The sequence below is a fragment of the Polaribacter sp. 20A6 genome (assembly GCF_011378915.1).
Taxonomy (GTDB): Bacteria; Bacteroidota; Bacteroidia; order Flavobacteriales; family Flavobacteriaceae; genus Polaribacter; species Polaribacter sejongensis.
The window spans coordinates 1-87,387 of sequence record NZ_WTPZ01000012.1 but is presented as its reverse complement, the minus strand read 5'-3'; the positions used below and the strand labels follow the sequence as shown (position 1 = coordinate 87,387).

Sequence of the window (87,387 nt, the reverse complement as noted above, 5' to 3'; positions counted from 1 at the left end):
ATTGAAAGAATGGTAGTTGCCAAACCAGTTTATCAAAATCAAATAAAACAGAAGCTAAACGTATAACTCAAATATATTATTTAAAAGCATCAATTAATTTTGATGCTTTTTTTGTGCTTTAAACACACAAATTCAGAATTATTAGAACGTAATACATAGCAAAGGTGAAACTAAAAAAACACATTTTGCTCTCACCAGCGAAGTTAGCTACTACAAGCTTGTTACCAATCACTTAGCTTTTATTTCATCAGAAAACAAAAAAACTATTTTATAAAAATTAAACATTATTAAAATAAATCTAAAGTGCTATTTGTCAATCAAATAAAATACAGTACATTTGCACTCCTTTTTTAAGGAAAATTCAATCATTAATAAACAAAAACTAATAGTGTAATTATGAACACATTAAGTTACAAAACAGTATCAGCAAACAAAGCTACCGTAAACAAGGAGTGGGTTTTAGTTGATGCAGACGGGCAAACGTTGGGTCGTCTAGCTTCTAAAGTAGCAAAGCTAATTAGAGGTAAAAACAAACCTAATTTTACTCCTCACGTAGATTGTGGAGATAACGTGGTTATCATCAACGCAGAAAAAATTGTTTTAACTGGTAACAAATGGAAAGAGAAATCTTACATCCGTCACACAGGTTATCCAGGAGGACAAAGATCGTTAACTGCAACAGAAATGTTTGAGAAAAATCCTACAAGATTAATCGAAAAAGCAGTAAAAGGAATGTTACCTAAAAATATTTTAGGAGCGGCACTTTACAGAAACTTGTATGTATATGCAGGTACAGAGCACAAACATGCAGGTCAAGAACCTAAAGCTATTAACCTTAACGATCTTAAATAATGGATATAGTACATAAAATCGGTAGAAGAAAAACAGCTGTAGCTCGTATTTATCTTTCTGAAGGAACAGGAAACATTACAGTAAACAAAAAAGATTACAAAAACTACTTTACTACTGGAACTTTACAGTATAAAGTACAACAACCTTTAATGTTAACAGAGAACTTAGAGTCTTACGACATCAAAGTTAATGTTTACGGTGGTGGTGTAACAGGACAAGCAGAAGCTATCCGTTTAGCTATTACAAGAGCTTTAGTTTCTATTAACGAAGAGCACAGATTGGTATTAAAACCAGAAGGTTTATTAACTCGTGACCCAAGAATGGTTGAACGTAAGAAATTCGGTCAGAAGAAAGCACGTAAAAAATTCCAATTCTCGAAACGTTAATATTATTCAGAATTTATTCTGGACTATATTATATCGAGAACTGTTATTATATTTTAATATTAAACAGTTTAGCATCTAAATAGTTAGGACTCGAAAGACTACCTAACTATTGATTTCAAAACAGAAAGTAAACACATTTAAGAAAATGGCAAACGTAAACATTCAAGAGTTATTAGATAGTGGTGTACACTTTGGACACTTAACTAGAAAATGGAACCCAAACATGGCTCCATACATTTATACAGAACGTAATGGTGTACACATCATCGATTTGTATAAAACAGCAGCAAAAATAGAAGAAACTTCAGAAGCTTTAAAAAAGATCGCTAACTCTGGACGTAAGATTTTATTTGTAGCTACTAAAAAACAAGCAAAAGATATCGTTGCTGAAAAAGCAAAAGCAGTAAACATGCCTTTCATTACAGAAAGATGGCCAGGTGGTATGTTAACTAACTTTATTACTATTAGAAAAGCTGTTAAGAAAATGGCTCATATTGATAGAATGAAGCAAGATGGTTCTTTTGATGCATTATCTAAAAGAGAAAAATTACAAATCAATCGTCAGAGAGAAAAATTAGAAAAGAATTTAGGTTCTATTTCTGATATGACTCGTTTACCTGGTGCATTATTTGTAGTAGATATTAAAAAAGAGCACATTGCAGTAGCAGAAGCTCAAAAATTAAGCATTCCTATTTTTGCAATGGTTGATACGAACTCTGATCCTAGATTAGTAGATTTTATCATTCCAGCAAATGATGATGCTTCTAAGTCTATAGACAAAGTATTATCTTATGTTACTGATGCAATTGCAGAAGGTTTATCAGATAGAAAAGCAGACAAAGAAAAAGTAAAAGAAACTAAAGAAGTTGCAGCTCCAAAAGCTGAAGCAGCAGCTCCTAAGGCAGAAGTTACTGAAGCACCTGCTGAAGAAAAAAAATAATTCTAACTAAAAAACATACATAACATGGAAACAGTAAAGATTAGTGCTGCTGATGTTAAAAAATTAAGAGAAGCAACTGGAGCTGGAATGATGGACTGTAAAAAGGCATTAGTTGAGGCAGTTGGTGATTTTGATAAAGCAATTGACATTTTACGTAAAAAAGGTCAGAAAATTGCTGCAAAAAGAGCTGATAGAGAATCTACAGAAGGAGTTGCAGTAACAAAAATAAATGCTGATAACACTGCTGGTGTTGCTATCGTTTTAGCTTGTGAGACTGATTTTGTTGGTAAAAACGATGCTTTCGTTGAATTAGGAAGTCAATTTGCAGAGATTGCTTTAAATCATGCTGATAAGGAATCTTTCTTAGCGGCTGATTTTGGAGGTATGACTGTTGCTGATAAATTAATTGAGCAAACTGGTGTTATTGGAGAAAAGTTAGAGATAACTGCTTTTGAGAAAATCGAAGCTGCTTATGTTGGTGCTTATACTCACATTGGTAAAATTGCTGCTTTAGTAGGTTTAACTGCTGCTGTAGACAATGCAGACGTTTTGTCTAAAGACGTAGCTATGCAAGTAGCATCTATGGGTGCATCTTCTTTATCTTACAAAGATTTTGATCCTGCATTTGTTGCTGCTGAAACTGAAGCAAGAATTGCTGTAATTGAAAAAGATAATATTGAATTAGGAAGATTAGGGAAAACGTTGAAAAACGTACCTCAATATATTTCTATGTCTCAATTATCTGAAGAAGTTTTAGCAAAAGCTGAAGAAGCTGCAAAAGCTGAATTAGCTGCAGAAGGAAAACCAGAAAAAATCTGGGATAGAATCTTACCAGGAAAAATGGAAAGATTTATTGCAGACAACACAACTTTAGATTTAGAGCAATGTCTTTTAGACCAAGCTTTTATTAAAGATGAAAAGAAAAATGTTGCACAATATGTAAGTACATATGGTGATGTTTCTGTAAGTGGTTTCAAAAGAGTTACTTTAGGGTAAACATTTATCTTCTATTCTTGTAAATACAAGAATTTAAATATTTAAAACCTCGCATTCTATAATTTTAGAATTGCGAGGTTTTTTTGTATCCCAAAAAAAGGAAACTCAAAAAAAAAGCTTAATTTTGCACAACTTTCAAAATAAACTATGCAATACAAGAGAATTCTTTTAAAATTAAGTGGAGAAGCTTTAATGGGCGAAAGACAATACGGAATTGATCCTAAACGTTTAGCTGAATACGCAAAAGAAATTAAAGAAGTAGTACAAAAAGGAATAGAAGTTGCCATTGTTATTGGTGGTGGAAATATCTTTAGAGGTGTTGCTGGTGCTGCAAATGGTATGGATCGTGTACAAGGAGACCATATGGGAATGTTAGCAACCTGTATTAACGGCCTTGCATTGCAAAGTGCACTAGAAGATGAAGATGTGCATACGCGTTTGCAAACAGCTTTAGAAATTAAAGAAGTTGCAGAACCATATATTAAAAGAAAAGCAATCCGTCATTTAGAAAAAGGAAGAGTTGTTATATTTGGTGCAGGTACGGGAAATCCGTATTTCACAACAGATACAGCTGCAGTTCTTAGAGCAATAGAAATAGATGCAGATGCCATACTAAAAGGAACAAGAGTTGATGGAATTTATGATGTAGATCCAGAAAAAAATAAAGATGCTGTAAAATTTGAAAACATCACTTTTAAAGACGTAATTAAAAAAGGTCTTAAAGTAATGGATATGACTGCATTTACATTAAGTGAAGAAAACAAATTGCCAATTATTGTTTTTGACATGAATACAAATGGAAACTTAATGAAATTAGTTTCTGGTGAAAAAATTGGTACTATTGTTAATACTTAATAATTAGGTTTTATAAAAATATTTACTGACCATGAACGAAGAAATTGAATTTATTCTTGATTCCGCTAAAGAAGCGATGAATAATGCTATTGAGCATTTAATTAAAGAACTAAGAACTATTAGAGCTGGTAAAGCAACACCTGCAATGTTAGCAAATGTAATGGTAGATTATTATGGATCTCTAACTCCGTTAGGCCAAATTGCAAATGTTACAACTCCAGATCCAAGAACAATAGCTGTACAACCTTGGGAGAAAAACATGTTACAACCTATAGAAAAAGCTATAATGGTTGCCAACTTAGGTTTTAACCCAATGAATAATGGTGATATTATAATGATTAACGTTCCGCCATTAACAGAAGAAAGAAGAATCGGTTTAGCAAAACAAGCCAAAGCAGAAGCAGAACACGCAAAAGTAGGTATTAGAAATGCTCGTAAAGATGCAAATAATGATATCAAAAAAACGGATGTGTCAGATGACCTTAAGAAAGTATCTGAAGCAGATGTGCAAAAATTGACAGATACTTTTATAAAACAGATAGAAGAAAAACTAGCTGTTAAAGAAGTTGAAATCATGAAGGTTTAAAAAAAAACTACACAATAAAAAAAGAGGGTGTTTCTTAACACTCTCTTTTTATTTACAACAATATACAATTAATTAAAATTTCTAAAATTTAACTTAATGAATTTCTGGACAAAAGTTGCTGGTCTTATCTTAAGAAACCGTTATTTGGTTTTATTAGTTATTGCCATCATTACAGGTTTATTAGCTTCACAAATGAAGTATATGAAATTCTCATATACAGAAGCAAATTTATTACCTGAAGATCACATAGCAAATCTAGAATACAACCAATTTTTAGAAATTTTTGGAGAAGAGGGTAATCTGGTTATTTTAGGAATTAAAGATTCTACCGTATTTACACCAAAAAAGTTTAATGCTTGGAATAATTTAGTTCGAAAATTTGATAGTTTAGAAGAAATAGATTTTACAATTTCTATAGCAGATGTTCAAAAATTAAAGGCAGACAGAAAACAAAGAAAATTTGTATTAGAACCTTTGTATGAGAAGGAACCAACAACAACACAAGAGGTTTTAGACATCAAAAAACAGTTATTTGAGAAACTACCTTTCTACGATAATTTACTCTTTAATAAAGAAACAGGTACGTTACAAACGGCCATTTATATTAAAAAAGAAATCATAAATACACCACAACGTAGAGATTTCATTTTTAACACTTTAATTCCGACCATAAAGAAATTTGAAAAAGATAATAATGTAGACATTCGAGTATCTGGAATGCCTTACATTAGAACACTAAATGCACAAAACATACAAGATGAAATATTACTTTTTGTAGCAGGTGCATTAGGAATTACCGCAGTTATTTTCTTCTTTTTCTTCAGATCTTTTAGAGCAACCTTTATTACACTATTGGTAGTAATGACCGGTGTTATTTGGGCTTTTGGTTTTATAGGATGGTTCGGTTATGAGATAACAGTTTTATCGGCATTAATACCTCCTTTAATTATTGTTATTGGTGTACCTAATGCTGTTTTTCTGATTAATAAATATCAGCAAGAAATAAAGAAACATGGTCAGCAAGCAAAAGCCTTACAACGTGTAATTTCTAAGGTAGGTAATGCTACATTAATGACGAACATTACAACTGCATCTGGTTTCGCAACATTTGTTTTTGTAAAAAGTAGTTTGCTTAGAGAATTTGGTATTCTAGCTTCCGTAAACATCATTAGTATTTTTATACTAGCATTATTAATTATACCTATTTTATATAGTTTTATGCCACTTCCAAAAAAGAAGCATTTAAACCACTTAGAAACAAAGTGGATTGAAAATGTTGTGAATTGGATGGAAAAAATGGTACGAAACAGGAGAATAACAATCTATTTTACCACAGTTATTGTTATTGTTGCAGCAATTATAGGGGTTTACAAAATAAAAGTTTCGGGTAGTTTAATAGAAGACATGCCTAAAAGTTTAGAATTTTATCAAGATATAAAATTCTTTGAAAGTGAGTTTGGCGGTATTATGCCCTTAGAGATTTTAGTAGATACTAAAAAAGAAAAAGGAGTTATGAGTTTATCGACTTTAAAAAAGATGGAAAAAATAAATGAAGCCATAGAAGCTTTTCCGGAACTATCTAAACCCATCTCTATCACCAATGTAGTAAAATACTCTAAACAGGCTTATTATAAAGGGAATCCTAAATATTATCAATTACCAACAAGTCAGGAACAAAGTTACATTTTTGCATATACCAAAAACTCAAATAGTGATGCAAGTATGCTTAAAAACTTTGTAGATTCTACAGGACGTTATGCAAGGATAACTACTTTTATGAAAGACATTGGTACTGAAAAGATGAATGTAATTCAAGAACGTTTAAGACAGGTAATTGCTAAAGAATTTCCGTCAGATAAATATACCGTTTCAGTTACAGGAAAAGCATTAGTTTTTATAAAAGGAACCAATTATTTAATAAAGAATTTAGTTATTTCTTTATCATTGGCTATTTTCTTAATCGCCATTTTTATGGCTTGGATGTTTAGATCGCCACCAATGATTTTTATTTCATTACTGCCTAACATATTGCCATTACTAATTACAGCTGGTTTAATGGGCTACTTTGGTATTCCTATAAAACCATCAACAATACTTGTATTTAGTATTGCATTCGGTATTTCTGTAGATGATACGATTCACTTTTTAGCAAAATACAGACAAGAATTAATGGCTAATAATTGGCGTGTAAAACCATCGGTTTATGGAGCACTTAGAGAAACAGGAGTAAGTATGTTCTATACTTCTATTGTACTCTTTTTTGGCTTTTTAACCTTTACACTTTCTAGTTTTGGAGGTACAATTGCATTAGGAGGCTTAGTCTCTGTAACCTTATTATTGGCAATGGTTTCTAACTTACTATTATTACCTTCATTATTATTAACTTTTGAAAAGAAAATAGCAAACAAAAAAGTATTTAAGGAACCTTCTATAAGAATTATTCCTCCAGAGGAAGAAGACAAATTAGAAGAATAAAAATTTAGTTGATATATAAATATTTACTAAAAAATCGGATGTTATTATTTAACATCCGATTTTTTAATAGAAGAATGAACAATGTTTTAACGATAGAAATTAACAGTATTTTAAGCAAACACCACCTAAAACTACTGTAAATATCATTGCTCATCTTCTCACAAAAAAGTATCTTTACTCCTTAATAAAAAACATTTTTTGTATATTATACTTAACTTTTTTTGATAAAAATATCTCTTTTTCTTAAAGATGTATGACAATCAAAAAATTAGGTTTCTATATAATTCTTCCTAAAAAAAGAGTTTTCTAGAAAAAAACATCAGAATAATACAACCTATTAATAACATATATTTATATCAATATTATAAGAATATGATAAACAGCAACGTAGCCGAACTTTTAAAATCGGAAGGATTATTACTACAAGAAGTAACCCTAAAAGGATGGGTTAGAACATTTAGAAGCAATCGCTTTATTGCTTTAAATGATGGTACTACTATTAACAACATACAATGTGTTATCGATTTTGAAAACACAGATGAAACTACATTAAAAAGAATTACAACTGGTGCCGCTCTTTGTATAAAAGGGACTTTGGCTGCAAGCCAAGGAAAAGGACAATCTGTAGAAATTCAAGTTTCAGAAATTGAAATTTTAGGAGATTCAAATCCAGATGAGTATCCTATTCAACCTAAAAAACACAGTTTCGAGTTTTTAAGAGAAAATGCACATTTACGTGTAAGAACAAATACTTTTAGCGCTGTAATGCGTGTACGTTCTAAATTATCTTTTGCGGTACATCAGTATTTTCAAGAAAGAGATTTTAATTATGTGAACACACCAATAGTTACCAGTTCTGATGCAGAGGGTGCTGGAGAAATATTTAAAGTTACTACCTTTAAAGACAACGAAGCTCCTGTAAACGAAGATGGTAAAATTGACCATTCTAAAGATTTCTTTGGTAAGGAAACCAATTTAACTGTTTCTGGCCAATTAGAAGCTGAAACTTTTGCTATGGCATTAGGAAAAGCGTATACTTTTGGACCAACATTTAGAGCAGAAAATTCTAATACTACCCGTCATTTAGCAGAGTTTTGGATGATAGAACCAGAGGTTGCCTTTATGGATTTAGATGGTAATATGGATTTAGCAGAAGACTTTATTAAGTATGTGATAAACTATGTTTTAGATAAATGTGCAGATGATTTAGCTTTTCTAGATCAACGTTTAACACAAGAAGAAAAAAGCAAACCACAGGCACAAAGAAGTGAAATGAGTTTGTTAGACAAACTAAAGTTTGTTGTAGATAACAACTTTAAGAGAGTTTCTTATACAGAAGCAATTGATATTTTACGTAACTCTAAACCAAATAAAAAGAAAAAATTTCAATTCCCTATTAATGAATGGGGAGCAGATTTACAATCTGAACACGAACGTTTTTTAGTTGAAAAACACTTTAAATGTCCGGTTATTTTATTTGATTATCCAGCAGACATCAAAGCATTTTACATGCGTTTAAATGATGATGGAAAGACAGTTAGAGCTATGGATGTTCTATTCCCTGGTATTGGAGAAATAGTTGGAGGATCACAAAGAGAAGAACGTTATGATGTTTTAGCTGATAAAATGAAGACACTGGGTATTGAAGAAGAACTTTGGTGGTATTTAGATTTAAGAAAATTTGGTACAGCAGTTCATTCTGGTTTTGGATTAGGTTTTGAAAGACTCGTACAATTTACCACAGGAATGAGTAATATTAGAGACGTAATTCCGTTCCCAAGAACGCCACAAAATGCAGATTTTTAAAAGTAAATAAAAAATTAAAGCACTAAAAACGTCATTCCTATCAGAATGACGTTTTTTATTTTAACCTATTTCATATATTTGTCTATATGCTAAAACAAAGTTTACAATACAAGCTATTACAGAAATTATCTCCTCAACAGATACAGTTGATGAAGTTAATTCAATTGCCTACGCAAGCTTTTGAGGAACGTCTAAAACAAGAAATTGAGGAAAACCCTGCATTAGATACTGGTAAGGATGAGTCGGATTCTATAGATGATGATTTATCGAATGAATATGATGATGCTGGAACCGAGAAAATAGAAGCAGAAGACATCAATATAGATGATTATCTAAGTGATGACGAAATACCAAATTACAAAACACAGGCTAACAACTACTCTGCAGATGATGAAGAGAAGAACGTACCTTATGCTAGTGGTACTAGTTTTCATCAATCTTTAAAAAATCAATTAAGTACGTATACCTTTACTGATGAAGAACTTTCTATTGCTGAGTTTTTAGTGGGTAGTATAGATGATAGTGGTTATATCAGAAGAGAAATTATAGATATAGTAGACGATTTAGCTTTTACAGAAAATGTTTTTACCACAGAAGAAAAAGTTATCTCTATTCTAAAAAAAGTGGTGCATACTTTAGATCCTATTGGTGTTGGAGCCAGAGATTTAAAAGAGTGTTTAATTATTCAACTAAAAAGAAAAGAAAGCAACAAAATTAGAAGTTTAGCAATTGATATTCTAGAAACTGCTTTTGATCATTTTGTAAAAAAACACTATAAGAAATTACAAGAAAAGTTTACTATTTCTGAAGAGGAATTAAAAGAAGTAAATAAAGAAATTTCTAAACTAAACCCTAAACCAGGAAGTTCTTATGCTGGTAATAATAAAATAGCAGAACAGATTGTTCCTGACTTCTCTATTAAGTTAGTAGATGGAGAATTAGATTTGGTTTTAAATTCTAGAAATGCTCCTGAATTACATATTTCTAGAGAGTATAACAATATGCTTAAAGGGTATCAAGAAGCTACCGTAAAAAGTAAATCTCAAAAAGATGCTGTATTTTTTATCAAACAAAAATTAGATTCAGCAAAATGGTTTATAGATGCAATTAAACAGCGTCAGCAAACACTTTTAGTGACTATGAATACAATTATGCACTATCAGTATGATTATTTCCTAACAGGTGATGAGCGCAAGCTAAAACCTATGATTTTGAAAGATATTGCGGATAAAATTAATATGGATGTTTCTACAGTTTCAAGAGTTGCAAATAGCAAGTATGTATCTACTCCTTACGGTACAAAATTGATTAAAGAATTCTTTTCTGAATCTATGAAAAACGACCAAGGAGAAGATGTATCTACAAAAGAAATAAAGAAAATATTAGAGACCGTAATTTTAGAAGAGGATAAAAAGAAACCTCTAACCGACGAAAAACTGGCAGCAATCTTAAAGGAAAAAGGGTATCCTATTGCTAGAAGAACAGTGGCAAAATATAGAGAACAATTAGACTTACCTGTAGCTCGTTTACGTAAAGAAATTTAATGAAATTTTATAAATTTATATCTGTAATGCTGCATCCGATTGTAATACCTACAATTGGAATCACCTTATATTTTATATTAATTCAAAATAGTTTTAGCAAGAATCAAAAGTTTGCTGTACTAGGTCTAATTTTTGTAACAACTTACTTAGTACCTTTACTCATACTCATTCTTTTTAGGAGGTTTAAGCTTATAGAATCATTTAAAGCAGAAAGTATAAAGGAAAGAAAAGTTCCTGTTGCTATGATGATAGTATTGTTTTATTTACTAGGTAATACTCTATATGGAATAGCTAACTTAAGAGATTTAGGAATGCTTTTTTACGCCACCTCATTAGGATTGGTATTTATATACATATTGTTTGCTTTTAAAATAAAAACAAGCATCCATTTAATATCAATAGGGATTACAATTGGCTTCTTTTACGTATTGAGTTTTATGTATCAGCAAAACCTAACAGCAGTACTTATCTGTGGTTTGCTTCTCTCCGGTATTTTAGCAAGCGCAAGACTACATTTAAAAGCACACACACATAAAGAAGTGTATTTAGGCTTTATACTAGGGTTTCTATCTCCGAGTATTGTTTTCTACTTTTTATAAAAGATAGAAAATAAGTCCAAATTTTAAGATTTTAGTATTTATAACTTCTCCGTTTATAGTACTATTTTCAAAAACAGGTGTTAAACCGTAATAAAGGTTGATATTAAACTCATCGTAACCCGCAGATAAGGTTAAGCCATACTGCAATTTATTGTAATTAGAAACATCCTGATACTTAAAGGTATTCCCATTTTCATCATCAAACTGAAATTTATTAGAGAAGTTGTACGAGAACTTAATACCACCATATATCCTCCAAAAACTATATTTATTCGCTGTAGAAGTTCTCCATCTAAGTTCTAATGGAAATTCTAAGTTATGAGATTTGAATAGATTAGCGCTAATAGTTTCATCACTACTAAAATCTGTTGTATTGTTTATTTCTTCTACTTTAAGCTCGTGATTAAAAAAATCAAAACCATATCCTACACCAGCTGCTATTGAGACATTACCTTGTTTGTTTAAAATCACATCTTTCAAAAAGCCAACCGAAAGTCCATATGAAAAATTACTTTTAAATATTTCTTGGGGTTGATCTATAAACTGAGCATAAGAAACTGCTACATAAATTTGATCTTCTGCATACCTATCTCCTAGATTTAAGGAATCTTTCTGAGCATAAGACCCCAATGCAGTAATCAATAATAAAAAGAGTGTAAGAGCTGATTTCATATACTAATATAACGAACGATAAAGATACAATATTTGATTATTAGATTTGATTTCTAAAAAAAAACATAAAAAAAAGGATAATTCAATGAATTATCCTTTTTTTAAAAATTATATTATTTAGATTACTCAGTCTTTTTTGAAGCAGAATAACTAATTTTAAGAGCATTTACATCTCTTAATTTTAATCTAATATCAGTAATTGTACCAACACTAGATTCAGTATCTGCCTTAATAGAAGTTGTCATAAATGGAACTTCTGCTTCAGAAACTTTAGATCTTGCATTTATTATAAATGCAGGAACTTCATCCGCAGTAGCAATTTTATCATTCAATTGAATTCTATTATAACTTGTACCATACTTAGCATCCTTAGCTTTACCTACATAAATAGTAGTTACCAAACTTTTATGTTCTAATTTCTTTACTTCTGTTGCCGAAGGTAACCTTGGAGCATCAATTTGTAAAGAAGTTTCTCTCATGGTAGTAGTAACCATAAAAAAGAATAACAACATAAATACAATATCTGGTAAAGCTGCAGTATTTACTGCTGGCATTCCTTTCTTCTTTTTTCTAAATTTAGACATACTGTTAAATTTTAAAAATTAATTTGTAGGTTCTTGATCTGAAATAATTTGAGGATAAGCTGTTTTGATAAACTCAACTTTACTTTTCAAATTCTCATTAGCTCTATCGTCTTTATAACTTTCTTCAAGTTCTTCAAATGGAATCTTGTATTTTTCAACACTTAGTCTATTTCTTAAAAAACTATAAGCTTTTAACAATTCATCTTGAACAGTTAAATAAGTTCCATACTCTGTTAACCTATCACTTTGTACCGATATAATAGCTTTATTAGGGTGATCTGAAGAATCATCACTTCTATCACCTTTACAATAACTACATGGTCCGGTAGCAACGCCATTTTCAACTTTACCTTCTCCTCCACCGTTATCTACAAATGAGATAGCGGCTTCTTTTAGGTCTTTAATATCCATTCTTTCGCCTTCAACTAAAAGCTCATTATTTCTATTAATACTTACCTCAAAAATGTTTTTTTCCTTAATAACAGGTGGCACATAATCTGCTGGTGGTTTTTCAGATAGTTTTTTAGAAACTCCTGAATCCACATTCATTGTTGTTGTTACTAAGAAAAAGATTAACAGCAAGAAGGCAATATCTGCCATAGAACCTGCATTAATTTCTGGATTCTCTCTTCTTGCCATATTATTATGATTTTATTAATCCTTTTACTAAATCGTATACAAAGAACAAACTAGCTACTAGGCCTAGACAAACGCTATACCATATACCCGTTCCTACCCATTGGTTACTAGAAGCTCCTGCTTCACCACCTACAAGTACTTTTCCTTGTGTATCAAGTACAGCATTACTATCTGCTAAAAAGTAAGCAAAAACTAATACTACACCTAAAGCAGCAACTCCCATTAAAGTCTTTTTCAAATTTTCTGGATTTGTAAAAAGGCTAAATAAAGAAAGCAACACTGTTGCACCTACTGCAAAATAAAGTAATATAGTAGAAAATGTAACTATACTACCAACAGAACCACTTAAGGCTGCTGTATCTCCCTCATCTGTCATAAAGATATTGATAAAGAGAAAGGCTCCAATTACAGCTATTACAGCTATAAATATGTTTAAAATTTTTGATAAATTATTTTTCATAATATATCTTATTTTTTATATTTCACTAATAAATCTATTAATTGAATAGATGCATCTTCCATGTTATTTACAATACTATCGATTTTAGATACGATGTAATTATAAAAAATCTGTAAAATAATTGCTACTATTAAACCAAATACAGTTGTTAATAATGCTACTTTAATACCAACAGCTACAACTCCAGGAGAAATATCATTTGCTACTGCAATCATATCAAAAGCCTGAATCATACCAATTACCGTACCCATAAACCCAAGCATCGGTGCTAAAGCAATAAATAAAGATAACCAAGAAATATTTTTCTCTAAAAGTCCCATTTGAACTCCTCCATAAGAAACTACAGCTTTTTCTGCAGCATCTACACCTTCATCTACTCTATCTAAACCTTGGTAAAAGATAGATGCAACTGGTCCTTTAGAGTTTCTACAAACTTCTTTAGCAGCTTCTATACCACCAGAACTTAAAGCATCATCTACACTTGCTACTAATTTCTTAGTATTCGTTGTTGCCATGTTTAAATAAATAATTCTTTCAATTGCAATTGCTAAACCTAAAATTAAGGCTACTAATACAATTCCCATAAATTCTGGGCCACCCTCAATAAAACGTTGTTTTAATTCTTGGTGGAAAGTTTTTGACTCTTCAGCTGCTTCTTGTGCGAAAGTTGATTGAATAGCTCCAAAAAACATAAATCCTGTTACGGATAGGACATTTACTACTTTTTTCATCTTTGTTATAATTAATTTTTAATAGTTAACGGGTTAAAGATATTAATTTTCATCCCAAAAAAATAATATGAAAGACAATTTAACTAAAATAATTAAAAAATCATCCCTCTATTACTTTTGAGAGTGCCAAGTAACAAAAAAATATTGAGCATTTAAAAAAAAAATCAATGTATTTGATGTTAAAAACTTCAATTAACTCAATAATATGTTTAAAAATGATAATTATCAGTTAATTCGCCTCTTAAAGATTTCTCAAAGAAATGTTTAAACTCATCATCTGATAGGTTTTTATCTAATAAGTACATTAACTTAGCTATCGCAGACTCCGTAGTAATATCTCTACCATTAATCACTCCTATTTCTAAAAGCAGTAAACTTGTATCATAATGCCCCATCATTACCCTACCACTTTTGCATTGGGTTACGTTTATAATTTTAATTCCTTTGTCAATTGCCGTTTTTAACAAACAAATAAAGCTTTCGGAATTGGGTGCATTACCAGATCCATACGTTTCTAGTACAACTCCTTTTAAATTTGGAATATTTAAAATACTTTCTACTACCAGATTTGATATCCCTGGAAACAACTTTAAAATAACCACTTCATCAACCAAATGCTTTCTTACAATTAATGCTTCCTCTTGTTCTTCTTGATGAATTAAATGCTCATTAAATTTAAGGTGCACACCACTTTCTGCTAATGGCGGAAAATTCATAGATGTAAATGCCTCAAATAACTCTGAACTTATTTTAGTGGTTCTATTTGCTCTATATAACTTGTATTCAAAATACAAACAAACTTCAGATACAATTGGCTTTCCATTCTTATATGCACACGCTACCTCTATAGAAGTGATTAAATTTTCTTTAGCATCTGTTCTTAAATCTCCAATTGGCAGTTGAGATCCTGTAAAAATGATTGGTTTTTGTAAATTCTCTAACATAAAACTAATCGCAGAAGAAGTGTACGCCATGGTATCGGAACCTGTTAACACAACAAAACCATCAAATTTTTTATAATTTTCTTCAATAATTTCAACAATACTTATATAGTATTTGGTATTCATGTTTGATGAATCTATTGCATCTTCAAAAGAAATACTTTCTATATTACAATTTAACTGTTGCAATTCTGGAATTTTTTCTACAATCTGACTAAAATCAAATGCTTTTAAGGCATTTGTCTTATAGTCTTTCATCATACCAATCGTTCCGCCAGTATATACAAGTAATATGTTAGGTTTTCTTGTCATTTTGTCATTTTTATCTTCCAAACAATAAATTGGAATACTTTATGTTGTAAATTTATCAAACAAAAATGAAATACAATTTTTAAACAATATAAATTATGATAGGATTCTATATTTTAATTGGAGTAATTGCTTTGGCTAGTTGGTTAGTGAGTAATACGCTGAAGAATAAATTTAAAAAATACTCTAAAATTCAACTTAGAAACGGGATGAGTGGTGCAGAAATTGCAGAAAAAATGTTAGCTGATAACGGTATTTTTGATGTAAAAGTAATTTCTACTCCTGGTAGATTAACAGACCATTACAACCCTGCAGATAAAACAGTAAATTTAAGTGAGTCTGTTTACAACCAAAGAAATGCTGCTGCGGCTGCGGTTGCTGCGCATGAATGCGGACACGCAGTGCAACACGCGCAAGCATATAGTTATTTAACAATGCGATCTAAATTAGTACCCGTTGTTAGCGTAACTTCTAAATTTTCTCAATGGTTGGTAATTGGTGGGTTAATTATGGGAGCAGCTTCAGGAGCTACTGGGATTGGTTTTTACATTGCCGTTGCAGGTTTAGTTTTTATGGGTTTTGCAACAGTTTTTAGTTTTGTTACTTTACCTGTAGAATATGATGCTAGTAATAGAGCATTAGCTTGGTTAAAAAACAAAAACATGGTTTCTCAAGAAGAATTAGCGGGAGCAACGGATGCTTTAACATGGGCTGCAAGAACGTATTTAGTTGCTGCCTTGGGTTCATTAGCAACCTTATTATATTGGGGAATGCAAATTTTAGGAGGAAGAGATTAGCATCGCAGATGCTATTTGTATTTACTTTTTAATAGATAAACTATATTTAAACACTTTTGATTCATTTCGAAAGTGTTTTTTTTGATTTATATTGATTAGAAACTTGATGTAAAAGTAGTTTTATGAATACTGCTTTCGCAGGATAAAAGTTAAGCTAGCAAACAAGTCTAGCCCAGATTGAACCTTTCGACAAGCTCAAGACAGGCTTTTTATTTGAGCTCTTTTTTACTGTCAGTTCGAGTGAATTTGTGAAGAATGAACAAATTTGTATCGAGAACAGAAGTAAAAAAAGCGAGTAGTGAAAGCAGGAAATAGCTTCAAAAAAATTAACAGATTGACAGTTTACAAAAAAGTAAACTTCGCAATGACGTGCATAAAAAAAACCTTCTTGATTTCTCAAAAAGGTTTCTACATTATTTATTTAGTCTTAATTCTAAAAATCTTGATTCTTTTTATCTAATCATTCAACTTCAATACCGCCATAAATGCTTCTTGCGGAATTTCTACATTACCAACCTGACGCATTCTTTTCTTCCCTTTTTTCTGCTTTTCTAATAACTTACGTTTTCTAGAAATATCTCCACCATAACATTTTGCGGTAACATCTTTACGCAATGCTTTGGTAGTTTCACGGGCTATAATTTTTGCACCAATTGCAGCCTGAATAGGAATATCGAACTGTTGTCTTGGAATTAATTCCTTTAACTTTTCTACAATTTTCTTACCAATTGTATACGCATTGTCTGCATGTAAAAGTGCAGAAAGCGCATCTACAGGTTGTGCGTTTAAAAGAATATCTACTCTTACTAGTTTCGATTCTCTCATACCAATTGGCGAATAATCGAAAGAAGCATATCCTTTAGAAACCGTTTTTAAACGATCATAAAAATCGAAAACAATTTCTGCCAAAGGCATATCGAACGTTAACTCTACTCTTTCTGTAGTTAAGTAAGTTTGATTCGTAATTTCTCCACGTTTTTCGATACACAAACTCATTACTTGTCCAACAAAATCTGACTTGGTAATAATACTTGCTTTAATAAAAGGCTCCTCTACCCTATCTAATCTCGATGGATCTGGTAAATCTGTAGGGTTGTTTAAAAGTAATATTTCGTTGGGATTTTTCTTAGTATAAGCATGGTAAGAAACGTTGGGAACCGTTGTAATAACAGTCATATTAAACTCACGCTCTAAACGTTCTTGAATAATTTCCATGTGTAACATTCCTAAAAACCCACAACGGAAACCAAAACCTAAAGCGGCAGAACTTTCTGGTTGAAACACCAAAGAAGCATCATTTAATTGCAGCTTTTCCATAGAATAACGCAACTCTTCGTAGTCTTCTGTATCCACTGGGTAAATCCCTGCAAAAACCATTGGTTTTACATCTTCGAAACCATCAATTATTTCTGTAGTTGGGTTAAGAGCATCTGTAATAGTATCTCCAACTTTTACTTCTTTTGCCGTTTTAATTCCTGTAATTAAATACCCAACATCTCCTGTTTTTACAGATTTTTTTACAACTTGAGTCAGTTTTAAAGTACCTACTTCATCGGCAAAATAATTTTTACCAGTTGCCATAAACTTAATCTCTTGTCCTTTTTTTATTTCTCCGTTTAAAACACGGAAATAAGTTTCAATTCCACGATAAGAATTGTAAACAGAATCGAAGATTAAGGCTTGTAATGGAGCATCTGGATCACCTTTTGGAGCAGGAACTCTATCTATAATAGCAGCTAAAATATTATCGACTCCAAAACCTGTTTTTCCACTTGCGTGAATTACATCTTCTGGGTCACAACCTAATAAATCTACAATATCGTCTGTTACTTCTTCTGGATTTGCAGAAGGTAAATCTACTTTATTTAAAATAGGAATAATCTCTAAATCGTTCTCTAAAGCAAGATATAGATTAGAAATTGTTTGTGCTTGTATGCTTTGTGCAGCATCTACAATTAGCAATGCGCCTTCACAAGCAGCAATTGAACGAGAAACTTCGTATGAGAAATCTACGTGACCAGGAGTGTCAATTAAATTAAGGATATAGTGTTCTCCTTTGTGCTCAAAATCCATTTGGATAGCATGCGATTTTATGGTGATACCACGTTCTCGCTCTAAATCCATATTATCTAATAATTGATCCTTCTTTTCACGATCTGTTACAGCACCTGTGTACTCTAATAACCTATCTGCTAACGTACTTTTACCATGATCTATATGTGCGATAATGCAAAAGTTTCTAATGTTTTTCATACTTCGTTTTCTAACTGCGTTCAACTGACAAAGATAGGTAAATAAGTTTGTGAATTAAATAACTAAAAGTATCTTAATTTTTGCAGTTGACAGCTATTTTTTGCAGTCTACAAGAAAAGCATTTTTAAAACCTCATTAAGTATATTCTTTTGTGGTATAAATTTTAAATTAGAAAGAGATTTACAAATCTCTTTCTAATTCTGCTATGGCAATCTTAAATTCTTCTAAGTTGATACACTCATCTCCAGATTTATCGTAGCCTTTTATCAATTCACCAGCTACAATTCCTCTAAAAAAACCGCTGATATCAGCATCTTTTAATAGATCTTTTACTTCACCTTTATTTAATTTTCCGTCTTTATCTTTATCAAAAAAAAGAAAAGCTTCTGCTGGACTTTGAAATTTGCTAGTGATTAAAAAACTGATTTTTTTTAAAATATCTTCTTTTGCTCCCATAATATAATTTGATTCTTTTATACTGTAAGATATAATTTTATTTTAAAAAAACAATGCTTTTCATATTTCTAAAGGGCGAATTTAAAAGCTATCAGTGCTTCAAAAACCGAAGAAAATAATTTTCAGCTAAAAAAGGCTAAAAATCACTAAATTTGCAAAAAATTAAATCATTTTGATTAAAATCGGCAACATAGAATTACCAGACTTTCCTCTTTTATTAGCACCAATGGAAGATGTTTCTGACCCTCCTTTTAGAGCCTTGTGCAAAGAACAAGGCGCAGACGTGGTATATACAGAGTTTATTTCTTCTGAAGGCTTGATTCGTGATGCAGCAAAAAGCATTATGAAGCTAGACATCTATGAAAAAGAGCGTCCGGTAGGAATTCAGATTTTTGGTGCCAACTTAGAATCGATGTTAAAAACGGTGGAGATTGTAGAAAAATCGAATCCAGATATTATTGATATCAACTTTGGTTGCCCTGTTAAGAAAGTCGTTTCTAAAGGCGCAGGAGCAGGGATTTTAAAAGACATAGATTTAATGGTTTCATTAACTGAAGCGATGGTAAAACACACTAATTTGCCTATTACAGTTAAAACTCGTTTAGGTTGGGATCATGATTCTATTAGAATTGTAGAAGTTGCAGAACGTTTGCAAGATGTAGGTTGTAAAGCTATTTCTATTCATGGTAGAACGCGTGCACAAATGTATAAAGGTGAAGCAGATTGGAAACCAATTGCCGATGTAAAAAACAATCAAAGAATGCATATTCCTGTTTTTGGAAATGGTGATGTAACTTCACCAGAAAAAGCAATGGAAATGCGTGATTCTTACGGTTTAGATGGCTGTATGATTGGTAGAGCTGCAATTGGATATCCTTGGTTTTTTAATGAAGTAAAACACTTCTTTAAAACTGGTGAACATTTAGCAAAACCAACAATTGCACAACGTGTAGAAATGGCAAGAAGGCATTTACAAATGGCCATTGATTGGAAAGGACCTGTATTAGGTGTTTTTGAAACGAGAAGACATTATACCAATTATTTTAAAGGGATTCCGCATTTTAAAGAATACAGAATGAAAATGGTAACTTCTGATGATGCAAAGGATGTTTTTGCTACGTTTGATGAGGTGGAAGCTAAATTTGGGAATACGATTATTCCCCAGTTTTAAATTGATTTAGCTACAAAAAACTACCCCTATCTTTCTATAAACTCTTTAGAAATTCTACTACTAGCAATTTTAGAGGCAATAAAACCTAAAATTGTAATGGTAGCTATTACAATAAGCAGGTTCGAAAATCTAAATTCAACCGGATAAGCAAAGTTTTGGGTAATCATAAATATGCCAAATTCCTTCTGAATAAAAACGATTAGAATTCCTAGCGACAAACCGATAATCATTCCTAAAAAAGTTAACAAAAAACCTTGTAAAATAAAAACTTTTTTAATTTCCTTAATAGATGCACCTAAGCTAAAAAGAGTTTTTAAGTTCGATTTTTTATCGATAATCATCATTATTATCGCACCAATAACATTAAATAATGCAATAATTACTATCAATGTAAAAATAAGGTACGACACAAAATTCTCGGTATTAATTACCTTATAGAAAACCTCATTTAACTGTTGTTTAGTCTGTACTTTAAATTGATCTCCTAATTGCTGTTGTAGTTGCTCAGAAAACAAATCGGCATCTAAATTGTCTTTTAATTTAATTTCTACACCTGTTATTTGGTTCTCATCAAAATTCAATAAGTTTTTTGCTTCATTTATAGAAACAAAAACAAATTTACTTTCAAACTCTTCCGTACCAGAATACAAACCAACAATTTGCACATCTTTTTTATAAAAAGCATTATTTGGGTTGATAAAACCTACTCCAGGTTTAGGAACCATAATTGTCAAAGGAGCTCCATAATTTAAAACTCCTAATGATAATTTTCTTGAAATTCCATTACCAACAACCGCTGTATTTGGCTGATCTAAATCTAACCAATTCCCTAAACTGATTACAGAATCTATGTCTGTAATAGAAGTATAACTCTCTTCAACGCCTTTTATATAAGCTATTTCATTCTTATCATTGTATTCTAAAAAAACGCGTTCTTCTATAATTTTAGAAGTTGCTTTTATTGAAGTATTATTTATTAAGGCTTGATGAACTTCATCCGTATAGAGAAAAGTTTTCCCTTTATTAGAAGTAATTTTAATATCAGGATCAGATACATCTAACAAACTGTAACTAAATGTACGCAAACCAGAAAAACCAGAAAGAATAATAAACAAGGCTAAAGAGCCTATAATTACCCCAAAAGAAGCAATAATTGTAATAATATTGATGGCATTATTACCTGTTTTTGTAAATAAATATCTTTTGGCTATGTATAAGGGAAAGTTCAAATGCGAGAATAAATTTAACTTCTTTTACGTCTTGGTAAAACGCTAGGATCTTTAATAGGATTGTCATCTTCACCTTTTAAAGATTTATCAATTTCCTCAATATAATCTAACGTATCATCTCCAAAAAATAATAATTCTGGCATTCTACGTAATTGATGTTTTGTTCTTTTTGCCATTTCATGGCGAATTAAAACCGTATTAGATTGTACACCTTTAATAATTTCTTCTCTATTGCTAGAAGGAAATACACTTAAATAAACTTTAGCGACTCCTAAATCTGATGTTACATGAACCTTAGAAACAGAAATAATTATTCCTTTCATTCCATCTTGCGCTGCTTTCTGTAAAACATCTACCAAATCCTTTTGCAATACTCCTGCAATTTTACGTTGTCTGTTCGTTTCTTCCATGCTGCAAATTTACACTTTTTTTATGGAGTGTAAATTTTATTTTTGATTGCATACATAACCAAACCAACTCTATTCTTTACATGTAATTTAGTAAACAGAACATCTCTATATCCATCAATCGTTTTTGGACTTAAACACATAATTTCTGCAATTTCCTTATAGGTTAATTCAGAACAAGCGTGTTTCATAAAAGTAATTTCTCTTTCTTTAAATTTTATTTCTGTCTCTCCATTTCCAGAAAGAGATTTCATTAATAAATTGGTTACATTTTTGGTATGATAAAATCCGTTTTCGGCTATTTCCACCAAAGCTTTTTCTAAAACTACTTTTTCGGTATCTTTTAATAAGTAACCAATAGCACCAACTTTTAACATTTTTAAAATAGTAGCGTCTTCATCTTCTACAGAAAGTGCCATTACATGTACTTCATTATGGTTTTTAGAAATCCATTCAGTTGTTTCAATTCCATTCATTATAGGCATATTAATATCCATTAAAACCACATCTGGAATAAATTCCGGTGAAGAAGAAAATTTATCAACTAATTCTTGTCCATTTTTACATGTATATAAAACTTTAAATTTATTAAAAGTATTTACCATAGCAGCAATTGCTTGAGAAAGCAGTGTGTGGTCATCTACAATAACAACGGAATATTTCATCATAATTTATATACTATATTTAGGGAGGTACCTTTATTTACTTCGGAAGTAAAAACTGCAGTTGCACCGATTAATTTTGCTCTATTTTTAATATTCTCTAAGCCTATTCCATTAGACTTACCTTCTAAAGAGGAAAAACCAACTCCATCATCTTTCGCTGTAATTTCTAAATAATGTTCACTAAAATTTAACTCTACAGTTAGATTAGATGCTTTGGAGTGTTTAATGGTATTGGAAAAAAATTCTTGTAAAATTCTAAAAATAATAATACAAGATTTTTCATTATTTAATTCTCCATCTCCTTTAATAATTAAGGCAGAATTGATAAAATTTAATCTATTAAATCTATCTATCTCTAGCTGTATCGCTTCTCTTAATTTGATGTTTTTTATAGCTTCTGGGTTAATTAATTTAGACAAAGCCCTAACTTCTGTTAGACCTTTGGTAATTGTTTCTGAAACTTCGTGAATGTTATCTTGAGAAGCATTTTGTAGTTGAATTTTAGCTAAAGTTAATAACTGCCCAATATTATCGTGTAACTCCCAACTAATATTTCTTAAGGTCTCTTCCCTAATTTCTATTTGTGTTTCTGCAATTTCTCTTTCAAATCTTTTTTTACTCTCTTTTTGCTGTTCTAATAATGAGTTCTTTCTTTTCTGAAAAACAGTAAACAATAATATTATAAAAACAACAAACGTAGCTATTATGATAGTGGTTACAATTAATATTATTTGACTCGCTTCTGACTCCATAGTGCCCCCAATATAAAACAACTATACATAAATATCAATAAAACAAACTGAATATTGTATAAATATTCTATCACCTCAATTGGTGTTCCTTTCATGTTATTTATAATAGAAGTTATTGGTATAGTGCCTAAATAATAGAATAACAAACCAAAAGCAATCCAAAAAGTAAGAGATTTCTTATAATTAAGAATTTCATTAGAAGATAAAAAATCCCTATAAAATAAGAATAAAACAATAGCTATTAATAAGCTTCCAGAAATAGAAGCAATGCTATTGTAGGTTTCAAAATAAATTCCTTGATACAAATAATAAAACGTAGTTAGCAAATAAATTACATTAAAAAGCATACTAACTCTTAAAACTGTTTTTTGTGTTTTTCCTGAAATTAATATTTGTTTTGTAAATAAAAATAATAAATTGAATTCAACAAAAGTAAGGGTATTATATACCCATAAATTATATAGCGCTAAATTATATTTCACATAGCTAGCAATCATTTCAAAAGTAAACATAGCTATTAAGTACCCCAAAAAGTATTTTAAATCAACATCAAAAGATTTTTTAAAATAGAAAATAGCATAGACTACTATGGCTATAAAATATAATATGTAAATTATTTTATCCAAAAGATTACATTGGTGGTGTTGGTTTCAATTTATTTGCTCCAGAACTTTTAAGATCTTCTTGAGCTCCAATAAAAGGTAAAAAAGAAGCTCTAACAACTCGCTTTGTTTCTTTACTACTAAATTGATCTAAGAATTTTGTAAAAGGGATTGCCTCTCCTTTATTAGAATACAAAGGCTCATAAGCAACATTTTTCTTTTCTTTTGTATCTGCTGTAGGCATAAAAATTAAAGTTTGTCGACCTCTTAAAAGCTCTTCTGGATAATCTTTAGGGTATGCTGCTGAAAAAATTCTAATACCTGTAAGCTTAATATCTTTTTCCTTTGATAACCTTTCTACATACGCAATATATTGCTTTAATTCATTAATATCGTAAAAATGAGAAATACTCTCAATTTCATTAGCATCACCTGTAAATTCTTTCCTAAATTCATCTAAAACAGGTTTCTGTCCTACATCATATTGATGAAACATATTAGCCATTTCTTTATAAGTGATCGTATTAGAAGGCCTAGAACTATCAACTTCAGCAACCTGAGATATTGCTTCAGACCTACAACTAATGATAAATAATGCTAAAAAAAATATTTGATAAAATTTAAAAACTGTTTTCATAACATAGTAGTTGGATTAATACGCATGAAAATACAAATTAAATTATAATATAAAAAAGATAAAAACTAAAAACAACATTACTCACTATATATCAAATACTTAATTGAAATATTATTTATATCAACCTTGTCTAAAAAGGTGTTTTTCCTGTATAAATTCAATGATTTACACTAACCGTTTATTCTTAATTATTTACCAATTTTGAAGTATGAAATAAAAAGAAAAGTAAAGGGGGAAATTGCAAAAAATACACTTACTATTTTATAGAAAGTGTTTAAATTAAAAAAGTCTCAAAACTGATGTTTTGAGACTTTTAATTTTATAATTATTTTAGAAACTTAATCTGCTAAAATAATTGCTTTATTATCTTTTAATTCTAAAGTTCCAGATTTAATAGCAATTGTTAGAATATTATCATCATCTATATGAATTTCATAATGCCCTTTAAATTGATCAAATTCTAAATGTTCTTTACTATGAACATGAATTTTTACTATTCCTTCCTTTAAGTTAGCAACAATTGGTGCGTGATTATTTAACATTTGAAACTCACCATTTTCTCCAGGAACTGACAATGAGTCAATCCTTGCTGAGAATAATATAGCTTCTGGTGTTACAATTTCTAAAAACATATCTCTTATAGTTTACAGTCTTCAATTTGCAGTTTACATTCTTTTTTAAGATTAAAAACTGCAGATCGCTGACTAATTTTATGCTTCTGCTAACATTTTCTCTCCAGCATCAATTGCATCTTGAATTGATCCTCTTAAGTTAAATGCTGCTTCAGGGTATTTATCTAACTCACCATCCATAATCATATTAAAACCTTTAATAGTGTCTTTAATATCAACTAAAACTCCTGGTATACCAGTAAATTGTTCAGCTACATGGAAAGGTTGAGATAAGAAACGTTGTACACGTCTAGCTCTATGAACTACTAATTTATCTTCTTCAGATAATTCTTCCATACCTAAAATTGCAATAATATCTTGTAATTCTTTATAACGTTGTAAAATTTCTTTTACAGCTGTTGCAGTATTATAGTGTTCATCACCTAAAATTTCTGCAGATAAAATTCTTGAAGTAGAATCTAAAGGATCTACCGCTGGGTAAATACCTAATTCTGCAATCTTACGAGACAATACTGTTGTTGCATCTAAATGCGCAAACGTTGTTGCTGGTGCTGGATCTGTTAAATCATCTGCAGGTACATAAACTGCCTGTACAGATGTAATAGAACCTTTTTTAGTTGATGTAATACGTTCTTGCATAGCACCCATTTCTGTTGCTAATGTTGGTTGGTAACCTACCGCCGATGGCATACGTCCTAAAAGTGCTGACACTTCAGAACCTGCTTGTGTAAAACGGAAAATATTATCAACAAAGAAAAGTACATCTTTACCTTCTGCTTCTCCTGCTCCATCTCTAAAGTATTCTGCAATTGTTAAACCAGACAATGCAACACGTGCACGTGCTCCAGGTGGTTCGTTCATTTGACCGAATACGAAAGTAGCTTTAGAACCTTTCATTCCTGGTTTATCTACTTTAGATAAATCCCATCCTCCTGCTTCCATAGAATGCATAAAATCGTCTCCGTATTTTATAATTCCAGACTCTAACATTTCACGAAGTAAATCGTTTCCTTCACGAGTTCTTTCTCCAACACCTGCAAAAACTGATAAACCACCATGTCCTTTTGCAATATTGTTAATTAACTCCTGAATTAATACTGTCTTACCTACTCCTGCTCCACCAAATAATCCAATCTTACCTCCTTTTGCATAAGGCTCAATTAAATCGATTACTTTTATACCTGTAAATAAAACTTCTGTAGATACTGATAAATCTTCAAATTTAGGTGCAGATCTGTGAATTGGTAAACCATCTTTACCTTCTTTTTTCAAATTCCCTAAACCATCAATAGCATCTCCAGTTACATTAAACAAACGGCCATAAATATCGTTTCCGATAGGCATTTGAATAGGATTACCTGTAGCCACAACCTCAGTTCCTCTACTTAATCCATCAGTAGCATCCATTGAGATAGTTCTAACTGTATCTTCTCCAATATGCTGTTGTACCTCTAATACTAAAATAGAGCCGTCAGCTTTTTTGATTTCTAACGAATCGTAAATTTTAGGAAGTTCATTTTCAGTATTGAATTCAACATCAATTACTGGCCCAATAATTTGTGAAACTTTACCTGTTATTGTAGACATTATGTATCTAATTAAAGTTATTATTTTATTTCAGAGATTTCAGCCTCTTTTTTCAGATTGCAAAGGTAATTTTTTTGTCCTTAATTAAAAAAGATTTTCCTCTTTTTTAATTGAAAAAGAAACAAATAACAGAAACAAAAAAAACTCTGCTCAAAATGAGCAGAGTTTTATATTAAAATGTAGTTGAAAATTATTTATCAGATAACTTAATAACTACTCTTCTGTTTTTACTTCTTCCTAAACTAGTATTGTTAGATGCAATAGGATTTTTCTCTCCTTGACCAACAGTTTCTAATCTATTAGCGTCAAAACCTTTTTCAACTAAATAAGCTTTAGCAGATTCTGCTCTTCTTTCAGTTAAGTATACGTTGTAAGCACTAGCTCCTCTACTATCTGCATAACCTTCTATTACATAGATTACATTATCTACAGAACTAATTAAATCATAAACTTTATCTAATTTCCCTGCAGAAGCTCTATTAATTTTAGCGCTATCTGTACTAAATAAGATTTCTTTTGAATATCCTGCTAAAGCTGCAATTTGTTCTGCTGTCATAGCGTCTTCTGGACAACCATTATTAGAAGCTACACCTGCAAACTCAGGACATTTATCATCTTTATCTAATACTCCGTCTCCGTCAGTATCTGGCCAAGGACATCCTGCATTATCAGATGGTCCTGCAACAGAAGGACATTTATCATCTTTATCAGCTACACCGTCTCCGTCAGCATCAGGACAACCTTTGTTAGCTTTAGTTCCTTTGGCATTAGGACACATATCATCTTTATCAGCTACACCGTCTCCGTCAGAATCAGGACAACCATTCATAGCTGCTAAACCTGCAACATTAGGACAAGCATCATCAGAATCTTTTACTCCATCGCCATCAGCATCAGGACAACCGTTAAATTCTTTTAAACCTGCTTCTTCTGGACAAGCATCATCTTTATCATATACTCCGTCTCCGTCTGTATCTGTTCCTCCAAATTTAATTACTAAACCTAAAGAAGTTTGGTAGTGTGCTCTTACGTTATCAGAAAAACCTTTTTTAGTTCCTGTTTGAAAGTTTAATCCTAAGTTGTCATTAAACCAAGTATTAAAACCAACACCACCATTTAACATTGCTTCACCACTAGAATCTACAGAAGTATAACCTCCACCTAAATATACATAAGGATCAAACCAACCTGTTTGTCCAACTAAGTTATTTAAGTCATACTTTACAACTGCATCTACAGCCCAGTAAAGAAAATCTGAATCATCTTTAATTGTAACTGTTTCAATTTTATTTAAAGACCCCGCTAATTGTAAAGAGAATCCTTTGTCTAAATACTTTTCTCCAGATATTCTAGAAATAGAAGGTAAAATATTCCAATCTCCGTTACCTAATAAATCTTTTATTTGGTCACTAAAGTCATCACCATTGTAAAAGTCTACTACGTTTACACCAAAACCTACAGCCCAAGGGTTGTTTTCATCTTGTGCGTTTACGTTACCAACTGTTACCAACGTAAACAAAGCTATCACAGCTATTCTTAATCGTTTCATTATCAAATTTTTAAATTAAAAGTTCGTTATTATTATACGCAAAAGTAAATCCTTAAATCGTATATACAAAGACAAATCTACAAAATATTATTAAAACAATACGTTTTATTAATTCTAATTCCCCTTGAATCCACTACCTAATTTTTACAAAGACCTCAATAAAGCTCTTTAAACCACTCATTAACATGAATTAAAGGATAATCAATTCTTTTTTCTGACTTTTTCTTTCAGCTCTAAAGAGAAAAGAATTAAGCAGTTAAATTACTGTTTTATTTATAAATTTATCTTAATTTTAAAGTTGATGCTTTTCTACAAATCACACCGCAACAACATCTATTTGATCATTAATATAAATCAGTAATTTTTCCTCTACTGTAAAATTCATTGATTTTAAAGTTCTTTCATATCTTAATAACTGCTGATGATGCTCTGAAGAAGGGTTTCCTGTCTTATAATCAATGATAACTACTTTTTTATCCGCTATAAAAATCAACCTATCTAAAATAATAATCTGATTATCTACATCAACAATTTCTCTTTCATTAAAAACTTTAACTTTATCTGAAAAATAAAACTCTAATTCAGGGTGATTTACAATACTAAGAATACTTTTTGTTATAAAAATTTGCTGTTCTTTATTTATAACTCCTTGTTGATAATAAATGGAAATAACTTTCTCAACATCTTTTGAAGTAATAATTTTAGATAAAATTTCGTGAAATAAATTTCCAAAATCAATTGCCTTTCCCTGTTCTGTATTCCATAATTTAGAAGAATTTGCTAACAAAACAATATTATGTTCTTGCCAAGGAGTTGAAATAAATTTCTCATGGATTTCTGCAACAGAACTTTCTTCTTTCTTTTCACTAACCCTTTGCAGATCTCCAAATATATATTCAGAAAGATCATCACTCCAAAGATTTTGTTGTTTTAAGTAATTAATAAAAACACCTGAATAAAAATTAGTATTCTCCTCTCCTTTAGCTGATATTTTTTTATCCGTAATAACATGTAATTGCTCTACAGCTCTTGTTAAAGTAACATATAATAGATTAAAATTATCTAATTCTAATTCTTCGCGTTGCTTGTTATAAATATCTAAACCTCTATCACTAACAATACTTAAACTTTTACTATAATCGACTAATAATTCATCGAAACCTTCATAGGATTCCGGTAATTTATTTAACCACGATTTTGGTTTTATCTGTCTATAAATATCTACATCACAAGGAAAAATAACCACCGGAAACTCTAATCCCTTCGATTTATGAATGGTCATAATCTGAACAGCTCCAGCACTTTCTGGAGCAACAATACTTAGTCGTTCTTTTTTAAGTTCCCAAAACTCTAAAAACTCACCAACATCGGTTCCGTTTCTTTGCTGTTCTAAAACAACATCTAAGAAAAACTGAATATACGCATCAGAAGAATTTATCAAATTAAAACCTCTAATAATTTCTTCTATTTTCTCGTAAAATGGTAATTGATGAAATGATGAAATATTAAACGTTACACCAAGGGTTTTTATAGACTCTAAAATAGTTTCATTATCAGCCTTTGCAAATTCATTAAAAAAGACATGTTTTGGCTTTTCTATTTGTAAATGTTGATGTAAAAAATACAGCATTTCAAAACGTGTTTCCTCATCACTCGGATTTTGTAAAACCTTTAAAACATCAACAATAAAAGTAACTTTTGCACTATTTTTAAGCAATAAGGTTTCCGATGAAACAATATCAATTCCTTTTTCTGATAAATAATTCGCCACTGCAACCCCATCTTTTCTAGTACGAGTCAACACGCAAATTTCACTTAAAGAAAAACTCTCCTTTAATTGAAGAATTTTCTCTAAAACCTTCTGCGGATATTTTACCTTTTCAAGCTCTTTATCTTCATTTTTTTCAAGGAAAGTTAACGAAACTAAACCGCCTTTTTTAGCATTTTCTATTTGCTTGTTACCCTCTATAAAGATTTTTTTATACGATTCATTCTGAATAAAATTCGCCGTATGCTGAAAAAACGAATTATTAAAATTAATAACCTCTGAATAACTTCTAAAATTGGTTTCTAAATTTTTAATCTCTTTAGAAACATGAAAAGGATTCACTCTGTCTGAACCTAACTCTATAAATTGTTCTGCTTTTCCTCCACGCCATCTATAAATAGCTTGTTTTCCATCGCCAACTAACAGTAAGTTACTATTTTCTTGCGCCAACGTATTGTCTATTAATGGCACTAAATTTTGCCACTGCAACACAGAAGTGTCTTGCATCTCATCAATAAAATAATGCTGAAAACGTTGCCCAATTCTTTCATAAATAAAAGGAGCTGGTTGGTCTTTTATATTATCAGAAATCAATTGATTAAATTCTGCATTTAATCGAATATTATTGTCTTCTTTTATATTTTCTAATTCTGAATTGATATTATTTAAAACAGCTAAAGGAATAATGCTTTTCAAAGCCAATTTATTCATAGAGAATTGCTGATAAATAACCTCAGCTTCCTTAAATAACCGAACAATATCTGGCACAATTTGATCTATAGAACTTGCAACAAATTCAGCGGTAGTCTTTGAATAATATTGATTATTCTCGATTGCTTTATTTATCGTTTCACTTCGTTTGATAAAATCTATATCTACAGACTTAATACTTAAATCGGCAAAGAATTTAGGAATAGTACCTCGCATAAAACTCTTATGCTCTAAACCGTTATTTTCTATCAACTGAAGGCATTCTTCTCCAACTTTTTTAATGGAATCTTTTAATTCTTTTTGTTGATTATACAACTTCGACTTTAAGTTTGTAAAATCTTCTAATGTTTTATCAGCAAGACTTCTAAAATGCTGTACATCATCTTCATTTAATAAAATTCTTGCAAACTCACTTAAGTCTCTAGAAATATCCCAAGATTTATCATCATCTGTTTTATCTAGAGAATAATCAATTAAAAGGTTGGTTAGTTTTTTATCTGTTCCAATTTTAGAAATTAAAACATCTACAGCTTCATTTAATAAAGAAACTGCATCCATTTCTACTTCAAAATTAAGCGACAGACCTAAATCGAAAGCGAAATTTTTAATGATTTTATGTGTAAAACTATCAATGGTAGTAATTGAAAAAGCAGAATAGTTTTTTAAAATTGCATCTAAAATCTTCTTACTTCTTTCTTGAATTATTGCTTTATCAATCGTTATTTCATCAACAATAATATTAAGCAAATCATTCTCCTTACCATCTGCAAAATCTTCTAAACTAGACAATACACGCTCTTTCATTTCACCAGCAGCTTTGTTGGTAAACGTAATTGCTAAAATTTTCTGAAACGAAAAAATATCATCAGAAGTTAATAAAACTTTAATGTATTCTTTTACGAGCGTAAAGGTTTTTCCACTTCCTGCAGAAGCGTTATAAACCTGAAAGGATGATGTATTTTGCACAATTTATTTTACTGCAAAATACAAATTAAGCAATTAATTTCAGGTAAATATCAGAATTTATTTTAGAGTGATTAACTTAAAATTCTCCAAATTTGCGCAACCAAAAACGTAATTATAAAACCTGCTATAACAGGTAAAATTGTTGCTACCACAGTCCATTTTGTACTTTTTGTTTCTTTATAAATAGTGTAAATAGTTGTACTACAAGGATTGTGTAACAAACTAAACAACATTACATTCACTGCTGTTAAAAGCGTCCATCCACCACCTCTTAAAATATCACCTGTTGCTGTAACAGAATCTAACTCAAACATTACACCCGCTCCAGCTCCACCAACAGCTCCCGTTACCATTACCGTTAACATTAATATAGACGGAATTACAATCTCATTCGCAGGAATAGCAACTACATAAGCCAATAGAATAACACCATTTAATCCTAATAAAAATCCAAAACCATCTAAAAAATCGATTAAATGCAACGCAATGCTTTCATCACCAATAAAGATATTAGAAATTAACCATATTACTGCTCCAGCCGGTGCTGCAAATACAATGGCTCTCCATAAGACAATTAATGTTCTATCTATTAAAGAAGTGTAAATGGTTTTCCAAAATAAAGGTGTTCTATAAGGAGGCAACTCTAAATTAAACGTTGAAACCTCTCCTTTTAAAACTGTTTTAGACAATGCCCAAGAAAAGAAAAACATAAAAAAGATTCCTAAAACGGCAATTCCTACAACAGCAACCAAAGAAATTAAACTTGAATATGATGACGGTACAACAGCTCCAATAAAGATGGTTGCTAATAGAATCTGCGTTGGCCAACGACCATTACACAAAGAAAAGTTATTAGTAATAATTGCAATTAATCGTTCTCTCGGACTATCAATAATTCTAGTTGCTACAACTCCGGCTGCATTACAACCAAAACCCATGGTCATAGTTAAAGCTTGCTTACCATGTGCTCCAGATTTTTTAAAAAGCGAATCCATATTAAAAGCAACTCTTGGTAAATACCCAAAATCTTCTAACAAGGTAAATAATGGAAAAAAGATAGCCATTGGGGGCAACATCACAGCAATTACCCATGCAACTGCTAAATACACACCGTCAATTAAAAAACCAGACAACCACCAAGGAAAACTTAAAAATGCAGCTCCTTCCTTTAATAATGGATGAATTGTATCTAACAACAAACTAGCCAGCATAGAAGACGGATAATTTGCTCCAATAATCGTTAACCAAAGTACTAAACCTAATAACAATAGCATGATTGGAAAACCCCAAATTTTACTAGTTACAATTCTATCTATTTTAGCATTTAAATAAAAAGCTCCTTTTTTATTATCCTTTACAACTGTTTTTTCAACAATCTTAGAAGCATCAGCATAAATTGCTTCCGTTAAATTATCGTGAAAATCATCGCCAATTTGCCAACGCAATTCGTTAGATAATTCTATAATTTTATCAATGTTTTTTGTTCCCATTCTCTTCAATTAAATAAAATCACCTGTTTTTAAGGCATCTAAAATATGCGTATCTCCTTCTAAAACTCTAAAAGCTAACCACCTGCTGTTTGAAACTGTTGGATATTCTTCTTTAATGGCTGCACTCAATTTCTGCACAGCATCTTCTACATGTTTTGGAATGCTTTTTATTTTATAAGGTTTACAAACTATTTTTCCGTTTGCCAAATCGCTAATTGCAGCAATTAATTCTGGAATCCCCTCTTTAGATCTTGCACTTGTTGGTACCACAGGAATCCCTAACTCTCTAGATAAACTTCTGTAATCTATGTTTATATTATTTTTTTCCGCCTCATCCATTAAGTTTAGACAAAGAACGGCGTTCGATGAAATTTCTAAAATTTGAAGTACCAAATTTAAATTACGTTCTAACCTACTCGCATCAACAACTATAACTGTTAATGTCGGCTTACCAAAAAGGATAAAATTTCTAGCAACTTCTTCATCTTCCGATCGAGACATTAAAGAATAGGTACCTGGTAAATCTATTAATTTAAACTTTTGTTTCTGATATTCAAAAGCGCCTTCTGCTCTAGTTACCGTTTTTCCTGGCCAATTCCCAGTATGCTGCCTCAACCCTGTTAACGCATTAAAAACAGTACTTTTTCCTGTATTAGGATTTCCTGCTAATGCAATTACAAAGTCGACATTTTCAGTATCTACACCTAATTTTTTAACTCCGTCTAAAGTATGATGCGCACATGTGTCACAAGCTGATTTTGTTGCTGTTTTCATTTTTTTTATGCTTTGGTAATTAAAATTTTAACAGCCTGGTCTTTTCTTAAAGCAATGGCTGTTCCTTTAATTAAAAATGCTTTTGGATCTCCTAACGGATTTAACAAATCGATACTAACCGTTGCTCCTTTTACAAAACCTAAATCTAATAATCTACGTCTATTTTCTCCTCTACATTCTTTAGAGACACCTATAATTGTTGCTTTTTGATTATTTTCTAAATTAGATAAACGCAACGTATCTGTTTCTACAACATCTGCTTTATCTAAAGAAATTACAGTAATATTCTTTGCTACTATAGGTGGCAAAACAAATTGCTCTCCTTCAGATTCAAAAACAATGCGATTTTCACTTATTTCCTTCATATATACCTGAGAATGTAAATGAATATGTTTCGCTAAAATTTGCTTATAAATACTTGTAGGCTCATCTTCTATATGAATAATTTTTCCAAAATTTAGAATCGGTAAATCGGCAAGTAGCATTCCTTTTTTCTCAGGAATTTGACCAGCTTTAGTTGGAATTGGATCTCCATGAGGATCGTATCTCGGATTCCCTAAAAGCGTAGATAAATCTTCTACTTCTTCACCAGATAACTCGTGTTCTTTTTTCTCTGCTCTACTATGCCATTCAGTTTTATGAAAACCCGTTTTTTCTGATAAATATTTTTCCCATAAACGGTGTGCTCTTACAATTCTTAATGCATATTCATCTCCTTCTTCGGTCAATGAAAAAAGCTCATGCTCTTTTTTTACCAATCCAGTTTCTAACATAGTATCAATACTTTCTAGCAACAAACTATGACTAAAATCTAATTCATCAAAAATGGTACTTATAGATGTTTTAGGATCATGATACAATAACTTTAAAACATCTTCAATAGCTGTTTTTTCTGTTTCTTTACGAGCCTTGAGATATTTAAAGAAGAGTCCTTTTTTAGGATTAAATATAAAATACAAGATTAAAATAACGCCAAAAAACACTAAGAGCGCTACTATTGGGTTGTAGGTATTCATATTTTTTTTATATATAAATTGTTAGCTATTTTATTTGAAATTGATAATTTCTTATCATCAACCTTAATAGAAACGGAATCATCAAAGTCTTCTTTTTCTAAAACCGTAATCTGTTGCCCTAAAGTGATTCCTTTTTTGTCTAAGAACTTTAAAAATTCTGAAGAAGAATCATCAACACCAATACAAATTCCACTTTCATTTTTTAATAAAGTTGATAATAAACTTTTATCTATCGTTTTTAAATTCCCTTCTTTATCTGGAATAGGGTCTCCATGAGGATCATGCGATGGAAAACCTAAAAAAGCATCTAATTGCTCTACTAATTTTGAAGACTTAATATGCTCTAATTGCTCTGCAACATCATGTACTTCATCCCAAGAAAAATTTAACTTATCTACCAAAAAAACTTCCCAAAGCCTGTGCTTACGTACAATACTTGCAGCAGTCTTCTTTCCTAAACTAGTTAATTTAACTCCTTTATATTTCTTATACACAACTACTTCCTTTTCAGACAATTTTTTTATCATATCTGTAACAGAAGAAGCTTTTGTTTCTAATTTTTTAGCAATAGCATTTGTACTGATTCCTTTAACAGCATCTAACTCTAAATGATAAATTGCTTTTAAATAATTTTCTTCAGAAAGTGTAAACATCTATAAATTTTATATTACAAAGATATACTTTTTAAATTTAATAAATATATTTTTAGACAAGTCTAAAAAATAAATTACATTTGTCAAAAATATTTATCAAATGAAACTAAAAAGACTTATACTATTTACAGCTCTTATCAGCTTAAACACAATTTTTTCCCAAAATAATTCTGTTTCTGGTAAAATAACGAATAGCTCAAATGCATTAGCTTACGTGAATGTTTATTTAAAAAACTCTAAAATAGGAACAGCTTCTAACGAAAACGGTTATTATAAACTAAAAGATATCCCTAAAGGAAATTACACACTTGTTGCCAGTAGTGTTGGTTATCAATCTAAATTCATAAAAATAACGATTGATGAAAATCAAAAAATTACTCAAAATTTATCACTATCAGAAGATGATTCTTTAGATGAAATAGTTATATCCGGAACCATGAAACCAGTTAAGAAATTAGACAGTCCTGTACCCGTAGAAGTATATTCTCCTACCTTTTTTATGAAAAACCCATCACCTTCTATTTTTGAATCTATGGAGAATATAAATGGTGTTAGACCACAAGTAAACTGTAGCGTTTGTAATACTGGTGATATTCATATAAACGGACTAGAGGGAGCTTACACATTTGTTATGATTGACGGAATGCCAATTGTAAGCGGACTTTCTACGGTTTATGGATTAACAGGAATTCCGCAAGCATTAATAGAACGTGTAGAAATTGTAAAAGGACCAGCTTCAACTCTGTATGGCTCTGAAGCCGTTGGAGGTATCATTAATATTATCACTAAAAAGCCATCTTCTTCACCTTTATTTACAATAGATTCTTACGCAAGCTCTTGGGGAGAAGTAAATACTGATATTGGTTTAAAATATAAGCTAGGAAAAACGAATGCTTTATTAGGGATCAATTATTTTAATTATCAAAACCCAATTGATAACAATAATGATGGTTTTACAGATTTAACCTTACAAAACAGAATTTCTATTTTTAATAAATTTGATTTCGAAAGAAAAAACAATCGTGTTTTTACGGTAGCTGGGCGTTATGTTTACGAGGATAGATGGGGTGGAGAAATGGATTGGACACCTGAATTTAGAGGTGGAACAGATATTTATGGAGAAAGTATTTACACGAGCAGATGGGAAACTTTTGGAACTTACCAATTACCTACAGATGAAAAATTAAATTTTCAATTTAGTGCGAATGGACATGATCAAAATTCTTACTACGGAGATACTTTTTACAAAGCTGATCAATTTATTGCCTTCGGACAATTAACATACGACACTACTTTTGGAAAAAATCATGATGTATTAATGGGAGTTGCTTATCGTTACACAAATTACGACGACAATACCACTGCAACTGGTAGCGAAACAGAAAACGATCCATCAATCACGCATTTACCAGGTGTATTTATTCAAGATGAAATTACATTAGCACCAAAAAGTAAACTGCTGTTAGGTGCAAGATATGATCATAATAATGTACATGGAAGTGTTTTTTCTCCAAGAGTAAATTACAAATGGAATTCTGATAATAACGAAGATGTTTTAAGAGTTAGTATTGGTAATGGTTTTAGAGTTGCTAATGTTTTTACAGAAGACCATGCTGCCCTTACAGGAAACAGAGACGTATTTTTTGAAGATGAATTGCTTCCCGAAACTTCTTGGAATGCTAACATTAACTATGTTAAAAAAATAGTCACAAACAACAATACTATTATTAATTTAGATGGAAGTGTTTTTTACACGCATTTCAACAATAAAATAGTTGCAGATTATGAAACCGATACTTCAAAAATAATCTATGGCAACTTAGATGATGGTTATGCAGTGTCTAAAGGTATATCTTTAAATACAGATATAAATTTTAGAAATGGTCTTTCAATTATAGCAGGTGCAACTTTAATGGATGTATCTACCACAGAAGAAGGAGTTACCGAAAGACAGCTATTAACAGAAAGCTTTAGTGGTACTTGGAGTATTTCTTACAGAATAAAATCTATCGATTTACTACTTGACTACACAGGTAACATTTACGGACCTATGGATCTACCTTTACTAGGAGAAAATGATCCAAGATCTCCAACATCTCCTTGGTATAGTATACAAAACATACAAGCTACTAAAAAAATCAGCAACACTTTTGAGGTTTTTGGTGGGGTAAAAAACTTATTAAACTTCACTCCTGCTGCAAACAGTATCTTAAATAGCGATAATCCTTTTGACGTTGGAGTAGACACAGAAACAAATCCAGAATTGGCTTTCGACCCAGCTTATGTATATGCTGGCAACCAAGGTACACGTATGTTTGTAGGACTTAGATATAAAATACAATAATGAAAAATACGCTTCTTTTCTTTTTTATACTTTCCACATGTTTTTTATACGGGCAGAAAACCAACACTTTAATAAATTATTCTTTTGAAGAAGCTTTTAAGTTACAAGAAAAAGAAAAGAAGCCAATTATAGTCTTTTTTCACACAAACTGGTGTAAGTATTGTTTTGCTATGAAAAATAATACTTTTAGAGATGAAAAAATTATAGATCTATTAAACAAACATTTTTACTTTATTTCTTTTGATGCAGAAAGTAAAGAATCCGTAAATATAAAAGGTAAAATATTTAAAAATAAATCAGGAATTCATCAGATAGTAGAAGTACTCGCTTCTAAAAACAACACCATTAGCTATCCTTCTACTATTATTATAAGTGCAAACAATACGATTGATGAGCAAATAGACTCATTTCTATCAGCAGAAGAAATCAGTAAAATATTAACAAGCTACATAGCGGTCAAATAAAAATGACAAATTGCCATAAAATAAAAGAAGAAATTAATGTTTAGATTCCCAAATACGTTTTCTTCCAGAAGTAGAACGACCATTCCCTCCACTTAGTGAGAAACGATATGTAACACCAACTGCTCCATATGTATGAGAACGCTGACTTTGGAATCTTTCTTCATTATACTTATGCATTATTACACCTTGTAAACCAAAATGATCAGAAATCCAAAGTGTACCACCAATACCAAAATTTAAAGTTGGTAATACATGTTTAGACTTTATAAGACTACCTCCAATTAATATATATGGATTTATTGTATTTTCTGAAGTACCAAAATCATATCTAACCTCACCATCATAAGTGGTATATTTTTGATTATCATTAAAATCACTAGAAATACTACCAGCTAAAGTTATATTCTTAAATACGTAGGCAGCAACAGATAATCTAGGAAATTGAGGTATAAGCCTACCTCCCATATCTGGGCCATTTTCTACAGAATAAAGCACAGAACCAGAGCCAAGTGTTACAGCCCAATTATTAACTTCATTCTGACTGAAACTATTTAGTGTGAATAAAAAAACAAGAATAAGAACTATATGTTTCATTTAAATTTTCTTTTTTAGGGATAAGAAAAGCAATTTGCAATTTCTAATATTTCTTTTGGCAAATATATTGATTTAACAAAGAAAATAAAGTACTGTATATTTTATTTGCGTTAAAGTTTAATTTATTCGAAAATGATAAAAATAACACCTAATAAATTATAAATTGATAATTTACAAACCAATACCTTACATTATAATCTACTGATTTAAGGTACAACAAAGATAATTAAATCCTCATTACAGAATATAAAACGTAAATTTTACTAAACTATTTTAAGAAAAGATTATATCTTATTTAAAATAGTTTTTAAACATTTTATATTTAACAAATTCAAATTAATATCTTTGCTAAAATATTTCGGGTTGAGCAAGCAGAACATTGTAAATCAATATCAAAACTCTGCGAATGTATCGCAGATAATTAACCAACTTCAACAAGACAAAAACCATTTTCAAATATCGAATTTGGTCGGCTCTTCGTTGTCTTTTGTTATTTCAGAAACTTTTAAAAAAGCAGACAAACCTTATCTTTTAATCTTTAATGATAAAGAAGAAGCAGCTTATTACCTTAACGATTTAGAACAATTATTAGGTGAAAAAAATGTACTTTTTTACCCAGGATCTTATAGAAGACCTTATCAAATAGAAGAGACAGATAATGCAAATGTTTTACTACGATCTGAGGTTTTAAACCGAATTAATTCTCGTAAAAAACCCGCAGTAATTGTAACGTATCCAACGGCTTTGTTCGAAAAAGTGGTTACCAAAAAGGAGCTAGAAAAAAACACATTAAAAGTAGCAGTAGGAGAAAATTTATCTTTAGATTTTGTAAATGAAGTTTTATTCGAATACAAATTTAAACGTGTAGATTTTGTTACAGAACCTGGTGATTTCTCGGTTCGTGGAGGAATTATAGATGTGTTTTCTTTTTCTAATGATGAACCTTACAGAGTTGAATTTTTTGGTGATGAAATTGATAGTATTCGTTCTTTTGATGTAGAGACACAATTATCTAATGAGAAACTGAAAAAGGTTTCTATTATGCCAAATGTAGAAAACAAAACATTACAAGAAAACAGAGAAAGCTTTCTTAAATACATTTCGCCTAAAACTGTCATTTTTGCAAAAAACATCGATTTAATTACCGGAAACCTAGATAAATTTTATCAAAAGGCTGAAGAAGCTTTCCAAGATTTATCCAAAGAAATAAAACACGCAAAACCAAGTGAGTTATTTTGTGATGGAAACTTTATCAAAAATCAAATACAAGATTTTTCACTGATAGAAATTTCTACTAAAACACAAACAAAAGGTCTTTCTGAAATTAAATTTAATACCGTTGCACAACCTTCTTTTAATAAGCAATTCGATTTATTAATAGAAAATTTAGAAGAATATCATAAAGCAGAATTTACCAATTACATTTTTTGTGCAAACGATCAACAAGCAAAACGTTTTCATGATATTTTTGATGATGCAGCACAAGAAGTACATTATGAAACGGTAGTTTTTCCATTATATCAAGGTTTTGTAGATGTTGAAAACAGGTTAGTTTGTTACACAGATCATCAGATTTTTGAGCGTTATCATAAATTCCGATTAAAAAACGGGTACGCTAAAAAGCAGGCAATCACTCTTCAGGATTTAAACAAATTAGAAATTGGAGATTATGTAACTCACATGGATCACGGAATTGGTAAATTTGGTGGTTTACAAAAAATTGATGTTCAAGGTAAAAAACAAGAAGCTATTAAGTTAGTTTACGGAGAAAGAGATATTTTATATGTAAGTATTCACTCGCTTCACAAAATTTCTAAGTTCAACGGTAAAGACGGTAAAGCACCTAAAATATATAAATTAGGTTCTGGAGCTTGGAAAAAAATCAAACAGAAAACAAAAGCAAGAGTTAAACATATTGCGTTTAATTTAATACAGTTATACGCAAAGAGAAAACTACAAAAAGGTTTTGCTTTTGGTCCAGATACACATATTCAACATGAGCTAGAAGGTAGCTTTATGTACGAAGATACTCCAGATCAATTTACATCTACGCAAGATGTAAAAAATGACATGGAAAAAGAACAACCCATGGATCGCTTGGTATGTGGAGATGTTGGTTTTGGTAAAACAGAAGTTGCCGTAAGAGCGGCTTTTAAAGCAGTAGATAATGGCAAGCAAGTGGCAATTTTAGTTCCAACTACAATTCTTGCTTTTCAACATTATAAAACATTTACAGAACGTTTAAAAGATTTTCCTGTCCGTATTGATTATTTAAACCGATTTAGAACTGCCAAACAAAAAACAGAAGCCATAAATGGTGTAAATGATGGTTCTATAGATATTATTATCGGAACGCATCAATTGACAAATAAGCGTTTACAATTTAAAGATTTAGGTCTTTTAATTATTGATGAAGAACAAAAATTTGGAGTTTCAGTAAAAGATAAATTAAAAACTTTAAAGGAAAATGTAGACACATTAACCTTAACGGCAACGCCAATTCCTAGAACTCTACAGTTTAGTTTAATGGCAGCAAGAGATTTATCTGTAATAAAAACACCACCACCAAACAGACATCCAATAGACAGTAATGTGATTCGTTTTTCTGAAGAAACCATTCGAGATGCCATTTCTTACGAAGTTTCGCGTGGAGGACAAGTTTTCTTTATTCATAACAGAATAGAAAACATAAAAGAAGTTGCTGGCCTAATACAAAGATTGGTTCCTACCGCAAAAGTAGGTATTGGTCACGGGCAAATGGAAGGAAAAAAACTAGAAGGTTTAATGCTCGGTTTTATGGCAGGAGATTTCGATGTATTGGTTTCTACAACCATCATAGAAAGCGGATTAGACGTACCAAATGCCAATACTATTTTTATTAATAATGCAAACAATTTTGGATTATCAGATTTACACCAAATGCGTGGTAGAGTTGGTCGTTCAAATAAAAAAGCATTCTGTTATTTCATAACTCCGCCGTACCATATGATGACGGATGATGCCAGAAAACGTATTGAGGCTTTGGTTTTATTTTCCGATCTAGGAAGCGGAATTAATATTGCCATGAAAGATTTAGAAATTCGTGGAGCTGGAGATTTATTAGGTGGTGAACAAAGTGGATTTATAAACGATATTGGTTTTGATACCTATCAGAAAATACTACAAGAAGCTATTGAAGAGTTAAAGGAGAATGAGTTTAAGGAACTCTATCCTACAGATAATTCTAAGCCTAAAGAGTTTGTAAAAGAAGTACAAATAGATACCGATTTCGAGATTCTTTTTCCGGATGATTATATCAATTCTATTACAGAAAGATTGGCTTTGTATAACAAATTAGGTGAGCTAAAAACCGAGGATGAATTACAAACTTTTGAAACTGAAATTATTGATAGATTCGGGGAATTCCCTACGCAAGTAGAAGATTTATTAGATTCTGTTCGTATAAAATGGTTGGCAAAAGAGCTTGGTTTAGAAAAGGTTATTCTAAAGCAAAAAAGAATGATGGGGTATTTTGTTGCCAATCAACAAAGTGAATTTTACCACACAGATGCCTTTACGCGGATGTTAAAATATGTGCAGCTAAACCCTAAAAGTTGTGTTATGAAAGAGAAAGAATCTAAAAACGGATTGCGATTATTAATCACTTTTATAAGAATTGATTCCGTAAAAACGGCTTTGAGTATTTTACAAAAAGTGTAGATTTATTATTAGAAGCTGTTTCCCGCTTTCCGCTATATCTTTTTTCTTCTGTTCTCGATACAAATTTGCAAAAAAGCAAATTCACTCGAACTGACAGAAAAAAGGATGCCGTTTCAATCGGGGCTAGACTTGTTTGCTAGCTTTAGTTGATAATGTTTGTCATTTCTACCTTTTGGGGAGAAATCTCATCACGTTACTCAGGTTTGTGTTATAACTGTTATGTGACTTCTCTTTGCATTCGAAGTGACAACTCTACACTTTTTTAAAGCATTCACACTAAACAATTTCCATTTTCTGTAATAAAAAAGAAGCGTTCATATTTTTACAAATTCCGTTTTTTAGAGTGTAATCGAAACTTAGTTCGTTGTTGCTAATTTCTGCATCAAAATAGTAATTTTTAATGTCTGTAAACTCATTTTCTAATTCACACAAACTCACATCGTGGGTTGCAATAATTCCGGTTGACTTAGATTTTGTCAATTTTTCTACAAACTTTTTAGAGCCAATTGCTTTGTCTTTACTATTGGTTCCTTTTAAAATTTCATCTAAAACAATGAAATAATCTGTAGTTTTAATTTCATCAACAATAAACTTTAAACGCTTTAATTCAGAATAAAAATACGATTCATCTTCTGTTAAAGAATCTGTAGTTCTCATGCTTGTAATCAACTTTATGGGTGCATATTTAAAGTTTTCTGCACACACAGGTAAACCACAATTCGCCATAACAATAGACAAAGAAATAGTTCTTAAAAAAGTACTTTTACCCGCCATATTTGCTCCGGTAACAATAAAAAACTCTTCTTTATGAATGGTAAAATTATTATCAATTCTTTTAGTCGCATCTAATAACGGATGTCCTAAATTGGTAGCTTTTACAACTTCTTTGTCTGAAGTTATTTCTGGAAAAACAAACTTTGTGTGGTTAAAATGAAAATTTGCCAATGAATTCTGAGCATCGAAAAAAGCAACTACAGAAAACCATTTATCTACGGTGTGTTTGTATTTAGAAATCCACTTTTCTACATTGGTCGCTGTTCTAATCTCCGTTAAAAAAAGTCCGTTACCAACTACTGAAATCACCACATTATTTCGCTGATCAAAAGCATCTAAAACTCTAGAAAACTCTTTAAAAATGGCAGAGGCTTTTTTAGTTTCAGAATTGATAATTTGTTGTTTTTCTACTAAAACTTTTGATGTAAAATTTTCATTCTCAATTTCATTTAACAATACATGATATTGCTTAAAAGTTTCTCTTACTTTATCTGTATCTGCATATAAATTGCTCGTTTTTTTAACAAAAGCTCCTGTAATAAAAAGACCAATAAAAAACCAAATTACTAAAATTGAGAACGGAACAATACCAAACGACACCAAACCAATTATGGTTAATGAAGCAATAGAGAACACTATCTGAACTATCCCTAAAACTTTTGGCAACACTATTTTGTAATTCTGAATCCAACTAACAATAAAGCCAGAGGTGTCTTTTGTAGTAATTAAACTTGCCAAAGCACCAAAATGTTGTCTCCATTTTACTTTTGTAGCTAATTCTTTTATAGTGTTTTGTTTCTCTACAATTCCGTCTGTTTTGTTTTCTGTAAAAGTATTAGCTAGTAACTTTTTTCCTTCAGCAGTAACGCTTCTATTTAAGTATTGAAAAAAGGAACCAACACCAAACAAATCGATATCATTACTATAATAATGCATCGGATTTACAAATTCCTTACCAGATTCTAATTGATGAAATTTTCTATTTAAAACATCAATTTCTGTTGTATTAATGCTGATTTTAGCCTTAATAATTGCTCTTTTTTTCTGTAAATTGATATGTTTTACCACTAAAAAGGCAAACAATAGAATACCTAAGAAGGCAATGATAAAAACATCAGGATATTTACCAAAAGTTAGATAAATTAGAAAGCCAGTTGCTAAAAAGACGCCAAATCTAAAAATACTAAGGTTTATAGATTTCTTTTTTAATTGTGCTGATTCTTTTTCTAATGCTGACTTTTCTTCACTATAAAAATGGGAGGGAGTATTCATTCTAATATTATTTATTATAATTAGAAATTCCACCAAACAAACTTAAAACCTTAAGTGTTGGGTATTTCTTTTTTAACATTTTGGTTGCTTTGTAACTATTAAAACCTCTTTGACAAACCATTACATAGGTTTTATTAAAATCTACCTGAATAGTATCTACATCAAACTCTTGAATAGGAATTGTTTGCCCCACCTTAAAAGGCAATTTCAAATTGGGTAAAACAGCTATTAACTCTAAACTTCTCGACTGCTCTCCAACCGACAATTGTTCTTTTAACTTTTCTGATGATATTTGCCAATCCTTATTTTGAAGCTCACAAACTGCATCAAAATACGTTTGTACTTCAAATAATTTAGCAATCTTATCTTTTAAAACGGTTGGTTTTAACTTCATTTTCAATTGTGTATTTTGAAGTGAATTGTAAATCAACAATTCGTTTGCTAAGGGTTTTCCTACCCCTGTTATCAACTTTAAAACTTCATTTACTTGTTGCGTTGCGATCATACCAACAATAGAGTTCATTGTGCCTGCCTCTGAACAATTGGGAACATCGGTAGCCATTTCCGGAAAAGCGTCTCTTAAATTAGCAGAATAACTTCCGTTTTCTTGCAAAACATTAAAACTTGCTACATAACCGTCAAACTTATACAAAGAGCCATAAACCAAAGGTTTCTTTTTAAGAACGCAAGCATCGTTTAATAAGTATTTTGTTGGTAAAGAATCTGTACCATCTACAACAATATCAAATTGATTAATCAACTCAAAAACATTCTCTTTTGTAATTGGTTTGTTAGTGAAACCTACTTCTGTAAAAAGAGCTCTCTTTTTTATAAATTCTGATAAAACTGCTGCTTTGGGTTTATCTACATCATCTAAACAATAAAAGACTTGCCTATGTAAATTGGAAATATCTACAGTATCAAAATCTACTAAATGAATTTTACCGATACCACTAGCGGCTAAATACACCGCAATCGGACTTCCTAATCCGCCACAACCAATTACTAAAACACTTGATTTTTGTAATTTTCCTTGTCCGACTTCACCAATTTCAGACAAAGTAATTTGTCTTTTAAAAAGTTGATTTTTTGTTACTTTCATTAAGAGGACAAGATAGTTAAATAAAAAAAGCCATTACAAATAATTTTGTAATGACTTTTTAATTTTTATTAGATTTCTCAATCGCCTAAAAAAGCTCATTTCGAAATGACAACTTGTATTTTAATCTTAGTTTTCAAAACAAACTACAAACAAGCTAATACCTAAAATAGCTGCGCCTTTAGATAACTATGTTTATAATTTTACCAGGAACGATAATTACTTTTTTAGGAGCTTTACCTTCTAATTGAGCAATTGTTTTCTCGTTTTCCATTACTATTTTTTCTATTTCTTCTTTAGATAAATCTAAAGGAAGCTCTAACGTAAAACGCATTTTTCCATTAAAAGAAATAGGGTAATTCTTAGCACTTTCCACTAAATGACTTGCTTCAAAAACAGGGAAATCTGCTGTAGAAATAGATTCAGTATTACCTAATAAACTCCATAATTCTTCTGCAATGTGCGGTGCATAAGGAGAAACCAAAATTGCTAAAGGTTCTAATATTGCACGTTTATTACATTTTAAAGCAGTTAATTCGTTTACGGCAATCATAAAGGTAGAAACCGAAGTGTTAAAAGAGAAATTCTCTATATCGTCTTCTACTTTTTTAATGGTTTTATGTAATGTTTTAAGTTCATCTTTAGTTGCTGCTGCATCAGATACTTCAAATACTTCTTCGTTAAAGTATAGTTTCCATAATTTCTTTAAAAAAGAAGAAACTCCAGAAATACCAGAAGTTTTCCAAGGTTTTGCTTGCTCTAAAGGGCCTAAAAACATTTCGAATAAACGTAATGAATCTGCTCCGTATTCTTCACAAATAGCATCAGGGTTTACCACATTGTATTTAGACTTAGACATTTTTTCTACTTCACGTCCTACCTTATAAGCTCCGTCTTCTAGAACAAATTCAGCATTTTTATAATCAGCATTTAAAGCATGATTTTTAAAACCGTCTACATCTAACTCATCAGAAGCATTTACTAAAGAAACATCTGCATGTAAAGCCGTTTTAGTAATCATTACTAAATCAGCAAAATTAGGATCTAAGAATTTATTATCTAACAAGTAATTTTTAACAACCGTTTCAAATTCATCATCAGAATTAAAGGCATTTTTAGACACAAATACAGTTGGTATTTTCTCTAAAACATCATCCATAGATTTTTCATCAGAACAACCACAACCATTCTTTACAAAAGCTGTTGCTTTGTAAACAAATGCAGAAGTTCCCAAAATCATTCCTTGATTAATTAGTTTTTTTGCAAACTCATCTACAGGTACAATCCCTTTATCGAACAAGAATTTTTGCCAAAAACGAGCATATAATAAATGCCCAGTTGCATGTTCAGATCCTCCAATATATAAATCTACTTCTTTCCAGTAATCTAAGTTTTCCTTGCTTGCAAACTCATTAGAGTTTGTAGCATCCATGTATCTGTTAAAATACCAAGAACTACCTGCCCAACCTGGCATTGTATTTAATTCTAAAGGAAAAACTGTTTTGTTTTTTAACTTATCGTTAGAAACAACTTTCTTTCCACGAGAATCCCAAGCCCATTCTGTTGCATTTCCTAAAGGTGGTTTTCCATCTTCCGTTGGTAAGTATTTTTCTACCTCAGGCAATACGATTGGCAAATGTTCTGCATCAATCATTTGTGGCATTCCATCTTTATAATAAACAGGGAAAGGTTCTCCCCAATAACGTTGTCTGCTAAAAACAGCGTCACGTAATCTATAATTTATTTTTCCGTAACCAAAGCCACGTTTTTCCATTTCGAAAATGGCTAATTTTAATGCTTTCTTATATTTTAATCCTGATAAAAAGTCTGAATTTGCAATCTTTGTTCCGTCTTTTCCAGTATGCGCTTCTTCAGAAATATCTACACCTTCAAAAATATTAGGAATCGGAATTCCAAAGTGTTTTGCAAAATCATAATCACGCTGATCTCCACAAGGCACAGCCATAACTGCTCCTGTTCCGTAGTTTGCTAACACGTAATCTCCAATCCAAATTTGCACTTTTTCACCAGAAAAAGGGTGAATTGCATACGCACCAGTAAAAGCACCAGAAATAGTTTTTACATCTGCCATTCTATCACGTTCAGAACGTTTTGCTGTAGCAGTAATATATGCTTCAACTTCTGCCTTCTGAGCATCAGTAGTAATTTTAGAAACCAACTCGTGTTCTGGAGCCAATGTCATAAAACTTACTCCGTAAATTGTATCTGGTCTTGTAGTAAAAACATCAATTTTATATTGATTTTCGTCTTTAGCTACAACTTCCTTTTCAGCTGTTTTTTCAATCTTTTTTGGAAATTGAATTGCTGTATTAATTGCCGCAACAACTTTAAGAACGTTTTCAACTACTTCTTCGTTTTTAAAACGAACAACATTAAAACTTTCGTTGTTAAAAAATGCTGTTCTTGCTTCTTCATCTTCCTTTCCAGAAAATTCAACAATTAAGTTTTTTGCTAAACATACATAATCAACTAAAAAAGTACCAATTGTATATTTTTTTCTAAATTTTGAAGCTCCTTTTTTATTCTTTAATTCATCCCAAAGAATTACCTCTGCTTTCGATAAATTCTGACGTAATTCTTTTAACGCTTCTAATTCTTTGTAAGTTAATTTTACATCGGAAAAAGTATTTTTAGCACCATTATCAACATCAAAAGAAACCATTGCTCCTTGCGAACGTCCAATCCAATTGGTTTGAGAATCTTTTAAAGGCTGTGGCCAATCTATTTTTTCTAATCCGTCTAAAAGACGTTGGGCATATGCCGAAATTCTCATAGACCATTGTGTCATCTTTTTACGAACAACAGGATGGCTTCCTCTTTCTGATACGCCATTTACAATTTCATCATTAGCTAAAACCGTTCCTAAAGCAGGACACCAATTTACTTCTGTATCCGACAAAAATGTTAAACGGTATTGTAATAAAATTTCTTCTTGTTCTTTCTTTGAAAAGGCTTTCCATTCATCCGAAGAAAAAGTTTTAATTTCTTCATCACAAACAGCATTTACAGTTGCATTTCCATCTTTTTTAAAGATTGTTTCTAAAGTAGAAATATCTTCTGCTTTATCCGAATCTTTATTATACCAAGAATTGAACAATTGAATAAAAATCCACTGAGTCCATTTATAATATTCCGGACTAGAAGTTCTTACTTCTCTGCTCCAATCAAAAGAAAAACCTATAGTATCTAATTGTCTTCTATATGTTTCTACGTTATCTTCTGTAGTTTTTGCAGGATGCTGACCTGTTTGAATTGCGTATTGTTCTGCTGGTAAACCAAAAGAATCATATCCTTGCGGATGCAATACATTAAAACCTTTATGGCGCTTGTAACGTGCATAAATATCACTGGCAATATATCCTAAAGGATGCCCAACATGTAAACCTGCTCCGGATGGATAAGGAAACATGTCTAAAACATAATATTTAGGTTTTTCCGATTCATTACTGGCTTTAAAAGTTTGGTTCTCTGCCCAAAATTTTTGCCATTTCTTTTCTATATCTAAGTGATTATATTGCATTTGATTCTTTTATTAAAGTGCACAAATTTACGTTTATTCTTTGTAAGCAAGAAATTCATTTCTTTAAATTAAATGACATAAAAAAACCGTCTAAATTTCTTTAGACGGTTTCAATTATTTCTTAATAAAAATTATTTAATAGAAACAGAAACAACTGTATTAGCCCATCCCATTTTTAAAGTCATATCGTCTGCAAACATCATAGAAAACGCTTCTATATTTTTGTCTGATGTAGAAACCGTACCTGGTACTCTAACAACATCTTGGTCTTCTTTATAAAAATAAGATCCCCAAACATTTTTTGCAGTACTTAAAATTACAACCCAATCTCCTTCTGTCTTAGGAATTGTAAATAACGTATAAGTTCCTGCTTTTACATCCTTACCACCAAAAACAACATCTTTGTAAAAAGTAATTTCTGCAGCTTCATTTGCACCTGTTCTCCAAACTTCATCAACAGGAGCTAATTTACTTAATTCTCTTCCATTTAACTGTGGTCTTCCGTAAGTTACTTTTACAACTTTGTCTGAAATTTTGTAACTACTTGGGTATGCAGCACCATCCATTGGGCTTTTATCTAAACCTTTAAAGTCTTGTGCATTTGTTCCTGTTGAACTAATTAATGTAATAGCAAAAATTGCAATTGATAAAATAGATTTTTTCATGGTTTGTTATATTTATTTATAATATTAGTATTCAAGTCTTCTTAAAAGTAAAAACCTTACAAAAGTTTATGATTATTTATACTAAAATAAGTATAATACCAAATAAACAGCAATACGACTGATTAAATTTATTGGCATAAAAAAAGATCGAGATTTCAGCATGCTGAAATCTCGATCTTATATCTAAGTTTTGAAATTATTATTTCAATTTCTTCTTAACTGCTACTTCTTTGTAAGCTTCAATTACATCTCCTTCTATAATATCATTATAGTTTTTAATTTGAATACCACAATCGAATCCTTTTGTAACTTCTCTAACATCATCTTTAAAACGTTTTAACGCTGTTAAAGTTCCGTCGTGCACTACAATTCCGTCTCTAATAATTCTAATTTGAGAATCTCTTTGAATCTTACCAGACATTACCATACAACCTGCAATGTTACCAACTTTAGAGATTTTATAGATTTCTCTAATTTCTACATTACCAGTAACTTCTTCTTTCATTTCTGGAGATAACATTCCTTCCATGGCGTCTTTTAAGTCATTGATAGCTGCATAAATAATAGAATATGTTCTAATATCTACTTCTTCTCTATCGGCTACTGCTCTTGCATTTCCTTGCGGACGTACATTAAAACCAACAATAATTGCATCTGAAGCTGTTGCTAATAACACATCACTTTCTGTAATGGCTCCAACACCTTTATGTAAAATATTTACTTGAATTTCTTCTGTTGATAGTTTCTGGAAAGAATCTGTTAAAGCTTCTACAGAACCATCTACATCTCCTTTTAAGATAATGTTTAATTCTTTAAAGTCTCCTAACGCAATTCTACGTCCAATTTCATCTAACGTTAATGTTTTCTGAGTTCTTACAGATTGCTCACGTTGTAATTGAGAACGTTTAGAAGCAATTTGTTTTGCTTCTCTTTCATCATCAAATACTACAAACTTGTCTCCAGCTTGTGGCGCTCCGTCTAAACCTAAAATAGATACTGGTGTTGATGGACCTGCAACTTTTAAATTAGTTCCTTTATCATCAAACATTGCTCTTACTTTACCACTGTGTTTACCTGCTAACAAGTAATCTCCAATTTTTAAAGTTCCAGCTTGTACTAATACAGTAGAAACATATCCTCTACCTTTATCTAATAATGCTTCCACTACTGCACCAACTGCATTTTTATTAGGATTTGCTTTCAATTCTAAAATTTCAGCTTCTAATAAAACTTTCTCTAATAATTCTGGAACACCTGTTCCATGTTTTGCTGAGATATCTTGAGACTGTATGTTACCACCCCATTCTTCTATCAACAAATTCATTTGAGATAATTGCGTTTTTACATTATCTGGATTTGCATTTGGTTTATCAATTTTATTGATTGCAAATATAATTGGCACTCCCGCTGCTTGCGCATGAGAAATTGCTTCTTTAGTTTGCGGCATTACATCATCATCTGCTGCAACTACAATAATAACTAAATCCGTTACCTGAGCTCCACGTGCACGCATTGCTGTAAACGCCTCGTGACCTGGTGTATCTAAAAATGCTATTTTTTGATCTCCAACTTTTACAGAGTACGCACCAATATGCTGTGTAATCCCTCCACTTTCGCCTTCAATAACATTTGCTTTTCTAATATAATCTAATAAAGATGTTTTACCATGATCTACGTGACCCATTACCGTAATAATTGGCGCACGATTTTCTAAATCTTCTGGTTTATCAACTACTTCTTCTATAGACTCTTCTACTTCTGCACCAACAAATTCTACTTTGTGGTTAAATTCTTCAGCAACAATAACTAATGTTTCTGCGTCTAAACGCTGATTCATTGTTACCATCATACCTAAAGACATACAAGCAGAAATAATGTTTGTAACAGGTACTTCCATCATCGTTGCAACTTCACTTACAGTAACAAACTCTGTTACTTTTAAGATTTTGTTGTCTAATGCTTGAGCTTCTAACTCAGCATCAGAATGTTCTCTATGGGCATCCCTTTTATTTCTACGGTATTTTGCTCCTTTTCCTCTAGAAGATTTTCCTTGCAGTTTCTCAAGTGTTTCTCTTACTTGTTTTTGAATTTCTGCTTCAGTTGGTTCTTCTTTTTTAACTGCTGCTGGTCTAGCGGCACCTCTACCACCTCTATTAAATGGAGGTCTACTTCCACCTGCTCTATTTCCTTGACCTGGTCTACTTGGTCTTGCCGTAGCAGAACCTGGTGCACCAGCTTTAGTTACAATACGCTTACGTTTCTTCTTGTCTGCGTTTGCATCTTTTTTAGGTTCAGGTTTCTTTTTCTTAGGTCTTTCAAATTGTTTTAAGTCAATTTTCTTACCTGTAAAATTAGGACCGTCTAATTTTTTATATTGCGTTTTAATAGCTTCTGCATTTTCTGCAGTAACCTCTTCAGCTTTCTCTTCTGATTTTGAAGCGTCTTTTTTCCCTTTTGGTTTATCACCAACTTTAGAAACTTCTTTTTCTATTTCAGAAACAGATTTCTTAACCTCTGGTGCAGCCACCTTTGGTTTTTCTTCAACTGGTTTTTCAACAACCGGAGTTTCTTGTTCCTTAGAAGCTTCTGCTTTAGTCTCTACAACTGGTGCTTCTGCTACTACTTTAGGTTCTTCAACTTTAGGCTCTTCTGTTTTAGCTTTAGGTTCAGCAACAACCTCTACAGGTTCTTCTTTTACCTTTTCAACTTTTTCAGCAGGTTTTTTACCAATATTATCAATATCGATTTTACCAACAGTCTTAAACTCTAATTTATCTGCTTTGGCTCTTAAAACCTCTTCCTTCTTAACCTCTTCCGCTCTTTTCTTCTCTAATTTAGCTTCATGCTCTAAACGAATAGCTTCTTTCTCTTTTCGTTTTTCTTCACCAACTTCTTTAGATGCTGCTTTCTTATTAGCATCTTTTTCAAAGCCATCAAGTAAAACTTGATAGACGTCACCCGTAATTTTAGTGGTTGGCCTCGATTCTATTTCGTGACCCTTTCCCGCTAAATATTCGACTGCTCTATCAAGAGAAATGTTTAATTCTCTTAAAACTTTATTAAGCCTCATTGTTTTGCCTACAGACATATATTCTTTTTAACTTTATACTTGTAAAAATATGCTTTTTACGTTACTTCTTTACTATACTTAGTCCTCAAATTCTTCTTTCAAGATTTTTTGAACATCCGTAATTGTTTCTTCTTCTAAATCGGTTCTTTTTACCAACTCTGCAACACTAGTTTCTAATACGCTTCTAGCAGTATCTAAACCAATCTTTTTGAATTCGGCAATAACCCAATCTTCAATTTCGTCTCCAAATTCTGTTAACTCTACGTCTTCTTCTTCTAGACCTTCTCTCTTAACGTCTATTTCGTAACCTGTTAACTCACTTGCCAAACGAATATTTACACCACCTCTACCAATTGCTTTAGAAACTTCTTCTGGTTTTAATAAAACGCTTACACGTCCTTTTTTACCATTTCGTTCTTCTTCAAACATTTCTATTTCCATTGAAGTCACTTTTGCAGGACTTAATGCTCTTGAAATAAATAACTGCTCGTTTTTGGTATAGTTAATAACATCTATATTCTCATTACCTAACTCACGTACAATACCATGAATTCTTGAACCTTTAACACCAACACAAGCTCCAACAGGATCTATTCTATCATCATAAGAATCTACCGCTACTTTTGCTTTTTCTCCTGGTATTCTTGCAACTCCTTCAACAGTAATTAAACCATCAAAAACTTCTGGAATTTCTTGCTCAAATAATTTATTTAAGAAAACAGGCGATGTTCTAGATAAGATAATCGCTGGTTTGTTTCCTCTTAATTCTACCGTTTTAATAATTCCTTTTACAGAATCTCCTTTTCTAAAAAAGTCTGAACGGATTTGCTCACTTTTTGGTAATACAATTTCGTTTCCTTCATCATCAAGCAAAATAATTGCATTGTGACGAATGTGATGTACTTCGGCAGTATACAACTCGCCTTCTAAATCCTTAAATTGTTTAAAGATATTTGTACTATCGTGTTCATAAATTTTAGAAATTAAGTTCTGACGTAATGCTAAGATAGCTCTTCTACCTAAATCTATCAACTTAACTTCTTCAGATACATCTTCACCAATTTCAAAATCTGGCTCAATTAATCTTGCTTCCGCTAATTCAATTTCTTCATTATCATCTTCAGAAAAACCATCTGCAACAACAACTCTATTTCTCCAAATTTCTAAATCTCCTTTATCTGGGTTAATAATTATATCAAAATTATCATCCGAACCAAACTTACGTTTTAGGGCAGCTCTAAAAACTTCTTCTAAAATAGACATTAATGTTACTCTGTCTATACTCTTGTTATCTTTAAATTCTGAAAACGAATCAATTAATGCTATATTCTCCATTACATTTTTTGCTTAAAATACAATCTTCACTTTTGCTTCTATAATATCCTTATAGGCTAAAGTTGCTGTTTTTGTTACAGTAACCTTCCCTTTACCTATTGGCTTTGGCTCTCTTGCTTTCCAATTTAAAACAATTTTATCCTCATCCGCTTCTACCAAAGTCCCTTCAAATTCTTCTTCAGAAGTTTTTACTTTAAGTATTCTATTGATGTTTTTAATATATTGTCTCTTCACTTTTAGTGGATGCGATATGTCTGGTGTAGAAACCTCTAGAGAAAAATCTTCTTCTTCTCTGTCAAAATTACCATCTACACTTTTACTAATTCTAATGCATTCACTTAAAGGAACACCATTATCACCATCTACTGTAACCTGAATTTTGTTGTTTTCTGAGATAGACAAATCTATCAAATATAACGACTCATTCTCGGCCAGTGCTTCCTCTACTAAATTTCTTACTTTGGTTTGGTCCATTTTAAATCCTAAAATAAAATATAAAAAGAGGGGACTCTTTAGTCCCCTTCCTTCTCCATTTATTGTAAATTTCGGTGCAAATATACTAAATGTTTGGGATTTACCAAACTAAGTTTAAGTCAATTATTTTTTGTAACTTTATATACAATCACTTTAACCTCTAATTTGTTGTACTATGAAAAAAATTTTAGTCCCAATAGATTTTTCAAAAACTTCTGAATACGCATGTAAAATGGCCGAAAAAATAGCAGCAAAAACAAAGGCCACCGTTTATCTTATTCATTTAATAGAACTTCCTAAGGGTATTACAGACATGGGATCTGGAAGTAAATTTAGTATTCCTGAAAGCATGTTGTATTTAAGAAAAGTTAGAGAAAAGGTACTAGAATTTAAAGAGAACTTTTTTAGCAAAGACACCCATGTTAAATATTTTATAAAACTAAACAATCCTTTTGAGGGCATACAAAAATATGCCGATAAAATTGATACAGATTTAATAATAATGGGTTCTAAAGGTCATTCTGAACTAGAAGAAATGCTTATTGGCTCTAATACAGAAAAAGTAGTACGAAATTCTAAAAGACCAGTTATTGTTGTAAAAAAAGACAGTAAAAAGTTCAAATTAAAAAATTTAGTTTTCGCATCTAACTTCAAAGAAGAGAATAAAGAAGTGTTTGGTAAGTTTGTCGATTTTTCAAAAATTTTTAATAGCAATATTCATTTACTAAAAATAAATACTCCCGCAAACTTTCAATCAACTTCGGAAGCAAAACAAAAAATAAAAGATTTTATTTCTGATTACAATTTACCAAAACATAAAATAAACGTGTACAGTGATGTTTCAGTAGAAAAAGGCATTTTAAACTTTTCTAAAGACGTTAATGCGGACTTAATTGCTTTAAGTACTCATGGTAGAAGTGGGTTAGCTCATTTATTTACAGGTAGTGTTATTAAAAACCTGACTAAAAACGCTTTAAAACCTATGCTAACAATTAAGGTTTAATTTTTAGATAGGTTTCAAAAATAAAAAACCTCCAAAATTGGAGGTTTTTTAAATATATAATTTCAATCTTTTTTTTACAAAAGATAATCTGTACTTATAAAATTAGATGCCTTTTTATCTAACAACTCTTCTAAAATAGCATTGTTGTAAGGTGTATCTTTAGAGGCTACAAACGTTCTAATAGAAAAAGAACGCAAAGCATCATGTACACTTAAAGTTGACACTGCAGAGTCTTTTCTTCCCGTAAACGGATATGCATCTGGACCTCTTTGGGCCGCACTATTTAAGTTCACTCTACACACTAAATTAACCAAAGTATCAATTAACGGTGCCAAAGTTTTTACTTCACTACCAAAAACACTTACTTGTTGTCCGTAGTTAGATTCTGCCATATCATCTAAAGGCTCTTGAATATTTTTAAAAGAAACAATAGGCGTTACTGGTCCAAATTGCTCTTCTTTAAAAACTCTCATATCTTTAGATACTGGATATAAAACAGCTGGAAAAATATAGTTTTCAGAAGTTTTACCTCCTTTTTTATTAATCACTTTTGCTCCTTTAGAAGTCGCATCGTCAATTAATTCTTGAATATATGCTGGTTTTTCTGGTTCTGGTAGAGGCGTTAACTTTACACCGTCTTCCCATGGATTTCCAAATTTTAATGCATCAACTCTTTTTGCAAATCGTTTGTTAAATTTATCTACAATATGTTCATGTACATATAAAATTTTCAAAGCAGTACAACGTTGTCCGTTAAAAGAAGTTGCTCCAGAAAGACATTCATCTATTGCCAAATCTAAATCTGCGTCCGGCAATACGATTCCAGGATTTTTAGCTTCTAAACCTAATACCAAACGTAATCTGTTTTTAAAAGGGTGATTTGCTTGAATTGCATTTGCAGATTTACTATTACCAATTAAGGCCAACACATCTACTTTACCTGTTTTCATGATAGGTGTTGCTAAAACTCTACCTCTACCATAAATGATATTTACCACACCTTCTGGAAAACTATTTTGAAAAGCCTCTAACAACGGAGATAATAATAAAACTCCATGTTTTGCAGGTTTAAAAACAGCTGTATTTCCCATAATTAATGCAGGAATCAACAAGGCGAACGTTTCGTTTAAAGGATAATTATAAGGACCTAAACATAAAACGACACCTAAAGGACCACGTCTAATATGTGCATGTACTCCACTACTTTTTTCAAACTTAGCAGAATCTCTATCCATTTGCTTATAGTCTTCAATAGTATCGTAGATATATTCGATGGTTCTATCAAATTCTTTTTCAGAATCTGGTAATGCCTTTCCTATTTCCCACATTAGCAGTTTTACAACTTCATCTCGTTTGGTTTTCATTTGCTCCGCAAACTCCTCCATACATTCAATTCTGTCTGCAACACGCATTGTTGGCCATAAACCTTGCCCTTTATCATAAGCTCTATAAGCAGAATTTAATGCTTCTAAACCTTCTTCTCCTGTTAAATTAGGAACAGTACCTAATAAGGTTGGTTTGTATTCTTTTGTTGATGAAATTGTAGAATATACTTCTGTAGTTTCACCTTTCCACTCTTTTAACTCACCACTAACTAAATATGTTTTTTGGTGCAATAGTGATGTTATCTTATATGCTTCTGGAATCTCTGTAAATTGTTTCTTCATAAATTAATTTTATAAATTGTATAAAAAAAATAATAATTAAAAATAAATAGTTTAATTATTTATAGTCCAAAATTAACTAAAAATAACTGTATAACACCTCATTTACACTTTTAAACACGAAATGGTTTTCGAGGTTCTATTTTTATTATAATTTAAATATGCAATGTAATTATACCAAAAATTGAAATAAATCTGGCTTGTCATTTAGGTAGTCGCCAAAGAAATTATTTTCTTTCATTCTTTCAATTAAAGGAGCTAAATCTTGAGAAGATTTTAACTCTAAACCAACCACAGCAGACCCATTTGTTCTGTTATTCTTTTTGGTATATTCAAAATGAGTGATATCATCATTAGGACCTAAAATCTCTACTACAAATTCTTTTAACGCCCCTGCTCTTTGTGGAAACTTTACTATAAAATAATGCTTAAGATTTGCATACAGTAATGCACGTTCTTTAATTTCTGCAGTTCTTGTAATATCATTATTACTACCACTAACTACACAGACTACATTCTTTCCTTTTATTTTATCAGCAAAAAAATCTAAAGCAGCAATACTTAATGCACCTGCAGGCTCTACTACAATGGCATCTTTGTTATACAAATCTAAGATAGTCTGACATATTTTACCTTCGGGAACTGTAATTACTTCAGTTAGGTTTTGCTGACAAATAGCAAAATTTAAATCACCCACTCTCTTTACAGCAGCTCCATCCACAAAAGCATCAATTTTATCTAGCGTAGTATTTTCTTTATTCAGAAGAGATGTCAGCATAGAAGGAGCTCCCTCTGGCTCAACACCAATTATTTTTGTTTCTGGTGATAGGTATTTAAAAACAGAAGACAATCCTGCAGACAAACCTCCACCGCCAATAGGCACAAAAACATAATCTATTTTCTCTTTAGTTTGATTTAAAACCTCTAAACCAACCGTTGCCTGACCTTCTATTACCTTTTGATCATTAAAAGGGTGAATAAAAGTTTTCTTTTTTGAATCACATTCTATTTTTGCTGCATCAGAAGCATCATCAAAAGTATCTCCCTCAATTACAATTTCAATAAAATCTTCACCAAACATTTTTACTTGGTTAATTTTTTGATTTGGTGTTGGAGACGGCATAAAGATAGTTCCCTTAATCTGCAATAACTTACAAGACAAAGCAACTCCTTGTGCATGATTACCAGCGCTTGCACAAACAATTCCTCGCTGTTTTTCATCTAAAGTTAAAGAAGACATCTTATTATATGCTCCTCTAATCTTATAAGAACGCACCACCTGCAAGTCTTCCCTTTTAAAAAGAATGGTTGCTGCTAGCTCTTTTGATAAATTAAAGTTTTTACTAAGCGGCGTCTCAAAAGCGACACCTTTTAAGTTTTCTAAAGCCTCTTTTACACTTTCTAAAGTTGGATAATAAATTTGGTTTGTTTGCATCGATCAAATGTAAAAATAAAACCTGTCAGATTATGAAATCTAACAGGTTTTTTTAACTCAATTTTTGGGGGACATTATAATTTATAGAAACCTAAATTACACCTCTTTTGAAGATTTATTTCAATATAAAAATGGACTATATTAAACCGTTTTTATAACTTTCATAGCTGTCATAGAAGCTCTTAATTTTGCTCCTACTACTTCTACTGGATGGTTTCTAATAATAGCATTAATTCTAATTAATTCTTGGTTATCAACTCCGTTTTCTGAGCTAAAAGATTTACCAATAATATCAGTTTTTACATTCTTCATAAAGTCTGTTAATAAAGGCTTACAAGCATGGTCAAATAAATAACAACCATATTCTGCAGTATCAGAAATTACACGGTTCATTTCTGCCAATTTCATTCTTGCAATTGTATTTGCAATTAATGGCGTTTCGTGTAAAGACTCATAATAAGCAGAAGCAGCAATAATACCAGATTCTGTCATTGCTTCGAAAGCTAATTCTACACCAGCTCTTACAAAAGCAACTAATAAAGTTCCGTGATCGAAGTATTCTTGTTCAGAAATTTCATCACTTGTAATTTCTTGTTTTTCAAAAGCAGTTTCTCCTGTTGCTGCTCTCCAAGTTAATAAGTTTTTATCATCATTAGCCCAGTCTTCCATCATTGTTTGAGAGAAGTGACCTGTCATAATATCATCCATGTGTTTTTGAAACAACGGACGCATAATGTCTTTTAGCTCTTCAGATAATCTAAAAGCTTCAACTTTAGCAGGATTAGACAATCTGTCCATCATATTGGTAATTCCACCATGCTTTAAAGCTTCTGTTACAGTTTCCCAACCATACTGAATTAATTTAGCAGCATAACCTGGCTCAATTCCTTCTTCAACCATTTTATCAAAAGATAAAATTGCTCCTGTTTGTAACAAACCACATAAAATAGTTTGCTCTCCCATTAAATCAGATTTTACCTCAGCAACAAAAGAAGATTGTAAAACTCCCGCTTTATGACCTCCTGTTGCAACAGCGTATGCTTTTGCTTCTGCCCAACCTTTTCCTTGTGGATCATTTTCTGGATGCACTGCGATTAATGTTGGTACTCCGAATCCTCTTTTATATTCTTCTCTAACTTCAGATCCTGGAGACTTTGGCGCCACCATAATTACGGTTAAATCTTCACGAACTTGCATTCCTTCCTCAACGATATTAAAACCATGAGAATACGATAATGTCGCTCCTTTTTTCATTAAAGGCATTACTGCAGTTACAACATTTGTATGTTGCTTATCTGGCGTTAAATTAATAACCACATCTGCACTTGGTAACATTTCTTCATAACTACCAACTTCAAAATTATTTGAAGATGCATTAATATAAGACTGTCTTTTTTGATCTATAGCAGCCTGTCTTAATGTATAAGAAATATCTAAACCAGATTCTCTCATATTTAAACCTTGGTTTAAACCTTGTGCACCACAACCTACAATCACAATTTTCTTCCCTTTCAATGCTTCTACTCCGTCTTCAAATTCTGAAGCGTCCATAAAACGACATTTCCCTAATTGTTCTAATTGCTCTCTTAATGTTAATGTGTTAAAATAATTTGACATTTTTATTGTTTTTGTTTGTTGTTTAGAATTAAGATTTTAGAATATAGACACCATATTAACTTTACGTAAGCACCTACAATCTAACTCCTTGCTTCTTTACTCTTTTTATTTAGTTGTTGTATGTTTCTAGTAATGCTGATATTTTCATTTCTTCTTTAGTAATAGCAACACGTCCAGAACGTGTATATTGCATAATACCAAAAACGCTTAATTGATCATATAATGCTACTATTTCTTCTTTTTTTCCTGATTTCTCCAGCACAAAAAATTCAGTATTTACAGTAACAATTCTTGCGTGACTCTTTTTAATGATATTCTGAATTTGAGGTTCTTCAAATAACAATTCAGATTTAATTTTAAACAACCCAGAAATCTGATAAATTGTTTCATCATCATTATGATAATACGCTTTAATAACCTCTACCTGCTTCTCTATCTGACCAATAATTTTCTTAATATTTTCCTCTGTCATACTTACAACAATGGTAAATTTAGAAACACCAGGTATTTCTGATGGAGAGGTATTTAAACTCTCTATATTTATATGTCTTCTTTGGAAAATTGCTGAAATTCTATTCAACAATCCAATATTATTTTCAGTATAAATAGATACTGTGTAAAATTGTTTTTCTGTACTCATTTTTTTAAAGATATTAGAAGAAAGATGATAGAAATTAGACCATTATTGCCTTTATTCCAATAAACCTTTACCCATTGTTCTCTACTCCTTGTTCTTTTTATTATTCTAGTCTAATGTCTGAAACACTTGCTCCCGTAGGAATCATAGGGAAAACATTTCCTTCTTTCTCTACACAAACCTCTAAGAAATAAGCTTCTTTACTTGCCATCATTTCTTCAACTGCCGCAGCCAATTCTTCTCGTTTAGTAACTTTCTTTGCTTTTATATAATACCCTTCTGCAATAGCTACAAAGTTTGGATTTACCATTTCTGTGGATGCATAGCGTTTGTCAAAAAATAATTGTTGCCATTGACGTACCATTCCTAAGAACTCATTATTTAAGACCACTACTTTTAAAGCAACTTTCTGCTGAAAAATAGTTCCTAATTCTTGAATTGTCATTTGGTAACCACCATCACCAGAAATTGAAACTACATCTCTTTCCGGAGCTGCCATTTTAGCACCAATTGCTGCTGGTAAACCAAAGCCCATGGTACCTAAACCACCAGAAGTAATATTACTTTTTGACTGATTGAATTCAGCATATCTACAAGCAATCATTTGGTGTTGACCAACATCACTTACAATTGCAGCATTTCCTTTACTCTGAATGTTTATTTCTTTTAAAACCTCACCCATTGTAATCCCTTCTTTTGTAGGGTACAAATCGCCTTTTATTACTTTTTCATATTCAATAGCGTATAAATCTGCAAATTCCTTACGCCATTCCGGATGCTTATTTTCGTTTAACATTGGTAACAATAACTCTAAGCTTGCTTTTGCATCACCTAAAACCGCTACATCTGTTTTTACGTTTTTATCTACCTCTGCAGGATCAATTTCAAAGTGAATTACTTTGGCTTGTTTTGCATACGTGTTTAAACTTCCCGTAACACGGTCATCGAAACGCATACCAATTGCAATTAAAACATCACATTGGTTTGTTAAAACGTTTGGTGCATAATTACCATGCATACCCACCATACCAACATTTAATGGATGTGAAGTAGGAATTGCAGAAGCACCTAAGATTGTCCAAGCAGATGGAATACCTGCTTTTTCAATTACGGCTTTAAACGCTTCTTCTGCTTCACTTAAAATTACTCCTTGTCCCCAAACTACTAATGGCTTTTTTGCAGCATTAATTAATTTTGCAGCAGCCTCAATTGATGAAACATCTATTTTTGGTAACGGAAAATAACTTCTAACTTTTGTGCATTTTTCATAAGAAAAATCGAACATTTCTTGTTGTGCATCTTTAGTAATATCTACTAAAACAGGTCCTGGTCTTCCGCTTTTTGCAATGTAAAAAGCTTTTGCGATTGCCTCAGGAATTTGAGATGCTTTGGTTACTTGACAGTTCCATTTTGTAACTGGTGTAGAAATACCAACAATATCGGTTTCTTGAAACGCATCACTTCCTAATAAATGAGAAAATACCTGACCCGTAATACACACCATTGGTGTAGAGTCTATTTGTGCATCTGCAATACCCGTAATTAAATTGGTTGCCCCAGGGCCAGAAGTTGCAATACATACACCTACCTTACCAGAAATTCTTGCAAACCCTTGTGCAGAATGTGTTGCACCTTGCTCATGACGTGTTAAAACGTGATGAATTTTATCTTGATATTTATATAACTCATCATACACTGGCATAATTGCTCCACCAGGATACCCATAAATTATTTTTGTATCTTCTGCAATTAAGCATCTAACGATTGCTTCGCTACCAGAAATCCTTTCTGTAACTTTTGCTGTGTTTTGTTTATTTTGTATGGTTTGAGTTTCCATAGTTTTATATTTTTAAATACCTACAAGGTTATTGAAGCCTCGCAGGATATCTTATCTCTTTTTTTTATCTTGTTTCTTGATTTTATTTAAAACTACAAATCTGTAACACATCCTTTAGATGCTGATGCCACTGATTTTGCATATTTATATAAAATCCCTTTTTTGTGCTTTAATGCTGGTGCAATCCAATTTGCTCTTCTTGCCGCTAACTCTTCATCAGAAAGCAATACATTAATTGAATTATCTTCTGCACTAATTCTAATTTTATCACCAGTTTGAAGAATTCCGATAGTTCCTCCTTCTTGTGCTTCTGGAGTAATATGTCCAACCACAAAACCATGGGTTCCTCCAGAAAAACGACCGTCTGTAATTAAAGCTACAGATTTTCCTAAACCTGCTCCCATTATTAAAGAAGTTGGTTTTAACATTTCTGGCATTCCTGGTCCTCCTTTAGGTCCAACATACCTAATGACGACTACATCTCCTCTTTCTACTTCTCCGTTTATAATTCCGGTATTTGCTGCTTGTTCTCCATCATAAACCACTGCTTTTCCTTCAAAAAGCAATCCTTCATTTCCAGAAATTTTTGCTACAGCTCCTTCTTGAGCTAAGTTACCATACAAGATTTGTAAGTTACCAGAAGATTTTAATGCTTTATCTGTTGGGTGAATTACATCTTGCTCATCAAATTCCATTGCTACTACATCTGCCAAGTTTTCTGCTAATGTTTTACCAGTAACCGTCATACAATCTCCATGTAAGTACCCTTTTTGTAACAAGTATTTCATTATTGCAGGCGTACCTCCAATACTATGAACATCTTCCATTAAATATTTACCAGATGGTTTTAAATCTGCAATTAACGGAGTTCTGTCACTAACTTTCTGAAAATCTGCTAATGTAAACTCAATATCTGCTGCATGCGCAATTGCTAAAAAGTGTAACACTGCATTTGTAGATCCACCTAAAGCGTTTACCAACGCAATTGCGTTTTCTAAAGATTTTTTAGAAATAATATCTAAAGGTTTTAAATCTAATTCTAATAAGTTTTTAATAGCCAAAGCAGTTCTTTCTGCTTCAGATAATTTATTAGGATTTTCTGCCGGTATTGATGAGTTATATGGTAAAGAGAACCCCATACATTCTATTGCAGAAGCCATTGTATTTGCAGTATACATACCACCACAGGCTCCAGCTCCAGGAATTGCTCTTTTTATAACTTCTCTATATTCTTCTTCTTCTATTTCTCCAGCCATTTTTTGACCTAAAGCTTCGAAAGCAGAAACAATATTTAATTTTTTTCCTTTGTAGTTTCCTGATGCAATTGTACCACCATACATCATAATTGATGGACGGTTTAAACGCAACATTGCAATTACTGCTCCTGGCATGTTTTTATCACAACCCACTACAGAAACCAATGCATCATAACTTTGAGCATTCATTACAGTTTCTATAGAATCTGCAATAATGTCTCTAGATGCTAATGAATAATTCATACCAGAGGTCCCCATAGAAATACCATCTGAAACACCTATTGTATTGAATCCTAAACCGACTAAACCTGCAATTTTGCTTTCAATCTTGACTTCTGCAGCCAAGTTATTTAAATGCATATTACATGGGTTACCATCATAACCAGTGCTCGCAATACCAACTTGCGCTTTCTGCATGTCTTCATCCGTTAAACCTACCGCATACAACATTGCTTGTGATGCCGGTTGAGATTCGTCTTGTGTTAATCTGCTACTGTGCTTATTTAGTTTCATTTAATGTTTTCTTCAATTTGTTGTCTAAATTACTATGTTTCTCCATTTTTATTGAATAAAATTCAATAACTTACTTTAAATTCACGTGTTAAAAAAACACCTTAATTAACTGAATTTAAGTTAATTACCCCTACTTAATTATGATACTCAATCTTTAAAATAAATTCATAAAAAAACCTTCCATTTTAGTGGAAGGTTCGTTTATAAAAAATATAAATATCACTTCCTTACCAATTCGTAATAATTACGATGACATTGATAATAGAAATAATATTTAATAATTGTTTTTTCATTGGTGTAAATATTGCGATTTATATTTTAATACGCAACTAATATTTTTTTATTGATAGCCGCTTACAAACAAGTCTAGCCCAGATTGAATGGTCTGTTTGAGCTCTTTTTTGCCTTTTGAAGCAAAAAAAGCGAGTAATGAAAGCTGGAAATAGCTTCTAAAAAACTTAAATAATTGTGCTTTGCCCCATATGAATGTTTTTAAAATTCATATTACTATCTTCTTGATTCGCAATATAATCTGCTATAAAATCGCCCACTTTTGCAGTGGAAGCCGAATATTGATTTTTGCCTTTTAAATCTTGTGTTGTAATACCTAAATCTAACGATTTTTCTACAGCTCTTTGTATTGCATCTGCCTCGTCATGCAAACCTAAATGCTCTAACATTAGTCCTGCTGATAAAATAGATGCTAAAGGATTGGCAATATCTTTACCTGCTGCTTGTGGATATGAACCGTGAATTGGCTCGAATAACGCGTTTTTTCCTCCTACCGAGCTTGATGCCAAGATACCGATTGAACCACCGATTACACAAGCTACATCTGAGATAACATCTCCAAAAAGGTTTTCTGTTAAAATAACATCGAAACGTGTTGGATTTAATACAATTTGCATTGCAGCATTATCTATAAACATAAAATCTAAAGCAACATCTGGATATTCTTCTCCAATTTTTGCAACTGTTTTTCTCCATAAACGAGAAGTTGCTAAAACATTTGCTTTATCAATTAAAGTTACTTTTTTCTTCCTGTCTTGAGCCGCTTTAAAAGCTAAGTGTGTAATTCTAGAAATTTCATCTACCGTATAAGAACAAACGTCTGATGCACTTAAACCATCTTCACTTATTTCTTTTTTACCAAAATAAATACCTGAAGTTAACTCCCTATAGATAAGGATATCTGTACCTGAAATAATCTCTTTTTTAAGAGGAGAGTTTTTAAGTAATTTAGGGTATGCTTTTACAGGTCTAACATTACAAAACAACTCTAATTCTTGTCTTAAACGCAATAAACCTTGTTCTGGTCTTACTTTTAAGGTTGGGTCATTATCATATTTTAATTCTCCAATAGCTCCACATAAAACTGCATCTGCATTTTTACATATGTCTATGGTTTCTTGCGGTAATGGATCACCCGTTTTTTCAATTGCACAAGCGCCCATTTGAGCTTCTTTATATAAAAATATATGGTCGTAAACTTCTGCTACCGCATCTAAAGCTTTCTTTGCTTGCGTGGTTACTTCTGGTCCAATACCATCTCCCGGGATTATTGCAATTGTATATTTCATTCTGTACTTGTAATCTAAAATTATTCTGTTATCAAAGGTAGTTGATTATTTTTAATTGGTGTATCAAAATTCACAACTACCCTCGAAGACAAAGTTTCTTTTTATACTGTTGCTACTTTAGAAATTTTACCAACCTCTACCATAATAGCATGAATATCATCATCTTTTACTTCTTTTTGCTTATCTGCAGTACTTAAAAAAGCATCGTAAGCAACATCTAGTTGAACTTTTGTTAACTCGTAACCAATCTTTTTAGCTCTGTATGCTAACGCTGCTCTACCACTTCTTGCAGTTAATACAATGGCACTTTCTGTAACACCAACATCTTCAGGATCCATAATCTCGTATGTCTCTCTGTTTTTTATAACTCCGTCTTGATGTATACCAGAACTATGCGCAAATGCATTTGCACCAACAATTGCTTTGTTAGGTTGTACTGGCATTCCCATACTTTCTCTAACCATTATACTTGTATCATACAATAGTTTTGTATTGATACTTGTTTCTAGGTTTAAATATGGGTGTTGTTTTAACACCATTACCACTTCTTCTAAAGCTGTATTTCCTGCTCTTTCTCCGATACCATTAATTGTACACTCTATTTGACGAGCACCATTAATTACACCTGCAATAGAATTTGCAGTTGCCATACCTAAATCGTTATGACAGTGGCATGAAAGAATTACATTTTCTATTCCTTTTACGTTTTCACGTAAATACTTAATTTTTGCTCCATATTCTTCTGGCAAACAATACCCCGTTGTATCTGGAATGTTTAACACAGTAGCACCTGCTTTAATAACAGCTTCACATACTCTTGCCAAATATTCATTATCTGTTCTACCTGCATCTTCTGCGTAAAACTCTACATCCTCTACAAAAGACTTTGAATAAGAAACAGCTTTTACAGCACGTTCTATTACTTTTTCTCTTGTTGAATTAAATTTGAATTGAATATGAGAATCACTTGTACCAATACCCGTATGAATTCTTGGGTATTTTGCATATTTTAGTGCTTCTGCAGCTACTTTAATATCATTTTCTACAGCTCTGGTTAAACCACAAACTGTAGCATTTTTTATAATTTTTGAAATCTCAGTTACTGAAATAAAATCTCCTGGGCTAGAAACCGGAAAACCAGCTTCAATTACATTTACACCCAACAAATCTAATCTTTCAGCAATTACCAATTTTTGTTTTGTATCTAACTTACACCCAGGGACCTGCTCCCCATCTCTCAATGTTGTATCAAAAATTTGAACCTTGTTATCTTGCATAATATCTGTAAAGATTATCTTATTTAAACTCAAATGTATATATCGAACTTAAAATAAATAGTTATTTTTACAGCTCCGTACGATTTCTAATATCACCTATAAAAACTTAAATATCTAATTACCAGTTTTTTATGAGTAAAAATGTTACATTAGCCAATCAACAAAATGATGCTCTATTTGTTTTAATTAAGTCTTTAACTAAATCAGAAAAGAGGCAATTTAATTTATATGTAGGAAGATTAGGTGGAAACATCGATGCTAAGTTTTTTTCTTTATTTAAATTTTTAGAAAAACTAAAGGTATATGATGAAAAAGTTATTATTGGCAGCGGAATTGTTTCTAAACAACAACTTTCTAACTTAAAGGCGCATTTATACAAACAAATTTTAATTAGTTTACGATTAAATCCTGCCCATAAAAATGTGCGAATTCAAATTAGAGAACAATTAGATTTTGCTACGGTATTATATCAAAAAGGACTCTACAAACAAAGTTTGAAACTTTTAGAAAAAGCTAAAAACATGGCTTTGGATAATGAAGAGAAAAATATAGCTTATGAAATTGTAGAACTAGAAAAAGTAATAGAAACACAATACATTACAAGGAGTTTAAGCAACAGAGCAAATCAACTATCTGTACAAGCAAAAGAACTAAGCCAAGACAATGTAATTGCTAGTAAACTTTCTAATTTATCTTTACAACTATACAGTCATTTAATACAAAATGGCTATGTTAAAAATGAAGAAGAATTACAGTTTGTTGAAAAATATTTTAGCGATAGAATGCCAAAGTACGATTATCAGAAATTAGGCTTTCGTGAAAAATTATGGTTATACAAGGCACATTTATGGCATAGTTTTTTGGTGCAAGATTTTTTATTAAGCTATAAATACGCTAAAAAATGTGTAGATTTATTTGACTGCCCTAAACTGATAAACACGCATCCAGTTTTTTATTTAAAATCTAAAAACTACCTATTAGAATCTTGTTTTCTTATAAAAAAAGTATCGACCTTTAAAAAAGAACTTACCGCTTTTGAAGAGGAAATTGACAGGAAAGAAGTACCAATGAATACCAATACTGAGTTATTGATATTCTTATATTTGTACGCTAACAAACTACACTTACATTTCTTAGAAGGTTCTTTTGAAAAAGGAGAATATCTTGTTGAAATAATTAATAATAAAATTGAAAAGTATAAAAATAGACTAGACAGTCATTTTATTGTTTTACTCTACTACAAAATAGCTTGTTTGTATTTTGGAATGGGTAAAAACAAATTGTGTATTATTTATTTACAAAAAATAATTCGCTCTAAAAACATAGGTTCAGCAGAGGACTTACAATGTTTTGCTCGTATTTTAAACTTGATTGCACATTACGAATGTGGATTAGATTACGATCTAGAAAGACAGTTTGTAGACACCTATAAATTCTTACTAAAAATGGAAAACCTACAAGAGGTTCAAAAGGTTTTTCTAACTTCCATTAGAGATTTAAGTGATGTTTTTCCGCATGAGATTAAAAATGAATTTAAGAAGATTCATGCCAAATTAAAAACATTTGAAAACCATCCGTATGAAAAAAGAGCCTTCTTATATTTAGACATCCTATCTTGGCTAGAAAGCAAAATTCAAAATAAACCGATTGCTTTAATTATTAAAGAAAAAATAAAACCAATTAGTAAATAATCGTAAAACCATATTAGAAATAGCCTATTTTTAATAATACTGCATAAATCATTAAATTTTACGAAATAATCTCCATCAAAAGGGGAAATATTAAATAATACTCCTATTTTTGCTTTGTGAGTTTATCTAATACACATATTAATTCTTCTAAAACTACCAACGTAGTTTATACTTCTATGCGCACAATTACACGCACAATTACAACAATTACCCTTTAGGGGTTCTACTATATTCATATCACCACAGGTTATATATTGTTTCGGGTAAAAACGAAACAAACTCAAAAAAAATTTAATTACTTAAACTATTCATTAAAAATGAAAGTATTAAAATTTGGCGGTTCATCTGTCGCAAGTTCAGAGAAAATACAAAAAGTCTTAGCTATTGTTGAGGCTGCATCTAAAAAAGAAAAAATAGCCGTAGTAGTTTCTGCATTCGGAAAAACTACCGATAAATTATTAGCTGGTGCTAATGAAGCTTTAGAAGACATTACCACAGCTAAAGAACTTCTAGGAACTGTTAAAGAACTTCATTTTGAAGTAATTGATGATTTAATTGCTAAAAACAAAAAAGAAGTTCACGAAGAAGTTACCTATTTATTTGATAGATTATTATCTATTTACGAAGGTGTTTTCTTACTACAAGAATTATCTGACAAAACATTAGCAAAAGTATATAGTTTTGGAGAAAGACTTTCTTCTTACATTATTGCAAATGCTGCAAAAGAATTGTTTGATGCAGACCATAAAGAAAGTAGAGAATTAATCATTACTAATAATGAGTATTTAAATGCGCAGGTAAACTTTAAAGTCACTAATAATAATATTACTTCATTTTTTGAAGAAAACAAACATCAAGTTGTTGTTTTAGGTGGTTTTATCTCTTCTAATGTTTTTGAAGAAACAACTACTTTAGGTAGAGGTGGTTCTGATTTTACTGCTGCCATTTACGCTGCAGCTTTAGAAGCGAATGAATTGCAAATCTGGACAGACGTTTCTGGTATGTTTACTGCAAACCCTAGAGTTGTAAAACAAGCATATCCTATTTCAGAAATTTCTTACGAAGAAGCAATGGAATTGTCACACTTTGGTGCAAAAGTTTTATATCCACCAACAATTCAACCTGCTTTAAGAAAAGGAATTGCTATTCGTATTAAAAACACGTTCGAACCAGAAAGTGCTGGAACATTGATTTGCAAACACCCAGAAAACGGTAATGAAGTAAAAGGTATTTCTCACATAGAAGACATTAGCTTAATTACTTTAGAAGGTGGGGGAATGGTTGGAATTCCTGGTTTTTCTAAACGTTTATTTGAAACTCTTTCAGTAGCTAAAATAAATGTTGTTTTTATTACACAAGCTTCATCAGAACACTCTATTTGTGTAGGGGTTTTTGAAAACGATGCTGCAAAAGCGAAAGAACTCTTAGACGATACTTTTAGTATAGAAATAGACAAGAAAAAAATAAAACCAATTATTGTTGAAAGTAATTTAGCAATTATTGCCGTGGTTGGTGAAAGCATGAAAAACTACCAAGGTTTAAGCGGACAAATGTTTAGCGCCTTAGGAAGAAACAATGTAAATGTGAGAGCAATTGCACAAGGTTCATCAGAAAAAAATATCTCTGCAGTTATTAACAAATATGATGCAAAGAAAGCTTTAAACACTTTACACGAACAATTCTTTGAAGAAAGAACAAAACAGTTAAACTTATTTGTAACAGGTGTTGGTAATGTTGGTGAGCGCTTTTTAGCACAAATTAATCAACAAAAAAAGTTCTTAAAAGAAAACTTAAAATTAAGTATTAATGTTATCGGAATTGCGAATTCTAGAAAAATGGCTTTCGATGATAATGGTATCGATCTAAATAATTGGAAAGAAGCTTTAGAAAATGGAGAACCTACAACCTTAGATAGCTTCCATAAAAAAGTTAAAGAAAGTAATCATATAAATAGTGTTTTTATAGATAACACAGCAAACCAGCAGGTTTCTGAAATCTATGAAAAATATTTACGTGATAGCATTTCTGTAGTAACTTGTAATAAAATTGCTTGTGCTTCTAGCTTTGATAATTATAAAACCTTAAAACAAGTTTCTAGAAAGTACAATGCTTCTTTCTTATTCGAAACTAATGTTGGTGCAGGTTTACCAATTATTGACACACTTAAAAATTTAATCAACTCTGGAGATAGAGTCAATAAAATTCAGGCTGTGTTATCTGGAAGTTTAAATTTTGTATTCAATAATTTTAATGCTGATTCTACTTTTCATAACGTTGTTGCTGCAGCTCAAAAAGAAGGATATACAGAACCAGATCCAAAAATTGATTTAAGTGGTGTAGATGTTGCTAGAAAAATCTTAATTTTAGCGAGAGAAAGTGGTTATAAAATGGAATTAGAAGACATTGCAAAAAATGCCTTTTTACCGGAGGAAAGCTTAAACACAGATAACAATGATGATTTTTACACATCATTAACTAAAAATGAAGGTCATTTTCAAAATATATTTAAAGAAGCAAACGATAAAGATTGCCGTTTAAAATATGTAGCTGAATTTGTAGACGGAAAAGCTAATGTTGGTTTACAGCACATTCCATCAGATCATCCTTTTTATAATTTAGAAGGAAGTGATAATATTGTGTTATTCTTTACAGACAGATATCCAGAAAATCCTTTAATTATAAAAGGTGCTGGTGCTGGTGCAGATGTTACTGCTTCTGGTATTTTTGCTGATGTAATTAGAATTGCTAATAAATAAAAAAGTATTCAGTTTTCAGTCACAGTTTTCAGTTAGCAACTGACTGAAAACTGTGACTGAAAACTGCTAACTAAAAAAAATATGGATTATTTAAAAATATTTGCTCCTGCCACTGTTGCTAATGTTTCCTGCGGATTTGATTCCCTCGGTTTTGCTGTTGATGCAATTGGAGATGAAATGACCTTTACAAAAACAACAGAGAAAGGTGTTAAAATAACCAATATTACAGGTGCAAACTTAACATACAACGTTGATAAAAATGCTGCAAGTGCCGTCGTTAAAAAATTACTGATTGAAGCAAATGCAGATTTCGGAATTGAATTAACAATCCATAAAGGGTTTTCTCCTGGAAGCGGATTAGGTAGTTCTGCCGCAAGTGCTGCAGGCGCTGCATTTGGTACCAATCAGTTATTAGGGAATGTTTATTCTGATTTAGAGTTGACCAAATTTGCCATGTTTGGTGAAGAGGTTGCTTGCGGAACTCCAATTGCCGACAATGTTTCGGCCGCAATTTATGGAGGATTTGTTTTAGTGAGAAGCTATCATCCTTTAGAAATTATAAAATTACCGGTTCCGAGTGAATTGAGAGTTGTAGCCATTCATCCGCAGGTAGAAGTAAAAACAAAAGATGCTAGAGAGGTTTTACCCACAGAAATTGCATTGAAAGACGCTGTTACACAATGGGCAAATGTTGGCGGTCTAATTAGTGGTTTATATTCTGATAATTACGAGCTAATTAGTAACTCTTTAGTAGATATTATTGTAGAACCTCATCGTAAAAAATTAATTCCGCATTTTGATGATGTCAAAAACGCAGCCATAAAAGCAGGTGCTTTAGGCGCAGGAATTAGTGGATCTGGACCAACAATTTTTGCACTTTGTAAAGGAGATGAAATTGCCAACGAGGTTTACAAAAGCATCGAAGAGAGTTATAAAAATACCGGTATTGACTTTGAAATGTTTATTTCTAAAGTGAATCATGAAGGAATGAAAATAATTGAAAGCAAATAAAAACATCTCGATACAATTTCTCTAAAAAGAGAAATCACTCGATGTGACAGCACGCTTGTCAGTTCGAATATTTTTTGAGAAACGAAAAAATTATATCGAGAACTAATTAAAAAAATCACAAAATGAACTATTACAGTTTACACCATAAATCGCCAAAATCTACTTTTAAAAATGCAGTTGTAGAGGGTTTAGCAAAAGACAGAGGAATTTATTTTCCAGATAACATTCAACAACTTTCAAAAGATTTTATTGAAAACATTTCTGATTATTCGAATCATGAAATTGCATACGAAGTAATCAAACAATTTGTAGGTGATGAAATTCCTGCTGAAAAATTAAAAGAGATTGTAGCAAATACGGTTTCCTTCGATTTTCCTTTGGTAAAAGTTGATGATAATATTGCTTCTTTAGAATTGTTTCATGGGCCAACCATGGCTTTTAAAGATGTTGGTGCTAAGTTTATGGCACAATGTTTAGAGTATTTCAATAAAGATAGCGATGACGAAGTAACCGTTTTAGTGGCGACTTCTGGAGACACCGGCGGTGCAGTTGCTAACGGATTTTTAGGTGCAAAAGGCGTAAATGTTGTTATTTTATATCCTTCAGGAAAAGTTAGTGATATTCAAGAAAAACAATTGACAACTTTGGGTCAGAATATTACCGCATTAGAAGTAGACGGTGTTTTTGATGATTGCCAAGAAATGGTAAAAACTGCTTTTTTAGATGAAGAAATAACCAAAACATTAACCTCAGCAAACTCTATAAACGTTGCGCGTTGGCTACCTCAAATGTTCTACTTTTTCTTTGCTTATAAAGAATTACATAAAAAACATAAAGACATCATATTTTCTGTACCAAGTGGAAACTTCGGAAACATCTGCGCAGGAATCATGGCTCAAAAATTAGGTTTACCAATTAAACACTTTGTAGCCTCTACAAATGTGAACGACACGGTTCCTAATTATTTAATTGATGGCGTTTACAAACCAAAACCATCTAAAGCAACCATTTCTAACGCTATGGATGTTGGTAACCCAAGTAACTTTATTAGAATACAAGAATTATTCAATAATGATTTAGAAGCTCTTAAAAGCGCTTTTTCTTCGTATAGTTTCTCTGATGATGAAACGCGTGCTACTATGAAAGAAATCTACGCAAACTCTGGTTACGTTGCAGATCCTCATGGAGCTGTTGGTTATTTAGGATTAAAGAAACACGGATTAAAAGAAAACGAATTTGGAGTTTTTCTAGAAACCGCACATCCAGTGAAGTTTTTAGACGTTGTAGAAGAAACGCTACCAGTTAAAGTAGCAATTCCGGAACAAATTAAGAAAGTGATAAACAATAAGAAAGTAGCTTTTAAAGCCTCTAACTATCAAGATTTAAAAGATTTTCTTTTAAAGTAAAAAGAAAAAAGGATAACATTAATTTGTTATCCTTTTTTCTTTTTATATTTTTTATTTCTTGGCATTTACCATCCAATTTATACCAAATTCATCTGTACACCTTCCATAAAAACCCCATTCCTTTTCTGCGAATCGGGTATGTGTAATTCCATTTTTAGATAAATCATTAAAAACAGACTCCGCTTCATGTTTGTCGTTAAAATCAACACTCATATGAACCTGATTTCCTGAATTTATTGGTGTATCTGGAGCAGCATCATAGGCCATAAAACCTACTCCTTTACCTTTTAACTCTGCATGCTGTAACTTTTTTCTATACGAAGAAGGAACATCTATTTTTTTATCTTCATAAGTTGTCTTGTTTTCTATTTTTGCGTTAAATAATTCTCCATAAAAATTTAATGCTTCTTGACAATTTCCATTAAATGCTAAATATGATTGTACTTTCATGTTTATAAATTTTAAAGATTAATATTCTATTTCATTACAAAAATAAAGTTTATGCAGAATCCCTTTTAACTGAGATGATATTTATATTAACGCTATCTGTTTAATAAACATGAAGCTAAAAGACTAAAAAAGAGACATAAAACATCAAAAGCATAACAACATTTAATACTCCGTCTACTTACAAACTATTAAAGATATTTAAATAGTAACTTTGGATGTAATAGCCACACCTTTTAACTAACCTAATTATATCATCTAAAAAAAAGGTAATATTTCTACATTCCAAGAAAATAAATTTGACAACATAAAACTACAAATGAATAGCTACAGCGTAAAACTAATAAAAGATACAGAAATAAATATTTCAGCAGAAGGCAATAATTCAATCTGGAAAAAAGCAAATACTTTAACCAATTTTACATCTCCTTGGGATGAAAAACCAGTAAAGAAAATAGAATTTAAAGCCCTTCATAATTCAGAAAAAATATTTTTCCAATTTAAAGTAGAAGATCATCAGACACACATACATCCTGCTAAAGATAAAAATGAAAGTATAAATGATTCCGATCGAGTAGAATTATTTTTTAGAAGTAACGCTTCTTTAGATCCATATTACTGTTTAGAAATAGACACCACAGGTAGAATTATGGATTTTAAAGCTCGCCCAAATAGAGAATTCGATTTTAATTGGAATTGGCCCACACAAGAAATAGCAGTTAAGACGTCAGTAAACAAAAATAACTTTATTGTAGAAATTGAAATTTTAATTCAATCTTTAAAAAATTTAAATTTGTTAAAAGATGGTAGTATAGAAACAGGAATTTACAGAGCAAAATACAACCAACAAGAAGACAATACATTTAAACCTACTTGGATTACTTGGATAAATCCAAACACAGAAACTCCTGATTTTCATACACCAACCTCATTTGGCGTATTAATACTTGATCAGTAATCTTACAAAACCGTCACAATTACAGTCACAAAAAACAACTAAAAATAAAAAACCCTTTTAATCTAATGATTAAAAGGGTTTGCAGTTGGCCTACAAGGACTCGAACCTTGAATGTCGGTACCAAAAACCGGTGTGTTACCAATTACACCATAGGCCAATACTGTAATGCGGGTGCAAATTTAAACCTTTATTTAGAACCTGCAAACATTTTTTGATTTTTTTTACATTTAACAAACATTTATGATGAAATATCCCCTTATAAAAGCAACACGCAACTAATTTAATTCATATTTATTAGTAAATTCGCCACACATTATTAAAACGACTATGACATCAGCAAACTTTAAAAAATGGGACATCATCTTAGGATGGGCAACATTTGTAATTGCTTTAATTACATACTACCTTACATTAGAACCAACTGTGAGTGCCTGGGATTGTGGAGAGTACATTTCTACATCCGTTAAACTAGAAGTTGGACATCCACCAGGAGCGCCTTTATTTCAAATGTTAGGTGCATTTTTTGCAATGTTTACTACAGATATTACTCATATCGCTAAAATGGTAAACTTTATGTCTGCATTGGCAAGTGCGTTCACTATTTTATTTATGTTTTGGACTATTTCTAATTTAGCTTTAAAACTTGCTTTAAAAAATGGTGAAGGTTCAGAAGGAAAATATATAGCAATTTTAGGAAGTTCTGTTGTAGGAGCTTTGGCATACACTTTTTCAGATAGTTTTTGGTTTAGTGCCGTAGAAGGAGAAGTATACGCAATGTCATCTTTTTTAATGGCTTTATTATTCTGGTTAGGTTTAAAGTGGGAAAGCGAACTACACACAGCTAGAGGAAACAAATGGTTAATTTTAATCAGTTTTGTGGTAGGATTATCATTTGGAGTACACATTCTTTCATTGTTGGTTATACCTGCAATCGTAATGCTATATTTCTTTAAGACGTATAAAAACATCAACATAAAAACAACTGCAATTGCAACCGTAATTTCTGTTTTAGCGTTAATGTTTGTTTTTAAATTCTTATTTCCGTTTACATTAAAATTCTTTAGTGCTTCTGAGTTGTTTTTTATCAATTCGATAGGAATGCCTTATAACTCTGGAAGTATTATTGCAGCCATTATTTTAGTTGTTTTATTTTACTTAGGATTAAAATATACACGTAAGAAAAATAAAATTCACGCAAACACACTAGTTCTTTCTGTATTGTTTATTATGATTGGTTTTTCTTCTTGGATGATGTTACCAATTAGAGCAAACGCAAACACAACTATTAACGAGAATAATCCTTCTAGTGCGCGAGAATTATTAGCATATTATGATCGTGAACAATATGGAGATGCAAATGTTTTTTACGATACGTATTATTCAAATTCTTACGACAGAGAGCAAGACGCTAAGAATCCTTACAAGGATGATAAGCCAAAATATGAGAAATTAAACGGTAAATACGAGATTGTAAATAATTACGAAGGCGTTGTACCAAATTGGTCTGACAAGCACAAAGGTTTTATACCAAGAATGGTAAACCCAGCTTCAGAAAAAATGTATAAATCTATTGCGGGTATTCCACAGAACAGTAAACGTAGACCTACATTTGCAGAGAATGTAAAGTTTATGATGAGCTATCAGTTTGGCTATATGTACGGACGTTATTTTATGTGGAATTTTGTTGGAAGACAAAACGATATACAAGGAAACTTAGATGTTTTTAACGGAAATTGGATTAGTGGAATTAATGCATTAGATGAAATGAGATTAGGTTCACAACAGGATCTGCCTTCTCAAACCTTAGAAAACAAAGGAAGAAACAAATACTACTTTTTACCGTTAATTTTAGGTATTATAGGTTTATTGTATCAAATTAAATGGGATAAGGAAAATTTCTTTACGCTCTTCTTATTCTTTGCGTTTACAGGATTTGCTATTATATTTTATACAAATCCAAAACCATTTGAACCTAGAGAAAGAGATTATGCTGTTGTAGGTAGTTTTTACATTTTTGCCATTTGGATTGGCTTTGGTGTACTTGCATTGTATGAATATTTAAAGAATTTTGCCAATAAAAAAATGGTAGCCATTGCGGTTTCTTTAGTTTCACTTTTAGCTGTACCAACGTTAATGGCTGCTCAAAACTGGGATGATCATGATCGTTCTAATAGATACACAACACACTTAAACGCAAAAGCGTATTTACAAAGTTGTGATGAAAATGCCATTATGTTTACCATTGGAGACAACGATACGTTCCCACTTTGGTACATGCAAGAAGTAGAAGATTTTAGAACAGATGTAAAACTAGTAAATACTTCTTTATTTGCGACTCCTTGGTACATAGACCAAATGAAACGAGCAACTTATAAGGCTGCTCCTATTCCATCTCAATTAGAGCATCACCAATACAAATACGGAACTTTAGATGTGGCTTATTCTATGGATCATCCGCGTTTTAAAGATTCTGTAATGACTATTAAAAACTTTATGCGTTGGATTGCTTCAGATAGTGATGCAACTTATGTAGAAACAGAAAATGGTCAGAAAGAAAAGTTTTATCCAACCAATAAAATAAGACTTCCTGTAAACAAAGAAGCGGTCTTAAAAAGCGGAATTGTAGCACAAAAAGATGCTGATAAAATTTTACCATACATAGACATTACTATTGATGATAGAGCTTTATTTAAGAACAGAATTTTAATGTTAGATATTCTTGCCAATAACAATTGGGAAAGACCAATTTACTTTACAGGTGGCGCCAATGCTGCAGAAGAGTATCTTTGGTTAAAAGATTACCTACAATTAGATGGTTTGGCTTATAAGTTAGTACCCATTAAAACTCCTATGGCTAATAAAAGCTTGTTTGATATGGGAAGAATTGACACCGAAAAAATGTACACTAATATTCAGAAATGGGATTGGAGAAACATTAACGACGGTAAAATTTATTTAGACGAACAAACGAAGAGAAATTCAATTTCTATGCGTAATAGCCTATTGCGATTATCTGAAGCTTTCGCAAAAGAAGGAGACACTGCAAAAGCACTAGAAATTTTAGATTTATCACTAGATAAAATGCCTATTAAAGACTTTGATCATTATAGTTTATCTATGGGATACCCTGAGTCTTATTATAAATTAAGAGATAGTAAAAAAGCTAGAGAAACCGCTAGAACATTAATAGACTTATTTAAAGAAAAACTAATTTGGCTAAGCACCTTCTCAATGGAAGATACTGAATTGGTTTTTGACGACATAGACACGACGCTTTACATGTACAGAAACATTATTACACAAGTAGAACAAGGCGAAGTAGATAAAGAATATTTAGAATCTTTACAAAATGAATTTATAAGCATTGTAAAACTATTTGATCATCTAATGCCAGATGAAGAATAACACCTTTTAAATGAAAAGTTATTTCCCCAGAACGCCACGTTTTATGATGAGATTTTTCTCTACATATACGTGGCGTTTTCTTTCTGATAAAAAAGAGATTTTTCTCACTTTTGATGATGGACCTACGCCAGAAATCACCGAGTTTGTTTTAACGGAATTAAAGAAGTACAACGCAAAAGCCACCTTTTTTTGTATTGGAAAAAACATACAAAATCACCCAGAAATATTTAGTAAACTTATTTCTGATGGCCATAGCATTGGCAACCATACCCAAAACCATTTAAAAGGCTGGAAAAGTGAAACCAACGCCTATGTAAAAAATGCTTTAGAATGCGAGCAAACAATTAAACAATTTAACAGTTCAACAATTACACAGAAACTCTTTAGACCTCCATACGGAAAAATAAAAAAGAATCAAGCGAAACAATTAATTAAAAAAGGTTACAAAATTATTATGTGGAGTGTTTTATCCGCAGATTTTGACACAACAATTTCTAATGAAAAGTGTTTAGAGAACGTTTTAAAAAATACTGAACCAGGAAGTATTATTGTTTTTCATGATAGCGTAAAAGCAGCCGAAAGAATGAAATATGCGCTACCTAAAGTATTAAAACATTTTTCTGATAAAGGATTTTTTTTTAAGGCGATATAAGAGTTACAGGATATCTTTTATAAAACGTACCACATAGCAACATAAAAAACATAAGGTTTTTATTTTACTTGAAAAAAGTAAACAACACCTCAAAATGTCATTTCGAAATGAGCCTTTTCGGCGATTGAAAAATCTAAAAATCTATTTTGATCATCCACCCAACATCTCGATACAAGTTTTATGAAAAATAAAATTCACTCGATGTGACAGTTCGATAATTTATTTGAGAAAGCAATTAAGTCCAATTAAAGGAACAGTTTTTGTAAGCCTAACATTATACTCGAAATAAAACATAATGAAAAACGTATTCTCCATTTTAATCTTACTTGTTTTAGTAAGTTGTAGTAGCAAAACAGACAAAAAAAATAATTCGATAATTGGAATGGAATCTTCTAACAGAAATTTTAAAGATATACCTCAACTTAAAAATTACGTTAAAGTAAGTGATACAAGTATTTATAAAAGTAACGCAGCAGATAAATACGGAATTCTTCATTTAAAAAATGAAGCGAATCATTTAGTAATTTTTAAAGGAATTATAACAGACTCCATTAATAAGGTTAGCTATAAAATTTTAGATACTTTAAGCATTTCTAATTTAAAGAAACCCCAATTTATTACCATAGGTTATTGTAATATTAAAAGCGATAACAAGGCAAATATTATTGCAATTGTAGATAAAACAGATAGTTTAAAAATTAAAAATATTAAAAAAGTTTGGATGGCAAATACAACTTCAGAGAAAATAGAACTAGAAAACAACTTAAACGGAATTGATTGTTTTAATGAGTTTTTTACTAAATAATAAATGTCAAGAAAATTTTAGATAATAAGAAAAAGTAGATTAAACTCCCAAATGTCATTTCGAAATGAGCCTTTTCGGCGATTGAGAAATCTCATAACAATTGAAATACAAAACGAATCTTCCTTATGCAATTTCTCCCAAAAGTTCGAAATAACAAAACTGCATGTCATCAATTTCGTTTGTAATTTTACAAAAAAACAACATACTAATTATCAGTAAACACTCACTCAATCCTTACAATAAGAAAAGTTAGCAAACATGTTCTAGCCTTGATTGAACCTTTCGACAAGCTCCTTCCTTTTTCGGTCAGTTTTAGTGAATTTCCAAGAACAAAAAAGATGTATCGAGAAGAGAAAAAGAAAGAGATAGCCTTTCTACCCCCTCAAGGTAAATTCAAGCAGGAAATAGCTTCTAAAAAGATTAAAGATACTTTAGCACTAAACCAATTAAAGTGTTTGCGTCTTGAGCACCTGTTTGACGCCATTTCATTTCGCCATTTTTATAAATCATAAAAGTAGGATTTCCTTTTACGAGTAACGCTTCTGCAAGCGCTTCATTTTTAGCGATGTCAATCTTAATTACTTTGGCTTTATCACCTAAAACAGCAGCAACATCTCTTAAAGTATGTACGGTATCATCTACCTCGCTCCAATCTTTATAAAAGTCAATTAGAACAGGCTTTTCAGCACTTATTAAATCACCAAATTTTGCCATAATATAGATTTTTTAAGGGGGAAAAAATGTATAAATAGTTACTTGTAACTTAACAAATATATAGAAAAGTAATTAAATGGTCTGAGGATCAGCCTTTTTTCAATTCTATCACCGTAATTTCTGGCCAAATACCTACTCTACCTGGAAATGCATGATACCCAAAACCTCGGTTTACGTTGATAAACCTACCTGCTTCTTCATACAAACCTGCCCATTGTTTGTAGACATATTTAGACGGACTCCATTTTAACCAACCCGGAATTTCAATACCCATTTGCAAACCATGTGTATGACCACTTAACGTAAGTTGATAGTTAAAAGGGTCTTCTTTCACTTTGTACTCCCAATGACTTGGATCGTGACTCATTAAGATTTTAAAATCTTCTTTTTTGATGTTTGCTGACGCCCTTGCAAGGTCTCCCGCTTGGTTGAATCCTTTTCCCCAGTTTTCAACTCCTAACAAAGCAATTTTTTGTCCGTCTTTCTCTAAATAACGATGTTCGTCTAGCAATAAATCGAACCCAATCTTTTGGTGAATGTCTTTTACTTTTTGAAAGTTATCTATTTTGTCTTGCGGATTGTCCCAATCCATATAATCGCCATAATCATGATTCCCAAGTATGGAATACTTACCATCTTTTGCTTCCAACTTATCAAAAACATCCATCCAGTTATCCATTTCATCTGCTTTATTATTCACAATATCACCTGTAAATAACATTATGTCCGATTTTTGCTGATTGATTAAATCGACGCCATATTTAATTTTTTCTTTGTTGGTAAAACTCCCAGAATGAATGTCTGAAATTTGTGTGATTGTATAACCATCAAAAGCATCTGGTAAATCTTTAAAACTTAATTGGTATTTTAAAACTTTGTAATTGTATTTTCCTTGAATAATTCCGTAGATGAAAGCTGCAAATGGAATGGCTGCCAAACCCAAAGCAATTTGCGAAATAAATTTTCTTCTACCTACAAGTTGTTTTGTTTCTTCGCTAGAAACTGCAGAAAATAATTTTAGAACCCAACGATATGCATCTTCTCCAAAAAGCAAGATGATAATCACCAATTTAGGAATAGAAATTGTAAGCAACAAACCAACAGCCATTTGAAACTGCGGCGTTTGCCCTACGCTTCTAGAATATGTTAAGAAAGTGATGAAAAAATTAATATATACCGCGATACTTATCAATAAAAAAGAATAACGAACTATTTTACTTTTAGAAACTGTTTTAAACGCTTGAAACGTATAAATTTCTACAAGCGTGATAACAATTGTTAATATGATTAAAGGAAAAACCCAACGTGGCATAAATAAATTTTAAAATGTTGGCAAAGGTAGGTTTTTAAGTTTCGATTGGATTTTAACGTCTTGTTAAAGTTTTGTACCTTTCTCGCATCTCAAAAAACACTATTTTTGAGGTCAAATTTTCATCAATTTAAACCACAAAACAAATATAATGTCAGATCAAAAAAGAGTTTTTTTAGTGGATGCTTTTGCATTAATTTTTAGAGGATATTATGCTTTTATAAAAAACCCAAGAATTAACAGCAAAGGTTTAGACACATCTGCAATTATGGGGTTTATGAACTCGCTTTTAGACGTAATAAAACGTGAAAGACCAGATCATTTAGCGGTTTGTTTTGATAAAGGCGGAAGTGTAGACAGAGTAGAAATGTTTGAAGCTTATAAAGCCAACCGAGATGAAACTCCGGAAGCTATAAAGTTAGCGGTTCCTTACATTCAAGAAATCTTAAAAGCCATGCACATTCCTATTATGGTAAAAGAAGGTTTTGAGGCAGATGATGTTATTGGAACACTTTCTAAACAAGCAGAAAAAGAGGGTTACAAAACCTATATGGTAACGCCAGATAAGGATTTTGCACAATTAGTTTCTGAAAATATTTTTATGTACAAACCTCGTTTTGGTGGTGGTTACGATATTTGGGGCGTTGATGAAGTGAAAGAAAAATTTGGAGTTGAAAATCCGGAGCAAGTCATCGATTTCTTAGGAATGATGGGAGATTCTGCGGATAATATCCCAGGTTTACCTGGAGTTGGAGAAAAAACAGCTAAAAAGTTTTTGGCTGCTTACGGTTCTATGGAAAATCTTTTAGCAAATACGCACGAGCTAAAAGGGAAAATGAAGGAGAAAATAGAAGCAAACGGAGAATTAGGTTTACTTTCTAAACAATTGGCAACAATTATGTTGGATGTCCCGGTAACTTTTGACGCCAAAGATTTTGAATTAGATCAGCCAGATAAAGAAAAGGTAACAGAACTTTTTAACGAACTAGAATTCAGGAATTTATTAACCAATTTCCTACGAACTTTTGCTGTTGAAAATGCTGAAAAAGCAAATTCTGCCGAAAATTCTATAGATGTTCCTTCGAGTGCAGTTGAGAAGTCATCAACTAAAAAAGCAGCCCCAGTTCCTGAAGGTCAGTTTGATTTATTTGCGGCACCAGGAAGCGGAAGCGTTTCTGAAGAAGAAATTGCATCTGGTTTTAAATCGATAAAAGATACGAATCATTTTTATCAACATATAGATTCGCCTTTTGCTAGAAAATTATTACTGAATAAGTTAATGGAGCAAACTTCGGTTTGTTTTGATACAGAAACTACAGGTTTAAGAGCTCTGGAAGTAGAATTAATCGGAATTGCTTTTTCTTACGAAGTTGGTAAAGGATATTATGTTTCTTTTCCGGAAGATCAAGAAGAAACCAAAGCAATTTTAGAAGAATTTCGTCCGTTTTTCACATCCGAAGGAATTGAAAAAATTGGGCATAATTTAAAGTATGATATTAAAGTATTATCGAATTATGAAATGCCTGTAAAAGGGAAATTATTTGATACCATGATTGCGCATTATTTAATCAATCCAGATATGCGTCATAATATGGATATGTTGGCAGAAACGTATTTGAATTATCAGCCAGTTTCTATTGTAGATTTAATTGGTAAAAAAGGGAAAAATCAACTTTCTATGCGTGTTGTTCCGGTTGCAGATCAGACTGAATATGCAGTGGAAGATGCAGACATTACGTTTCAATTGAAACAACTTTTTACGGGTGAATTAGAAAGTGGAAATGTTTCTACTCTTTTTAAGGATATCGAATTGCCTTTGGTTTCGGTTTTAACCGCCATGGAAATAGAGGGAATTAACATTAATATCGATTTCTTAAAAGAATTATCTATTGCCTTAACGGATGACATCAACAGACTAGAAAAAAATATTTACGAGCAAGCAGGCGAAGAATTTAATATTGCTTCACCAAAACAATTAGGAATTGTGTTGTTCGAGAAAATGGAATTGGTTAAAAAACCTAAAAAGACAAAAACGGGTCAGTATAAAACCGGTGAAGATATTTTATCCTTTTTAGCAAAAGACCACAAAATTATTAGAGATATTCAAGAATATCGTCAGTATAAAAAATTACAAAGCACGTATGTAGATGCTTTACCAAATGAAGTGAATCCGAAAACGGGAAGAATTCATACAGAATACATGCAAGCGGTTGCTGCAACGGGAAGATTGAGTTCTAACAACCCGAATTTACAAAACATTCCTATTAGAACTGAAAGAGGAAAAGAAGTTCGTAAATCATTTATCCCTAGAGATGAAAATTATGTATTATTAGCAGCAGATTATTCTCAAATAGAATTAAGAATTATTGCGGCTTTAAGTGAAGAAGAAAACATGATGGAAGCTTTTAAAAATGGCGAAGATATTCATGCTTCTACCGCTGCAAAAGTTTTTAACGTTCCGTTGGATGAAGTTACAAGAGAACAAAGAAGTAACGCCAAAACAGTCAATTTCGGAATTGTATATGGAGTTTCGGCATTCGGATTAAGTAATCAAACTGATTTATCTAGAAGTGAAGCAAAAGAATTAATTGATACGTATTATGAAACCTATCCGAAGTTAAAAGCATACATGGCTGCACAAGTAGATTTTGCTAGAGAACATGGCTATGTAGAAACTATTTTAAATAGACGTCGATATTTAAAAGACATCAATTCTAGAAATGCCATGGTTAGATCTGGTGCAGAAAGAAATGCTGTAAATGCTCCTATTCAGGGTTCTGCCGCAGACATTATAAAACTAGCGATGATTAACATACATAATCGTTTTGAAAAAGAAGGTTTTAAATCTAAAATGTTATTACAAGTGCATGATGAATTGGTTTTTGATGCGCATAAAGACGAGTTAGAAATTATTAGACCAATTATTAAACACGAAATGGAAAATGCTTTTAAAATGAGTGTTCCTTTAGATGTTGAAATGGGAATTGGAGAAAACTGGTTACAGGCACATTAAAAATTAAACGATGAAATATTTAAGACTTTTAATCATCATTACCCTATTTGCTTCGTGTTCTAAAAACATCTATCAAGTATCTAAAAACACGTATCATAAAAAGGCAAAACAACTCGGAAAATCTCTCGTTAAAATTGCCCCAGACACCATAGGAAACAGAACGACTAAAGTTATAGAATCTCAGAATTTTAATTTGAGAAAACCTAATATTGTTGTCATACATCACACGGCTCAAGATAGCTGTATGCAAACCTATAAAACCTTTGCTTTAGAGCTTACACAAGTAAGCTCTCACTACGTAATTTGCGATGATGGAACCATTACTCAAATGCTACACGACCTTGTTAGAGGTTGGCATGCTGGTAATGGAAGTTGGGGTAAAAACACCGACATAAACAGTTCTTCTATTGGTATTGAATTAGATAATAATGGTAAAGAACCTTTTTCTTATGCTCAAATTAATAGTTTGACTTCCTTACTAGAAAAACTGTCTAAAAAGTATAAAATACCTGCGCAAAATATTATTGGTCATTCTGATATTGCTCCTGGAAGAAAAACAGATCCGAGTGCATTATTTCCTTGGAAATCATTAGCAGAAAGTGGTTTTGGAATTTGGTATGATGAAGAAGATTTAAAAACGGTAACACTTCCGGTAGATTTTGATACTACTTTGGCATTAAAATATATTGGCTATAATACTAGCAATATAAAAAATGCTATTTATTCTTTTAAACTTCATTTTAACTCAGATGAAGTATCTCATGAATTATCAGAAAAAGATAAAAAGATATTATTTTTAGTGATGAAGGAAGTTTAAACTATTTTCATCAATTATTCTTTACACCTCACTTTCTACTAAAACTTGTAGAGAAACTTATTAAAACACCCTAAAATGGAATTAGATTATATTGAAAACATAGACGGACACGATCAGAATATTGTTCGTTTGTACAATTTTGACAAAGCAGAAGCAATTCTATTTAGAGACTTAATTGTAGATACCATTATTGATAAAAAACAAAAGTTAGATTTAGCTACCTTAGATTTTATAACGCCACGTAATTGCAATTTAATCTTCGGGTTATTTAAAACTGATGAAGGAATTTTAACCAAAGATAACGAAACTTTTTTCTGCATTTTAACCCTAGAAGGGTTTACAAATATGGCAAGACTTTTGGAGCCTTTTTGCAAAAAAGAGTCTAAAGGGTATGAGTATTTATATGAAATTGACAACCCTACAGATTTATTATTTTGTCCTACGGCTACTTTTGATGAGGAGTGAATAATCTTATAAATATTTAACTCTAGTGAATCATTCTTTTGCCATCCAATATTCAAATAACCTATAATCAACTGAAAAAAAAACAAGTTGACACTATTCTTTTTTATACTTAAAGAGCTGTAAAACTGAAAAGATTTTTTAAAAAACCACCAAATATTTATCTGAACCAAAACAATCATAGATAGGAAGGTCAGATTATTGTCCAATTTACATATAATATAAAATTATTGAGTTATACGTTTAGCTTCTGTTTTATTTGATTTTGATAAACTGGTTTGGCAACTACCATTCTTTCAAT

The 87,387-nt window shown here is 31.4% G+C and carries 66 protein-coding genes, 1 tRNA gene and 1 pseudogene; 27 read left to right on the top strand and 41 right to left on the bottom strand.

The features are described from left to right. Positions 1 to 396: 396 nt before the first annotated feature. The 10 genes from rplM (at position 397) to GQS57_RS17760 (ending at position 11,039) form a co-directional block, all read left to right on the top strand. Positions 397 to 852, top strand: coding sequence for a 50S ribosomal protein L13 (gene rplM / locus GQS57_RS17805; protein WP_165734331.1), 456 nt, complete (start codon positions 397 to 399; stop codon positions 850 to 852). Beyond that, on the top strand, positions 852 to 1,238 hold the full coding sequence (rpsI, locus tag GQS57_RS17800; protein ID WP_165734330.1) for a 30S ribosomal protein S9: 387 nt from the start codon (positions 852 to 854) through the stop codon (positions 1,236 to 1,238). Before rplM ends, rpsI begins: the two co-directional genes overlap by 1 nt. A gap of 145 nt (positions 1,239 to 1,383) precedes the next feature. Continuing rightward, entirely contained in the window at positions 1,384 to 2,178 is a 795-nt protein-coding gene (rpsB, locus tag GQS57_RS17795) for a 30S ribosomal protein S2 (protein WP_165734329.1), read from the top strand. Between the two features lie 24 nt (positions 2,179 to 2,202). Beyond that, a complete protein-coding gene (tsf, locus tag GQS57_RS17790; protein WP_165734328.1) occupies positions 2,203 to 3,174 on the top strand; it encodes a translation elongation factor Ts in 972 nt (323 codons plus the stop codon). A 147-nt stretch (positions 3,175 to 3,321) separates the two neighbouring features. Then, positions 3,322 to 4,029, top strand: coding sequence for a UMP kinase (gene pyrH / locus GQS57_RS17785; RefSeq protein WP_165734327.1), 708 nt, complete (start codon positions 3,322 to 3,324; stop codon positions 4,027 to 4,029). A gap of 31 nt (positions 4,030 to 4,060) precedes the next feature. Further along, complete coding sequence (gene frr / locus GQS57_RS17780; protein WP_165734326.1) at positions 4,061 to 4,615, top strand: ribosome recycling factor; 555 nt, start codon at positions 4,061 to 4,063, stop codon at positions 4,613 to 4,615. A gap of 96 nt (positions 4,616 to 4,711) precedes the next feature. Continuing rightward, positions 4,712 to 7,090 (top strand): RND family transporter, encoded by a 2,379-nt coding sequence (locus GQS57_RS17775; protein ID WP_165734325.1) that lies wholly within the window; start codon positions 4,712 to 4,714, stop codon positions 7,088 to 7,090. A 372-nt stretch (positions 7,091 to 7,462) separates the two neighbouring features. Next, positions 7,463 to 8,896 carry an asparagine--tRNA ligase gene (asnS, locus tag GQS57_RS17770; protein WP_165734324.1) on the top strand — a complete coding sequence of 478 codons (1,434 nt, stop codon included), beginning with the start codon at positions 7,463 to 7,465 and terminating at the stop codon, positions 8,894 to 8,896. A gap of 86 nt (positions 8,897 to 8,982) precedes the next feature. Next, a complete protein-coding gene (gene rpoN / locus GQS57_RS17765; protein ID WP_165734323.1) occupies positions 8,983 to 10,440 on the top strand; it encodes an RNA polymerase factor sigma-54 in 1,458 nt (485 codons plus the stop codon). Further along, positions 10,440 to 11,039 (top strand): hypothetical protein, encoded by a 600-nt coding sequence (locus GQS57_RS17760; RefSeq protein WP_165734322.1) that lies wholly within the window; start codon positions 10,440 to 10,442, stop codon positions 11,037 to 11,039. Before rpoN ends, GQS57_RS17760 begins: the two co-directional genes overlap by 1 nt. Here GQS57_RS17760 and GQS57_RS17755 read toward each other — a convergent pair. From GQS57_RS17755 to GQS57_RS17730, 6 genes are all read right to left on the bottom strand, one after another. After that, positions 11,034 to 11,711, bottom strand: coding sequence for a porin family protein (locus GQS57_RS17755; protein WP_165734321.1), 678 nt, complete (start codon positions 11,709 to 11,711; stop codon positions 11,034 to 11,036). The two genes, GQS57_RS17760 and GQS57_RS17755, sit on opposite strands and share 6 nt — an antisense overlap. Before the next feature lie 122 nt (positions 11,712 to 11,833). Next, on the bottom strand, positions 11,834 to 12,295 hold the full coding sequence (locus GQS57_RS17750; protein WP_165734320.1) for a biopolymer transporter ExbD: 462 nt from the start codon (positions 12,293 to 12,295) through the stop codon (positions 11,834 to 11,836). Between the two features lie 18 nt (positions 12,296 to 12,313). Next, positions 12,314 to 12,934 carry a biopolymer transporter ExbD gene (locus GQS57_RS17745; RefSeq protein WP_165734319.1) on the bottom strand — a complete coding sequence of 207 codons (621 nt, stop codon included), beginning with the start codon at positions 12,932 to 12,934 and terminating at the stop codon, positions 12,314 to 12,316. 4 nt (positions 12,935 to 12,938) lie between these two features. Further along, a complete protein-coding gene (locus GQS57_RS17740; RefSeq protein ID WP_165734318.1) occupies positions 12,939 to 13,394 on the bottom strand; it encodes a hypothetical protein in 456 nt (151 codons plus the stop codon). An 8-nt stretch (positions 13,395 to 13,402) separates the two neighbouring features. Then, positions 13,403 to 14,125: a MotA/TolQ/ExbB proton channel family protein gene (locus GQS57_RS17735; RefSeq protein WP_165734317.1), complete on the bottom strand. Its 723-nt coding sequence runs from the start codon at positions 14,123 to 14,125 to the stop codon at positions 13,403 to 13,405. 209 nt (positions 14,126 to 14,334) lie between these two features. Next, positions 14,335 to 15,378 (bottom strand): asparaginase, encoded by a 1,044-nt coding sequence (locus GQS57_RS17730; RefSeq protein ID WP_165734316.1) that lies wholly within the window; start codon positions 15,376 to 15,378, stop codon positions 14,335 to 14,337. Positions 15,379 to 15,473: 95 nt separating this feature from the next. Between GQS57_RS17730 and GQS57_RS17725 the strand changes: the two genes are divergently transcribed. Continuing rightward, positions 15,474 to 16,172: a zinc metallopeptidase gene (locus GQS57_RS17725; protein ID WP_165734315.1), complete on the top strand. Its 699-nt coding sequence runs from the start codon at positions 15,474 to 15,476 to the stop codon at positions 16,170 to 16,172. Between the two features lie 456 nt (positions 16,173 to 16,628). Here the strand turns inward: GQS57_RS17725 and lepA are convergent, their stop codons facing one another. Together lepA and GQS57_RS17715 are read right to left on the bottom strand one after the other, a co-directional pair. Then, positions 16,629 to 18,425 carry a translation elongation factor 4 gene (gene lepA, locus GQS57_RS17720; RefSeq protein ID WP_165734314.1) on the bottom strand — a complete coding sequence of 599 codons (1,797 nt, stop codon included), beginning with the start codon at positions 18,423 to 18,425 and terminating at the stop codon, positions 16,629 to 16,631. Between the two features lie 180 nt (positions 18,426 to 18,605). Further along, positions 18,606 to 18,881, bottom strand: a complete 276-nt coding sequence (locus GQS57_RS17715) for an EF-hand domain-containing protein (RefSeq protein ID WP_165734313.1) — start codon at positions 18,879 to 18,881, stop codon at positions 18,606 to 18,608. A gap of 172 nt (positions 18,882 to 19,053) precedes the next feature. Between GQS57_RS17715 and dusB the strand changes: the two genes are divergently transcribed. After that, entirely contained in the window at positions 19,054 to 20,052 is a 999-nt protein-coding gene (gene dusB / locus GQS57_RS17710) for a tRNA dihydrouridine synthase DusB (RefSeq protein ID WP_165734312.1), read from the top strand. 26 nt (positions 20,053 to 20,078) lie between these two features. On the opposite strand, the gene GQS57_RS17705 is transcribed toward dusB, so the two are convergent. The 13 genes and pseudogenes from GQS57_RS17705 to GQS57_RS17645 form a co-directional block, all read right to left on the bottom strand. Further along, complete coding sequence (locus tag GQS57_RS17705) at positions 20,079 to 21,281, bottom strand: ABC transporter permease (protein ID WP_165734311.1); 1,203 nt, start codon at positions 21,279 to 21,281, stop codon at positions 20,079 to 20,081. A 14-nt stretch (positions 21,282 to 21,295) separates the two neighbouring features. Further along, positions 21,296 to 21,691, bottom strand: coding sequence for a 30S ribosome-binding factor RbfA (rbfA, locus tag GQS57_RS17700; protein ID WP_165734310.1), 396 nt, complete (start codon positions 21,689 to 21,691; stop codon positions 21,296 to 21,298). Between the two features lie 20 nt (positions 21,692 to 21,711). Further along, entirely contained in the window at positions 21,712 to 22,356 is a 645-nt protein-coding gene (locus GQS57_RS17695) for a response regulator transcription factor (protein ID WP_165734309.1), read from the bottom strand. Further along, the gene (locus GQS57_RS17690; RefSeq protein ID WP_165734308.1) at positions 22,353 to 23,105 is read right to left on the bottom strand and encodes a sensor histidine kinase; all 753 of its coding nucleotides are present in this window, start codon (positions 23,103 to 23,105) and stop codon (positions 22,353 to 22,355) included. The genes GQS57_RS17695 and GQS57_RS17690 overlap by 4 nt, the downstream gene beginning before the upstream one ends. Further along, the gene (locus GQS57_RS17685) at positions 23,081 to 23,731 is read right to left on the bottom strand and encodes a hypothetical protein (RefSeq protein ID WP_165734307.1); all 651 of its coding nucleotides are present in this window, start codon (positions 23,729 to 23,731) and stop codon (positions 23,081 to 23,083) included. The genes GQS57_RS17690 and GQS57_RS17685 overlap by 25 nt, the downstream gene beginning before the upstream one ends. Before the next feature lie 4 nt (positions 23,732 to 23,735). Then, positions 23,736 to 24,344, bottom strand: coding sequence for a hypothetical protein (locus GQS57_RS17680; RefSeq protein ID WP_165734306.1), 609 nt, complete (start codon positions 24,342 to 24,344; stop codon positions 23,736 to 23,738). 338 nt (positions 24,345 to 24,682) lie between these two features. Continuing rightward, positions 24,683 to 24,976: a F0F1 ATP synthase subunit epsilon gene (locus GQS57_RS17675; protein WP_165734305.1), complete on the bottom strand. Its 294-nt coding sequence runs from the start codon at positions 24,974 to 24,976 to the stop codon at positions 24,683 to 24,685. A gap of 78 nt (positions 24,977 to 25,054) precedes the next feature. After that, a complete protein-coding gene (gene atpD / locus GQS57_RS17670; RefSeq protein ID WP_165734304.1) occupies positions 25,055 to 26,563 on the bottom strand; it encodes a F0F1 ATP synthase subunit beta in 1,509 nt (502 codons plus the stop codon). A 190-nt stretch (positions 26,564 to 26,753) separates the two neighbouring features. After that, positions 26,754 to 28,112, bottom strand: a complete 1,359-nt coding sequence (locus tag GQS57_RS17665; RefSeq protein ID WP_165734303.1) for an OmpA family protein — start codon at positions 28,110 to 28,112, stop codon at positions 26,754 to 26,756. Between the two features lie 316 nt (positions 28,113 to 28,428). Beyond that, positions 28,429 to 31,557 carry a UvrD-helicase domain-containing protein gene (locus GQS57_RS19235; RefSeq protein WP_165734302.1) on the bottom strand — a complete coding sequence of 1,043 codons (3,129 nt, stop codon included), beginning with the start codon at positions 31,555 to 31,557 and terminating at the stop codon, positions 28,429 to 28,431. 71 nt (positions 31,558 to 31,628) lie between these two features. Further along, positions 31,629 to 33,821, bottom strand: a pseudogene (gene feoB, locus GQS57_RS17655) (ferrous iron transport protein B). Between the two features lie 5 nt (positions 33,822 to 33,826). Next, positions 33,827 to 34,837 carry a metal-dependent transcriptional regulator gene (locus GQS57_RS17650; RefSeq protein WP_165734301.1) on the bottom strand — a complete coding sequence of 337 codons (1,011 nt, stop codon included), beginning with the start codon at positions 34,835 to 34,837 and terminating at the stop codon, positions 33,827 to 33,829. Further along, entirely contained in the window at positions 34,834 to 35,490 is a 657-nt protein-coding gene (locus GQS57_RS17645) for a metal-dependent transcriptional regulator (RefSeq protein WP_165734300.1), read from the bottom strand. The genes GQS57_RS17650 and GQS57_RS17645 overlap by 4 nt, the downstream gene beginning before the upstream one ends. A 100-nt stretch (positions 35,491 to 35,590) precedes the next feature. Here GQS57_RS17645 and GQS57_RS17640 point away from each other — a divergent pair, with 100 nt between their 5' ends. Together GQS57_RS17640 and GQS57_RS17635 are read left to right on the top strand one after the other, a co-directional pair. Continuing rightward, positions 35,591 to 37,834: a TonB-dependent receptor gene (locus tag GQS57_RS17640; RefSeq protein ID WP_165734299.1), complete on the top strand. Its 2,244-nt coding sequence runs from the start codon at positions 35,591 to 35,593 to the stop codon at positions 37,832 to 37,834. Next, on the top strand, positions 37,834 to 38,298 hold the full coding sequence (locus GQS57_RS17635; protein ID WP_165734298.1) for a thioredoxin family protein: 465 nt from the start codon (positions 37,834 to 37,836) through the stop codon (positions 38,296 to 38,298). The genes GQS57_RS17640 and GQS57_RS17635 overlap by 1 nt, the downstream gene beginning before the upstream one ends. Positions 38,299 to 38,331: 33 nt before the next feature. On the opposite strand, the gene GQS57_RS17630 is transcribed toward GQS57_RS17635, so the two are convergent. Then, the gene (locus GQS57_RS17630; protein WP_165734297.1) at positions 38,332 to 38,892 is read right to left on the bottom strand and encodes a hypothetical protein; all 561 of its coding nucleotides are present in this window, start codon (positions 38,890 to 38,892) and stop codon (positions 38,332 to 38,334) included. Positions 38,893 to 39,255: 363 nt separating this feature from the next. Here GQS57_RS17630 and mfd point away from each other — a divergent pair, with 363 nt between their 5' ends. Then, complete coding sequence (gene mfd, locus GQS57_RS17625) at positions 39,256 to 42,591, top strand: transcription-repair coupling factor (protein WP_165734296.1); 3,336 nt, start codon at positions 39,256 to 39,258, stop codon at positions 42,589 to 42,591. Positions 42,592 to 42,867: 276 nt separating this feature from the next. Here mfd and GQS57_RS17620 read toward each other — a convergent pair whose 3' ends face one another. From GQS57_RS17620 to rimP, 7 genes are all read right to left on the bottom strand, one after another. Further along, positions 42,868 to 44,637, bottom strand: a complete 1,770-nt coding sequence (locus GQS57_RS17620; protein WP_165734295.1) for a DNA mismatch repair protein MutS — start codon at positions 44,635 to 44,637, stop codon at positions 42,868 to 42,870. 7 nt (positions 44,638 to 44,644) lie between these two features. After that, positions 44,645 to 45,739 carry a HesA/MoeB/ThiF family protein gene (locus GQS57_RS17615; protein WP_165734294.1) on the bottom strand — a complete coding sequence of 365 codons (1,095 nt, stop codon included), beginning with the start codon at positions 45,737 to 45,739 and terminating at the stop codon, positions 44,645 to 44,647. Between the two features lie 178 nt (positions 45,740 to 45,917). Then, the gene (locus tag GQS57_RS17610) at positions 45,918 to 49,277 is read right to left on the bottom strand and encodes a class I tRNA ligase family protein (protein WP_165734293.1); all 3,360 of its coding nucleotides are present in this window, start codon (positions 49,275 to 49,277) and stop codon (positions 45,918 to 45,920) included. A 131-nt stretch (positions 49,278 to 49,408) separates the two neighbouring features. Further along, complete coding sequence (locus GQS57_RS17605) at positions 49,409 to 49,942, bottom strand: DUF2911 domain-containing protein (protein ID WP_165734292.1); 534 nt, start codon at positions 49,940 to 49,942, stop codon at positions 49,409 to 49,411. Between the two features lie 199 nt (positions 49,943 to 50,141). Further along, the gene (infB, locus tag GQS57_RS17600) at positions 50,142 to 53,030 is read right to left on the bottom strand and encodes a translation initiation factor IF-2 (protein ID WP_165734291.1); all 2,889 of its coding nucleotides are present in this window, start codon (positions 53,028 to 53,030) and stop codon (positions 50,142 to 50,144) included. A gap of 60 nt (positions 53,031 to 53,090) precedes the next feature. After that, positions 53,091 to 54,347 carry a transcription termination factor NusA gene (nusA, locus tag GQS57_RS17595; RefSeq protein ID WP_165734290.1) on the bottom strand — a complete coding sequence of 419 codons (1,257 nt, stop codon included), beginning with the start codon at positions 54,345 to 54,347 and terminating at the stop codon, positions 53,091 to 53,093. 12 nt (positions 54,348 to 54,359) lie between these two features. Beyond that, positions 54,360 to 54,821, bottom strand: coding sequence for a ribosome assembly cofactor RimP (gene rimP, locus GQS57_RS17590; RefSeq protein WP_165734289.1), 462 nt, complete (start codon positions 54,819 to 54,821; stop codon positions 54,360 to 54,362). Positions 54,822 to 54,996: 175 nt separating this feature from the next. Here rimP and GQS57_RS17585 point away from each other — a divergent pair, with 175 nt between their 5' ends. Further along, on the top strand, positions 54,997 to 55,824 hold the full coding sequence (locus GQS57_RS17585; protein WP_165734288.1) for a universal stress protein: 828 nt from the start codon (positions 54,997 to 54,999) through the stop codon (positions 55,822 to 55,824). Between the two features lie 74 nt (positions 55,825 to 55,898). Here the strand turns inward: GQS57_RS17585 and GQS57_RS17580 are convergent, their stop codons facing one another. From GQS57_RS17580 to GQS57_RS17545, 8 genes are all read right to left on the bottom strand, one after another. Further along, positions 55,899 to 57,491 carry an NADP-dependent glyceraldehyde-3-phosphate dehydrogenase gene (locus GQS57_RS17580; RefSeq protein WP_165734287.1) on the bottom strand — a complete coding sequence of 531 codons (1,593 nt, stop codon included), beginning with the start codon at positions 57,489 to 57,491 and terminating at the stop codon, positions 55,899 to 55,901. Positions 57,492 to 57,660: 169 nt separating this feature from the next. Further along, complete coding sequence (gene ilvA / locus GQS57_RS17575; RefSeq protein WP_165734286.1) at positions 57,661 to 58,923, bottom strand: threonine ammonia-lyase IlvA; 1,263 nt, start codon at positions 58,921 to 58,923, stop codon at positions 57,661 to 57,663. 141 nt (positions 58,924 to 59,064) lie between these two features. Next, positions 59,065 to 60,540, bottom strand: coding sequence for a ketol-acid reductoisomerase (gene ilvC, locus GQS57_RS17570; protein ID WP_165734285.1), 1,476 nt, complete (start codon positions 60,538 to 60,540; stop codon positions 59,065 to 59,067). 109 nt (positions 60,541 to 60,649) lie between these two features. After that, complete coding sequence (gene ilvN / locus GQS57_RS17565) at positions 60,650 to 61,180, bottom strand: acetolactate synthase small subunit (protein ID WP_165734284.1); 531 nt, start codon at positions 61,178 to 61,180, stop codon at positions 60,650 to 60,652. Positions 61,181 to 61,280: 100 nt separating this feature from the next. Continuing rightward, positions 61,281 to 63,014, bottom strand: coding sequence for a biosynthetic-type acetolactate synthase large subunit (gene ilvB / locus GQS57_RS17560; protein WP_165734283.1), 1,734 nt, complete (start codon positions 63,012 to 63,014; stop codon positions 61,281 to 61,283). Between the two features lie 92 nt (positions 63,015 to 63,106). Then, a complete protein-coding gene (ilvD, locus tag GQS57_RS17555; protein ID WP_165734282.1) occupies positions 63,107 to 64,783 on the bottom strand; it encodes a dihydroxy-acid dehydratase in 1,677 nt (558 codons plus the stop codon). A 458-nt stretch (positions 64,784 to 65,241) separates the two neighbouring features. Then, a complete protein-coding gene (gene leuB / locus GQS57_RS17550) occupies positions 65,242 to 66,363 on the bottom strand; it encodes a 3-isopropylmalate dehydrogenase (RefSeq protein ID WP_165734281.1) in 1,122 nt (373 codons plus the stop codon). A 101-nt stretch (positions 66,364 to 66,464) separates the two neighbouring features. After that, positions 66,465 to 67,640, bottom strand: a complete 1,176-nt coding sequence (locus GQS57_RS17545; protein ID WP_165734280.1) for a 2-isopropylmalate synthase — start codon at positions 67,638 to 67,640, stop codon at positions 66,465 to 66,467. Between the two features lie 131 nt (positions 67,641 to 67,771). On the opposite strand from GQS57_RS17545, the gene GQS57_RS17540 reads away from it, so the two are divergent. The 4 genes from GQS57_RS17540 to thrC all read left to right on the top strand — a co-directional run bounded on the left by GQS57_RS17540 (position 67,772) and on the right by thrC (position 74,504). Further along, positions 67,772 to 69,331 (top strand): hypothetical protein, encoded by a 1,560-nt coding sequence (locus GQS57_RS17540; protein ID WP_165734279.1) that lies wholly within the window; start codon positions 67,772 to 67,774, stop codon positions 69,329 to 69,331. Between the two features lie 317 nt (positions 69,332 to 69,648). Continuing rightward, positions 69,649 to 72,087, top strand: coding sequence for a bifunctional aspartate kinase/homoserine dehydrogenase I (gene thrA / locus GQS57_RS17535; protein WP_165734278.1), 2,439 nt, complete (start codon positions 69,649 to 69,651; stop codon positions 72,085 to 72,087). 81 nt (positions 72,088 to 72,168) lie between these two features. Then, positions 72,169 to 73,098 (top strand): homoserine kinase, encoded by a 930-nt coding sequence (locus GQS57_RS17530; protein WP_165734277.1) that lies wholly within the window; start codon positions 72,169 to 72,171, stop codon positions 73,096 to 73,098. A gap of 122 nt (positions 73,099 to 73,220) precedes the next feature. After that, positions 73,221 to 74,504, top strand: a complete 1,284-nt coding sequence (gene thrC / locus GQS57_RS17525; protein ID WP_165734276.1) for a threonine synthase — start codon at positions 73,221 to 73,223, stop codon at positions 74,502 to 74,504. Between the two features lie 51 nt (positions 74,505 to 74,555). On the opposite strand, the gene GQS57_RS17520 is transcribed toward thrC, so the two are convergent. Next, the gene (locus tag GQS57_RS17520; RefSeq protein ID WP_165734275.1) at positions 74,556 to 74,954 is read right to left on the bottom strand and encodes a VOC family protein; all 399 of its coding nucleotides are present in this window, start codon (positions 74,952 to 74,954) and stop codon (positions 74,556 to 74,558) included. 316 nt (positions 74,955 to 75,270) lie between these two features. On the opposite strand from GQS57_RS17520, the gene GQS57_RS17515 reads away from it, so the two are divergent. Further along, the gene (locus tag GQS57_RS17515) at positions 75,271 to 75,909 is read left to right on the top strand and encodes a carbohydrate-binding family 9-like protein (RefSeq protein ID WP_165734274.1); all 639 of its coding nucleotides are present in this window, start codon (positions 75,271 to 75,273) and stop codon (positions 75,907 to 75,909) included. 85 nt (positions 75,910 to 75,994) lie between these two features. Here the strand turns inward: GQS57_RS17515 and GQS57_RS17510 are convergent. Continuing rightward, positions 75,995 to 76,066: transfer RNA gene (locus tag GQS57_RS17510), tRNA-Gln, on the bottom strand. A gap of 170 nt (positions 76,067 to 76,236) precedes the next feature. Here GQS57_RS17510 and GQS57_RS17505 point away from each other — a divergent pair. The 3 genes from GQS57_RS17505 (at position 76,237) to GQS57_RS17495 (ending at position 80,771) form a co-directional block, all read left to right on the top strand. Beyond that, positions 76,237 to 79,314, top strand: a complete 3,078-nt coding sequence (locus GQS57_RS17505; RefSeq protein WP_165734273.1) for a DUF2723 domain-containing protein — start codon at positions 76,237 to 76,239, stop codon at positions 79,312 to 79,314. Between the two features lie 10 nt (positions 79,315 to 79,324). Then, positions 79,325 to 79,966 (top strand): polysaccharide deacetylase family protein, encoded by a 642-nt coding sequence (locus GQS57_RS17500; protein WP_205860297.1) that lies wholly within the window; start codon positions 79,325 to 79,327, stop codon positions 79,964 to 79,966. A gap of 295 nt (positions 79,967 to 80,261) precedes the next feature. After that, positions 80,262 to 80,771 carry a hypothetical protein gene (locus tag GQS57_RS17495; RefSeq protein WP_165734272.1) on the top strand — a complete coding sequence of 170 codons (510 nt, stop codon included), beginning with the start codon at positions 80,262 to 80,264 and terminating at the stop codon, positions 80,769 to 80,771. A gap of 420 nt (positions 80,772 to 81,191) precedes the next feature. On the opposite strand, the gene GQS57_RS17490 is transcribed toward GQS57_RS17495, so the two are convergent. Together GQS57_RS17490 and GQS57_RS17485 are read right to left on the bottom strand one after the other, a co-directional pair. Then, positions 81,192 to 81,485: a co-chaperone YbbN gene (locus GQS57_RS17490; protein ID WP_165734271.1), complete on the bottom strand. Its 294-nt coding sequence runs from the start codon at positions 81,483 to 81,485 to the stop codon at positions 81,192 to 81,194. 88 nt (positions 81,486 to 81,573) lie between these two features. Further along, on the bottom strand, positions 81,574 to 82,797 hold the full coding sequence (locus tag GQS57_RS17485; RefSeq protein WP_165734270.1) for a metallophosphoesterase: 1,224 nt from the start codon (positions 82,795 to 82,797) through the stop codon (positions 81,574 to 81,576). Between the two features lie 148 nt (positions 82,798 to 82,945). Here GQS57_RS17485 and polA point away from each other — a divergent pair, with 148 nt between their 5' ends. From polA to GQS57_RS17470, 3 genes are all read left to right on the top strand, one after another. Continuing rightward, on the top strand, positions 82,946 to 85,807 hold the full coding sequence (gene polA / locus GQS57_RS17480) for a DNA polymerase I (RefSeq protein ID WP_165734269.1): 2,862 nt from the start codon (positions 82,946 to 82,948) through the stop codon (positions 85,805 to 85,807). Between the two features lie 10 nt (positions 85,808 to 85,817). Then, positions 85,818 to 86,624 carry an N-acetylmuramoyl-L-alanine amidase gene (locus GQS57_RS17475; protein ID WP_165734268.1) on the top strand — a complete coding sequence of 269 codons (807 nt, stop codon included), beginning with the start codon at positions 85,818 to 85,820 and terminating at the stop codon, positions 86,622 to 86,624. Positions 86,625 to 86,699: 75 nt separating this feature from the next. Further along, complete coding sequence (locus tag GQS57_RS17470) at positions 86,700 to 87,089, top strand: hypothetical protein (protein WP_165734267.1); 390 nt, start codon at positions 86,700 to 86,702, stop codon at positions 87,087 to 87,089. Positions 87,090 to 87,387: the final 298 nt, after the last annotated feature.

Coding starts and splice junctions, on each gene's coding strand:
- rplM (WP_165734331.1), top strand. CDS start 397: ATGAACACATTAAGTTACAAAACAGTATCAGCAAACAAAGCTACCGTA.
- rpsI (WP_165734330.1), top strand. CDS start 852: ATGGATATAGTACATAAAATCGGTAGAAGAAAAACAGCTGTAGCTCGT.
- rpsB (WP_165734329.1), top strand. CDS start 1,384: ATGGCAAACGTAAACATTCAAGAGTTATTAGATAGTGGTGTACACTTT.
- tsf (WP_165734328.1), top strand. CDS start 2,203: ATGGAAACAGTAAAGATTAGTGCTGCTGATGTTAAAAAATTAAGAGAA.
- pyrH (WP_165734327.1), top strand. CDS start 3,322: ATGCAATACAAGAGAATTCTTTTAAAATTAAGTGGAGAAGCTTTAATG.
- frr (WP_165734326.1), top strand. CDS start 4,061: ATGAACGAAGAAATTGAATTTATTCTTGATTCCGCTAAAGAAGCGATG.
- GQS57_RS17775 (WP_165734325.1), top strand. CDS start 4,712: ATGAATTTCTGGACAAAAGTTGCTGGTCTTATCTTAAGAAACCGTTAT.
- asnS (WP_165734324.1), top strand. CDS start 7,463: ATGATAAACAGCAACGTAGCCGAACTTTTAAAATCGGAAGGATTATTA.
- rpoN (WP_165734323.1), top strand. CDS start 8,983: ATGCTAAAACAAAGTTTACAATACAAGCTATTACAGAAATTATCTCCT.
- GQS57_RS17760 (WP_165734322.1), top strand. CDS start 10,440: ATGAAATTTTATAAATTTATATCTGTAATGCTGCATCCGATTGTAATA.
- GQS57_RS17755 (WP_165734321.1), bottom strand. CDS start 11,711: ATGAAATCAGCTCTTACACTCTTTTTATTATTGATTACTGCATTGGGG.
- GQS57_RS17750 (WP_165734320.1), bottom strand. CDS start 12,295: ATGTCTAAATTTAGAAAAAAGAAGAAAGGAATGCCAGCAGTAAATACT.
- GQS57_RS17745 (WP_165734319.1), bottom strand. CDS start 12,934: ATGGCAAGAAGAGAGAATCCAGAAATTAATGCAGGTTCTATGGCAGAT.
- GQS57_RS17740 (WP_165734318.1), bottom strand. CDS start 13,394: ATGAAAAATAATTTATCAAAAATTTTAAACATATTTATAGCTGTAATA.
- GQS57_RS17735 (WP_165734317.1), bottom strand. CDS start 14,125: ATGAAAAAAGTAGTAAATGTCCTATCCGTAACAGGATTTATGTTTTTT.
- GQS57_RS17730 (WP_165734316.1), bottom strand. CDS start 15,378: ATGACAAGAAAACCTAACATATTACTTGTATATACTGGCGGAACGATT.
- GQS57_RS17725 (WP_165734315.1), top strand. CDS start 15,474: ATGATAGGATTCTATATTTTAATTGGAGTAATTGCTTTGGCTAGTTGG.
- lepA (WP_165734314.1), bottom strand. CDS start 18,425: ATGAAAAACATTAGAAACTTTTGCATTATCGCACATATAGATCATGGT.
- GQS57_RS17715 (WP_165734313.1), bottom strand. CDS start 18,881: ATGGGAGCAAAAGAAGATATTTTAAAAAAAATCAGTTTTTTAATCACT.
- rbfA (WP_165734310.1), bottom strand. CDS start 21,691: ATGGAAGAAACGAACAGACAACGTAAAATTGCAGGAGTATTGCAAAAG.
- GQS57_RS17695 (WP_165734309.1), bottom strand. CDS start 22,356: ATGATGAAATATTCCGTTGTTATTGTAGATGACCACACACTGCTTTCT.
- GQS57_RS17690 (WP_165734308.1), bottom strand. CDS start 23,105: ATGGAGTCAGAAGCGAGTCAAATAATATTAATTGTAACCACTATCATA.
- GQS57_RS17680 (WP_165734306.1), bottom strand. CDS start 24,344: ATGAAAACAGTTTTTAAATTTTATCAAATATTTTTTTTAGCATTATTT.
- GQS57_RS17675 (WP_165734305.1), bottom strand. CDS start 24,976: ATGTTTTTAGAAATTGTAACACCAGAAGCTATATTATTCTCAGCAAGG.
- atpD (WP_165734304.1), bottom strand. CDS start 26,563: ATGTCTACAATAACAGGTAAAGTTTCACAAATTATTGGGCCAGTAATT.
- GQS57_RS17665 (WP_165734303.1), bottom strand. CDS start 28,112: ATGAAACGATTAAGAATAGCTGTGATAGCTTTGTTTACGTTGGTAACA.
- GQS57_RS17650 (WP_165734301.1), bottom strand. CDS start 34,837: ATGAATACCTACAACCCAATAGTAGCGCTCTTAGTGTTTTTTGGCGTT.
- GQS57_RS17645 (WP_165734300.1), bottom strand. CDS start 35,490: ATGTTTACACTTTCTGAAGAAAATTATTTAAAAGCAATTTATCATTTA.
- GQS57_RS17640 (WP_165734299.1), top strand. CDS start 35,591: ATGAAACTAAAAAGACTTATACTATTTACAGCTCTTATCAGCTTAAAC.
- GQS57_RS17635 (WP_165734298.1), top strand. CDS start 37,834: ATGAAAAATACGCTTCTTTTCTTTTTTATACTTTCCACATGTTTTTTA.
- GQS57_RS17630 (WP_165734297.1), bottom strand. CDS start 38,892: ATGAAACATATAGTTCTTATTCTTGTTTTTTTATTCACACTAAATAGT.
- GQS57_RS17620 (WP_165734295.1), bottom strand. CDS start 44,637: ATGAATACTCCCTCCCATTTTTATAGTGAAGAAAAGTCAGCATTAGAA.
- GQS57_RS17615 (WP_165734294.1), bottom strand. CDS start 45,739: ATGAAAGTAACAAAAAATCAACTTTTTAAAAGACAAATTACTTTGTCT.
- GQS57_RS17610 (WP_165734293.1), bottom strand. CDS start 49,277: ATGCAATATAATCACTTAGATATAGAAAAGAAATGGCAAAAATTTTGG.
- GQS57_RS17605 (WP_165734292.1), bottom strand. CDS start 49,942: ATGAAAAAATCTATTTTATCAATTGCAATTTTTGCTATTACATTAATT.
- infB (WP_165734291.1), bottom strand. CDS start 53,030: ATGTCTGTAGGCAAAACAATGAGGCTTAATAAAGTTTTAAGAGAATTA.
- nusA (WP_165734290.1), bottom strand. CDS start 54,347: ATGGAGAATATAGCATTAATTGATTCGTTTTCAGAATTTAAAGATAAC.
- rimP (WP_165734289.1), bottom strand. CDS start 54,821: ATGGACCAAACCAAAGTAAGAAATTTAGTAGAGGAAGCACTGGCCGAG.
- GQS57_RS17585 (WP_165734288.1), top strand. CDS start 54,997: ATGAAAAAAATTTTAGTCCCAATAGATTTTTCAAAAACTTCTGAATAC.
- GQS57_RS17580 (WP_165734287.1), bottom strand. CDS start 57,491: ATGAAGAAACAATTTACAGAGATTCCAGAAGCATATAAGATAACATCA.
- ilvA (WP_165734286.1), bottom strand. CDS start 58,923: ATGCAAACAAACCAAATTTATTATCCAACTTTAGAAAGTGTAAAAGAG.
- ilvC (WP_165734285.1), bottom strand. CDS start 60,540: ATGTCAAATTATTTTAACACATTAACATTAAGAGAGCAATTAGAACAA.
- ilvN (WP_165734284.1), bottom strand. CDS start 61,180: ATGAGTACAGAAAAACAATTTTACACAGTATCTATTTATACTGAAAAT.
- ilvB (WP_165734283.1), bottom strand. CDS start 63,014: ATGGAAACTCAAACCATACAAAATAAACAAAACACAGCAAAAGTTACA.
- ilvD (WP_165734282.1), bottom strand. CDS start 64,783: ATGAAACTAAATAAGCACAGTAGCAGATTAACACAAGACGAATCTCAA.
- leuB (WP_165734281.1), bottom strand. CDS start 66,363: ATGAAATATACAATTGCAATAATCCCGGGAGATGGTATTGGACCAGAA.
- GQS57_RS17545 (WP_165734280.1), bottom strand. CDS start 67,640: ATGCAAGATAACAAGGTTCAAATTTTTGATACAACATTGAGAGATGGG.
- GQS57_RS17540 (WP_165734279.1), top strand. CDS start 67,772: ATGAGTAAAAATGTTACATTAGCCAATCAACAAAATGATGCTCTATTT.
- thrA (WP_165734278.1), top strand. CDS start 69,649: ATGAAAGTATTAAAATTTGGCGGTTCATCTGTCGCAAGTTCAGAGAAA.
- GQS57_RS17530 (WP_165734277.1), top strand. CDS start 72,169: ATGGATTATTTAAAAATATTTGCTCCTGCCACTGTTGCTAATGTTTCC.
- thrC (WP_165734276.1), top strand. CDS start 73,221: ATGAACTATTACAGTTTACACCATAAATCGCCAAAATCTACTTTTAAA.
- GQS57_RS17520 (WP_165734275.1), bottom strand. CDS start 74,954: ATGAAAGTACAATCATATTTAGCATTTAATGGAAATTGTCAAGAAGCA.
- GQS57_RS17515 (WP_165734274.1), top strand. CDS start 75,271: ATGAATAGCTACAGCGTAAAACTAATAAAAGATACAGAAATAAATATT.
- GQS57_RS17505 (WP_165734273.1), top strand. CDS start 76,237: ATGACATCAGCAAACTTTAAAAAATGGGACATCATCTTAGGATGGGCA.
- GQS57_RS17500 (WP_205860297.1), top strand. CDS start 79,325: ATGAAAAGTTATTTCCCCAGAACGCCACGTTTTATGATGAGATTTTTC.
- GQS57_RS17495 (WP_165734272.1), top strand. CDS start 80,262: ATGAAAAACGTATTCTCCATTTTAATCTTACTTGTTTTAGTAAGTTGT.
- GQS57_RS17490 (WP_165734271.1), bottom strand. CDS start 81,485: ATGGCAAAATTTGGTGATTTAATAAGTGCTGAAAAGCCTGTTCTAATT.
- GQS57_RS17485 (WP_165734270.1), bottom strand. CDS start 82,797: ATGCCACGTTGGGTTTTTCCTTTAATCATATTAACAATTGTTATCACG.
- polA (WP_165734269.1), top strand. CDS start 82,946: ATGTCAGATCAAAAAAGAGTTTTTTTAGTGGATGCTTTTGCATTAATT.
- GQS57_RS17475 (WP_165734268.1), top strand. CDS start 85,818: ATGAAATATTTAAGACTTTTAATCATCATTACCCTATTTGCTTCGTGT.
- GQS57_RS17470 (WP_165734267.1), top strand. CDS start 86,700: ATGGAATTAGATTATATTGAAAACATAGACGGACACGATCAGAATATT.